The organism is Flavobacterium beibuense, from assembly GCF_004151245.1.
Classification (GTDB): Bacteria; Bacteroidota; Bacteroidia; order Flavobacteriales; family Flavobacteriaceae; genus Flavobacterium; species Flavobacterium beibuense_A.
Genome location: NZ_JUIW01000003.1, coordinates 230,687 through 346,029, shown reverse-complemented (window position 1 = coordinate 346,029; position 115,343 = coordinate 230,687). Strand labels below are relative to the sequence as shown.

Genomic DNA, 115,343 nt, shown 5'->3' with positions numbered 1-115,343 from the left:
GCTGTTCTAAAGCGGCAATAACTTTTCCTGCCATAACAGCATCGTGTACCTCTAGCGTGTACATTTTTGTTTTGTTTATTTTTTGACCCGAAAGAAAATAGCGTTGGTACTCACTATCCAGTGTACCTAAAGTCAAATCTTTTTTTGTATCAATACCCAGCGCTTTAAGTGTGGTTTCCATATCTTTTTCCATGTCTTCCACCGCTTTTTTGCCTCGGGAGTCACCTTCCCTAAGGGTTATTTTAAGCTTAATAATATCGGGCATTATTAATGTATCAGCGGTTGCACTTGTGGTTATAAACGGCTGATCTATAAAATTCTTTTGTGCAAAAAGGCTGCTGCAGGCCATTAGCATTACTAAAAACATGTTCTTCATAATTTATGGTTTTATAGTTTGTGATTAGTTTTTTACTTCGGTTAAGCCAAATTCCCTATCGTTTATGTAATCTTCTATGGCAATCCGTATCCTTTCATCTTCATATTTTTCACGATATACCTGAACAGTAAACTTAGAATTGTCATAAACCCGACTTTCGGTTTCTACACTCTCATATGTTACCTGATAATCTGTCCAATTATAATCCGTCTCTTTATCATAAGTCCAGGGATTTGCTATAAGCCTGCCACTAAATTGGCTTTTTATGACTGTTCCCTCTTTCTCGGTAAAGGTATAATCTATATAGCCTCCGGTTCTTTTTGCTTCAAGCATACAATCGCAAACAGCAATAGACTTAAAAGTATAAGTTTTACCTTCTTCAAGTATGTTAGGAAAAGTTAGTTTTTCTTTTTTATATTCATAAGAACCTTTTTCCCTTATTTTACGTTCAATAAACTCCCATAACGATTTATCAGCATCAATTTCTGTAACACTTGAAATGTTAACCTGAGATTCTCTCCCTCCATAATGCCCGTATCGCTTTCCATAAGTTCGAATACCTTTAACCTTCAAATATATTCCCTTATTAAAAGAACTTTTAATGCCTAATCCCCTTTCTCCATTAACATAAATATTTTCTATAATATTTTCATCAAAAAAAGGCCATGCATCTCCTTGAAATTCTTCATTTTCAAACCATACAAATGTATGTCCCTCAAATGGGCCTGTATAGTAACCTTCTTTCTCAAAGTATTCCAGTCGCTCTTCACCTTCCTTTAATTCTGTTTTATAAACCTGATGTTTTTTTAAATAATCTTCCAATAGGAGATTATTATCAGATACTGCAACCTCATCGGCTTCAATTTGGTAGAGTATAGAATAGGTTGTGGCAAAAAAGGGCTTTTTAATTTTCTTGCCTTTAACCCTAATCAGGGCAGTATTATTAAAGTTTTCAGGAAGTTTTTTACCATTTAACTTAAGAAAAAACGGTGCGCTGACAAGGCTGTCCTGTAACGGAAAAAACAAATGCTCTTCTCCGTTTACCTTATAAAACCCTTCTAACTCTTCACTCTCCTGCCCGTAAAAACAAACATAAACAAACAACAATAATAATGTAAGGTGCTTTTTCATAGGTTTAGTTTTTTACTTCGGTAAGTTCCATAGTTATCGGCGAAGTATTATAATTGTTTTTAATGTCTATTTTTAGGTTACCCTTTTCGTCTTTTTCTCTTAATACATATAGTGTAAGCAGCGATTTGCCATTAACATACCTGTCGGGTTCAGTACTTTCATAGCCCTCTCTATACCAGGAGTCGGGTTCTGTGGAAGAAACAAATACATAATACCACGGGTTTAAAACAAGCTTACCTTTAAATTCAGTCACTTTTTTACTCTCATCGGTAGCTGTAAATGTATAATGTATATAGCCTCCCTTTCTTTTAGCTATTAACATAAAGCTGTGTCCGTCTTTTTGTCCCTTAAAAGTATATTGCTTGCTTTCCTGTAAGGTAGAAGGAAAAACTTCCTTTTCATCGTCTTTACCAAAAAAGCCCCTCTTTGCAACTATTTCTGCCTTATAATCCCATAAGGTTTTAGAAACATCAACCTTTTCTATATCCCAAATAAAATATCTGTACATAAAGTGGTTATTAAATGCATTAGGATCATCATAGATACGTAAACCCTTAGCTTTAATAAGTATACCGTGAGTAAGGTACTCCTCATGGACTTCTCTAAGGTGGGGTACAAAAGTGGTTATAAATTGCAGCTTAGGTATCTTTTTAATAGCGTTGCTAAAAATCACCCCTCCTGTATTTACCAGGTCGCCGTTTTCCAGAGCCGTTACATACATCTGTTCGTTATATTCGTAGTTTGTGCTTAAAAACAGTTCGCCTTCAAAATATTCGGCCTGTTCCTTTTGAATTGGTTCCGGCTTTAACCCAGACTGCTTTTCAAGATAGTCTTCTAAAAGCTGATTGTCATTTGTAAGGGTTACTTCGGTTGCCAGTATTTCTTTCCATGATTCATACCCAAAAAAATAAGGATACATATCAGGTTCCGGATAAGGTATAAATCCACTTGAAAGCCTGCCCTTAACCTTGATAAGTCTGCCACTTGTAAATCCTTTAGGTAGAGAGATATTATTATCTGAGAGGATAAGTACCGCCGGTGCTGAAAGTTTTCCATCTTCCAACTTAAAAAATGCTAAGCTGCCATTGTATTCAATACAAAAACCCTGTGCATCAAAAGCTGTAGTCTTTTTAGTTAATCCTATTAATTCAAGGCCTTGTTTTGTAGCAATAATGTCTGCCGTATAGGTCCTGTCTATCTTCAGTATTTCGTTAACCGTAAAACGTCCGTCAGCATCTGTAAAGCCTTCAAGTTCTATATAAAAAGGAGTATACTGAAATAAATTTCTAAGTCTTTGGGTCATTTCATCATTCTTCAAAATCAACTCCACTTCTTTATAATTCACCCCATTACCTTTATACAAAATAGGATAATCATTATCGTAAGCGTTTATATAAAAACCATTTACAACTTCCTGCCCGTAAAAACAAACAGAAACAAACAACAATAATAATGTAAGGTGCTTTTTCATATTCATTTATTTTTAACCAAAAGTTCGGTATTCTCTACCCATACCGCCAGATACGGATTCATAGTGTCGCTTCTAAGCAGTAACAGGAAAGGCTTGTTTACAAACATTCTCTTAGGCTTTGCAGGTACAATACTGTCTACCGCTATCGCAGCTTCACTTTGTACCTCAGCTCCTTTTTCATCTAACCTGAATTTGGTATGCTGATACACCTCTGCCACTGTATGTGGTTTTTTACCGCTTTGGGTTGTAAAGGTGTTATTAATCAGTTCAGGGTAATCATAATCGATATCGAAATCTATTTTAGGGATAACCAAAAAATCAAGTTCACTAAACTTGGTTTTTAAAACCTCCTTTTCAATTTCCTCGGCTGTGGAAGGTTTATTTAAAGTATAAACAACGTGTTGTATAGCGGCTTCCAGAGTCTGAGGCCTTTTTGAGGGCATCCAAATCAGTATCTCGTGTTTTGGATCTTTAGGGTTTAAACGGACAATAAAATCACTGTCACTGTTATACTCCAATATGTCTGCCCTAAATTCATATTCCCCACCACGTATGCAAAAGGCTTCTACTTTAGTACCGTTAAAAACAAAATCGCCATTATAGTTATCCATAGGATACTCAAATGGCAACTGCTTACTAAAAGATGCCGAAACCTCTATGGATCCTGTTAGTTCATTAATATGAGTAGTTGTTTTATAATCTATATTGGTAAACACATTTTTTACAAAAAAGCTATGCTCGTTAAGTCTTTGCAATTGCGGAAAAGAATCGCTAACCGTTATTTCTTCGCCTATAGCCTCTCCTATTTTTGTCCATGCATAAGGTAACGATGCACAGTATATGGCATTTTTACCCGTAAGGGTATTATCTGGTGAAGCAAAAAACTCTGTATTCTTTAGGTCAGTCAGGTGGGTTATGGAAGTCGTATTCCCTAAAACCGGTTCTTCTCTTTTCTCCTCCTGTTTACAGCATACAAACAGAAGTGCCAAAAGCGGCATTGTAAGGCGTAGGGATTTCATGGTTTGCGTTATTTGGTTGTTCTTCAAATATAACGCAAAATGTTAAAATTTTATTACTGAAAAAGTCGCTTCAGTAAAAACCTAAAAACTCCCGTATATTTGTTTACAATAATATAAAATTAAAACTATTTAGAATAAATAAAAATTAATTAAATTTGTCTGTAGTTTACATATTTTGTTATATTTACTAATAAGATTTTATCACTAATAAAATCCAAAAAATGTCAAAAAAAGAAACAGAAATATACAATTTTAATGCTGTAATAATAGGAAATTTTAATCCTGTAATAATAACTCCACAATGGATGTTAAATAAAGGATTGATTCGTGAAACTGAAGCAGAAAATGCTAAAGTCATAATTATTCACCCTGAAATCTGTCGATTTGAATTAGACTGGTTGATTTTTGAAGCATCTCAAACAAGAATAGATTTTAAAACAAAAAGTGAATCTCATTTTGAAATTTTAAGAGATTTAATTATCAGTATTTTTTCAGCATTAAGAGAAACTCCTCTTGTTTCATTTGGCTTAAATCATTTAAGACATTATACTCTTAGAAACACTGAAGAGTATATAAACTTCGGGTATTGGTTCTCACCTGTTAATCAATTTGAAAATGTTCTTAGGAATCCTAAATTACTTAATATAACTTTTTTAGAACAAGGAGATATTGACAAAACTGACCAAGGAAGATATCGAGTCACAATTTCTCCATCGGATTTAATATCTGACAGTAAATCAATAATGATTAATATTAATCATCATGTAGAAAATATACCAAACGGTGAAGCAAAACATTTAATTAATAAATTAGCCGAGATTTGGGAATCCTCTTTTAATAAAGTAGATGAAATAAATTCAGAAATATGGAACAAAGTACAGCTTTAAATAAATCTTTGAATAGTGCAGCGTGGTATGAATTTGATTCTCAAAACGAGAGCAAAAATGAATTATTAATATCGATAATCGATAATTCCATAAAAAAATATAGTACGTGTTTAGATAAGGATATTAATGATTCTGAATCAAAAGAGGATAAAAATACTATTAAGTTAGATTTACCAAACCTAGATTCATATTTTGAGATACCATCTCCTAAAAAATTCTCAAAAAAAGTCCAGAAGTGGAAAGGTGTCGTGGATAAAGTTAATGAAGATTCATTTACAGCTAATGTTTTCGATTTATCTGATGATACAACTTATGAATATGGCGAATTTGATATAAATGAAATATCGCCAGATGATTTAAAGCTTTTAGATAATGGATCCATTTTTTATTGGACTGTTGGATATTTTATGGATAATGGACAAATAAGTAAAAAATCTGAAATAAGATTTCAAAGATTAATCGAGTTAAGTGAGGAAGATATTAATGAAGCAAATGATAATATCGAAAATTTCTTTGGCAATTTATTAAGTTAAAAAAATTGCTAGAAATTGCACCAAATAGTAATGAAGTAGAAGTGTCATTAATTGGCACTGGAGGAGGATATGGTGAAAGCATTGTGTTGAAGCTTTCAAAAAATGATTGGATAATAATTGATAGTTGTATAAATCCTAAAAATAAAAAGCCACTGCCCTTAGAGTACCTAGAAAGTATTAATGTGCATCCAGAAAACATCAAACTTATAATATGTACTCACTGGCATGATGACCATATCAAAGGTTTATCTAATATCCTCTATAAATCTGAAAATACTTCTTTCGTAACATCTTTAGTAAGAGATTTAAAACAATTTTTATTGTTCATTTCCTTAGATCACCAAAAATCTATAAAGGGCGGAATGCGATCAACTGAAGAATTCGGAAAATGCTTACAAATATTAAACGATAGAAATAAAAAAATTGATTATGCAATTTACAATCAATTATTATACAGAAATATTGAAGATAAATATACTTTTGAACTATATTCATTATCTCCATCTCCAAAAACAATTGATGATTTTCAAGGAGAAATAAGCACCTTAATTGATAATTATGGCAAAAGAAGTTTTAGACCCACATATAATAGTCCTAACGAAAAATCAGTGGCATTATTACTTAAATTTAATGATCAAAGAATCATTTTAGGCTCTGATTTAGAAATAGGAAATAATGAAGAACAGGGGTGGTTGCATATTATCAAAAACTCATTAGTTTTTGATAATGAAAAAGCAAAAATATTTAAACTTCCGCATCATGGTAGTCAAAATGGCTATCATAAAGATCTTTTTGATAAATATATAGATTCTAATCCAATCTTAAAACTTACACCTTGGAATAAAAATACTATTCTACCTACAGCTGAAATGATAAAGATTTACAATCAACATTCTAATGATATTTATATAACATCTAAAATCATTTCTAATAGTAAACCCAAAAAAAAAGATAAATCAATTGAAAAAATAATTAAACGCTTTTCAATAAGTCTTAATGAGGTTAAATATAACAAAGGTATTATTCGTTCAAGAATAGATTATACAAATCCTGAGTCAAATTGGAACACAGAAATATTTGAAAGTGCCATAAAAATATAAGTTTACTGAAAAAGCCGCTTCAGTAAAAACCTAAAAACCCGCCGTACCTTTGTACTGTAAAAATGAGACAACAAAAGTTACTTGGTCTTAGTAACTAAAAATCTCCCCTCTAACCTCATACAGCTTGTCATGTCGACCGCAGGGAGACATCTCCTAATTTAAAATCTAAAATTCAGAATTTAAAATAGTTGAAGATTGCTTTGTGCCTCGCAACAACACACCCTACCCTCACACTGATTACTGATTACTGAACGCTGCATTCTCAGTCTGTCATCTATTATCTCACTTCTCAATACTTAATACTTAATTCTCATCACTATGAAATGACAGGAAACATTTACATCTCCGGCCAGATAGGCTCTTTTGACGGAACTCCCGGCATAGCGCTTATAGACGTTGTAAGCCAGGTAAAAAAACAGCCCAAAGCCACTGCTTTTAACGTACACATTAACTCTGAGGGCGGACTCGTAGATGTGGGTTTCGACATCTACCACTACCTTAAATCGCTGGGCAAACCCATAACCACCATAGGTAGCGGTATAGTAGCCAGTATAGCAACCGTAATATTTATGGCAGGCAACAAAAGGCTTATACGTGAAAACACTCCGTTTATGATTCACCTGCCCTGGGGCGGATCTATGGGCACTGCCGACGAGCTTACACAGTTTGCCGCACAGCTAAAAAGTATAGAAAAAAAGCTGGTAAACTTTTACAAAGGTGCGCTCAATATAGAAGAGCAGGCCATACTCCCCCTACTTAAAAACGAAACATGGCTTACAGGTAATCAGTTAACCGATTTGGGCTTTACCACCTCGCAGCAGGTAGCCATAGCTGCAAAAGCATATTTAAAATCTAATACTATGACCAAATTTACCGAGAAAGACAGGCACTGGATGGAAAGCCTGTTTACAAAAGTGCTGGCAAAGTTTAAGCACAGCAACATGTTTAACAAAGTGGTACAGGATGCCACAGGAACCGAAATCGATTTTACAGAACTGGAAGACGATGCCGTAATAGAAATAGGGCAGCTTGCAACTGTAGACGGACTTCCTGCAGAAGGTGAGTTTATAATGCCCGATGGCTTTACCTACATTTTTAAAGAAGGTGAACTTACCGAGATTATTGAACCCGAAGAAGATGCACCTGCCGAAGAAGCCGCTGCACTAAAGGCAGAAAACAGAAAGCTTAAAAAACAGGTTACCAGCAACTACAGCCTTATCCTCTCCTCTTTTATTACCCATACCGATGCAGCCATTATAACCGGATACAAACGTAAATGGTTTTTAGGAAAGGAAACACTTACTACCGACATTACCTTCTCAAACCCTTATATTGAGGTGAACCAACTCTCCTCTGCTCAGGTTAGCATAAGGCAGCCTTTGTATAAAAAATGGTATATATGGTTAGGGATGGGTATAGTTGGCGGACTGCTAATAAAATAGCTTTAATAAAAAAATCCTGTTCGAAATGAACAGGATTTTTTTATTTCTTAGAACATAAAACCGAGTTTTATACCGGCACGTGGTGCCCATTCATCTACATTTTTGTTGTCTATATCTCCTTTTCCTTTAATTTCTATTTTCCATGTAGCACCTATAAAAGGATCTACCGTAAAGTTACCAAAAACCATCTTGTAACCTAACTCCGGGCTAAAGAAAGAGAAATAGCTGTAATTACCCTCAAATTTGCCTTCCAGGAAATCCTGATCAAACCTGATGTTACCGTAAGACAGGTAGTTACTTGTATAAAGCCCTTCCGGTTTATCGCCTTTGCTGTAATACTGTCTGGATCCTATTTCTATTACACCACCCTGTCCGTTAATGTTGTTTCTAATACCACTGTCATACTGCATTACGCCAAAAGAAAGGTTAACAAGCTGAGTACTTTTTTTAGAGTGGCCATGACCACACATTAGTCCTTCAAATTCAAACGAAAGTCCAAATTGAGAAGGGTCAGAGAACATACCCATACCGCTTATGGTAGTCACTTTTTTGGGCGCATTGCTGCTGTCGGTATTATTCTGTGCAAAAATTAACGAAGTAGCTGCTAAAGCCACAATAGTAAAGAGTTTTTTCATTTTGTTGGTTTTTTAGATTGATAATTGTTTTTATGATTAAAACAGCATTTCCAAGAATAATGCCGAAAATTATTTTTAACACTAAAAAACTTATCCGAACATAAGCATCCAGCGGATAACGATACCCGCTACTATGGCAACACCGTAGCTAAGCATGGTACCTAAAAGCACATACTCGCTCTTTTTATCTTCGTTTTTGGTAGAAAAGCGTATTATACTTTTACCGGCTATTAAAAAGCCTATTGCACCATATTCCTCCAATAACATAAAGGTGAATATGATAACACGTTCTGATACACCTATCCAAAAACCGTTACGGTCACTTTTGCCTTCGGGGTTATCACCTAACTGCTGTAATTTTCGTGTGGCAATCCCGATAAGGAAACCCAATGGTGAGGTCATAAACAGATAGCCTAACAATACCAGGCTCCATTTATAATCGGTAAACGGAATAAGCACCAGTTGATACAGGTTTCGGAAAAGTGAGAAGTAAGCTGCCCAAATTATAAGTATCACAAAAAAGTGAATCTTCTGGTCGGCTATAAAAAGATAGGAGTCCTTTATTTTTCCTTTATTCTTAAGCGTAATCTTAACACCATCTGTAATATAGTGCAGTACAGCTATAAGCCCGCTAAGGATCCACCAACCGCTAAGTACTGCCGATGTTATATATACTATACCTATATGAAAAAGCATGTATTTTGAGAACCATTGTTTGTTCTCTACCATCTTTTTAGACTGAAAAACAAAATCGGCAAGCAGGTGTGCCATCAGCAAACGTATCAGCAGGTTACCCTGCTCTGCTGTAAATAAACTTGTTTCTATCATTTATAAAGGTTTTCGAAATAGTCCAGATAATCGGAAAAAACACTCCAGTTTGCCGCATTGGCATGTTGGTTTACGGTAGACTGAGATACACCCAGTTTTTTGGCAATATCATCTTCTATATGCCCCAGCAGCTTGTTGTATAACACCCGGCATTGTGCTGCTGTAGTACTGTTTATAAGTGCATCCAGCAATTGTGATTCTATTTGCAGCGAATTGTTATTACCATCGGCAGTGGCAAAGGCAAAATGACGGCGTGCCCCTTTAAGTTCGTCCAGTGTGCGCCCCGAAAGCTGAAAAGCCTCTCCGTTAGAAAGTGCAAGTGTATCACTGCCCGACTCTATAGGGCCTATACCCACAGCCATACGCACATCATAAATCTTCGGGCTCTTTTTGCCTGCCTGTTCCCGGTCTTTTTCCACACTTCGGGTAAAGGTTTTAATAAGCAGCGCTACACGGCAGGCATACTTAATCTCATCGGTTTTTACCTGAAACGCATCGCCCCTGTACCATTCGCTTTTTAGTGGGTACTTTTTACCTATCTCCTTAATAGCCTGCTGTATTTCGGCATACAGCCTTTGCCTCTCGGGAGGGTTAATATGTGTAGATTGTATAATGTCCGACGTTATAACTCCTGCTACCATAATTGGTTGTATTTATCTCAAAGATAGCAATTTAATTTTAATATAAGTTATTTTACTTATAATTATTAAATATCGGTATAAAAACTTATAATTAGACAGTATAGTGTTTTTAGCTAATACGGAAGCTTATTTAACCCTTCCGTAATCGTCAACACATTTTTTAGCGTGTTCTTTAGCTATGGCCTGTATTCGGCGCATGGCTTCCCTATCTGCTGCGAGGTTATTGCCGTGAGAAAATATCTCCACTACCCTTTCAAATTCGCTTTGTATAAGAGCAAAAAAGGTTTCGAGCTTGCCGGTGCCATGATAGTTGGTTTTATACTGCATAGAAAGTTCGCCTATAACATCCTGGCAGGCACAGTGAAACCTGCTCTCCAGCTCGGTATAGTCTATCGCGTCCATGTTTTTTGTGTGTAATTGGTTCGTGTTAAAGATACAAATTTTCCGTCTTTTTTTAACATTAAGGTTTAAAAAGCAAAAGCCCCGCACAAAAATGTGCAGGGCCTTAAACATCTATTGAATTGATTATTGTTTCCTTAATTAATCTATTATAGGAGTTTCTTCAAAAGGAACCTGCTTCTCTACCTGAACGTCAAAGTTTTCAAGCATTCCGCTGTTTCCAATACCAAATCTCCACTCCAATACAAAGCTTTCAACTTCTTCTGTTTCAGGATCATCTTCCTGAACAACTACCATGTGTGCTTTTTCCTGAATAACCTCTTCGGTATCATTATCAAAAATAAGCGTTAACACATTTCCGGTTTTGGTATAAGTACCACCATAATAAGGCAGCTCTTCACCACAATTGTGCTCTACGGTAAAGGTGTTGTCTTCTAAAAAGGTAAAGTACACGTCCTGTTCTGTTGGTGTTTCAAGCTCGCACCCTAAAGGGAACTCTTCACCATCATAAGACACTGCAACAACTTTCCATTCTCCTAGCACATCGCCGGTGTACGGGTCATGTAAACCGTTGTCTACATTTTCAACATCGTCGTCTGAGCTGCAGGCAAAAGCCAATGCAACAAACAATACTGCAACCAGTTTTTTCATAGTTTTTTGTTTTTAAATAAATACAGGTTGCTAATCTAAACGAATGATGTGAAACAATGTATTAACGATTTCTTAAAATTTAACTAAAAGTTATATTTTCTGTACCTCAAGCTTATATCCTCCCAGCATGGCTTGGTCACTACCAATACCAAAAAACCTAAAGGCCAGTGTATTACTATTCTCATCGGTATCGGTCATGTGGGCTGTTTCTTTTAACTCGCCGTTGCCCATAGTAAGTGTTAGCACATGACCATCTGTAGTATAGGTGCCTTCGTTATACGGCAAAGCCTCATTACAATTGTGCTCTACGGTAAAGGTATTATCGCTGTAAAAGGTAAAAAGAACATCCTGATTAGGCGTTTCAGGTTGTGTACACCCTAACGGAACATGGTCGCCATCGTACTCATAAAGGGCAACGGTTTTCCAGGTGCCTACCACATCGCCGGTAAAAGGCATATGTGCAGCATCCTGCGGCGCATCATCATCGTCGCAAATTGCAGAGCAGGCACATATACCCGCAATGCAAAAGGCTGCAAGTAGTGTTTTAAGGTTCATGGTGGTAAAATTGTTTGTTTATGTATGCCTAAATTATAAAATCCTGCTTACATAAACCGTCAAGGTTTTACTAAAATTTTACATATAGCTTATAAGATTATGCAATACTTAATGAGGAAGCAGTTGTCAGTATTCAGTGTTCAGTAGCAGTAGGCAGCAGATAGCCACGTCGTTCCTCATCGCAATGACAGTAGCGGTTGTCATGTCGACCGCAGGGAGACATCTCAATTCGTAATTTGAATTTCATAATTAAACAGACACACCCCTAACCCCTCTCAACAGGGGAACTTACTCATAACCTGTAAAAGATTGCTTCGTAAACTCGCAATAACAGGAATATTAAACAAGGTTACTCCCTAAGACAGCCATAAACATTATATCCGGCAGAAACAAAAAATCCGTGGCGGGAAACGCCGTCTATATCATTAAAGGAAATCTCTATACAGGGATCGTTAGAGTGGTTTACCTGATCTATTATAGCCGAAAAAGTCCCCTGGGTAATACAGTAATCTTCTACAGAGCCACCATTGCAATTGGTTTGCACGGTTACTGCTTTTAAATCAGGATTCTCGTCATAATACGGACCATCATCTTCGTCGTCGTTAACAATATCTATAACAGTATCTATGGCATCAGCATCGTTATCGGGGTCGTTGTCCAGCAGTTCGCAGGAAACAAGCATAAACGGAAGCAGCAGTAAGGTAATTGCTTTTTTCATTTGGTTTGGTTTTAGTAAGGTGATTATTTTACCAGCCGTCTCTGGCAACTATTTTTTCAAAAAGGTAAGTAAAGTACTGGTCAAAGTAGCTTAGGGCACGCTCGTAGGCATCCCTGTCGCGCACCTGCCCGTCTTTTATAATTTCTCCGTTTACCGGAAGTACCAACATTATATCATCGGGATCATAATAATCCAGTTTAAAGATAGTAACCCTATAGCGTCCCTCTTTAAACTCTACCATACCGGTACACTGTCCGCCCTCAGAAAGGAAGTACGGAGACATTCTGTAGCCAAAGTTCTTTAAATCGTCTGAAGTATAGTTAATGCAAAAGTCTACCACATTGTAGTTAAAGTCGGCAAACTGGCATTTTCCGGTAAGCTTAATTTGTTTCATCATCTCCTCCGGCATTACCGTGCCGGGAAACACCTTTTCCCAAACCAGGTTGTTTTTTATAATGCTGAAGTTATGTTGGCCAAAGCCCAGCAACGGAAACAATAGCAATAGTAGCAGTTTTTTCATAACATGCGTTTAATTGGTTTTCAATTAACTGCACATCAAATAGTTTGCCAATTAATTTGGAATTAAAGCTTTCAAACTTTGGTAAACTAACATAAATTCATCTTCTGTGCCATCAAAAAAAGTTGATCTAATTTCTGCAAACGTTAGTCTATCAAAAAAAATTCCGCAGACCTTTTTACCTCCTAATCGAATACTATGAGGGTTTTGGATACAAATTTGTTTTACATTATCCCAATCCCCGTAATTAAGATCTGCTCCAGGGACTAAACTGTTAAGTTTACTAAATGGTATATAATTTTCGATGCTTCTTTTCTTACTAATTCTGAAATCTATTTCATCTCGAAAACCAGCAGTAATAAGTTTTGTGTAATTAGGTGAAATTTGTGAAGCATTATTTTTATCGCTATCCTGAAAAATATAAAAGGGTTTTCCTAATTTATTTAGTAAATCTAAAGTTACCCAATGCTTAATACTATCACATCCTCCCACTGGTATAATAGCTATCTCTAAATCATTGAAATCAGCATCAATTAATCCATTAGCTTTATATTCTTTAGCTATATGATGAAAAGCATTAGCATCATCAATACCCTCAACCAATAATAATGCTTTTGCTTTATCAAAAAGTGAAACAAACTGATTATCAACACTTATACCTAAATCATTAGCAATAGGAAGAATATCTTCGATGTTTTGCTCAGCAATATAGCCATGTTTAGTTTTTTTTATATGTATAATATCATTCTTTTCCGTTTTAGCTACTATTATAGGTGAATGGGTAGATACTGCTATCTGATACCCATTCTCTAACATATTTTTTAATTTGTTAAAAAGTTTTTCTTGTGCAGATGGATGCAAAAAGGTTTCCGGCTCTTCAAAACCGAAAATAATGTTTTGTTTATCAGATTTATCCTGTTCAGCCAAATATTCAAAATAAGCCATCATGGTTATCCTTCTAAAACCATCACCTCTACCACTCAATGGTATATCAACACCATCATTTAAACTTTTAAATGATGTACTAATCAATTTTGTCCAATCAAATGAAATGGAAGCCTTGACTTCTTCTTCAACATCAACAACTCTATTTATTTTATCAGTAATATTTTCTAATATTTCTGAAAGTTTGTTTGTTACATGACGTTCAACATCAGAGATATCAATTTCTTGTGAAATAGTTTTATAGCTAATTCGTTTAAAAAAATTCTGGATAGCTGTTTCATTTTCAGATAATGATGTATCCGCTTTAAAATATTCAAAAGCAGGTAATACTTTTTTTATCTCTTCATATATAGTTCTTATTCTACCTTTTCCTGCAGAAGGTATATTTTCATATAAATATCCATAGCCAATATGATTAGCATGATTAAAGTCGCGTATTTTTTGTCTTTTTTCTGGATTATTAAATTCTTCATTATTTGCCTTTTGTGTATTTATTTGATGTTTTCCACATAGAGCTATTAATTGAGGTTCTGTTAAAAGTAAACAATCATTATCATCATATTTTTTTCTAATTATACTAACTTCGGAAGAAACTCTGGATTTACTAACATCCCACTCTTTTTTAATTACCAATAAATTTTCATGACTTAAAATTTCTTCTATTTCGAAAGTAGTTTCAACAGACTCATCTATAATAATTTGTACATTTTCAGATTTAAATGATAGTTCTACTGATATAATTTTTGATTCAGCTTTATTATTTAAATCTTCTAATTTAGGAGAATTATCATTTAAAAAAAGATCCAATGCTTTTAGAATAGTTGACTTTCCTGCATCATTTTGTCCTACGATTACATTAAAATCATTAAAATTTAATGTCACTATACCCTCAATTCCTTTTAAATTACCAATAGAAACCTTCACTAATCTCATAATCAACAAATTAAATTTATATTTATAAAAATAAGACTATTAAAAATAAATCAATCAGGTAAAATTGCTTAATTATAAAAAACAGGTATATATACCTAAACAAAAACCCCTTAGCGTTCACTAAGGGGTTTTATATTTTATGGTTTAGTTTTCTCGACTACTCTGCGTTTCGCTCGAAATGACAAAAAAAATTAGTTTCCAAAAAACTCAATCTTCATAGTGCCTCCTGCAATAGAAGCTACTTTTGCATACACTTTGCCTTTTTTTACTTTTTTGCTAAGTTCCTTGTCGGTTATCGTGGCAAGCGGGCTCTCGTGGTTAGCGTCCTGTTTTGCAAATACCTGTACCGTTGTACCGTCTGCCTGGGCTACAAGGTCCAGTTTTTCGGCATACCTAAGTCCAAACTGCTCAATAAGCTCCTGTAGGTTACTGCTGTATTGCGGTTTGTTTCCGGGCTTTATATAGTTGGTATTTCTTTTACTCCATTCGCGGGACACAAAGTAGGCAAGTACAGCGCCTGCTCCCAGTATTAAATATAACTGCATAATTGTAAATTTTTTCAAAAGTAAAAATTAAGGCGATATAACAAACAAAATGAGTGAGATTTTAGAGGTGTTGAGTATTCAGTAGTGATAACACAACCCTGCCCCTCTCAAGAGGGGAACTTACTCATTACCTTTAAAAGATTGCTTCGTCATGCTTCCTCTCAATGACATAGATTTCTCCACTACACTATGTTTCGGTCGAAATGGAAGAGCAGAGTGAAGCTACGGCATAGGGCTCTGTGGCGTGAAGAAAATTATGAGCGAGGCGTTAAAGAGCATTCGGTGTTTGAGGCGACAGCCGAGTTCGAATGGTTTAGCCAACCGCAGGGAGACATCTCAATATTCGTAATTTGAAATTCATAATTAAACAGACACACGCCGGCTTCGCCACCCCTCTCAAGAGGGGAACTACTGACTCAACCTCAAAAAAGAACAAAAACAAAAAACCCTTAGATTTCTCTAAGGGTTTCTATTTAGGGGTGAATGATGGGTCTCGAACCCACGACCTTCGGAACCACAATCCGACGCTCTAACCAACTGAGCTACAATCACCATCTGTTTTGCGAGTGCAAATATAGAACAAGTTTCATTTCTTTGCAAATAAAAATTTCATTTAGTGAAACTTTTTTCACAATAATTTTATAAGCATCTGAATGCCAAACCCCTTACTATATCTGTATTTATACGAAATAACATACTTTTATAACAAAGGATAAGTTTCACATTAATTACACTTTAAATACAGTGAGTGAAACTCTTTTTATACCAAATCACTTAAGCTATTGACAGCCACATACCTTTCTACAGTAAAGCCTTCGGCATATTCGCTGTTTATTAGCCTTCCCAGGTCCTGCGCGCGGTACAAAATGCTTTCTTTAAAGTTTTTTGTAGCTATTGGCGTAACCGGTTCACTGCTGTTCGGGTCATAAAACTGCGACTTGTATGCCATAAGCGAAGCCACTTTTGTATCCATAAATCCGGTAACATCCACTACAAAATCGGGAGTAAGGTTTTTCCACTGTATGTAGTGGTATACCAGTTTTGGCCTATAAGCCTGTTGCGGTTCTCCGTCAAGCTGTGTTTCGATCTTGCGCAGCCCCGAAAGGAAACAAGCATCGCTAACCAGCTTACTGCCCTTACCGTGGTCTATATGTCGGTCGTCTATCGCGTTGCATATTACTATTTCCGGCTGGTACTTGCGTATCATTTTTATAACCTCAACCTGGTGTTTTTCGTCGTTTACAAAAAAGCCATCGCGAAAACGCAGGTTCTCCCTAACGGAAACACCCAGAATTTTAGCGGCTTCGGCAGCTTCCTCATCACGAATTTCGGCCGTACCGCGTGTACCCAGTTCGCCACGGGTTAAGTCTACAATACCAACAGTTTTACCAAGGGAAATTTCTTTTGCTATGGTCGCCCCACAGCTTAGCTCCACATCATCGGGATGGGCACCAAAAACAAGTATATCGAGTTTCATTTATCTTTAGTTGCAAAGTTTTAAAGTGCAAAGATACAGAGTTTGGTTTATATAGAGGGTGTTAGGTTCTTAGTAACTTAGATACTTAGCATGACACACCTTTGCACCTCTTTATTTAGATTTCTCCACTTCACTGCGTTTCGGTCGAAATGGAAAAGAGATTGTTTCGTGCTTCGCAATGACTACGCTTTGGCTTGACAGGCACCTCAAGAGGGGAACAGAAAAACTGAACACTAATTAAAGTACCCTTCGCATGGTCATGCTCTTATTAACCGTTTCAAAAAACTCCTTTTCGGGGTTACTGTCTTTTGTAATGCCGCAGCCTATAAACAACTGTGCTACATTGCCGTTTACCTTCATGCAGCGCAGATTAACAAACAGGTCGGTTTGGGCCTGTTTACCTGTAGCAAAATCATGGTTTATCTCACCCAGAAACCCCGAATAATACTCGCGGTTATAGCCTTCGTTTTGGAGTATAAACTGTTTAGCTTCGGTTTTTGGGAGTCCGCATACGGCTGGTGTCGGATGCAGGGTTTGCAGCACCTCCTTTAAATGAGATGCATCTTTTAACTCTGCCGAAATATCGGTTTTAATATGTACCAAATTGCCCGCCCTAAACGTATAAGGCTGTGTAGTGGTAATTTGGCTGGTATAAGGTTTAAGTTCGTTAAGTATAAAATCCGTTACAAACTGCTGCTCTTCCTTCTCCTTGTTTTCCCATACGGCTTCCTCCCCTTCCTTATAAAGCTGAGTACCCGCAAGGGCTACAGTATGTATGGTATGGTTTTGTGCCTTTAAAAGCTGTTCTGGCGTTGCGCCCATCCATAAGCCTGCTTTTGGGTGGAAAAAGCAATACTTAAAAGCATTAGGGTAAGCATACAGCAGGTTTTGGTATACTTTGGTAATATCTGTCACCGTAAGTTGAGCTATCTCACTCCTGGACGCTACCAGCTTCCCGAACTTCCCTGTGTTTATAGCATTAACGCAATTGGTTACCAAAGCTTCAAACTTAGACTTGGCATCTGCATCTATACCTACGGGAACAGGTTCCGCAGGCGCAAAGCCGTTGGCTTCTACTGTTACCGAAATAACATCGCTGTCCACTGCAGGAATAAACAGGTACTCATCGCCCTCAAACGGTGCAAATACAAATCCTTTACGAGTAAAATCGGTTAGGTAATGCGTTTGGCTGTCTGCCTGAAATATTCCGGTTACCACACTGCTGCCCGGCTTGCTGTATACCGCAAAGGGACGCTGTTCCTGCAACTGGTTTTGTATTTTTAAGAGTAGGTCGGTCATATTGTATGCTCTTAAGACTAAAAGATAACAGACGAAAGACTTAAGACTTTCTATGTTCTATTATCTTAATGTCTAAAAAAATTATCGTTTCCTTGGTAATATCATGTTTGTAATCTTGCAAAGCGATATAAGCCTGCCCTTCTCATCGGTTATCTTAACCTCCCAAAGGTGAAGGCTTCTCCCCTTGTGTACTATTCTTGCGGTTCCGGTTACTACACCGTCGCGCTTGGCACGCACATGGTTTGCGCTAATTTCTATTCCCCTTGCCTCCTGAATTTCAGGGTTTACAAACAATAACGAAGCGGCACTGCCCACACTTTCTGCCAATGCTACCGTGGCTCCGCCATGCAATAACCCCATAGGCTGATGTACGCGGGAGTTAACAGGCATTTTTGCTTCCAGAAAATCTTCGCCGGCATCGGTATATACAATTTCAAGGGTTTCCATTAAGGTGTTTTTCGCAAAATCGTTGCACATTTTAAGTGCCTTTTCTTTATCAAATGCCATGTATTGTTTTTTAGGAGTGTAAAGTTAAGGAAAGTTACAGAGTTGCTAAATACTATTTTAAATGATGAATTTTAAATTTTGAATGGAGGCTTACTATTTGGAAATAAAATTCAGCATCTTGATTATATTTACAAAATGTTAGTGCTTTTAGACATAGACGGTGTTATGTTACATGCATCTCCCTGGAAAAAGGTTGAAATGCTTGAAGACGGTTTTTCAGCTTTTAGCAAAGAAGCAGTAAAAAGCCTTAATAAGATACTTGAAGAAACTAAAGCATCTATAATATTAACCACATCTCATAAGTATTTATATTCCATCAAACAATGGGAAGAAATGTTTGAACTGCGTGGTATTACGGCTTCAATTACACGATTAGAAGAAACAAAACTATCATCCCGTAAAGAAGAGGTTTTGTACTGGATTAATAATAACCCGAAAATTGACAACTATGTAATCATTGATGATGACAAGTCATTAAACGGATTGCCTCCAGAGTATAAAGAACGACTAGTCATTACCAACTCAATAACAGGTCTTACAATGGAATACGCCGATAAGGCAATAAGCATCCTAAAAAGTCACCAGCTTTAAAAACTATTCCCTACAAACTAAATCACTATTTTCCCCGTTAACTATTCAGCTGTTTTTTTACTTTTCAAATTAATGGCTACTTTTACCAAAAATTGTTATTTATGCGCTATAGCTTTCTGTTGCTTGTATTTGGGATATTTGCCGTTTCGCTTACTTCATGCCGAAATGATTTTGAATTTGAGCCAAACCCGGGCGGACTCGAGTTTTCTAAAGATACAGTGTACCTTGATACCGTGTTTACAAACATTGGCTCCAGCACTTATACCCTAAAAGTATACAACCGAAGCGATAAGGATATTAAAATACCTACCCTGCAACTGGCACAGGGCAACGACTCTAAGTACCGACTGATGGTAGACGGTATGCCGGGACGTGTATTTAACGATGTGGAACTGCTGGCTAAAGACAGTATGTTTATTTTTATTGAAACCACAATAGACTACACCGAGTTTACCAATAACGAAAATACTTTTTTATATACCGATCATATTGAGTTTCACAGCACACAGTCGGCTCCGCAAAAAGTGGAACTGGTTACACTGGTTCAGGATGCTATATTCCTGTTCCCACAGCGTAATGACGAAGGCCAGTATGAAAGTATCCCAATAAGCGAAGAAGACGACACCCAGATATACGGTTTTAACCTTGATGAAACCGAAAACGGCAACGAACTTATATGGACCAATACCAAACCGTATGTAGTGTACGGATATGGCGCAGTACCTCCGGGTAAGACACTTACCGTTAATCCGGGTGCAAGGGTACATTTCCATGCTAATTCGGGTCTTATAGTGCGTAACGGCGCTAACATGAATATAGGAAGCCCAACCGACCCCGCAACAGAAGCGAATCAGGTAATTTTTGAAGGCGACAGGCTGGAGCCTGATTTTGCCGATATACCTGGACAATGGGGTGCTATATGGCTGCAGGAAGGCAGTACATCCAACTTTAATAATGCCATAATTAAAAACAATACGGTAGGTATTTTAATGGAAGGCAATAACGGTACGCCACAGGCACTTCGCCTTAGAAATGTACATTTATACAATTCCAGCAATGTAGGATTACTGTCACGCAACGGTACTATTTATGGCGAAAACGTAGTAATCAACATGGCAGGGCAGGCATCGTTTGCCGCTACACTGGGAGGTTTTTACAGCTTTAAGCATTGTACCTTTGCCAACTACTTTAACAGCTTTAACCAGGTTCCGGTACTTATAAGCGATTATCAGGAAACCGAAGAGGCAATATTGGTAAATAACCTTACCGCAACTTTTGACAACTGTATACTTTACGGTACCTCAAACTTTGGTTTCCTTTTAGACCGTGTGGGCGAACTGCCGTTTGAATATAAATTCAATAACTGCTTTATTAAGTTTATAGACAGTACCAACCGTTTTACAGATAATCCTATGTACAACTTTGGTAATCAGTTATTGTTTAACGGATGTAGAATAGCACAAAATTCTACAACTTATAAACCGTTTTTTGAAGATCCTTCCAATAATAAACTGAACATCAGTGATGAGTCGGCAGCAAACGGATTGGGCAATACCTCTACGGCTGCACAGGTTCCGTTTGATATTGTTAATACAACACGAAACACTACAGCTCCCGATGCCGGAGCATACGAAAGTGCTGCTTTCTCTGAAGATTGATAAATTCTTAGTTTACCTATACTTTTTTTTCATAAATTTGTTATACAAACCACAAATTCAAACAATTATGAAAAAAATCTATGTTACGCTTTCAGCTGTTGCGCTATGCCTTACTTCGTGTAAAAAGGAAGAAAAAATGGACAATGGAGATGCCGTTGTGAATGACACGGTTAAAACCGAAGAACCTGCTCCGCAAATGGCCATGGACTCTGCCGCAATGGCTCAGGCATGGGAAGCTTACATGACTCCCGGAGACATGCACAAACTTATGACCGATGAAGAAGGCAAATGGAATTGTGATATGACTTTTTGGATGGGTCCTGATGCTCCTGCCGAAAAACAAACTGCCGGCTGCGAAATTGAAATGATACTTGGCGGACGTTACCAAAAATCTACCTACAGCGGCGATATGATGGGTATGCCGTTTGAAGGAATTGCCACATTAGCTTTTGATAATGCAAGCAATGAATTTACTTCTACCTGGATAGACAATATGGGTACAGGTATGATGGTACTTAAGGGTACTTACAATGGTAATACCCGCACTACAACTCTTGAAGGAAGTGCTGTAGACCCAGCGACTAAACAGCCAAAGAAAATTCGCGAAATCTATGAAATCGTAGACGAAAACACCCGTAAAATGCAGATGTTTGAAACCCCTAAAGGAGGTAGCGAATATAAAAGTATGGAGCTGGTATTGACCAGAAAATAATTTTTTTAGAATTATTCCCCCGAATAATTTTATATCCCCAATCCCGCCTCTTCAGGCGGGATTTTTTTTACCACCTGTAAATCAGCACAATATGTGGCTTTAACACAAAATCGACGAAATACATATTATAGCTGTCGAATAACACTATCTGTTTTAACATTTTTTAACATTTGTTGGTTAAATTTACGATACCCAAATCACTACCAACCATGAACACAGGAATGTCCTTTTTATTTCTGTGCAGAAAAATGTATTTTGACGGCTATACTCCTTCTAACGAAAGGATTTATACAAATGCAAACTATATTAGTCTGTGCAGTTTAGCCCGTGAACTTATTTCCCGACGGGGGAACGAAGGCTTTGCGCTCTATTTTAAAGAAAACCAATACCTTGTTGACTTATGGTCAGCACACTTTATACTTGAGTTTGGTCACCCAAATGCCTGTATGAAAGCACAGGCACTAGAGGTTATAAACCGGTATGCCCATATGCCTTATAAAGTAAAACTCGCACAGGAAGAAAAAGACTGGCTACGGGAGCACGGCTATGTTTAGCGTATATATATCCTGTAATATATTTTAAAAATTAACGTAAAAATTTATAGTTATTTAAAAATATTATATGTTAATTTGGCGTTTTACTAAATTCCACACCCTAATATTAATCTGCAGTTTTAAAAAATAACCGGACAGAAGCTGCCTCTCCACTTATAATTTTTCTGTACCAAGCACTGTAGGATATAATACCACTTTTTACATGAACACATACACATTACAACAGATAAACGCTGTTATTAACGGCGTTATAGAAGGCAGCACAACAAATACAATTAATTCGCCCGAACAACTGGAACTGGCACAAGCCAACCAGATTACTTTTATAGGTAATAAAAAATATGAGAAACTTTGGCAGGATTCTAAAGCATCTGTTGCTGTGGTGAATGATGACATAGCGATTGCTCCCGGAGATAACAGGGCTTTTATTAAGGTAAAGAATGCCGATTTAGCCATGTCTCAGGTGTTGGAGCTTTTTGCCCCTGCCCCTCCCGTTTTTGAAGAAGATATACATCCAAGTGCCATAATACATGCTACGGCCGTTATTGGCAACGGAGTAAAAATAGGTGCCGGTACTTATATAGGTGCCAATACCACAATACAGGATAATGCAGTAATTTACCCTAACGTTACCATACTGGACGATTGTAAAATAGGTACTAATACCGTTATATGGTCGGGTACGGTAATAAGGGAGCGTTGCTCTATAGGCAGCCACACCATATTACACCCTAACTGCACTATAGGTGCCGATGGGTTTGGTTTTAGGCAGTGCCCTCAACAGGGACTGGCAAAAGTACCTCAAATAGGCAATGTGGTTATAGGTAACAGGGTAGAAATAGGATCGGGCTCTTGTGTAGACAGGGGTAAATTCAGCTCTACTATTATAGGTGACGGCTGTAAGATTGACAACCTTGTACAAATAGGCCACAACAGTGTTATGGGACGTTTTTGTATTATGGCAGGAAACAGTGGCCTTGCAGGATCTGTTACACTAGGTGACGGTGTAGTTATTGGCGGAAGCGCTTCTATTAAAGACCACGTAACCATAGGCAGCGGTGCTACTGTAGGTGCGGGATCGGGTGTTACATGTGATGTGGCTCCGGGCAAAACCGTATTAGGCTACCCGGCAGTAGAAGGAAGACTTGCCCTAAAACAATGGGCCATACTTAAAAAGATGGCTACCTCGTAGCTATCTCCTTCCCTTTTTCTTTTTAACCAACGGATGATTAAGTCCGTTTACCACATTTTTCAGAATCTCGTATTTAGGGAGGTTTTGAAACAGCTGTGTAAGCGTTTTATAGCCAAAAGCCCTGGGGTCAAAACTGGGGTCAATTTTCCTTAGGTTAGAACCTATGGTGGCTATATAAGCCTCCTCATCCTCATTAATAGAGATATCAAAAGCCTTATCTATTAGGGCTGTACTTATGGCGGGTTTCGGCTTTAGCCTTGATTTTGCTTTGGCTGTAGCCGTTTTAACCTCTTCTTCATGCTCTTCCTCTTCAATTTCGGTGGCAATGTTTTCGGTATAGGTAAATATCTCACACGACTGTACAAAGGCAACAGGCGTTTTCTTTTGCCCTATTCCCATAACAAATACACCCCCTTCACGTATCCTTTTTGCCAGCCCGGTATAATCGCTGTCGCTTGATACAATACAAAAACCCTCTACGTTTTTACTGTGCAGTATATCCATAGCATCAATAATCAGCGAACTGTCGGTTGAGTTCTTGCCCGATGTATAAGCAAATTTTTGTACAGGATTGAACGACTGCTGGTTTATCACTTCTTTCCATCCGTTCATTTGCGGAGTGGTCCAGTCGCCATATATTCTTCTTATAGTTGCCTTACCGTATTTTGACACCTCTTCTATAATAGCCTGTATCAGTTTCGGCTGGGCATTATCGCCGTCTATAAGCACGGCTATATTAAACTTGTTATCCATATTATTTATTGGTTGATTAAGCAGTATTTAACGGAATAACATATTTATCCGTAAACAATACTTCAATAAAGATAGGTAACATATATGGGTTTACTGCTGTTTATCACAAAGTTTTCGTTATATGATAATAAGACGAATGTTATACACTATAAATCAACTAAATAGCTTACATTTGTAGTAATCCTGAATCTTAAATGATAGTTTTGTTAGGCATACGATTAAGAAAAAACTATCGTGAGACGGCATACTCTACAAATTTGCTTTAACCCCACTACTTTTTTAAAGCAACTTATCATGAAAATTAAAATCTCAATTTTATCTATCTCTATTTTAGGAGTAATCCTTAGTCTGTATACCCTTATTGCAGGAGTAACCTATTCGCAAACCCTTAATAACTGGATTCATTTCAGTCTCCTTATTATTTTACTTTTAATAAGTATTATAGGAATACTGCTAAATTTTGAAGGCATTAGCATTTACCGAAACCGTGTAAGGTTTAGGTAGGTTGTTATATAGTTATATTGTGGGGAACTAAAACCGAATTACTTTCATTATTTGGGTCAACAAATATTTTTATTTTATCGCCCGATTCTTTATCCATGAGTAAATAATTCTTTGAAAAAGTATTTCCATATACTATTTGTTCATTAGACACGTCATAATGATAAGTAACCCTTATTCCTTTATTGGGAAAAACAGCTATTGTATCAATTTCTGCATCCCTTACAATGCCTGTTTTATACAAATTATATGTTTTAAGAGATTTTCTTCCTCCAATAAAAGCTATAAAAATTCCCCATAAAACAGTCCCTAAACCTATCAATATAGGAATATAAATATTTTGGTTAAAGTGTTTTATGCTGGTAATTATAATCACTATTAAAGTAAAAAATAAAAACACTAAAGAAAAAGCTATGAACAAGAGACCAAAATAAAATACTATACTATTATAAATATTAGTATGTAAAATTTTAAAGAATACAGAAAGCTTAATTTTTCTTTTATTCATTATAAGTATGGGGTAAATAGTTGTTTTACTAATACTTCCTCATCAAATACTTAGGAGAAAGGTACGATTTGGTTTCATCATCAGCAGATACATATATACTCACGGTATCATTCACTGCATTATTGGCTAAAAAACCAATTGGGGCTGTAGCGTGCCCCAGTAGTTTATTTCCGTTTTTAGAAAGATAATGGTAATCTACAGACGCTTTTCTGGTAACAGCGGCAGTAATAAGCACTCCAGAAGAAACAGGCATCAAAGCATAGATTTGGGCTTCACGCTCTGTTCCGTTTTTGTAAATCCTGTATACTTTAAGCGCCGGCAGTATTCCTATCATAAGCATAATTATTCCTGCAAGCGGAAAAGGGAAAAAAGCCTTAAACCCCGGAAATATAAAAGCAAAGGGCTCTAAACCAACAATAGCCGACTGGCCGTTGTATACTTTTATTTTCACTTTTTTATGCATGTTAGAAAACATATTATCCTGTTTATGCAAATCAAGAGTTTCAAATTTATCATACACCTTTTTTCCGTTATCATCATAAGAATAGGAAATTAAAACAGGGTGCTGTTTATTATAAGTAACATTCTTTTTTACCGTAATCTTGTTTATTACAGCTTCTTTTTCAATTCCCTTTTCATATATAAGCTCGTGATTATATTTTTTGTGAGCGTCTGCCAAAGAAGGAAGTATTAAGCTTAATGGCAGAAAAACAAAAATACCTAAAGCTGTAAATGCTAAACCCAGCCAAAACAGTTTATTACCTTTTACAAGATTAAAAAATACCGGGAAACCTAGTTTATTTTGCATGTGGTGTGTTTGAAGGATACGAAAATAAAGATTCTTTAAAAACATACAAAGCCCAGGAACAAAATACAACACACTCTTTGCTGAGATTGCCAAAGCCTGCCACGCTTAGCGAGGTCGTTCCTATTCGCAATGACAGAAAACCCACAGCTTAAAACGCTGTGACTACCCTACTCCAAATCAACAAATAACCAAATGCACAAATAGGCATTTATGGTATTGCCAGTTATGGAAAATTAGATTAATTTTGCACTTTCAACAACGTAACTACTTTTTCTAATGATCCATTTCTTCGGAAACCAGACGAATACCGTATTTGCAGTACAATCGCAAAACGAACTTTCTACAGAGGATATTTCAAAACTGAACTGGCTTTTTGGCAACGCACATAAAATAGAGAAATCCGTACTGACGGATTTTTTTGTTGGCCCGAGAGCTACCATGATCACTCCATGGAGTACCAATGCCGTTGAGATTACCCAAAACATGGGTATTGAGGGTATTGTGAGGATTGAAGAGTTTGAAAAAACTACAGAAGACAACACTGATTTTGACCCTATGCTTTCGCAAAAGTATAACGGACTTAACCAGGAGATTTACACCATAAACATACAGCCGGAACCAATACTTGAGGTTAACGATATTGCTGCTTACAACGAAAAAGAAGGACTGGCACTTAGCCCTGATGAGGTAGAATACCTTAGAGGACTTTCTGAAAAACTGGGACGTAACCTAACCGACTCTGAAGTGTTTGGTTTCTCTCAGGTAAACTCAGAGCACTGCCGCCACAAAATATTTAACGGTACGTTTGTAATAGACGGTGAGGAAAAACCATCATCTCTATTCAAACTTATCAAGAAAACATCTCAGGAAAACCCTAACGACATCGTTTCGGCTTATAAGGACAACGTAGCCTTTATAAAAGGGCCACGCGTACAGCAGTTTGCTCCTAAAACAGCAGACAAGCCCGATTTTTATGACGTTAAGGAATTTGACTCGGTTATATCGATTAAAGCGGAAACGCACAACTTCCCTACTACTGTAGAGCCATTTAACGGTGCTGCAACAGGTAGTGGTGGTGAAATTCGCGACAGGCTGGCTGGCGGACAGGGTTCGCTTCCGTTAGCAGGTACAGCGGTATACATGACCTCTTACTCCCGCCTTGAAGAAAACCGCCCTTGGGAAAACGGTATGGACGAGCGCAAATGGCTTTACCAAACCCCAATGGACATCCTTATAAAAGCATCTAACGGTGCATCTGACTTTGGTAACAAATTCGGACAGCCGCTTATATCGGGTTCGGTACTAACATTCGAGCACGAAGAAGATGCACGCAAACTTGGTTTCGATAAAGTTATCATGCTTGCAGGAGGTATTGGTTACGGTAAAGAAAGTCAGTCTAAAAAACAAAAGCCGCAAACTGGCGACAAAGTAGTTATACTAGGTGGTGAAAACTACCGCATTGGTATGGGTGGTGCAGCAGTATCATCTGCCGATACGGGAGAGTTCAGTTCAGGTATCGAGCTTAATGCCATACAGCGTTCTAACCCTGAAATGCAAAAACGTGCTGCAAACGCCGTGAGAGGCCTTGTAGAGAGCGACAACAACCCAATTGTTTCCATTCACGATCACGGTGCGGGCGGACACCTGAACTGTTTGAGTGAACTTGTTGAGGAAACAGGAGGTAAAATAGATTTAGACAAACTGCCTGTGGGTGACCCTACCCTTTCGGCTAAAGAAATAATAGGTAATGAGTCGCAGGAACGTATGGGACTTGTTATCGGACAAAAAGATCTTGACACCCTTAAGCGTATTGCCGATCGTGAGCGTTCGCCAATGTATGCTGTGGGTGATGTAACGGGAGACCACCGTTTTACGTTTGAGTCGGCTACAACAGGTGCTAAGCCAATGGACTTTGCCCTTGAGGATATGTTTGGTTCATCGCCTAAAACGATCATGACCGACAAAACGGTTAAAACAAAATATACTAACCCTGAGTACTCTGAGAATAACATTCACAGTTACCTTAATCAGGTGCTTCAGCTTGAGGCTGTAGCATGTAAAGACTGGTTAACTAACAAGGTAGACCGTTGTGTGGGCGGACGCGTTGCTAAACAGCAAACCGCAGGACCTATACAATTACCACTTAACAACGTGGGTGTTATGGCGCTGGACTTTGCAGGTAAAGAAGGTATTGCAACCTCTATAGGCCACTCGCCTGTTGCTGCCCTTGCCGATGCTGCTGCCGGTAGCCGTACCGCAATTGCAGAAGCCTTAAGTAACATTGTTTGGGCTCCGATGAAAGACGGACTTAAGAGTGTATCGCTTTCGGCAAACTGGATGTGGGCTTGTAAAAACGAAGGTGAAGATGCAAGGCTATATGAAGCTGTAGAGGCATGTAGCAACTTTGCAATAGAGCTGGGCATTAATATCCCTACCGGTAAAGACTCTTTATCAATGAAACAAAAGTATCCTAACGGCGATGTTATCGCCCCTGGTACTGTAATTATATCGGCTGCAGGTAACTGTAACGACATTAACAAAGTAGTAGAGCCTGTACTTAAGAGAAACGGCGGAAACATCTACTACATTAACCTGTCGGGTGATGCATTTAAGCTTGGAGGTTCGTCATTCGCACAGGTGCTTAATAAAGTAGGTAACGATGTTCCTACCATTAAGGATGCTGCCAAATTTAAAACGGCTTTCAATACCATTCAGGAGCTTATAAGAAACGGTAAAATTGCTGCCGGACACGATATAGGCAGTGGTGGTTTAATTACTACGCTTCTTGAAATGAGCTTTGCTGAGGTTAACCTTGGTGCTGAATATGACCTTACTGCCCTTAACGAGGCAGACACGGTTAAAGCCCTGTTTAACGAGAACATTGCCCTTGTTATTCAGGCAGATGCAGCTGTTGAGGCAGAACTTGCTAAAAACGGTGTAAACTTTACCCTTATAGGTAAACCAATGGAAGGACCTGTAGTGACCGTTAAAAACGGCGACTGTAACCTTACTTTTGACGTTACCGAAACTAGAGATACATGGTACAGGACTTCTTACCTGTTAGACCAGAAACAAAGTGGAAAAGTAAAAGCGCAGGAGCGTTTTGATAATTATAAAAACCAACCGCTTACTTACAGCTTCCCTAGCCATTTTAATGGTAAAAAGGTAGCTGTAGACAGCAGCAAACCAAGGCCAAAAGCAGCCATTATACGTGAAAAGGGTTCAAACTCAGAGCGTGAAATGGCAAATGCTATGTACCTTGCCGGATTTGATGTTAAGGACGTTCACATGACCGACCTTATCTCCGGCCGTGAAACACTTGAAGACATTCAGTTTATTGGTGCTGTAGGTGGTTTCTCTAACTCAGATGTACTTGGTTCGGCAAAAGGATGGGCTGGTGCTTTCCTTTACAACGAAAAGGCTAAAACAGCTTTAGAGAACTTCTTTAAGCGTGAAGATACACTATCGGTAGGTATTTGTAACGGTTGTCAGTTATTCATTGAGCTTGGGCTTATAAACCCTGATCACGAGAACAAACCGAAAATGCTTCACAATGACAGTCACAAACACGAAAGTGCGTTTACATCGGTTACCGTACAGGAAAACAACTCGGTTATGTTATCTACCCTTGCGGGAAGTACACTGGGTGTATGGATTTCGCACGGTGAAGGTAAGTTTAGCATGCCGTATGCAGAAACAGAATACAACATTGTGGCTAAGTACGGTTACAACGGCTACCCTGCCAACCCTAACGGTTCAAGCTTTGATGTAGCTATGATGGCAAGCAACGACGGTCGTCACCTGGTAATGATGCCACACATTGAGCGTTCTATGTTCCAGTGGAACTGGGCTTACTACCCGGAAGGACGCCAGGATGAGGTTACACCTTGGCACGAAGCGTTTGTTAATGCACGTAAGTGGATTGAGAACAGAAAATAAGACGTTTAGAATATAGACGCTAGATAATAGACAAAAGCCCCGCATGTTGCGGGGCTTTTTTTATGGGGTTGTGTTAAAATATTTGTTAAATTAGTAGACCTAACAACATTAAACGCCTTATCATATGGAAAATTTAAAATTAGATGGTTTTTTAAATATTCTTTTTGGCTCCACACAAGAAACCATAAAAGAAAAAATAAAAGACAGAGATGGAATTATTGACACAGAAAACAGTAATGAAGAACATCTATTATATAATAATGTAAAGTTTGCCGGATATAATACAGAATTGATAATCTTTTTATTTTATGAAAATCAATTCGCCAAAGCATCCATTTATATAAAACCTAGTTTGGAAAGCAGGGTAATTGAGACTTACAGAAGTATTTGTAACGATTTAAACAATAAATACTACACAACTGATAAAGATTTTGAAACATACGATTATCCTTATGAACAAAATGATGGACATACAGAAACAGCTATAACAATAGGAAAAGCTGAATTTAGCTGCTTTTGGAATTTTAATGCTGGTGATAAGGAAGATAATTATATATCAGTAATAATAAATGAATTCCTTGAAATACAAATAACATATGAAAATGGATATTTGAATAATCTACTAGTTAATAAGAACAAAGAAAAGGACTCTCAAGACTATTAAAAAATATCATTTTATCTTTGCATCATTTAGGTTATACACTTATTATTAATTACAACATAAAACGTATAACACTGTAAATATGACAATTAATCTATTAATTGCTTATATAAAATAATTCATCTACTTTTGATATAACAAATACTTATACTGTGGTAAAAGATCTGACAAGCTCAAATATAGATAGAAAAAATATCTTAAATAATAATATTGTAATTCAAGAGGTATATCAGCAAGTTGGCTTTTTAGGAATTAAATTTGAAGGTAAATATAGATTTACTAAAACTCAAATTTCAAATTTCTTCGAGGTAGACAATAGAACTATAGACAGAATACTTGAAAATAATAAAGAAGAAATACAACAAAATGGATATGAGTTATATAGTGGAAATAAACTTAAATTATTTAAAGATGAAATATTTAGTTTAATTAATCAAGAAACACATGTCCACGACAAAAATGTCGTAAACATAATAAAGTTAAAAGAAGAATTTGAAGCATTAAATAAAACACCTCAATTAGGAGTATTTACTTATAAAGCATTTTTAAATATTGGAATGCTATTATCTAATTCAGAGAATGCACAAAAATTAAGATCATTAATTTTAGATATTGTTATTGACGTTCTAAATAAAAGACTGGGAGGAAAAACTAAATATATTAATCAACGAGAAGAAGATTTTTTGCCAAGTGCTATAAGAGAGTATAATTATAGACAAGAATTTACTAATGCATTAGACTTCTATATAACAACAAATAAATTTAAGTACAGTCAATTAACTGATAAAATTTACAAAAGTATATTTAAAGGAAACTCAAAAGAATATAGACAAATTTTAAATTTAAGTACAAAAGAAAGTGTAAGAAATACTATGTATTCTGAAGTTTTAGATTTAATAGCCGCTTATGAAAATGGATTTGCAAATTTCTTAAAGCAAAGACATGATAGTTTAGAGCGTAAATTATCTTTATCAGAATCACTTTTACTTTTTTCAGAGTTTGAAAAATCAATGCAAGCATTTATAGAACCTTTAAGAGAAAAAGCACGCAGCATAATGGCTAGTCGAGATTTAGCATTCAGAGATGCTCTTCATGAAAAATTAAAAGAGTATATAGATGAAGTGAGTTCTGAGGATTTTGAAAAGTTTTTAGGAGAACGCAGCATGGATTTAGAAAAAAGACTAGAAGACAATAAAGAGGTTTTCAAAAGACTAAAAGAAAGATAGCATGATACTTAATTATTTTGATGCTAATTACGTTATATCAATTCATGAAAAAATACTTGATTTATCAGGAGGCACAAAAGGTGTGAAAAATTTTGGAAATATTGACAGTCCTTTAAACCACATTCAAAATGATGATTATTATCCTACATTTGAAGATAAGCTGACCCATCTAGTGTTCTGTCTAAATAAATTTCATGCATTTAATGACGGTAATAAAAGAACATCTATAGCTATTGGTGCTTTCTTTTTAGAAGTTAATGGTTTAGAAATGTTCGTTGATAAGTTCATCATTGAAATGGAAAATATAGCAGTAACAGTTGCTGATAATATTATAGATAAAGAATTATTATACGAAATTATTTTTTCTGTAATAAATGACACAGATTACAATGAAGAACTAAAATTAAAGATAGTTAATGCTTTAGAGAAAGTCAATATTGATTATGAGAATCTTAATATTGGCCCAGAATTCTATAAAGAATTTTTCTAATTTTAAAATCTCATACCAACTCTTTTTTATATTGTAACCGCGACCAGATACAAAACGGTAAACTTAATAGATTGCCACGTCATGCCTCCTTGCAACGAGAGAAATCATAATTAATAGAGATTGCCACATCATATCTCCAAACAATTACTAAAAGAGTAGTAAAAAGCATTCTGGTTTACGGGACTTTTTGTATCAAAACAAACAATATATTTGCATCATATTAAACCAATACAATGAAACCTAATTTCACCTTACTGCTGTTATTATTTACTACTGTTTCCTTTTCACAGGGCAAAACCTTTTTAGATTTTAGAAACGAGTCTACCGCTATCTATCCTGGTTGCGAAGATGCAGAAAACAGGGAAGACTGTTATCGTGAAAAAGTAGGCGGGCTTATACTCAAAGAAATAAACACATCTAATACTGCAAAACCTCTTGGCGTAGAAGAGTTTTCGGTTAAAGTTACCATATATAGTAAGGCTTCCGGCGAAGCTCCTTTTAAGGCAGAATCCGACAATGAGAGAATTAAAGGGCTGGCTGTAGCAGCTTTGGAAAAACTACCTGTCATAACTCCAAATACCGACTTTAGCGGTAATCCCATATCCTCTACTTACGGTTTTTATGTTAAGTTTAAAAAGAACAACAGCACAAAACAATATGAGCAGGTAACTAAGAGCACAACCGAAGAAATGAAGAAAAAGCCGCATCCCTTCCCTATGGTGATTGAGCATGCTCATTTTAAGAACTGCCCTGCCGAAGATGAATTTGTAACCACCTGTTTTAAGGATAAATTGAGCAGTTGGATTAAAAAAGAAATGGGAAAAGATTTAAACAGCCTGAAAGGTACTAAAGCAAAAATAAAACTGGCTATAGACATACAGGGAAATGTTTCTGTAAAAAGTATAGAAGCCGATTCAGTTAAGCTTAAAGCAGCTTTAGAAAAGGTTTTTATTAAATTCCCTAAAATGGAACCCGCCGTTGTTAATGGTCAAATTTCGGTTATGGCCTATGATATGCCATTAAGTTTTTAGTCATTCACCTTCTTATATACAGCCCTGCAACTTGCAGGGCTTTTTTGTTATAACCTCTACAGTATTCAAACCTATAACCTTCATAGAGATTGCCACGTCGTACCTCCTCGCAAGGACACACCCCTTAGCCCCTCTCAAGAGGGGAATCAGTAACACGCAACAGAGAACATTAGAGTGAAGCTCCGGCATTAAACGCCGTGCCTTTTTCGTTCTTTTGTGGCAGGACAAAAGGACAGAACAAAATCTCGAGATGTCTCCACTTCGTTGCACTTCGGTCGACATGGAACAACATCCGAATGTAAATAGATTGCCGCTCTTCATTACATTTCACTCGCAATGACTGATACACCCCTTGCCCCTCTCAAGAGGGGAACTCGTAACACGCAACAGGAAAACGTCAGAGTAAGAATCTTTAAATATTTAAATTTTCAATCATTAAATAATAAAAAGAAAAAGCCTTCCGAAATGGAAGGCTCTATATTTAAAACAGATTGCTTCGTACCTCGCAATGACAAGCGAAGTCTCACGTCTATTATCTATTATCTGAAAATCTTAATTTAAATTCCCGCTACCTGCTTAATCTCGTCTATAATCCTAACGGCAAGGGCATCGGCTTTATCCTGACCTTTTGCTTCGGTATAAATCCTGATAATAGGCTCAGTGTTCGATTTTCTAAGGTGTACCCACTCTTCTGCAAAGTCAATTTTCACACCATCTATGGTAGAGATATCCTCGCTAGCATATTTGGTAGCCATAGCCTCTAAAATAGCGTCTACGTTAATTTGCGGCGTAAGCTCAATTTTGTTCTTACTCATGTAGTATTGCGGATAAGAAGCCCTAAGCGCAGCAACGCTCATTTTCTTTTCGGCAAGGTAAGTTAAGAACAAAGCCACACCCACCAGTGAATCGCGGCCATAATGAAGCTCAGGGTAAATGATACCACCATTACCTTCGCCACCTATAATAGCGTTGTTCTTTTTCATTAGTTCCACCACGTTCACCTCTCCTACTGCGCTTGCCTCATAGCTTCCGCCATGTTTTTCGGTTATATCCCTAAGCGCACGGGAAGATGACATATTACTCACGGTGTTACCCGGTGTTTTGCTCAGTACATAGTCGGCAACCGCAACAAGGGTGTACTCCTCGCCAAACATTTCGCCATCGTCGCTAATAAATGCCAAACGGTCTACATCGGGATCTACCACTATACCAAAGTGTGCCTTTTCCTTAACTACAAGTTCGCAAATATCGCCCAGGTGCTCTTTTAACGGCTCCGGGTTGTGAGGGAAATGTCCGTTAGGCTCGCAGTACAGCTTTACAACCTCTACCCCCATCTGCTCAAGCAGGTTAGGAATAATAACCCCACCCGATGAGTTAACACCGTCTACCACTACCTTAAATTTGGCAGCCTTAACAGCCTCAACATCCACAAGCGGAAGGTTAAGCACCTCATCAATATGAATATCCATAAACGCATCGTTTGATGTTATTTCGCCCAGGTTGTCCACATCGGCAAAATCAAACGCCTCGCTTTCGGCAATCTCAAGTATTTTGGCACCATCGGCACCACTAAGAAACTCCCCTTTTTCGTTAAGCAGTTTTAAGGCATTCCATTGTTTAGGGTTGTGGCTTGCGGTAAGTATAATACCACCGTCGGCCTTTTCCTGCGGAACGGCAACCTCAACCGTAGGCGTAGTGGAAAGATCTAAGTCTACCACATCTATACCTAAGCCCACAAGGGTATTCATTACAAGGCTGTGAATCATTGGGCCTGATATACGTGCATCGCGGCCTATTACTACAGTAAGTTTTTCTTTATTGCTTTGGCTCTTTAGCCATGTACCGTATGCAGAAGCAAATTTTACGGCATCTACTGGTGTCAGGTTATCTCCGGTTTTTCCTCCTATCGTCCCCCTAATACCTGATATCGATTTAATTAACGTCATTTTTTAAAAATTAGTTAGCGGGTTGTTTTTTCAGTCACAAATATAATAATGCATTTTCGTTAACAGTTTATCAAAATCATAAAAAACGTTAACAAAATAGGATTATTCCGCCATTGTGCTTTTTGGTATTTGCCAACACAAAACTTATCGCTAAATTGTGCCTATGAACTTTTTGGCACACATATACCTTTCGGGCGATAACGATCTGGTTAAGATTGGCAATTTTATGGCCGATAATATTCCGGGTAACAAATACGAACATTTTCCGCCGGATGTGCAAAAAGGAATACTACTGCATCGTGCCATAGACAGTTATACCGATGCCCACCCCGTTTTCAGGAAAGGCACAAAAAGACTGCACCCCGTGTATCATCATTATGCCGGAGTGATTATGGATATGTTTTACGATCATTTCCTTGCCAAGAACTGGGCCAGCTATAGCAGTACTCCGTTAGAAGAATATACACTGGGCTTTTACCATATACTGGAGGCCAACTACGACATACTTACCGAAAAGACCAAAGGCATGATGCCTTATATGATAACCTATAACTGGCTGGCAAGCTATGCTTCGCTGGAAGGTATTGAGCGTATACTCACTCAAATGGACAATAGGACCAAAAACAGGTCGGGTATGCGGAACTCGGTTAAGGAACTTAAGGAACACTACGCTGTTTTTGAAAAGGAATTCGCAGAATTTTTCGCAGATTTGCAAAATCATGTAAAAGAAAAATCGGCCGAACTGGAAATATGAATTTCATAGACGAACTTACCTTTGGCTTTAAAGCCAATGCCAATGCTGAAAACGCAAAGTACATGCAGGACTACATGAGGGGCCTGTTTACTTTTTATGGCTTAAAGACAAACGACAGAAGGGCAATTTTTAAGGAAGCCTGCCTTAACCATAAACAGGAAATAAAAACCTCCTGCCGCGATATAGCCCTTAAACTCTATGAAGCGGAAAAAAGGGAGTATCACTATTGTGCCATAGAAGTGCTTATAAAAGAGCTTAAAAAGAAGTTCGTGAAAGATGACATTGTTCTTATTGAACATCTTATAGTTACCCACTCATGGTGGGATAGCGTAGATACTATTTCCAAATATCTTTTGGGAGTTTACCTGCAGCAGTTTCCGGAAGAGACTGAGAGCGTTATAAACCGTTTTTCCGACAGCGATAACATGTGGCTTAACCGAAGTGCCATTATTTTCCAGCTGGGTTATAAAAAAGATACTATTGAGGATATACTTTTTGCCCAAAGCGTGAAACATAAACACAGTAATGAGTTTTTTATACAAAAGGCTATTGGCTGGGCACTAAGAGAGTACGGAAAAACCAATCCGCAGGCCGTTAGGGATTTCGTAACAAAAGCCAGCCTAAAGCCCCTGAGTGCTAGAGAAGCGTTAAAAAATTTATGATTTAGACCTAAATAATTTACAAATGCAGTACCTTAGCATTTTTAAATTCTCAATCTAAATAGTAGTAGTAAGCAATGCCCAAAAGAACAATTTCTAAAATCAGATTATTCTTCAGAAATAACTTTAGGCGTCTTGAAACCCTGTTCTTTTTACTGAAAAGCCTTTTATCCGAAAGGCACTTTATTTACCTTTCGTGTGTTTTGGTTTCCATCTCCACTGGGTTTGCGGTAATTATACTTAAAGGGTTTGCCCACAACGTTTTCCGTTTTGCTACTTATGTAAACAGTTACCTAAAGCTGCCCTATATTAACAGTATTCTGCCTGTAGTGGGTATAGTTCTAACGGTATGGGTAGTACGCAAGGTGCTTAACAATAAAATTGAGAAAGGAAGCTCGCGCATACTTTATGCCGTAGCAAAAAAAGGAGGCATAATCCCCAGGGCACAAATGTATGCCCAGATACTTACCAGTTCCCTAACCGTAGGTTTAGGAGGATCGGCAGGACTTGAGTCGCCCATCACCATAACAGGTGCGGCTTTTGGGTCTAACTTTGCACAAAAATACAAGCTGTCTAAAAAAGACAGGATACTCCTTTTGGCCTGTGGTGTGGCTGCCGGTATAGCCGCAGCGTTTAACGCCCCTATTGCCGGGGTGCTTTTTGCCATAGAGGTTGTACTTACTGATGTTACCATCACGGCCTTTATTCCTATTATGATATCGGCAGCGACAGGTGCGCTTATCTCTACCATTGTACTTAACGAAGAGGTATTACTAACTTTCCCTAAAGAACAGTCTTTTGATTACCATAACATACATTACTATGTACTGCTGGGCATACTGGCAGGTTTTGTATCGCTGTACCACGCGCGTACCTTCCAGCGAATAGAAGAGCATTTTGCCCGTACTAAAATGGGACAGTACCGCAAGGCATTATACGGTGCCATTCCGCTTGCGTTTCTTATATTCCTGTTCCCAACACTTTTTGGTGAGGGTTATGAGAGTATCAAGATACTTTCAGGCCAGCATCCTGAAGTTATTATGAACAATACCCTTGTGGATGAATTTAAAGACAATGCCTGGATACTATTACTTTTTGCAGGTATAACCATGATGCTAAAGGTGTTTGCTACGGGACTTACGCTTTCCTGCGGTGGTAACGGAGGTAACTTTGCCCCTTCCCTGTTTGTAGGGTCTTACCTGGGCTTTTTTGTGGCCAAAATAATAAACCTCACCGGACTTGATAAAGACCTGCCTGTAGGCAACTTTACCATAGTAGGTATGGCGGGTATTTTGAGCGGACTTTTCCATGCGCCGCTAACGGCAATATTCCTTATCGGGGAGATTACCGGAGGCTACAGCCTTATGCTTCCGCTTATGATAGTATCGTCTATCAGTTTTGCGGTATCCAAACAGTTTGAGGTTCACTCTATGGACGTGAAACACCTTGCCGAAACAGGTGAAGTATTTACATCTGACAAAGACCGAAACGTACTTAATTCTATAGACATCCTTGATATTATTAAAACCGATGTTCCTACCCTGTTACCTACACAAACTCCGGATGATGTGGTACAGCTGCTTACCTCTACAAACGAAAGCCTTTTTGCTGTTGTAGACGAAAAGAAACGACTGGTGGGTATAATCGATTTTAATGCCATAAGGCATATAATATTCAGTCCGTTTAAGATAAAATATTCCAAACTGGAAGAGCTTATGGCCCCTGCCACTGAAACGGTATCACTGGAAGATTCGGTAGAAATGATTATGGATAAGCTTGAAGCCTCAAAAGCCGACTACCTCCCTATACTTAAGGACGATAAGTTTTATGGCTTTGTTCAAAAATCAAGAATACTTCACGACTACAGGGAGAAGCATATTGAAATGATTATTGAGTAGAGCTCAGTCAGTAGGCAGTTTAAAAACAGCAGAGTGTCATGTCGACCGGAGGGAGACATCTTAATTTGTTATTTATAATTAATTAGAGATCTGTCCGTTTAGACTTAAAACATAAACAATGAAAAACACCTTACTACAAATTTTTCTTGTTATACAGATATGCATTTTATCAGTCGGCTGTTCTCAAACCATATATAAAAATGCTACCAGATATGACTTTATGCTTTTCAATCTAGAAATGTCTACTGATTATTATGGTGTTTATGAACAAGTAGCTAATGAAATTAACAGCTTTAGAAATGCCAGTAACGATATTGACATAATAGAAATTAAATCAATTAATGGCTGTTTTGATACTACTACTGAATATAAACGAATATGGTTAGCCAACAATAAACTTAACGGAATTCATAACGGAAAAGAAATGTTTTTTACTGCCGATGATGCTGCCAGGTTTGAAACTATATTTGAAAATATTTCAACCGATCACATTTATATATCAAATCCGTTTAATCGTTCTACTCTTCATATTAGAGACACCTATTATATTAAGGTTAAAGGAGAAGATACATACACCTTCTCTTTAGACAGTAATCTTAAACAAACTGCAACAGCAGGAAGGGAAGAGCTTTTTAAGTATGCACTTTACATTAATAATCTTAATGCAGATAGTTTTTAATTGGTTATATAAAATAGATTGCTTCATTCTTCGCAAAGACAGAATCAGATATTAACAGCAGAGTGAAGCTATGGCCTTTGGCTCTGTGGCGTTAAGAAAATTATGAATAAGACGTTAAAAAGCATTCGCTGTTTGAGCCAAAGGCGAGTTCGAATGGTTTAGCCGAATGAAATGATTTTTAGCCTAAGGAGTCACAGCCTTGAATTTTTGGTTCTTTTGTTTCAAGACAAAAGAATAATGTTAAACTAATCCTAAGCTTATTTTAAACTCTTTTATCTTTGTTTACATACCATTTGCTGCTTACTTTTGCATAAATTTTTTATCTCATAACTTATGAAGAATAAAAGAAAGCAATATGTAATTACTACATGGCAAAAACTAATAATAGCATCACTGCTTGTAGGTTTTTTAGCAGGAGCACTTTCCATAAGCCTGAAGCATATAACTGAACATTTTGAAGCCAGCCTATTTGAAAAAACCCTTATCAATAAATTATACCTGCTTGTATTTCCTTTAATAGGGCTTTCGGTTATATATTTCTTAAGGCATTACCTTTTTAAAAAGAAAGAGAATAAAGGCATAAAAGAAGTTTTTGAAAGCACACAATCAGGAAAAAATCTGGCTGCTTATAAAATCCCTTCCCATTTTGTAAACGGACTTATTACAGTAGGTTTTGGAGGATCGACAGGTATAGAAGTCTCTACTGTGGTTTCTACGGCAGCAATAGGGAATATAGCGCACAAAAAAGAACGATTTTTAAGAAAATACAAAAATGAACTTATCTGCGCTGGTATAGCGGCAGGTATTACCGCATTGTTTTCCAGTCCGTTAGCAGGTATATTATTCGCTTATGAAGTAATTACCAAAAAGATGTCTAAATCATTTGTTATTGCAACAGGACTTTCGGTAACAGTTGCTTACAGCTTATTGCTCCTTATGAACGAGCCCCCTCTTTTTAAAGTTGCCATACCACTCTGGAAATGGAAGGCAATACCTTACTTTATTGTTTTAGGTATTATTGCCGGATTAAACTCTGTATACCTTACTAAATGTGTATTGGTTATTAAAAAACTGTTTTCAGCAGTAAAAAAGCAATCTTATAAAATTATGGTGGGGGCTTTATCATTAAGCATTGTCCTGCTTATATTACCTCAGTTATATGGGGATGGCTATCATGCCATAAAAGAAAATTTAGAATCAGCCAATACCTTGTTATTCACATTGCCTGTTGCGCTATTGCTTTTAGGCATTATTGTAATGAAGCCCATAATAACTTCTATTACATTAGGCGCAGGCGGAGATGGTGGCGTTTTTGCACCCAGCATTTTTATAGGTGCTTTTTTAGGGCTTTTAGTGGCTTTGCTGGTTAATACATTTTTACATGAAGATATCATACCTCTTAATTTTATGATTGTAGGCATGGCAGCTATGCTAAGCGCCAGTATACATGCTCCGTTAACGGCATTGTTTCTGGTATGCGGTGTGGTAAACGATTATACATTGTTTTTCCCTCTGCTTATAGTTTGTTATGTGGCAAAAATCACTTCAAAAATGATTTGCCCGTATAATGTGTATACTTATAAAGAAAAAACTGCACATGCCCGTTAAACGAATTAAACGTACCTACCGTAAAACACGGTATGTTTTATACAGAGAAACCTTAGTAGACTTTAAAGAACACTTTTGGGCTTTTATAGGGTCGTTTATAGGGTTAGGTATAATAGCTTATTTACAGTACGGACTGATGCCTGAAAAGGAGCTTGTATTTTTGATAGGATCTTTTGGGGCATCCTGCGTTTTGGTTTATGGAGTTATAGAAAGTCCGCTGGCACAACCCCGAAACTTAATTGGCGGACATATTATATCTGCCATAATTGGGGTAACGGTACAAAAAATATTCCCCGACCTGCTATGGGTAGCTGCCCCGCTTGCAGTATCGTTATCTATCGTAGTGATGCAAATAACCAAAACACTACATCCGCCCGGTGGCGCTACAGCACTTATAGGCGCAACCGCTTCTCCGCAAATAAAGGCTTTGGGGTATATGTATGTCCTTTCGCCTGTGCTGTCGGGATGTTTAATATTGCTTGCTATAGCCTTGATCTTTAACAACCTTACCCCATACAGAAAGTATCCTTCGCACACAGCCAGAAAAAGATACAAACAGATATACAGGAGATTTAAGACGAAGTTTTAGATTTTAAGACAATAGATGATAGACGCAAGACTGTCATTGCGAGCGGAATGCAATGGAGCGTAGCAATCTGTTCAAGCTTATAGATTGCTTCGTCGCGCCTCCCCGCAATGATAGAATCAGATATTAACAGGAGAGTGAAGCTATGGCATTTGGCTCTGTGGCGTAAAGAAAATTATGAATGAGGCGTTAAAAGCATTCGCTGTTTGAGCCAAAGGCGAGTTCGAATGGTTTAGCCGAATGAAATGATTTTTAGCCTAAGGAGTCACAGCCGTAGTCACGCTACAGCGTGATGGTTCTTTTGTTTCAAGACAAAAGAATAGTTCCTAATTTAGATTGCTTCGCAGGCTCGCAATGACAGTAAGTCTCAAATCTCATATCTATTATCTAAAATCCTGCTCAAAATCTAACACAACGTTAAAGTACTCTTCTCTAAAAATTTAGTTTGATAACTTTATATATTATCAGACTAGCTATGGAAGAGAATGAAACTTTTGATGTGATAATTATAGGGGGAAGTTATGCGGGGTTATCAGCCGCTTTATCATTGGGCCGCGCCGGAAGAACGGTACTGGTTATAGACAGCGGAGATCCCTGTAACAAACAAACACCCTACTCCCACAACTTTTTAACTAACGATGGCAGTAAGCCCAATACCATAAGACAAATAGCCCGCGAACAGGTTTTATGTTACCCTACGGTGTACTTTCTTGACGGATTCGCCCTTCATGTTGCTCCGGTAGATGATACCTTTCAGGTTGCAACAAAAATGAAGCAGGTTTTCACTGCTAAGAAAGTACTGTTTGCCACAGGTATAAAAGACACTATTCCCATTACTCCCGGGTTTGCCGATTGTTGGGGAATATCTATACTGCACTGCCCCTATTGCCACGGATATGAATTTAAAAACAAAAAGATTGGGGCTTGGGGTAATGCCGATATGGGATATGAAATGGCTAAAATCATAAGTCAGTGGAGTGATAATCTTACCCTTTTTACGAACGGCACAAGTACGCTAACACCGGAGGAAGTAAACAGCCTAAATAAAAACAATATAACTATAGTTGAAAACTGTATAGAAGCCATTGAACATGATAACGGCAAGTTAATATGCCTTCATTTTAAGGATACCGAACCCGAGCAACTTGATGCCGTATTTACCCAACTGGCGTTTATACAGCATTGTGACATTCCGGCGGCACTTGGCGTTGAGTTTACCGAGAAAGGCTTTATAAAGGTAGACCGCACCATGCAGACCTCTGTTCCCGGTATTTATGCGGCGGGCGACTGCCTTACTCACTTTAGGTCTATTGCTAATGCTGTAGCACAGGGAAACAAAGCGGGCGCAACCATAAACAGGCAGCTTATTGAGGAGAAATTTGCAATTTAGACTTCAAAATGATATACGGCAGACTGTCATGTCGACCGCAGGGAGACATCTCTAGCCTAACTCATAATTTGAAATTTGAAATTAAACAGACACCCCCTATCCCCCCTCAAGAGGGGAACACTCAGCCCCATAACAGATTGCTTCGTCGTTCCTCCTCGCAATGACAAAATCAGAGACTAATAGCAGAGTGAAGCTATAGCATTTGGCTCTGTGGCGTTAAGAAAATTATGAATGAGGCGTCAAAAAGCATTCGCTGTTTGAGGCGATAGCCGAGTTCGAATGGTTTAGCCTAAGGAAATAATTTTTAGTCTAAGGAGTCACAGCCTTGAATTTTTGGTTCTTTTGTTTCAAGACAAAAGAATAATTTAAGATTGCTTCGCAGGCTCGCAATGACCACGCTACGCCATCGCAGGCTAAGGAAATTTCATGGAGACATGGAGACATCTCAATTCGTAATTCATATTAAACAGACACACCCCTATCCCCTCTCAAGAGGGGAACACTCAACCCCATAACAGATTGCTTCGTCGTTCCTCCTCGCAATGACAGAGTGAGTAATCTTTGAATCTTAAATTAACTCCAATAAAAAAGGCTGCCGAAGCAGCCTTTAAACTATTACTTATTACCTTTTTCGTAGTCAGCAATAAACTGAGCTAAACCGCTGTCGGTAAGTGGGTGTTTTAATAAACCTGCAATTGCGCTTAAAGGGCCTGTCATAACATCGGCTCCTATTTTAGCACAGTTTACAATATGCATAGTGTTACGTACTGATGCAGCAAGAATTTCTGTTTCATAACCGTAGTTATCATAGATAAGACGGATATCTTCGATAAGTGTTAAACCATCTGTAGAGATATCATCTAAACGGCCAATAAACGGAGACACATAAGTAGCACCTGCCTTAGCAGCAAGTAATGCCTGACCTACAGAGAAAACAAGCGTTACGTTTGTTTTGATTCCTTTATCAGAAAAATATTTAGCAGCTTTCACACCGTCTTTCGTCATAGGGATTTTAACCACAATCTGCTCGTGCAGTTCGGCAAGCTCCTCTCCTTCTTTAATCATACCTTCATAGTCGGTAGCAATAACCTCAGCGCTTACATCGCCGTCTACAATATTACAGATGTCAACATAATGCTTAAGAATGTTGTTTCTTCCTGTAATACCTTCTTTAGCCATTAGAGACGGGTTAGTTGTTACACCATCTAGAACGCCAAGCTCCTGAGCTTCTTTAATCTGGTCAAGATTAGCTGTGTCGATAAAAAATTTCATGTTCTTACTTTAAATATGTTTCTGGAAAATTTTTTTGCAAAACTACAATTTATAATGATTCATAAGCAACTTTTCATACACTTTATCAGGCAGTAACCTTTTTAAAACTATAGAAAATTTTTGCATAAACGCACCTACCTTATAATGCACCTTAGGATTAGGGTCTTTTATTATAGCATAAACAGCCTCAGCCATTTCCGTTGGATTACTGCCACTGTCTACATGGTCGTTCATCATGTTAAGCGTGTTACCGTAAGGAACCTCATAAGGCGAACCTTTTACAAGTGGTGCATGGTAACGCCCTGCTGCTATGTTTGTGGCAAAATCGCCTGGTGCTATATTACTTATTGTAACGCCAAAGCCCTTAACCTCCATACGAAGGCCTTCGGTAATAAGCTCCAGCGCCCCTTTTGATGCCGAATACACGCTACGGTATGGCAGCCCCATATAACCGGCTATGGAAGTTACGTTAATTATGAGTCCGTTTTTTTGATCGCGCATTTGCGGCAATACAGCCTTCATTACCTCGATAGGGCCAAAAAGGTTGGTTTCGAAGTTGTTTTTAATCTCTTCGGCAGGAATTTCCTCAAGCGGACCGGTAATACCCACACCCGCATTATTAATAAGTATATCCAGCCTGCCTTCTTTTTGTATTACTTCGCTAACCGCTGCCTTAATACTTTGTGGATCGCGAACATCGAGCGCTACAAGCGGAAATTTAGACTCGGGTACCCTTTGCGGATTACGACTGGTACCATATACGGTATATCCTTTTTCTGCAAGAAATTCGCCTACTGATTTACCTATACCCGAAGATCCTCCGGTAATAAAAACAACTCTCTTCATTAATGGTTGATTTGAAGATTTATAAATGAATGGCGAAAATACAAAATTGTTTCGGGTTATGCGTTTTGAAGTTACGTGTTGTAATCCCGTCGTAAGGAAGAATCCCTATCATATCATTAACAAAAATAGCATAACAACAAAAACAATCAGATACATCCACCATCTTCTGCGTTCTCTATCAACTAAAGCACGTATTAAACCAAAGCTAAAAGCTGTTACCATAAGTAACAGAAATACAGCAACCAGAAAACCAGCCATAAAGAATAGTTTTTATTAAATAATAACTAACTAAAATAGGTATTTTAAGTTAAAGATGTATTTAGTATTCAGTCCCAGTAAGCAGTTTCTCTTCCGTAATGTCATTACGAGGAGGGACGACGAAGTAATCTTAAGAATTTAAAGTAATAGAAAGTAAATAATAATTTAGCCATACAATACTCTACCTCAGCTCACAACCGAGTTTACACGCTTCATAAGCCCTTTTATTTGTTAACTTCTGTTTACTATATGCAATCCATGTACTGACAACAGATTTCTCTTTATTTTTAAGAACATTTTCATATTGAAATGCTAACATGCTTAAACTTTTATTATAAGTAATTTCACAATGACAGGAATCTGTTTCAGGCATACTAAAAGGAGCAATAATATTTGCCAAATCCGACAAATTTGAATCTTTTAAAGCCAGATAAAACCCACTATTAAGTTCTTTCATGACAGAGTATTTTTCCTTTAGTATAAAATATTCCTTTTCAGCTTCTTCATAGTCTTTAAAAGAAGTAAGTTTTATCTCTTCTTTCAGGACTTTCAAAAAGAGGCTTTCATAACATATTTCATTAAAAGTTTTGAGAAAATATATTTTGTTAACGTAATTTTCAGCTGCCTTTTCAAAATCTTTATAACTATCAGATACGAGCATCAGGTCATATTCTTTTTTTAAATCTTCATTTATGGGTTTTTCCTGAGCAGTTACAAATTGAAAAATAAGAATAAAGGCAATTAGAATACATTTTTTCATTTTAATTTCTTTAATATTTAGGATCAACAATAAAAGTACACCCATATTTTAATTCCGTTTCTCGGCAAGAAAAGCAGAACATAAACATTAAAAGAATTAAAACAGGTAAGGCTTTCATGTTGTAAATATAGTGGTTATTTCAAAAAGTAAGGAGTTAACCAACGAAGTAAATCTCAAACGCCTTAAAACAAAAAAATCTCCCATTGGGAGACCGACTTAATAAAGGAAAAAAATGGCAAGCGACCTACATCGCACCGCTACAACCACATACCTTTGCTGCGTTCCCGCCCTGGAGGAGTCTGCAGGAGCTGGTCGTGTAGGACTTGCCGGTGCAAATATACAATCTTTTTGTATTTTCGCAAAGGCAATTGCCAGTTGTAAAATACAATTGTATATTGTGAACGCTATTAATAAAACCATGAAAAAACATAACTTATTAGCTTTCATTTTATTGGGAGCATCCGCAATGAGCTGTGACGGCACAAAAAATTCTGAAAAAAATTTATTTAAGCTTGATACTTCGGCCATGAAACAGCAATATCACCTTGAAGAATCTACTTCTTTTAGCGTGGTAAACGAAAAAAACAAAGAAATTGACTCGGTTGTTTATTATGTAAACGACAAAAGAATAGGTGCTGCAAAAGGCAACGAAAAAGTAAACTTTAGCTTTAATAATCAAAAACTGGGCTACCTAAACATAAAAGGGCTTGTGTTTTTTGAAGGTAAAAACCAGGAAGTAGACGGAAGAGTAGAAATTACCAGTAGTATAGCCTTTACTCCGCTTAAGTATGAAATTGTAAACACCTACCCTCACGATACCAAAGCTTATACACAGGGTCTGGAGTTTTACCGAGACACCTTAATTGAAGGTACCGGAAGACACGGAATATCTACCCTGCGTAAAACCAACTATAAAACAGGTGAGGTTTATAAGCAAATCAGCATTCCGGAAAAATACTTTGGCGAAGGTATAACCGTATTTAATAATAAGGTATACCAGCTTACATGGCAAAGCCACACCGGCTTTGTATACAATGCCGATACTTTTGAGAAGATTAAGGAGTTTAAATACTTTAAGAATATAGAAGGCTGGGGACTTACTCACGATGATAAATACCTTTATCAAAGCGACGGTACCGAAAAGATATGGGTACTTGACCCTGAAACCCTTGAGGAGGTAGACTATATTAATGTATATACCCAAAACACCAAAATTAAGGCCGTAAATGAGCTGGAGTGGATAGAGGGTAAAATATATGGTAACATCTATCAAAAAGATGCTGTTGCTGTTATAGATCCTAAAACGGGAGCCATTGAGCACATTATAGACTTAACGGAACTTAAACATAAGGTTACCCCTCACCCGGAACTTGATGTATTAAATGGTATTGCTTACAACCCTAAAACAAAAACCATTTTTGTTACCGGTAAAAACTGGGACAAGATGTTTGAAATACGTATCAAAAAAGATTAGTGATTATACACTCCTATATATAAAGCTTCCTTCGGGGAGCTTTTTTTGTTTCCATTTCGATTGAAGCGACAGCAGAATAGAGGAATCTCTCTATAGTAAAATATTCTTTACTTAACAGATTGCTTCGCAGGCTCGCAATGACAATGGGAGTGTTATAAACCTTCTAAACACTTTTTTTTATTTGTTTACTTAAGAGTAAAGGAACAATCACTAAATTTGAGTTTAACCTTACCATATATGAAACACATAGCTTTACTTTTATTCCTGTTTATATCACTCACCTGTTACTCTCAAAGTTTTACTTTTAAACCTTACGGTCCAATGGATCAACCTTATCCTACATTTGAAATAGCATTAAAAAATGAAAAAGAGCAGAAAGCATACAATACAAACAAGCAAATGTTTAACTATACCTTTTATGTAGACATTAAAACATACAACAAGCTACATAAATACATGAATAATTATAAATTTGAAAATCAAAACATTAACTCTTCATATTTTCCTGAAGGCACATACTTTATTGAGTGTGAAAGTAATATTATGAAAGTTGCATTCGGAAGAAAAAAAAGCAAAAAGCTATTTAAGGATATAGGAAAGCTGGTTGAAAGCCAAAACATCTATCTTGATGAAATATTATCAGATTTGATTTCCAGATTATAAAACTAAATCCAGGAACAAATGAAGAAGCTTATACTCAAACTGGTTATACCGTTAACGATACTTACGTTTGTGTTTCTAAACAAATGGTGGGTAGTAGATATAATTGATGGTCCTCGTGTAATAATACATGGGTTTCCGTTTATATTTGTTTCTCCGGGCTTGCATACCTCCCTGTCTTTTGAGTTTTATATCCTTCCTCTCATTGCAGATTTAATTATCTACTTTGCTGCCTGTTTTACACTGGTTGCTATTATCAATAAATTAAGAAAAATAAACCTGAGTACAATTCAAATCTATGTAATAAGAATTATAGTCCTTACCTCTTTACTTATATATGTACCCGATTTACTTTTTATGGATAATGAGATATATAGACTTACCCGTAAGTTTGATATTGAAGTAAAACAAAGCAGGTTTGGTTTTGGAATAACCAGTTATTCAGGACCAAAACATGTATATGAAGAAACAGAAAAGCCTTAGTCTTTTATTAAAGGTGTAAAGCAATATTTTCACTAACTTTGAGTATAACCTTACTGATATGAAACGACTTATACTCAGCCTAGTAATACCACTAACATTAATATCGTTTATGTTTGTTTCTAAATGGTGGATGGTAAATGTCCCTGACGGACCCGGTGAGGTAATTATGTATGGTTTCCCTTTTATATATCTTGCCCCGGGGTTTCATACCTCACTCTCTAACCAGATTTTTTTACTTCCGCTATTGGGCAACCTGTTGGTTTATTTTTCCATAAGCTTTGTTATTATCTATATAATTAACCGTATAAAGCGTATAGTAATGTCTAAACTCATTATTACAGGTATTTGGGTTATAACGGTACTGCCACTCATTTTTACCATCCTAATAGCCCTTAATCCTGATAATGTGTACAGCCTTAAGTGCAACTGCCAGACCCAGGTTATCAAATCAGGGTTCGATCTTGATGCGCAGGGCTACTGGACACCACATATGACGGTAGAGAAAGCAAAACAAAAATAGACTGACACCTTAAAGAAGTCCGTATTACCCCTCATCGCTTACAAGCCAGTTCGTTATATTTGTTTTCATCAAAAAACGAACAGCTATGCAAACAGGCTTCAAATCTGTTTATCAAACAACAATTAACGCTCCAACAGAAAAAGTATGGCAGGCACTTACCGATGCTTCTATCGTTAAGCAATACTTTTTTGGCTCTAATATGAAAACCGACTGGAAAGTGGGCAGCCCTGTTCTCTTTACGGGCGAATATGAAGGGCAAACCTATACCGACAAGGGCACGGTACTGGAATATGAGCCTAACAAGAGGCTTTCTTTCAGTTACCTTAGCAGCTGGAGCAACTTACCGGACGAAACCAACAATTACCTACAGGTTACCTATGAGGTACAACCTGAATCGCAGGGGACTCAACTTACCGTTACCCAAACCAATTATGATGAAGAAAGAGCTAAACACTCACAGCAAAGTTGGGCCGTTGTTATAGACGGGCTCAAAAAAATTGTTGAGTAGTTTAGTAAGCAGTACAGCATCTAAGTCCTTCCTTATAAAGAAGGGCTTTTTTTATTATAATAGCATCTAAGTTGCTGAGTTACTATGACTTTAAAAGAAAAAGCCGCTGTAAAAACAGCGGCTCTATCAAACCAACCAAAAAAAACAGTCACACACTGAATTTATCTGTAAGTTGTTTAATTACTTGTGCATAAGCACCGTATCAACAACATGAATAACACCATTACTTTGGTTAACATCGGTAATAGTAACTTTTGCTCTGCCACCTTTTTCATCCATAACCCACACGTCTTTACCGTCCATCATAAAAGTAAGGGTACCGCCCTGTACTGTTTTTGCAGTGTACTTACCATTACCTTTTTTAATGGCTTTCATAATATCGGCTGCGCTCCACTTACCTACCACAACATGATAAGTTAGTATACCCTGAAGCATTTCTTTGTTCTCAGGCTTTAAAACAGTCTCTACAGTTCCTTTAGGTAATTTATCAAAAGCCTCGTTTGTTGGCGCAAATACCGTAAACGGACCTTTACCCTTTAAAGTTTCTACTAATCCCGCAGCTTTTACGGCTGCTACCAGCGTAGTGTGATCTTTAGAATTTACGGCATTATCAATAATGTCTTTTGTAGGATACATGGGCGCTCCGCCCACCATTACAGTCTTTTGTGCGAAAGACGCGGTTCCTAATAGCAGCATAAAAGCCACAATTGCAGTTGAATAGATTTGTTTTAGATTTTTCATAATCGATATTTTAACGTTTTATAGGAAAATTTACGTCGTTCATCGATTTTTGGTTTTAAACAAGATAAGTTTTACAAATTTTTAACTACTTTTCGATCAAATCAGTCAAGCATATGAAAACGCAGCTGAAATATATAGGTAAAAATATTAGCTTACAGGTACTTACAGATACCGTAAAAGAAAAAGGGCTAAACAGACAAAATACCTTAGTACTTAATCCTCAGGATTATAACACTGTGGTACTGGAACAAACCCAAATGTTTGAAGAAGTACAACCTATACCGCTGACCGTAAACGGAGTACTGATTGAAAAAGATGATAACAAAGATATTCCTTATGGGATAATAGGGATAACATAAAAATATTTAAATGACATAGAATACACATCCAACAACCAAACCAACCAACCAATAAACATTAACCACCAAACAAAATTACTAGACATGTTAAGCGGATTCATTGAACTAAACTCTGATCAGGTTTTTTCCATCAGATGGAAAAGCTATGATGAAATCATTAGACTTGCTTTAACTGAGTTAGCAGCCCTTCAACCGGGCACAACGACCTTAAACCTTATTACAAGGTTAGAATCGCACATTCCTCCCCAAGGATTTAACGAAAGGCACGAAATGGGCTGGGGCTTTATAGACAGCACACTGCATAAAACTATTTGCAGGAAACTGGAGCTCTGCAACCTGTGCCAGGACGAACAACAGCTGTTTTGGACAGCCGTTGAGAACGGTTACTCTAGACTTTTACAATGCTGTGATGAGTTTACTCACCTGCAACCCCACTACGTAAAAGAGCTTTTGGAATTAAAATCAAGAGCAGCGTAAACCAACTAAATACTACCACGCAATTTTAACAGTTTAAGGAGGTAAATATATACCACCTAAGAATACTGTTGCCATGCTAATAAGGCATTAAAGCTTAACGCTTTAATATGCCGGGGGGAGTTTTGTTTTAATTTGAAATAAACAAATTGCTTTTCAACCTTAAAAACGTAGTAAGATGAGAACATTATTTTTAGCCGAAAACCTTGGGATGCTGGTACTTTACGTATTTTTTACAGCAATAATAATATCACTTATAATAATAACCATGCTAAATTTTGCATTTGCCAGAAGAGTAAAAAACTGGTGGCAGATTATAGCCTTTATAGTACTTGCATTACTGGTACCTGTGGGGGTATGCAGATGCGTAATAAGCTTTATAGGGGTGTTATAAGTAAAAAGAATTAACCAATAGAACAAACACAAACAAATTCTTTAAACACACCTTCTATATTTCTAAATTGCCTGAAAACCAAGCTAGCAGCGTTATCATTGTGGGGGATTACTTAACTAACTTATTTCGGGCAATTTTTAAAAGACATAACCAACTGTAAGGGTAACCTGCAAAAGGTCTTGCAGTGATAAAATATATTATACCTTAAATTACTTTGCTATTTTTTTATCATAGCCCGGAACATCCAAGTGACATGCGTTATCAAATGGGGGGATTACAGTGAAACTTATTATTTCGGGCTATTTTTCTAAGAAACACAGACTGCAAAAGGCAACAGCCCGCAGCACGATATAAATAAATTTATGCCCTGCTATTATATATAACTATGATTGCCCGAAGCCTGTTTAATTCATGCTATCTGGGGGGATTACAATGAAAAACTCAATTCGGGCAATTTTTTTAACCATAGTACAGGCACAATATATAAACGTAACAATTTGAGATAGTTTAATATTTAGTTATTTTTTTAAGCCCGGAATCGGCAAGGCAACATGCGTTATCAAATGGGGGGATTACTGCAAAAACACTTTTGATTTCGGGCTAATTTTAAAAGAATATACGCATGAAAATGCACAGTATATAAGCCAATAAGATGAACCTAAATTAATTAGTTATTTTTTGAGTCCGGGACAAGTCCTGGTGAAAGCGGAAACTTGTTTCCGGACTCTTTTTAACTAACAAAACATTAAAAAGAACATCCAACTAAACAATATATAACCTTAATTAATTAGTGATTTAGTTATTTTTTTTTATGCCCGGAGCTATTAGTATCTGCGTTATCAAATGGGGGGATTACTGCAAAAACTCTTACGGTTTCGGGCATTTTTTCTAAGTCATACAAAAAAAGAACAAACACAAACATTATATAAAATCATAGTCTGCTATTTGTATGTTTTCTTTAAAACTGCCCAAACAAAGCGCACTTTAAATCAATGTGAGGGATTTTGGTCAACAAGCTTATGCTTTGGGCAGTTTTTAATTTAGAATCTATTCTGTTTTACTCTATATCTTTATTTTTATCAAAAACGCTGAGAGCCCGCTGTGAAGCCGGCTCTCTTCTTTTTGTACTGTTTGTGGGTAAGGCTGTAAATAAAAAACCTGCCATAGGCAGGTTCTCTTAAACACTAATTATATAAACTTTTAAGCTTTATACACATATACGCTGGCTTTGCCGGCACTTACTCTTAGTTCAAAAGTAAAACTATCGCCGTCTGTTTTAAGGTTGTTTGTAAGATAATCACTTACTACAGTACTATTGTTTTCCAAATCATTTGTAAGAAGTGTAAAGTTACTAGGGGTACTATATACTCCGCTGCTTTTTTCCTCAACGCCATTTCTGTCCTTATATACTACAATATCTTTTTTAACGCTGTTTTCTAAAAAAATCAGTTCTTTAAGATGTGCCTCCCCTGCTTTTATTTCAATGGTTGAAACTAAATCGGTAATATCCTCACGCTCTTCAATTAAATCTCTGGCTTCGGTAATCATTTCAGCAAAAGTCTTATCACTTTTAGTTTTAAGTTCGGCTGTATTGTTATAAACAAACAGTTTAGAGAAATCCATATCCTTAAACGAAGCTGCTAATCCTTTGGCAATTCCATCGCCAAGGTTATCAAATTTTCGATTGTCAGCCTGTTTTGCTGTAACTTCCTGTGCATTTGTTTCGTTATTGTCTGATTGATTATTGCTACATGAAACCATTGCTGTACCCAGCATTGCCAAAGAAGCAAAATACATAGCTTTTTTCATAATCTAAGGTTTTAAAAATGTGCGTTAATACTATGGTTGTTAACTACATAATGGTTAATATACCTAATAAAGTATTACGTTTTTCTGTTAAGCTTAAAATCAATCTTTTTAAACTCTTCGAGTAAGTAATCTTCACTAACATTATCTTTGAATGCAGAATAATTATCCAATGTAACAGCAAAGTCACCTTCATTTCTTGATATAAAAATATATTTAAACGGACCTCCGTAGTCTTTAAAAGCCGGATGACTACTTGTTACCTGCCATATATTTACTTCATAATTATCAATCTTTTTTTGACTTAAAAGTTGAGATGTTTCGAAAACATCTATCATATCCCAAATTTTAACCGGATCGTAAAAGTCAATTTGAGAATTATACTCCTTATCCTTAAATATCAAATTAATCCAATAACCTGGAAATTTATTTACCTGCACAGATTGCTTAAAATGTCCACGATTTTTTACTTTTCCATTAAAATCGTTTAGCATAATTACCATTTCCCCTTCACCACCAAAATCAAGCGTTTGCACAGATGAACAACCTGTAAGCATAAGAACAGAAAAAAGAACTAGCCATTTCATACCCCTGCCTTGTTTAGTTTATACCTTTTAAAGAAATCCCAAAATATAATTCCTAAAAACCACAGCATGGGTAGTATATTAACTATACTATGTGCAGTATGAGAGTTTTCTGTATCTGGAAAAAGTATCAATAAGGCTGCTATCAGTAACGTTTTTAGTACTACAAACAATAAGAAAAACTGTACTATCCTTTTTACAAATAATGTTACAGCAGGATTATCTGTACTTTCCTTTTCGTTATCTTCTCTTTTCCTTTTTTTAAATCTCATAGTTATATCCCTAATCACCACCCCCGAAAACAGAATTATAGGAAACAGGGGTAACCAACTCCAATTGACTTCTTTAGAGAATATACTCAAATAACTTTGCCCAAATAGCCCGAAAAGCATAAAAATTACGAACAACTGAAGGCAACGTTTTAAAATATGGTAAATAATACTGTCTTTGCTAATTGCAAGGTGTGTTATGTGTTATTAATCGCAATACATTCCTATTACATCGCGGCCTTCTACGGTAAAGCCCATTTCTTTTGCCTTTTTAAAATCGGCACAGGCCCCTTCCCTGTCGGGTTCTTCTAAGCTTGCCCTGCAAATACCTCGGGAGTAATATACTTCGCCGTCATAGGTTGTGCCAAGCTCAATAGCTTCGGTATAATCTTTAATAGCATTTAGATAGTCTTTATTACCCGAGAATGCCTCGCCACGGCAGGTTAGCACGCGGCCAGTTTGCCTGTTATAGGCCATTGCCTTATTAAAGGTAGCCAAGGCATCGGTATATTTACGGGAACCCACCTGTTTTGCTCCAAGGCGCATCAGTTTTTCAAAATCGTCGTCTACAGGAGTGGCAGGAGCAGCAGTATCGGCTACCGGAGTTACCTCTGGTTCTTTTTTAACTGTCTTTTCTTTCGCAGACACTCCTTTTTTATGTTTTATTTTGGCATATTCCTGTGCTGTAAGTCCGTTAAAAGTAAACAGGCACACAAGTAACAATGATATTTTAATTAAGTATTTCATTTTAATCTATTCGCAATTAGCATCTATAGCCTTATCTCCGCTTAACGCTTTATACTCTCTGGCCTTTTTAAAATCAGCACATTTTCTATCCTCGTCACCTTCTTCCCCGCGAACACTGTATACAAGTCCCCGCATAAGATGTGCATGCCCCCTTGCATTATCATTAGGAAAATCAGTATTTTCCAATGCGTTTGTAAAATCTTTTATCGCTTCATCAAAATTCTTTAAGAGAGTAACTATTTCCCCTAAAAAAAAGAACCGAACTCTCCCAGTCTGGCGGAGCTATTGCCAGTGCATCTGTAAATACTACAATAGCTTCTTCAAACTTTTTGTTTCGGACAAAGTCCCTGGCTTTTTCATACAAAGCCATAAAATCGGCAGGAGGCTCTTTCTTTACCTCTTTAGCTTCTGCAATCTTTTCCGGTTGTTTAAAAACAGTATCCTTTACCCTTTTGGTTTTATATTTAGGATAGTTTTGTGCATATCCATAACCAACACTAAACAAAAGTAGTACAAGTAATATTCTTTTCATAGTAAGGTGTATTGGTATATTATCTTTATTAATCACAACCAGTATCTAAAGCCGAGTGTCCTTCTAAAGCTCCATATTCACGGGCTTTTTTTAAATCAGCACATTTTCTCTCCAAGTCACCTTCCATTCCTCGCCAGCCATAAGACAGTGCTCTGGAACAATATAACTGTCCCTTTGCATTATCATTAGGAAACTCACAATTTTCTAAAGCATCTGTAAAATTGTTTATGGCTTGATCATATTGTTTAAGCCTGTTGTAACATAGTCCTCTAAATTGCATTATTAAATACTTCCATCTGGGTGAAGCCAAGGCCAGTGCTTCTGTATATACTGCGATAGCTTCTTCATATCTACCGCTTCGGTTAAGATCGGTTGCTATATCATATAATTCCTTAAAACTGACAGTAGGTTCTTTTTTAAGCTCTTTAGAATCTTCAATTTTTTCAGGTTGTTTAAATACGGTGTCTTTTACTCTTTTGGTTGTATACTTCGGATAGTTTTGGGCATATCCATAACCAACACTAAACAAAAGGAAGAAAAATAAGATTCTTTTCATAGTAAGGCGTTTACCGCTAAGTTAATAGTTTTACATTATAACTTAAAACCATAGTGTTTTATTTTACCCTACATGATAACACAAACTTATTATACCTCTTTTACAGCCTTTACAAAAAGTATTTATATTTGAGCGAATACACATTGTTTACAGCCATGAAAAAGTATATAGTGCTTTTAGGTTTGTTTTGCCTGTTTTCCTGCGGAGGTGAAGACAACGACATTTGCTGTATGAACATAACCGACACTTTTACGGTTATATTAAAAAACAAACAGGGTGAAGATTTGCTTAATCCTTCGCATATTGACTGTATAGTACCCGATAGTATTAAGCTGTTTTATGTGATTAATAATGTGGAGTATGAAATTTATAATCCGCAACGCGACTCGCCGCGTAACTTTTTTGTATATCAAAATACTATGGACGGACTGTACCGCATTCAGTTTTATGCCAACCATGCACCCGAAGAACCTTACCCCATTACTTATATACAATGGACAGCACACGACCGCGACACGGTAAAGTGCCTTTTTGAAGTGGGCCAAAACCATATAAACCTTAATAAGTTATGGTATAATAACTCCCTGCGTATTGATATTGAACAAGGGAGCAATATGGAGTTTGAAGTTATTAAAGATCAATAAAATATAGGCTATCAGTTTCTTTTTGTATTTGATAATATCCCTTTGTAGCAGGCGAACTCAGAGTCCTTATCTTTCCATCATGATCTTGTGGGGCATAATCTGCAAGTTCTATTGCATTAGAATCAAAAAACAATACTAATTCATTCATATATGTTCCCGAAGCTGCTCGTATATCTTGTTTATCTTCCAGATTAATAGTTACTTTAATAAACAGTGGCTGAGGATTTGCAGATGATACCACTCTTGAAGATAAAGTAGCAGGAGTATCTACAGCTAAGTCTCCAAAAGCTATTCTTATATTTTTATCAGGCTGATAATATTCGGTTTCACTAAAGTTCCAGGCACAAAAACCTTTATCACAAATTTTGGTAATTCCTTCACTCTTAGTTATTGCTATAGCGGTAAGCCCTAAAAACCCGGATTCTTGTTTCAAATTATCTGAAATCAGTTTAATCTGTTCACGGAATACCGAAGCAGAATCTTTTATTTCTCTTACCTCCTGTACATGTTTATCATTTTTTATTTTATAATACAAAGTAGTGACTAATAACTGTTCACGACTATATTTCTCGTTTATAATATTATTAGCCGTCTCATTATTATTACAGGAAATTAAGGTAACACCTAAAAAAAGAAACAGAAGTTTATACATTGGTAAGGTTTTTAATATCAGCTAAGATAAATACTTTTTCTTTCCTGTATATCAAAAAAAAGCCCCAACAATGTTGGGGCTTTATATTTAAAGAGGAATCAGTGATTATTTCTCACCTTTTTCCATTCTTTCTTTTAATTCTGCTAATGCATCGATATCACCTAGAGTAGTTTTCTCTGCATTGTTGTTAGAGTTATTGTTAGAGTCGTTGTTAGACTTAACGTTTTTCTCTTCCTCTTCTCTGAAGATAGCAGTGTGAGAAGCTACAACTCTCTTGAATTCTTTGTTGAACTCAATTACTTTGAAATCTGCAGACTCACCTTTTTTAAGTTTTTTACCATCTTCTTTCTCAAGGTGTCTTGTAGGGATGAAAGCAACGATATCGTCACCAAACTCTACAGTAGCACCTTTATCAACGATCTCATTTATCTCACCTGTGTGAACAGTACCTACAGCAAAAGACTCCTCATATTTATCCCATGGGTTAGGAGTAGTTTGTTTGTGGCCTAGAGATAGTTTACGTCCTTCTACATCAAGCTCAAGAACTACAACATCAAGTTTATCACCTACGTTTACAAACTCAGATGGGTGCTTGATTTTCTTAGTCCAAGAAAGATCAGAGATGTAGATTAAACCATCAATACCTTCTTCTAATTCTACGAAAATACCAAAGTTAGTAAAGTTTCTAACGATACCTGTGTGTTTAGAACCTACAGGGTATTTTGCAGTAATATCAGTCCAAGGGTCTTGAGAAAGTTGTTTGATACCTAGAGACATTTTGCGATCTTCTCTGTCTAGAGTTAAGATAACAGCCTCTACTTCATCACCAACTTTAACGAAATCCTGAGCAGATCTTAAGTGAGTAGACCAAGACATTTCAGAAACGTGGATTAAACCTTCAACACCTTCAGCAACTTCGATAAACGCACCGTAGTCAGCAATAACTACTACTTTACCTTTAACTTTGTCACCTACCGCCAGGTTAGCATCAAGTGCATCCCATGGGTGAGCGTTTAATTGCTTAAGACCAAGTTGGATTCTTGTTTTCTCATCATCAAAATCAAGGATAACCACGTTAAGTTTCTGGTCAAGTTCAAGAACTTCACTTGGGTGGTTAATTCTGCTCCAAGAAAGGTCAGTAATGTGGATAAGACCATCAACACCTCCAAGGTCGATGAATACACCGTAAGAAGTAATGTTTTTAACAACACCTTCAAGTACTTGTCCTTTTTCAAGCTGACCGATGATTTCTTTCTTCTGTACTTCGATATCCGCTTCGATAAGCGCTTTGTGTGAAACTACTACGTTTTTGAATTCGTGGTTGATTTTAACAACTTTGAACTCCATAGTTTTGTTTACATATTGGTCGTAATCCCTGATAGGCTTAACATCGATTTGAGAACCCGGTAAGAAAGCTTCGATACCGAATACGTCTACGATCATACCACCTTTAGTTCTGCACTTAACGAAACCGTTAACGATTTCACCTGTTTCATGAGCGTTGATAACTCTGTCCCAAGCTTTAATTGTACGTGCTTTTTTGTGGGATAATACTAACTGTCCTGATTTATCTTCACGAACGTCGATTAATACCTCTACTTTGTCCCCTACTTTTAGGTTAGGGTTGTAACGGAACTCATTTAAAGAGATAACACCTTCAGATTTAGCGTTGATATCAACGATAGCATCTCTGTCAGTGATTCTAACTACAGTACCTTCTACTACTTCGTCATTATCTGTTGAAATGAAAGTCTTCTCAACCAGATCTTCAAACTCTTTAAGGTGTTGCTCATCTACAGGATCAATACCTTCTTCGAAGTTGTGCCAGTTAAACTCTTTTAAAAATTCCTCTTGTGTTTTTACTTGTTCAGACATTGCTGATTAAAAATTTGTATTCCGTGCCTTACCTGGTTTCTTTAAGCAGCGGCAAAACTACCGGAAGCGTTTTACATATATGATTATAAACCTTTTAGAAACCTGTCCCGCTAAAAGGTGCGCAAAGGTACAAAAATATTATCATTATGCAAAACATTTACAAACAAGCTTTTAGCGACATTCAAATCATGTCTTAATCACACCCATAAATTTAAAATTAGTGTTACACATATAACTTTTATAAACAAATTATTTAACATAGATTTTATATAAATTATTTTAATTACCTTAGAAGCGGAAAAAAACTTGAAATTAAGTCTTAAAAACTTAATTTTATTTATGAAATTATCAATCAAATCAAAACCTTTGAAAATACAGCTTCCCTCCCGGAATTTTGTACTAACCCTTCTATTGCTTTTTTTTAGCGCCGCAGCATCGGCTCAGCTTACCGTTAGCATGACATCTAAAACCGATGAAACATGCCCTGGTAACGGTACCATAAACTTACAGGTACAAAATGCACAGGCAGGAATAGATGTATATTATATAGTATATAAATTACCCAACACAACTACGGCAGTTTGGAACTCCATCAACCCTAACGTAACCGGACTTACCGATGGTACCTATCAGGTTGTTGCAAAACAAAATGCCACAATATCTGACCCTATAGAAATTATTATAGAAGACCATACACAAACTGTAACTTACGACCTTACTAAAGTAGACCCCGAATGCAATGACGGAGTTATAAATATTGCCATAACACAGGGTACAGCAGTTAGCTATGAAATTATTGCAGGACCGGCTACATTTCCCCCTCAGCCAACTCCTTCATTTACTAACCTTTCTCCGGGTGTATATACCGTAAGGGTTAATGATGCATGCGGATTTGGTGTTACGCAGTCTATTACGCTTTTTTCGCAGACTCAGGTACTGGTATTAAGTAACTCTCCGGGATTTCCCGACAACGAACTTCCGGCGTGTGACCAGTTAACCGTTACAAATTCATTAATGACAGTTGACGGCGATCCTGCCGGGTTTCCTCTAACAATAACAATTACCGTATACCCGCCTGACGGAAGTGCACCTGTTACCATATCAGGGGCATATGACCCAAATACATTACAAACGTCTGCGGTAATACCTTTTTATTATGGAGAAACTTACCAATATACTATTACAGTAGAAGACTCCTGTAATACTTATACGGCAAACTGTACCGTGAATATAACTATGGTAGCGGTTGCCCTTTTTGATAATGCCAACTGTTTTGGCAAAAAACTTATTATTTACCCTGTCAAATATGTAGCTCCGTTTAACATAACTTTTGATACCTATCCTGCCGGATGGGATCCTGCAGTGGCAAACCCTGACTATCCGGGGCCTTTTACTATACTACCAGAAGATGCCGGACAGGAAATTGCCTTTGGAGACGACGATTATGAATGCCCTTACGGAACCTATACCGGATCTATAACAGATGCATGCGGACGTACCCAACCATTTACCATAGAGGTGGAAGAGATAGAAGTTGTACCTACAGCAACCCCTACAGATGCCGAATGTGGTACAGATATAGGCTCTGTTGAGATATCAATTCCCGGACTGGAAATGGCAACAGCAGAAATTATGGTAGCTCCCGATACTTATCCTAATCCGCTACCGGATGACGTTATGGAGTTTTATGTTTATGATATGGAAGCTGACCCTGCCGTTAACAAACTTGAAATGGATCTGCCGATAGGCAGCTATGTAGTGGTAGTTAGTGATGTATGCGGAAAAGTATACGACCCCATACCTTTTGTAATTGAGGTTGGCGACGGAAGTGCTGATGCCAGATCGCGTGTAGACTGTACTCCCGGACTAACATCTATATCTGTATTTTCTACAAATACACCCGTTACCCAAGTCACAGTAACGGCGGCACCAGAGGGTTTTCCCGAACCGATTCCTTTTGATATGACTCCTCTTTTACTTAACAATACGGCAGCATACATGGACGGACTGCCACCGGGAACATATACATTTGAGGTAGTTGATGTTTGTGGATCTCATACCGTGACCAAAACTTTCACAGCATATCAGGTAAATTCAACAGATATTGATATTAACCTGCAATGTGGTTCGTTTGATATTAGCCTGGCACATTCCAGCAACGCCATAAATCAGGTAAAATTCTGGTTGCAACAATATAATGAAGCAACCGGTGCATGGACCACGCCAGGTATAGGCGATGATTATACAGAAGGTACTGAGCCGGAAGACGGGATAAATGCTATGTCGTTACTTAATAACCAAACCGCATACAGCATTCCTTACAATGGTACTTTTAGAGTACTAAAAACCTTTGAGGCTTACGGTTATGGAGTAAACAAAAAAATATGTGTAGAAATTCTTGAAGAATTTGAAGTACCTGATGGGCTTGAAATATTAGACATTCTTAATATATCATGCAACGGCGACGAAAACTCCGATGTTATGGTAAATGCGCTGGGTGTAGAACCATTAACCTACACCATAATACAAAAGAACGGGGAACCCTTTACCATAAATAACGGAACCAGCAATACTTTCCTTGGGCTTGAACCTGCCTCTTATACAGTACAGGTGGAAGACCCTTGCGGAAATGTGGTACCTATGATTTTTAATGTAAATGATTTACCATCGCTGGTAACGGCTTATGACGCTCCCGATATTTCTAAATGCGGCGAAGAGGAATTTAACCTGGCGGCACAAGCTGCTTTTGTATTGGGTGCACAGGACCCTGACTTGATAACTATAACGTTTCACTTAACTCAGGCAGATGCCGAAACATTAAGCAACCCGCTACCGGATATGTACACATCTGGCAATACAACCATATATGCACGTGCTACACACAGCGCTAACCCTGACTGTGTTTCTGTAAGTACTTTTGAACTGATACTACAGGAAGCTCCAATACTAAATATGGAAGACACCTATGCCCTTTGTGAAGGCGATGATGTTACCATTGCTGCCCCTAACGGGTTTGATAGCTACGAATGGTCTACAGGTGAAACTACGCAGTCAATAACATTATCAGAACAGGGTACATATACCATAACAGCAACAAATGCAAACGGATGCGAAAGTACTAAAACAATTAGTGTTACTACTACAGCCATACCGCGTATACAAAATATTGATATTACCGACTGGACTACCAGCGACAATACGATAACCGTAATGGTAGAGCCTTCACCATACCCTCAGGATTTTGAATACTCACTGGATGGAATTGTCTATCAGGATTCGCCTGAGTTTACCGGACTCACTGCCGGACCTTATAATGTTTATGTAAGGGATAAATACAACTGTGGTAACGATTTGGGTGAAGTATACCTGCTTACCTACCCTCGTTTCTTTACGCCAAACGGCGACGGGGTAAACGAAAGGTGGCGTATACAGTACTCTATACACGAACCTGACATGGAAATCTATATTTTCGACAGGTATGGTAAGCTTATTACCACCTTTGGGCCTAACTATGAAGGCTGGGACGGTACCTTCCACGGTAACCGACTGCCAAGTACCGATTACTGGTTTGTGGTAAAACGTCAGGATGGCCGCGAACTTAAAGGCCATTTCTCTATGGTGAGGTAGTAAATTGGATAGGAGATTTTAGACTTTTGAAAAATGTCTGTTTTAAAAACATACAACATTACATTTCAAACTATTGAATATTGAGGCAAAATAATGCTTTCACCTTATCTTTACTTAAATCAGTTAGTAATGGACAGTCACAATAGTAAAGATGTTAATGATGTCATAGGAGCATTAGAATTAGTTTTAAACGGCGCTATGCTCCAAAATTTTTTCATTAGCGAATCTACCATAACCGTAGAAGTGAATCATGATGTAACTAAACTTTACGATTCTCCCGAGTATAATAACAGTACATCCGTATTATTTTCTATACCCACAAAACATCTTTTAGAGATTTTTAAGTATTGGAAACAATTCTTATTATTATAGTACATTAAATGGTATTATACCCTATGAGTAAAAGACAAGAATATGGGTTACAGTTTTCAAAAGAACTAAAGAGAGACATTATTCGATTTAAATGTCACTATATAGGGAAAAATCCCTTATTAATTAGTTTAGCTTTTAAATTAACAATAATGCATAAAATTGAATGCAAAGGATTAATTCAAGAAATTATTAATGCTGAAAACGGAGAATATTACGAGCAATATTTTGCCTTAGATTGTGACGCAGCCAGTGATAACGACTGCATTGAAATAGCCCCTCCTAATGTAATTATTGATAACGAACTTACCATAAGCTTTACCGATATGAAACTATTATTACAGGAATATATAGATTTTATGGAGCGTTAAAACTGACTCTCTATTTAAAACCTATAAATCTCCTCAAAATCAGGCAGTGCCTGTATACATTCAATCTGTTTACTAGGTATTGTAAGTAAAGGGTACTCACTACTGCACACTCCCCTGTCTCCACATGGCAATAGACTTTTCAAAGTGCTTTTGCACACTCGTATTTAAAAGCGCTATAAAAGTTTCCTCATACAGGTTTTCATCAAAAAGGGTAAGTGCTATTTGTTCCAGTATAGCATTGTGTTCGGGATGTTTTGTAGTATATACCCAGTTAACGCATTCGGCACAGCGGTTTGCTATATCGGGGTTATTAATATTGTTTGCTATGAAAATGGCAAAAAAACAGATTATAATAAAATCATCATCGTTTTCAAATTCCTTAAAGTCAAATTCAGGAACCGTATAAAGTAGCTTTTCTTTCAGGGTCATACAGTGGTATATATTACTAACACAAGATAATTACTATGCCGCGTTTCCGATTACGGGTAACCATCGTAAATTTAAAGAATAGCCTGATTAGGCATAAAATCTTTAAACAGTTTGTGCGAATTGTATGATAAAACACATAAATTAATCGATAAACGGTAAATTATTTTAAAAAAGCAATAACCGCTTTTTCATATCCTTTGCAGTACTGAATATGATTTGTGCGTAAAGAGTCTTTATAGCTAATACCGTCTACAGTTGCCTCGTGCATGTTTACACGATCCTGTACGGTTTGCCAAAGCCTTTTTTGTATGTACGGATTTTTATTGTTTTGTACAAAAGCATAAAACAACTCCGGTCGTTTTATAAAGATGTCATAAAAATAATCATCTGTACTCATTACAACCGTTTCCCCTATAGGGTTAGAGGCGTCGGCCATTTTGTTAGTATAGATCTGTCCGGCAACATACATATAAAAAGTAAGGTTCTCACTTTGCTCTCTTAATGACGAAAGTACACCTGTAATTTCCATAAGGTCACCCATTGTGGCATACTCGTCATAATGACTGGTTACAAGTTCGTCAAGGTTCTTTCTGTTTGACTCAAAATAAGAAAGTTTTTCATCGGGAGTAAGCTTAAAGAACTGTGTTTCCTCCAGTGTACAAAACGGCTTAACATCCATTTGGTCATCAGTTATAATAACCTCAAAAAGTTTTAGCTTGTCACCCTCTACCCTGTAATGAAAGCTCTTGCCCCATTCGCTTCCCTTCTTAAAGTAAATCTTATCCATCGGGTAGATATCAGAAACAAATACGGTTGCCACCTCATAATTATCGTAACCAAAAAGATTATTGGCAGATCCGTCAGGATTCAGCTGAATATTGGTAGTATAGCCTCCCATTTGCGGGCAATGGCACGAGTAGCTCTTGTTTGCAAATAAAATCTTGTTGGTAATATCACTTACCCCTTTCGATTCATCTTTGGCATTCGGTACATCGGCTACTCTTATAAGTTCGGCCCTGTGTCCGTTAAGGTCAAACGAAAGTATGTCATTTTTAAGGTAAATTCTTTCTTCAAGAGTACCCTCCAGTGTGGTGTAAGATATATAAGGTTCGGCATCTTTTTGTATGAGCATTCCCTGCTCTCCTTCAATACCGTAATATATCTTTATAGGTGTTTCTGCCTGGTCTGGTGCTGCCTTAATAACAACACTGTTTATTCCTTTAAGGAATTTAGACGAAGCGAATGGTGAACGATTTGTTTTTAGTGAATCTACATACTCTTTAGGCACCCATACTCCATTGTATGGCTGAAGGCTAATAGTATATTCTACCTGTGGTACCACAGGCACGATTTCCGCGGTATGCTTGGGTTCCTGCTTGCAACCCACCAGCAATAGCATTACGGAAAACAGTAAAAGGGGCATCTGTTTCATTATAAGGCGGTGGTTTTTAGCGAATTATGCTTGCAGCGAATGTACTAAAAAAACTCTTTGTAAGAAACTAAATATTAAATTTTTATTTATATGTTGATTTTTCCTACATTATATAAGACTTAAATAACAAAACAGGATTTTTAGTAAGAATCTTCTACGTTTTTTGCATAGTCAGACAAGTTTCACCTATTAGATTTTAGATGAAAAACACGACGAAATGCATATTTTTTCGCTGAAACGTCGTTTTTAAGTAAAATCAGATAAAAAATAATTACTTAATACTACTCTTTCTCTGCCTTAAATACAAATGGGAAAATTATTGCCAGTACTAAAGCATATCCGGCAAATGTAAACCAGATGCTTTGCCAGTCACGGTTACCGTTAACTGTAAAATGGTCTACTACCCATCCGCTGGCAAGTCCTCCTACAAGCGCACCAAGTCCGTTTGTCATAATCATAAAAAGTCCTTGTGCGCTGGAACGTATGGTTGGATCGGCTTCCTTCTCCACAAACATCGATCCTGATATATTAAAGAAATCGAACGCCATACCGTATATGATCATAGAAAGGACAAGCAGGTACAATCCGTCATCGGGATTACCAATACCAAACAGCCCGAAACGGAATACCCATGCCACTATACTGAAAAGCATTACAGTTTTGATGCCGTATCTCTTTAAGAAGAAAGGAATAAGGAGTATAAAAAAGGTTTCGGAAACCTGAGAAATAGAAAGCAGTAAATTAGGATGCTTAACCCCAAACGAATCGGGATAGGCACTTTTAAAATCATCCAAAAACGGACCACCAAAAGCATTTGTTATTTGTAACGCAGCCCCTAATAGCATAGCAAAAATAAAGAATACCGCCATTTTACGCTGTTTAAGCAATACAAAAGCATCCAGTCCTAAAGAGGACATAAGGCTTCTTTCTGTTTGTTTTTGCAATGGTGGTGAAGGCGGCATAGTAAAGGCATATAGCCCTAAAAACAACGATGCCGATGCCCCCACATACAACTGGCTGGCGCTTTGGGTCCACCCTAAAAAATCTACCGCCCACATGGCAGCAATAAAACCTACCGTTCCCCACACGCGTATAGGCGGAAAGTTGGTAACTATGCTGTAACCTTTTTTTTCCAGTACGTTATAAGAAACCGAATTGTTTAGTGCAATGGTAGGCATATATACACATGCATTGAAAAGCATAACGATATAAAACCAAAAATAATCGTGTACCGTTGTGGCATAAACAAGTAACAGCGCCCCTGCCAAATGGCAAATCCCTAAAAGTCTTTCGGCGTTAATCCATCGGTCGGCAACAATACCTAAAAGTCCGGGCATAAATAATGAGGCTATTCCCATAGTGGTATACACACCGCCTATCTGAATACCGCTAAATCCTAACGTGGCACCCATATAGTTACCTAACGAAATTAACCACGAACCCCATATAAAAAACTGCAGGAAGTTCATAAGCACCAGACGGCTCTTAATACCCATATATGCAACGTATTAGTTTAACACAGCCGTAAAACTATCAAAAAAGTTGAAATGTAAGGAAATATGTAGGTTAAGCTTTTTATTAATTTAAAATTTAAGCTTACTTCACACAAAATCAAAATTGTATATATAACAAAAATCCCTGCGTGGTGCAGGGATTTAAATATTATTATATATCTATGTTTATGACAATAACCTTCTGTTAACCGGAAGCCAGTAAAGTATTATAAAAGTTATACTAAACATTATTTTTACTCCCATACTAACATAAGAAATTATGAGAGATGGCCCTTCAGGAAGATTGCTGGTAAGATTTGGAATATTAATGGTAAGATTAGTATAAAGATATAGGCCTATACTCAGTATTGCTACAACAGTATAAATATAAAGTCCTATGAGCTTTTTCTTTAACATTAAAATGGCTCCAGTAAGTTTTGTTGCCGAAAATAATGCCCCTAAAACTATTAGCCATACAGAATATTCAAGTCCTATGCCTGAAAGTGCCACAATACTAAAAGGTAAACCTAGAAGGTTAAACCCCATTACAATTATAGTAAGTATACATAATACTTTAAGAAAAGTATCTTTGGGCTTTACCATCGTTTCAAAAGCTTCAAAGCCTTCAGATTGTTTTGTGTTGCAAACATGGCAGTAAGTTGCATCATCCGTTAGCATATTACTGCATTTTAAACATGGTTTCATTGGTGTGTTTAATTGGTTATCTGATGGCAAATATAAATTGTTATATTTATAAAAGCTAAACCATCTTATTAAACACTTTATCTTACTTTTATTCCTTTCTCTGTATACACTTATATGGCTATATTTACCTTAATTATGAATCTGAGTTTTATAAAATAAAAATATAATCAACACAAACTAATGAAACCTACACGCCTTTTTACACTACTGTTTGCAACCGCATCCTTATTAACCGTTACCGGATGTATAGAGGATCCCGGCTACGGCAAAAGCTTTAACGAACAAAGAATAAAGCTGGGAGTACCTACCATTAAGTTTGACATGATTACACATGGCGGAATGGTATGGGAAGTAAAAAATGAAAATGAAAAAACCGGCTCGTACCATGCTTCAAAAATAATCCTTCCCATAGGCGACAACGAAAGCGAGCATATTGAAACCGATATTTTTAGGCGTAAGCTTAATAAAGATATGTACGAGCAGTTGGCTTACACTGCTTATTTTACAAACGACAGTACCGTATCATTTGAAAAAATAAAACCTTACTATTTTAAAGGTCCTAAAAGTGAAATGGAAAAAACCGCAACAGGTGAAACCAAGTCTTTAAGTATTACTGACAAAAAAGAACTAACCCTGCAACAAGCCGACAGTATACTTGAAAACTGGGCATTAAGCCGCATTAAAAAAGAAGGCGTGGTAAGCCATAAACATATGCAGAAGTAACCATAAAATAAACACACCTAAACTATGAAAACACTAACCAGAATTCTTACTGTACTGCTAAACCTTTCTGTTCCATGGCTTTTACCCATACTATTGGTATTTGTATGCTTCTTTATTTATGGATCAGGAGCTGTTGGGGCTGAAAAGCTCGAAAAACAAATGTTTATCTGGCATGGAATTTATCTACTTATAGGAGTTATTCATTTGTTTTTGGTTTACAAATTCATCGATTTGCTTACACGTACACAAAAAATTATAATGGTTACCGCTTTGGCAGCTTTGTACGGGTTTTTCCTTATTAATTTTATGATGAGTTAGATAAAAAATTTTTGCGTGAATACTAAATTTTACCATAAATTCGCTCCGTTATAAAAAACTAACTTTTCCCAACTATGAAACTAAAACAAATTGCGGCGTTTTGCCTTCTTGTAGTGTTTGCAGCCAGCTTTACTAACTGTAAAGCCAGTGCCAGTGCCAGCGTAGGTACTAAGAGTACCCGAACAAACAGTAAACCATTACCTCCCGGACAGGCTAAAAAAATGAATGGCGACAAGAGCGCTAAAAAATATGCCCCGGGCCATAACTAAACAGACTTATACATTTAACTCCGCTAATAGCGGAGTTTTTTATAAATAAACCGTTATATATATTCTTTTAAGTAATACCTGATTTCAGATATATAACATTTGGGTTGCGATTCCAGTGATAAATACTTATTTTTATAAAAACACCTATAAAAATGCAAAAATACCTGCCGTTATTTACCATATGTTTATTACTATCCTGCAATAGCGACGATACGCAAAAAGACCCGGATAACGAATTTTTCAGCAATCTAAAAGGTCATTACAGCTTAAAAGAAATTTATAGTGAAATTCCTCTCGATCTTAATTTTGACAATATAACCAATACTGATCTTTTAAGCGAAATAGACTGTGTTATTGCTTTTCCGCCTGAATTATATAAAGCAAGTGTAGAATATTATGCAATATCGGGTAAAAAGGTCTTTACTTTTGAAACAGCAAACCAAGATATACAAAGTGAAAATAATATTCAAAGTAAATGCTTTTATCCTGCAAGCCTTTCCTATTCATTTGACAGATCAGGGCCGGATAATCAAATAATTATTACCAACAGAAATACCGAAAGAGAAGCTGACTATGGTATTTTGACAAATGTTACCTTACAGGATAATACATTTGATTTTATTATTAAAAAAGAATACTATACACCTCAGGGATGGCAAGAGCTCAACACACACCTGTTATATGAGAAAGATAATTAAAAAAGCCCCGCAATACGGGGCTTTTTTATAATTGTTAGATGATGATTCCGAAGCGTTATTTGCCTGATTTATTAACAGCATATAGTCCGCCGCCAAACAGTACGATTGCAAGCCCCACATATATAAAGCCCTGCATTTGTCCTGATTCGTTTGAGGCGTCAATTTTGATACCTAAAAAATTAATTTCTTTAGTACTGTCAGCTATTCTGTTTACGCCTATATACCCTACTCCCAAGCTAATAACAATCAATAGTATACCTATTATCTTTGTTGCATTCATTTCTTTTTATTTTTTAAGGTTTCTCTAATTTAGTAAGAATAATTGTAATGAATGTAAGCCTAGCAGACAATTAAGTTTTTTTTAGTACATGATAACATAATCTTTGGAGATTTCTCTATTCGGTAGAAATTACAAAAGATTACTTCGTCGTACCTTCTCGTAATAACAGTACCAAAATAATTACCTCTCAAGTATTTCATCAATCATACCGAAAGCCTTAGCCTCTTCGGCTGTCATCCAGTAATCGCGTTCGGCATTCTTGCTTATTGTTTCATATTCCTGTCCGCTATGCTTTGCTATTATCTGGTAGAGTTCCTCCTGAATTTTAAGCACCTGACGTATGCTTATATCCATATCGGCAGCCGTACCCTGTGCCCCACTAGAGGTTTGGTGGATCATTACACGGGCATGTTTTAATGCCGACCTCTTTCCTGCTGCTCCCGCACACAATAATACCGAACCCATAGACAGGGCTACTCCTGTACATATGGTTGCCACATCGGGGGTTATATATTGCATGGTATCATAAATACCAAAACCCGCATATACCGATCCGCCCGGTGAGTTTACATACAACTGTATATCCTTTTTGGCATCAAGTGACTGTAAAAACAGCAGCTGCGCCTGTATAATATTGGCATTACGTTCTTCCACCTGCTCACCTAAAAAGATAATCCTGTCCATCATAAGGCGGGAAAAAACATCCAGCTGGGTAATATTTAACTGGCGTTCTTCCATAATGTATGGGGTTAGGGCTTTAGGGCTTGCATAGGCCTCTGCCCTGCTTATGTACTTATCTACATACAGGCTATTTATCCTGTGGTGTTTTACCGCATAATTGCGAAATTCTTTTTTGTCCATAACTGTTCGTTTTTTGTTGAGATTAAAACATAAGTATCCTGCCACCGCTAATGACAGGGTGTTGATTTGATTGTGATTTAAATTGAAATGGTTTATCCGAAGAAGCTCAATACCTTCTTCCTGAAAGACACATAATGGCTCGCTGTAAACATATGGTGCGACACCTGCTCTATTTCCTCACGCAGCTTTTGGCGGCCGTACTGCCTTGCTGCCATAGTAGTTTTTTGCTGCCATTTAAGATTATCGGCAAGCTGAGGTTCCAGTATCAATCTGGCCTCAAAAAGTGCCCTGTCCTCATCGCTTAGACTACCGCTTAGGTATTGCTCTGTAAGTATCGTATCATTCCATGAAGTCTTCATACTCTAGCGATTTAGATTTTACGGTATCCTTTACTTTTTCAAGGCATTTATACTTTTGTGCCGTAGCCGAACGGCTTCCTGAAAAACCAAACCTGTTGGCAAGCTTGTCCATATCCAGCTTTTCATAATAAAAGGCCGAAAGCAGTTCCATACATTTTTTTCCGGTGGTGCTAAGCAGTTTCATTAGCCTTGAAGAAACAGCCTCGGTATATTCAGTATCATTATTGGGCAAAACGGTTTCTCCAACTGTAACCTTCGTTAACTGGTTAAAGCGTTTGCTCCATAAATGGCGGGCAATACCCAACAGGTATGCCGACTCGTTTGCAACCTCAACACCCTCATAGCTTTTTTCCATATAAACTATCAGGGCATCGTGAAAAATATCTTTTGCTTCATCGAGCGAACCGCCCATTTTACCTACATACCCTGCCACTGCCGGAAATGCTTTTATATATAGCTCTTCCAACACTTCTTTTCGGGTTACAGGTTCTGTTATTGTATCATTTTTTGCAATCATAACACAAGCGTTTATATATAAGTGCCAAAAATGAGGCAGATATCACCATAAAAATACTTCTTTTTTTAAAAGTATTTATAAACAGGTTACTGTTTGTCTTCCTTAGCCCTTTCATTTATTGCCCAGCTTGCCATAGCATCAATAACTGGCATTAGCCCTTTACCCGACTTACTAAGCTTATAGGTTACATATGGCGGCACTACCGGCTTGGCTTTGCGTATCACAAGTCCGTCGCTTTCCAGTTGCTTTAAATGCTGTATAAGTACTTTTTCGGTTATGGCCGGAATAGCCCTTTTTATTTCGCTGTAGCGAATAGGGCCTTTGGAAAGATGATAAAGTATAATGGGTTTCCAGTAGTTACCAATTTTTTCCATTACATAGGTAACAGGACAGATATCAAGCGCATACTGCTTGTTTTCCTGTATTACAGAGGTCTCTTTAATTGCTGTCATAGATACATACTTTAGGGTAAGTACTTGTATAAAAGTAAGTACAAAAGTAACTTTGTTTCAACAAATAAAAAAGTAAAATCATGAAAATAACAGTAACAGGATCATTAGGAAACGTGGCTAAGCCTTTAGCCGAATCATTAATTGCAAAAGGAAACGATATAACCATTGTGAGCAGCAGTACCGACAGAAAGCAGGATATTGAAAAACTGGGTGCTAAAGCAGCAATAGGTTCGGTTAACGATACGGCATTTTTAACCAATGCCTTCACAGGAGCTGATGCCGTTTTTGCAATGACTCCTCCTAATCTGGGCGGTACCAATGTAGTGGCTAATACTACAGAAGCTGGTAAAAACCTGGCTCAGGCTATTAAAGACTCGGGTGTAAAACGTGTAGTGATGCTTAGCAGTATAGGCGCCGACAAACCCAATGGTAACGGACCAATAGCCGCCATACATAACATAGAGAACATGTACAATGAAATTGACGACGTAAACTTCACTTTTGTAAGGGCAGGTTTCTTTTACTACAACTTCTTTAATGATATTCCTCTTATTAAAAATGCAGGTATTACAGGTGCTAACTATGCTGCCGATATTAAGATGGCGATGGTACACCCAAGGGATATTGCTGCCGTTATAGCCGAAGAACTTGAAAATAAAAACAGTACAAACAAAATACGTTATGCCATAAGCGATATACGCACTCCGCAGGAAGTGGCTGCCGTTTTAGGTTCTGCCATAGGAAAGCCGGAACTGCCATGGGTCCAGTTTACCGACGAGCAGCTTATTGAAGGGATGACACAGGCAGGCCTGCCGCTGGATATTGCCGAAATGTATACCGATATGGGACGTGGTTTAGGTAACGGCCGCATACAGGAACATTTTAACACTACCGATGGTAAGGCCAAAGGAAAAATTAAGCTTGAGGAATTTGCCAAAGAGTTTGCTCTTAAATTCTAAGTTGATTTTTATTAAAAGCTAAAGCCCCTTTATGGGGCTTTTTTTTAGTTATCAGCAAATTTTGATCTTGCACCAGGGTCTTCATTACGCTTTCCTGAACTTTTTCTTTCTTTTTCACTAAGTGTAAAAAATCCGGTTCTGCTGAGTTTGTATAATGGAATCGCATAACTTACCGTCATAAAAGTACCGCTCATATTAGTAGCAACATCTCCCAGTTCCCATCCTACACCTATCTGAAAATCCAGTATGGTAAGGTTTAAAACAGGTGCAAAAACATTATTGGTATCTTCACCTGTACCTGCCGAAAACAGTACTCCTAAATGTAACCCCACCACATTACTAAAATCCTGTTCGGTTACATTCCCCTGATCGTCATATATAACTTTCTTTTCACCAAAATTAAGTCCCAGTCCTGCTCCTACCGAATTGAAAAGGGTGATATTACCTTTAGAATCATCCTGTGCACTCTTGGTTAAAAAATCAAACCTTGCTACAGGAATATTAAAATTGGTGGTTAAAATAGTCGCCTTGTAAAACTTGGTTTTATTTGAAAGATCTTCTGCCTGAAATGTAGCCGTAAAATCTGTACCTATAGTAACGGACACGACATCTCCTCTTTCAAGCTTTGTATCTTTACTAAGCCTTTTGGTTTTTTGTATTTCACTCCATACCCATAGTTTTGCTCCCGAACTTTTTTGTATAGCAAAGGTTACTATAAAATTCCCGTTAGAGTCGGCCATTCCTTCGTCTTCAGGTATTCCGTCAAGATCTCCGTCAACTTTTACAACCGCATCAGGTTCAGTGACACCTATTATCCCTTTTGTACTAAGAGATTTAATAGTAACATCCTGTGCAAAGGCACCTGCTGTTATGAGAGATAAAATAAATAGTAATTGTTTTTTCATAAGGTTAGATTTTTTGGTTTATGTGATAAAATTATCAATTTAACAAACAGCAAAACATCGCCATTAGTAGGTATATTTATTTATCGATGTAATGCTTTAATTTATCTGTAAAACACTGATTTATAATATTTTTCATATTAAACTGTTATAGTATTACCAACATAACACTATAGTAATGATAGTTAACAACCTTACTAAACCATTTCTACTTATTTGCCTTGCCTTGCTTAGTTGCGGCAAAAAGACGGAGGATAAATCTCTAAACGAACCTGAAGTTACTTTAAATCCGGTAGCAGAAATGGGAGCTCCCATTGCTACCGCAAGCTATGATACACTTGCCAAAACCATTCATGTTTATGTGGCCTTATGCGATAATAAATACCAGGGAATCGTACCCGTACCAAAAGCTATAGGCAACGGGCAGGATCCACACAACAACTTATACTGGGGTTGTGGGTATGGCATACGCACTTATTTTAAAAAAAGCGCCGAATGGAAACTCCTTAAAAAAGAGAAAAAAGATTCGCTGGTAATGGAAAGGCTGGTGTTTAAACATACTACAAAAAACCACTACCTGATAGCTGATGCCTATAACGGTAAGCACATAAAACAATGCACAAAAGACTTTTTAAACAGTAGCTGCGGCAAACTAACAGACACACTTACCATAAACAACACTACGCTGGGGGTAGCAGGAAATTCCGGGCTTGTGGCTTATATAGGTCACGACGGCTTAATGGATTTTCAGTTGTATGAAGATTACATCAATACCGACAATAAACAACGTAATGTAATTATACTTGCCTGTGTGAGTAAAAGGTTCTTTGGGCCACACTTACAAGAGGCAAATGTAAATCCGTTAGTATGGACTACAGGGCTTATGTGTCCGGAAGCCTACACCCTACACGATGCAATAACAGGATATGTAAACGGTGAGAACAATACTCAAATACGTCAACGGGCAGCTCAGGCCTACAACAAATACCAGAAGTGCGGAGAAAAAGCTGCCAGAAATTTACTGGTTACAGGTTGGGAATAAATTTCTATATTTATTTTTGCTTTTAAACCTTAATTAAGGCCACACCCATGCTTAAATATCTTATAATAGTAGTTATTGCTCTTTTCCCAATTGAATTTAGACCTTTCAGGAGTATTGACAATTTTCAACTTAAGCCTTTTATATGAAAAGCTACTTTAAGTCATTAGCAAATGACCGTTTTCTTATACCATTCCTGTTATTTGGGGTATTGCTTAACCTGTTTTGGTTTTATATTTTTGGTGAACTGGAAAATACAATCTTTAAAAGATCACTCATTTTTTCCTACTTAAGCTATTGCATATTACCGTCACTACTCCATCAATACATTTTTGGCATAAGCATTTTGTCATTCATAAGGATAAGTATCAGTTATTTTGTTTTCCTCATGCTGGTAATCGCTAGTTTTCTTATACTTCTAAATACAGGTAGTTTTGTGATAGTCTATGCAGTTTTACTTTTAATTTTCATGCTGTTTATAACTTACTTTCTTGTCAGGTTTTTTAAAATTACCTTATCGCCGGCTTACTTAATAGAGCTTGTAGTTCTTTCCCTAATATCACTTGCCGTTATCCATATACCCGACTATTCATGGTCTCATGATTTCGGAATACATCTTATTTTATCAATGGTAATGTTTACATTTACCTATCTGACAGTAAAAAATTATAAACCCGTTTTAAAGGAAGCCTAAAAGCTGAATTTTATAATTAAAAATCAATATGCTTTACAAACGATAACTGGAAATTAATACCGGTAAAGCTTAATTCACCGTCATCTTCGGTATACATAAGTTTATTGTTTACTAAAAATGTTGCTGCCAGTGCCCAGTCATTTTTATGATATATTAATCCGCCACGGCCAAAAGCAGTCGGATAAGCCTCTATTTTCAAATCAGAAAGCAAATGCGGATCATTCCCTACATTTACATCCACTGTAAGGATGCCTGTGACCATCCATCGCTCATCAATTACCCAACTGTAAGCATATCCGCCATTAATCCCAAACTGAACGTTTTTAAGGCTGTTTTCTGTTTGCCATAACACTCCGCCCGGGTTTACCTTAAAAAAGTAAGCTCCTCCTCCTAAAATAAAACTCCCTACAGATTTAAGCTGTATCTCATTTTGCTGAAAAGCAGCTTTTGCAGAAAACTTATCTCCCTTAAAAATATAGGCAAATTCAGCACCTAAATTTCGCACATACATATCCGGGTAAAGTGTTGCTTCATCCCCTTCGGCATCATTGTAAAAACCTTTGTATTTCTGATAAAATAAATCTAAAACAAAATAGCGCCCGTAGTGGTGTATCTGCAGGTCTGATGATTTGGTTTTACCTTTCCCATCCTGTTCCAGAGGAGCTATACCAAAACTGTAACTAAAATTGATTACTGTATTTTTTATTGAAATACCCACCCCTACCCTTAAAGGGTTGTTAGGTATATAATCTTTTTCATCTTTGCCCAACTGTACGCTGCTTTGACTTAAAAAACCCGAAAGCATTACTCTTTGAGGGTAATCAGCTATATAAGCTGTGTCGGTTTTTACCTGTCCTAAAGTAATAACGGGACTAAGAAATAAAACAGCATAAATAAAGTTTCGCAAGGTCATTTAAGATAGTATATAAAAGCTTTTTACTAAACGGGGCAAATATACCATTAGTATTACGACATGCAGATTAAGCAAATTTTATAAATGAAAATTATAAGTTTATTATTTGATAGTTAAAATCCATTTTTAATACTATTTACCACCTTCTATTTACATAGTTTTCAAAAGGTTATATTGTTAACTTATCATAATCTCAAAAAAATTGCTTTATATTATATATTTTCATAATTTGCAATAAGCAATTAACAAACAGAAATGAGCAATATCACCCGTTTATTCGACTTCCCGTATCACCAACTGGAAAAATACAATTTACCCGATGCACTTGTTACCAAATATGGTGACGAATGGGTAAAAACATCCACACAGGAATATGTGGACAAAGCCAATGCTTTTTCCCGCGGGTTACTAAGACTGGGAATAAAGAAAAACGACAAAATAGCCGTTATTTCCTCTAACAACAGGACCGAATGGCACATTGTTGATATAGGCATACTGCAAACGGGAGCTCAAAACGTACCTGTTTACCCTACCATAAGCGAAGACGACCAGGAGTTTATTCTTAACCATTCGGAGTCGGTTTACTGTATCGTTTCCGATAAGGAACTATACGAAAAGGTAAGCTCTATTAAGCACAAGGTAACAGGTTTAAAAGAAATCTATTCCTTTAACCAGATAGAAGGCTGCAAGAACTGGAACGAGATTCTGGAACTGGGTAAAGACGAAAGCAATCAGCAGGAAGTGGAGGATATTAAAAGCTCTATAACCGAAGAAGATCTTGCTACAATTATCTATACATCGGGTACTACAGGAAGGCCTAAAGGTGTAATGCTTTCGCACAAGAACATTGTTTCGGATGTATTGATGAGTGCCGAAAGGGTTCCATTTGAAGCAGGCAGAAACAGAGCGCTTAGCTTCCTGCCTATTTGCCACATTTATGAAAGAATGATACTTTACCTTTACCAATACTATGGCGTAAGTACCTACTTTGCCGAGTCTATTGAAAAGGTAAGCGATAATATTAAAGAAGCTACCCCCGATGTTATTACGGCGGTACCTAGGCTTCTTGAAAAAGTATACGACAAGATTATTGCCAAAGGAAGCGAACTTACAGGCATAAAACGCAAACTGTTCTTTTGGGCAGTAGAAGTGGGCCTTGAGTATGAACCTTATGGCGCTAATGGAGCCTGGTATGACTTTAAGCTGGCTATTGCCCGCAAGCTGATTTTCAGTAAATGGAAAGCAGGGCTTGGCGGCAGGCTTGGACTTATGGTAAGCGGTAGTGCTGCTATACAACCAAGATTGGCACGTGTGTTTGCCGCAGCTGAAATACCCGTTATGGAGGGTTACGGACTAACAGAGACCTCTCCCGTAATTGCGGTAAACGACCAGCGTAATGCCGGGTTTAAGATAGGAACCGTAGGTAAACCGCTTAACGGTCTTGAAGTTAAGATTGCCGAAGATGGTGAAATACTTTGTAAAGGCCCTAACGTAATGATGGGGTACTATAAGGATGAAGAGAAAACCAAAGAGGTAATGACCGATGGTTATTTCCATACAGGAGATATAGGCGAAATAGACAAAGACGGATTCCTGAAGATTACCGACAGGAAGAAGGAAATGTTTAAAACTTCGGGAGGTAAATATGTAGCACCTCAGCTTATAGAAAATGCCATGAAGCAATCCCGTTTTATAGAGCAGATTATGGTTATAGGCGAAGGCGAAAAAATGCCAGCTGCCTTTATACAGCCTGACTTTGAGTTTGTAAAACAATGGGCTTCACGCAAAGGTATTTCAGTAAGCTCTAACGAAGATATTGCCAACAACAAAGAGATACACGACAGGATACAGGAAGAAATTAACGATGTAAACAAGAAATTCGGTCACTGGGAACAGGTTAAGAAATTTGAGATAACGCCTGAGATTTGGTCGGTAGACGGAGGAGAAATGACCCCTACCCTAAAACTGAAACGTAAGGCCGTTAAGGAAAAATACCAGAAACTGTATGACAAGATATACCGCACCGAAGGTGACAGGTAAAAACAAAAGCTGCTTTAGGGCAGCTTTTTTAAATAAATAACAACATGAAAAAACTCATTTATATACTTCTGCTCCTGCCCTTTGCTGTTATGGCACAGGAAACTCCATCCGTTAATGGTTATAAAACCTTTTTAGACAACAAACAGGTAGATATTACCCATTATTTTATAGATCCTGATAATGTGGCCGATATACGTACCGATAAAAATACTAAGGAGGTATATATAACACGAAAGGAACAGACTGACCTTGTTTGTCTTGGCGATTTAATAAAAGATAATAAAATAAATGTTACAGTAAATGGTACTGTTATAGAAAATCATGAAACATATTTTATGGAAACTACAACCATTACAGATATGAATATTGACAAGACAACAGAGATACCTTCTATAAACTTTACTACCAAGAATAACAGGAAAGAGTAAATAGTAATATTTGATTTTTTTTGTTTTTACCATTTTAAAATAAATAGTTATTTTCGTCGGCTACAAACCAGTACCACACTAATTTTTAAAATGAAGAAGACCTTATTACTGCTATTAGTACTGGCAGCAACATTGCAAAGCTGCTATCAGAAACCCGAAACCATTGTCAATAATGATATAGACCCTAAGCTAAGGGAAACTATAAAAGCTAAGAACGACAGCCTTTTTGAAGCACTATCTGACAGTAATTCTAAAGTATTGGAAAAACTGGGTTCGGAAAAGTTCAACAAATTTCTTGTGGCAAAACTAAACGGTGTTATATGGCCTTTTAGAAAAGGCTATCTTACTACCGATCACGAAGTGTATGAGGAATTTCACAACAAGCACACTACGGTTCCCGATAATTCAACCATAAACTCAGCAACAAACGGCTATACGCTTACTTTTCAAAACGAGGCCAAGGAAACGTATGTATCCCTGCTAAAAAGCTCCTATATGGGCATAGACGATTATCTTATTACAGTAATTTACTGTAAAAAAGGTAACGACTGGAAAATAGAAGAAATTACTGCCGGGCTTTTAAGTGTTTATGGCAAGAATGCTGCTCAGGTCTATGCACAGGCTAAGGAATATCATGAGAAAGGCTATGAATGGGATGCCTATCAGCAACTTAACCTGGCAAGGCAATTACTGGAGCCTGCACAAAAGCTTATTAAATACCCTGAGGAAAAAGAAATAATAAGGGATTATGAAAGCATGGATAAAAAAATAAGCACAAATTACTACATGCCTTATATATTAGGGAATATTGATACTAAACCCATTATACAACAACTCACAGTAGTTAAAAATACCGAGGGTATTTTCCCGCTTATCAGTTATACAACCCAAATAAGACTTAGTGATTCTGTTTCCCTTAGTAATGAGTTAAAGGATATTAAAACCGAGGTAAAGAAAAACTACAACTGGATAAACTTTAAGCAAAAGTATATTTACTACCGTGCTTATAATGTTAACGACAACGGACTTATAGAAAACAGTTATACATTTACCGAGAAGAATTAATAATGTTTAGTATTTTTATCGTAATAAAACCTTACCATGAAAATACCTACACTTCACGGATATATAGACAGGCGTATTTTAATTAACTATACTGCCGATCCGAAGGTAATTCAGAATCTGCTTCCCTACCCTTTCAGGCCTAAACTGCAAAATGGTAAAGCCATTGTGGGTATTTGCCTAATCAGATTAAAAAACATTCGCCCTAAAGGGTTACCACAGTTTATTGGGGTAAATTCAGAAAATGCTGCCCATCGCTTTGCTATAGAATGGGATGAAAACGGTGAAACTAAAGAAGGAGTTTATATACCCCGAAGAGATACATCCTCAACCGTCAACGCTATTGCAGGAGGAAGGGTTTTTCCGGGTAAACATAACAAAGCTAAGTTTAATGTCTCGGAAGCGGGAAAACACTGTGCCCTTAGTTTTTCAAGCAGTGATGCCGCTTTTATGAATCTTGAAGCAAGTGAAACCAATCAATTTAATTCGGAGTCGGTATTTGAAGACATAGAAACAGCCTCAGCCTTTTTAAAAGGTGGTAGAATTGGTTACACCCCCGGCAATTCAGGGCTGGACAGTGTAATACTGGACACCTACACATGGCAGGTAAAACCCCTTCATGTTACAAAAGTAGAATCGTCGTACTTTAACGATAAAAATCTTTTTCCCGAAGGCTCAATAAAGTTTGACAATGCGTTAGTGATGCATAACATAGAGCATGAGTGGAAAATTAATAACAATAAAAGCTTTTAAGCTCATATATAAAAAGAACCTGGTTTTTCTTCCGGCTCATTCATAACTTTAAGGGCTTCCTTTGCCAGTTGCCTTAAACGCTTCCAGTTTTCAAAATCAGCAACTAAGAGCCTCAGCAACTAAATAGCTTAGCCCCTCCTCAAAAATAACATTTACTTAACTGATAATATTCACGCATAATATTTAAGAATACCTCAGTATTGCGTATATTTAACTCTCCATATTAGGAGAGTTTTTTAATTTTAGATAAAATTATTTTAAATTTAATATGCATGCATAATAAATTTTTATTACCTTTGAGAAACCAATATATATGAAAGACAAAACTATAGATTACATCCTTAGAGCAACCTGGCAGGCAGTAGCAAGAATGTACAACGAAGAGGCAGGTAAATATGGTGCAACAATGTCCATTGGGTTTGCTTTGCTTTCCATAGACAAAGAGAAAGGAATTTCTTCTACGGCATTGGGTCCGCAAATGGGAATGGAGGCTACCAGCCTTACACGTACTTTAAAATCGATGGAAGATAAAGGGCTTATTGTCCGCAAAAAAAATCCTGTAGACGGCCGTGGGGTTATTATACACCTTACCAAACTGGGCAGGGAAAAAAGAGAACTCTCTAAAGAGGTAGTACTAAAGTTTAACGAGGCAGTAAAACAACGCCTGTCTCAACAAAAACTGGATCACTTTGTTGAGGTGGCCGAAGTAATAAACGAGCTTATCTCAGAAAAGCAGATATATGCGGGTGAAGAGAATGAAGCAGAAAAAACAGTAACAAAATAATAAGAGATGGAACCGCCTTTACCGGGGCTGTTTCATTTTCACAAACAACTAAAATACATACTATAAAAAATGAAACGCACTATTAAAAAGGCAGCCGTAATAGGCTCCGGTATTATGGGATCGGCAATTGCTGCCCATTTTGCCAATATAGGTGTTGAGGTTCTTTTGCTGGATATTGCACCAAAAGAACTTACGGAAGCCGAAAAGAAAAAAGGGCTAACGCTGGACGATAAGGTAGTAAGAAACAGGATTGTTAACGAGCACCTTGCCAACTCCCTTAAATCGAAACCCTCCCCTATTTACCACCAGAAATTTGCATCAAGGATATCTACCGGTAATATAGACGACGACCTTCCTAAAATTGCCGATTGTGACTGGGTAATTGAAGTAGTTGTAGAAAGGCTTGACATAAAACAAAAAGTATTTGAACAGATAGAAAAATACCGTAAACCGGGAACACTTATCACATCAAATACCTCGGGTATCCCTATCCATTTTATGAGCGAAGGACGCAGCGAGGACTTCCAGAAACATTTTTGCGGAACACACTTCTTTAATCCGCCACGATACTTAAAACTTTTTGAAATTATACCGGGTCCTAAAACTTCACAGGAAGTACTGGACTTTTTAAATAACTATGGTGAGCAGTACCTTGGTAAAACATCGGTAGTTGCTAAAGACACCCCTGCCTTTATAGGTAACCGTATTGGTATCTATGGCATTATGAGCCTTTTCCACCAGGTTAAGGAAATGGGCTTAACCGTAGAGGAAGTAGACAAACTTACAGGTCCGGTAATTGGCCGCCCTAAGTCGGCTACATTCCGTACGGTAGATGTGGTAGGTCTTGATACCCTTGTACACGTTGCAAACGGTATTTATGAGAACTGCCCTAATGATGAGGTTCACGAACTGTTTAAAGTCCCTGGCTTTATCGACACAATGATGGAAAAAAAATGGCTGGGAAGCAAAACCGGACAGGGCTTTTACAAAAAAGTGGATAAAGACATCCTTGCGCTGGATTTAGACACTATGGAGTACCGTCCGCAAAAGAAAGCTTCTTTTGCTACCCTAGAGCTTACAAAAACTATAGATAAGCCTATAAACCGCTTTAAGGTACTGGTAAAAGGTACTGATAAAGCAGGCGAATTTTACCGCAAGAACTTTACAGGTATGTTTGCCTATGTTTCTAACCGTATACCTGAAATCACCGATGACCTTTACAAAATAGACGATGCCATGAAAGCCGGATTTGGCTGGGAAAATGGTCCGTTTGAAATATGGGATGCCATCGGTGTTGAAAAAGGTATCGAACTTATGAAAGCCGAAGGTCTTGCCCCTGCAGCATGGGTTAACGATATGCTGGCATCGGGCAATTCAAGCTTCTACACCGTAAAAGAAGGAGCTACTTACTACTACGACATTGCATCAAAATCCCAGAAAAAAATTCCGGGGCAGGATGCATTTATCATACTTAACAACATTCGCGAAAGCAAAAAGGTATGGAGCAACAGCGACGCCATTATAGAAGACCTTGGCGACGGTATCCTTAACCTTGAATTCCAGTCTAAAATGAATACCATTGGCGGTGGTGTGCTTCAGGGCATAAATAAAGCCATAGACCTTGCCGAAAAAGAATACGACGGCCTTGTTATAGGTAACCAGGCAGCCAACTTCTCGGTAGGTGCTAATATTGGTATGATATTCATGATGGCTGTAGAGCAGGAATATGATGAGCTTAATATGGCTATCAAAATGTTCCAGGACACAATGATGCGTGTACGCTACTCGGCTATACCGGTAGTGGTTGCCCCTCACGGTATGACACTGGGCGGTGGCTGTGAAATGAGCATGCATGCCGATAAGGTTGTGGCTGCTGCCGAAACCTACATCGGACTTGTGGAATTTGGTGTTGGGGTTATCCCGGGCGGTGGCGGATCTAAAGAGATGGCACTTCGTGCAGCCGACACTTTTCGCAAAAACGACGTAGAACTTAACGTACTGCAGGAATACTTTCTTACCATAGGTATGGCAAAGGTTTCGACTTCTGCTTACGAAGCTTATGACCTTGGTATCCTTCAGCACGGTAAAGACGTAGTTGTTGTAAACAAAGACAGGCAGATTGCCGAAGCTAAAAAACATGCTAAGCTTCTTGCCGAAGCGGGTTACACACAACCTGTTAAACGTAATGATGTAAAAGTACTGGGCAAACAGGCACTGGGTATGTTCCTTGTGGGAACCGACAGTATGGAAGCCGGACATTACATCTCTGAACACGATAAGAAAATTGCCAACAAACTGGCTTATGTTATGGCTGGTGGCGACCTTAGTGAACCTACACTGGTTACAGAGCAGTACCTTCTTGATCTTGAAAGGGAAGCATTCCTGTCGCTATGTGGTGAAAGAAAAACTCTGGAACGTATTCAGTTTATGTTAACTAAAGGGAAACCGCTTCGTAACTAGTATTTAGTATTAAGATATTAGAATTGAGATAAGATGCATAAAGTACAAGATTTAAAGATTTGGCAAAAATCAATCGAGCTTGCTAAGCAGGTTTATATAGTAATTGCTGATTTACCTGCTGACGAAAGATTTGGCTTAACATCTCAGATTAAAAGAGCAACTATCTCAATAGCATCAAATATAGCCGAAGGAGCCGGGAGAAACTCAAATAAAGAGTTTAAATATTTTCTTGGTATAGCCAACGGCTCAAGTTATGAATTACATACTCAACTAATACTGGCTTGTGAACTTGGTATGCTTGAGAAATATAAAGTTGATGAAATATTGAATCTGATTACTGAAATACAAAAAATGAATTATTCATTTCAAAAAAGTATTGGAGAAGTCTCAATTCTCAATACTAACATCTAAAATCTAATGAAAATGAAAACAGCATATATAGTAAAAGCATACAGAACGGCTGTGGGGAAAGCACCAAAAGGGGTTTTCCGCTTTAAAAGGCCTGACGAACTGGCCGCAGAAACCATTCAGTATATCATGAATGAGCTTCCGCAACTGGACAAAACAAGAATTGATGACGTAATGGTGGGTAACGCTATGCCGGAAGCCGAACAGGGCTTAAACTTTGCCCGTCTTATTTCCCTTATGGGACTTAAGGTTGAGGATGTACCGGGAGTTACTGTAAACCGTTACTGTGCATCGGGACTGGAAACCATTGCTATGGCTACTGCCAAAATACAAAGCGGAATGGCTAATTGTATTATTGCAGGTGGTGCAGAAAGCATGAGCTACATCCCTATGGGAGGTTACAAACCGGTACCGGATTACCAACTGGCTAAAAACGGCCACGAAGACTACTACTGGGGAATGGGACTTACTGCCGAAGCAGTTGCAAAAAAATATAATGTAAGCCGTGAGGACCAGGATGAGTTTGGCTATCAGTCACACCAAAAAGCACTGAAGGCACAGGCAGAAGGAAAATTTGACAAACAGATTGTGCCTATTACCGTAGAGCAGGTTTATGTAGATTCTAATGGTAAGAGAGCTACTAAAAATTATACTGTAACAAAAGACGAAGGTCCGCGTGCCGATACATCGGTTGAGGCGCTTGGTAAGCTTCGTCCTGTATTTGCTGCCGATGGTAGCGTTACAGCGGGTACTTCATCTCAAATGAGTGACGGAGCCGCTTTTGTAATGGTAATGAGCGAAGAAATGGTTAAGGAACTTAACCTTGAACCTATTGCACGTCTGGTAAGCTATGCGGCAGCCGGTGTAGAACCGAGAATTATGGGTATTGGCCCTGTAAAAGCTATTCCTAAGGCTGTGGAAATGGCCGGATTAAAGCTAAACGACATCGAACTTATTGAGCTTAACGAAGCTTTTGCTTCTCAGTCGCTTGCTGTTATCCGCGAGCTTGGGCTTAATAAGGATATTGTAAACGTAAACGGAGGTGCTATTGCATTGGGTCACCCACTGGGATGTACAGGTGCAAAACTGTCTGTTCAGTTATTTGATGAAATGAAAAACCGCGGAAGCAAATACGGTATGGTTACCATGTGTGTAGGTACCGGACAAGGGGCTGCGGGAGTTTATGAATTAATGTAAAAAGACTTAGAGACGAAAGACAAAAGATAATAGACTAAAAACTTACCGCACCTTACCAATGAGTGATTTTAAAAGACACAATTTTAAAAAGCTTAAGATATGGCAAATGGCCATGGAAATAGCAAAAGAAGTTCTTGACTTAACAGATACTTTTCCTTCACACGAAAAGTTTGGGTTAAAAAATCAAATGGACAGATGCTCAATATCCATACCATCAAACATTGCAGAAGGTTCAAGCAGAAGTACAAAATCGTTTAGTCATTTTATCAATGTTTCTTTAGGTTCTTCTTTTGAGTTGCATACGCAACTGCTGTTAGCACATCACAGAGGTTATATCTCTGAAAGTAATACAGTAGTAATTGAAAATAAAATAGAGGAATTCCAGAAAATGACAATGAGTTTCCAAAACACTCTGGTTTCCATATAAGTCTGTTATCTATTATCTATCATCTAAAAGTCTATACTATAAAAAATTATTAAAAATGAGCGAAGTAAAAGATATAACAAGAGGCGGTCAGTTTCTTGTAAAAGAAACAAAATGTGAAGATGTATTCACACCCGAAGATTTTTCGGAAGAGCAGGTTATGATGCGTGATACGGTTAAGGAATTTGTTGACCGTGAGTTATGGCCCCATAAAGACCGTTTTGAGAATAAGGATTATGCGTACACTAAAGAGTGTATGGAAAAAGCCGGGGAGCTTGGCTTTCTTGGTGTAGCCGTACCGGAAGAGTATGGCGGACTGGGGATGGGCTTTGTTTCTACCATGTTGGTTTGTGACTATATCTCAGGTGCTACAGGTTCGTTCTCAACTGCATTTGGTGCTCATACAGGTATTGGTACTATGCCAATTACCCTTTACGGAACTGAAGAACAGAAAAAGAAATATGTACCTAAACTTGCCAGCGGTGAATGGTTTGGCGCTTACTGCCTTACCGAGCCGGGTGCAGGTAGTGATGCCAACTCTGGTAAAACCAAAGCGGTACTTAGCGAAGACGGTACGCATTACAAAATTACAGGACAAAAAATGTGGATATCTAATGCCGGATTCTGTAGCCTATTTATTGTGTTTGCCCGTATAGAAGACGACAAAAACATTACCGGATTCATCGTGGAGAACGACCCAAGTAACGGTATCTCTATGAATGAAGAGGAACATAAACTGGGTATCCGTGCCTCCTCTACCCGTCAGGTATTCTTTAACGAGACTAAAGTACCTGTAGAAAACATGCTTTCTGAAAGAGGAAATGGTTTTAAAATTGCAATGAATGCCCTTAACGTAGGCCGTATTAAACTGGCCGCTGCATGTCTTGATGCACAAAGAAGAACAATTTCGGGAGCGGTTAAATATGCTAACGAAAGAGTACAGTTTAACACTGCTATTTCAAGCTTTGGTGCCATACGTGCTAAACTGGCTGAAATGGCTGCCAGTGCTTATGCCGGAGAAAGTGCATGTTACCGTGCGGCAAAAAGTATAGAAGACCGTATTGAGGCTCGTGTAGCTGCTGGTGAATCTCATCAGGATGCAGAGCTTAAAGGCGTTGAGGAATTTGCTATTGAGTGCTCTATACTTAAAGTGGCGGTATCGGAAGATATCCAGAACTGTAGCGACGAAGGTATCCAGATATTCGGAGGTATGGGCTTCTCTGAAGATACTCCAATGGAAAGTGCCTGGAGAGACGCAAGAATTGCGCGTATTTATGAAGGCACAAACGAAATTAACCGTATGCTATCGGTAGGTATGCTTGTTAAGAAAGCAATGAAAGGCCACGTAGATCTTTTAGGTCCTGCCATGAAAGTAGCTGAGGAACTTATGGGCATCCCATCGTTTGATACACCGGATTACTCTGAGCTTTTTGCTGAAGAAAAAGAAATTATCGGCAAGCTTAAAAAAGCATTCCTTATGGTTGCCGGTAGTGCCGTACAAAAATACGGTCCGGATCTTGACCAGCACCAACAATTGCTGATGGCTGCTTCCGATATCCTTATCGAGATCTATATGGCAGAATCTGTTATCTTAAGAACAGAAAAACTGGCTAAGAACAAAGGAGCAGAAAACGTAAAAGAACAAATTGCTATGGCTCAGTTATACTTATACAAAGCTGTAGACACCGTAAATACTAAAGGTAAAGAAGGTATTGCTTCATTCGCAGAAGGCGACGAACAACGCATGATGCTTATGGGCCTAAAACGCTTCACTAAATATACCAATATGCCTAATGTTGTAGCCCTAAGGGAAACCATTGCAGCAAAACTGGTAGACGAGAACGCTTACATTTACTAATCACCACTAATGTAAAATGAAAATTCCGTTTTTAGTTTAGTTTGTTAAACCCCGCCAATGGCGGGGTTTTTAATTACCACTACAAACAAAAAAGCCGCTGCGAATGTATCGCAGCGGCTTCTTAATAACATTGTGTATTCTTATTTCAGGGGCTTATTTCCTTTAAGAACATTAACCAATATCGCTATTAGTGCAACCAACAGCAGTAAGTGAATCAGTGCTCCTCCCACATGTATCACAAAACTTCCTAAAGCCCACAGTATAACTAGTACAAAAGCAATTATAAATAAAAGGTTTTTCATAGCAATTTCTCCCTTCTTATAATTATTTCATTGCATCAAGCTTGTCCTCAAGCCTTTCAGCTTCATCCTGATGTGTTTTCAGCGTAGGTAACATATCGGCGGCCCACATTCTTATATCTTCATCATTTGCTTTTTCGCTGGCCTTCTCCATCTTCTCTATTGCCTTCTCATGACCATCCACCATCATATCCACATACTTCTTATCAAAATCTTCTGCTTTCTCCTCACTTAGTTTGTTGTAAGCGTCTTTTCCGTCTTCACTTAAAGCTGTGGGCAGCGATATGTTTTTTGCTTCTGCTGTTTTCTTTAAATCTTCAAGAGCCTTTGTATGGTCGGTAATAAGCATTTCTGCATATTGCCTTACATCGGCATTTGTACTTTTTTGCTGTGCCAGTTTGCCCAGCTCAATTTCCTTCATATGAGTATCGGCTGCAAAAACAAGATAATCAGAGTCTTCTTCCTTAGCCTCGTTAGTATCGTCAAACTTTTCCTCGTTTTGGTCTTCTGCTACTTCAGTTGCATCTTTTTCTTTATTGTCTTTACATGAAGTCATTCCGAAAGACAAAGTGAAAACAGCCATACCTAACAGCATTTTCCCTAAAATTGATCTCTTTTTCATATTCTTTGTTATTTAGGTTATTGGATTATCTCTTTTTGTATACTCCAAAATTAACACATAAAATATGACTAAATTGTTAGCGGTTTGCCAATTAGTGTTAGGGAAATACTAAATGTGATTTATACCTCCACTATCTCTTTCCTTATCTTAACCGCATAAGGTTTAGGGGTAATTTTCTTGCCGTACAGGCGTGCGTAGACCTTAGTGAATTCGGCTCCGAAGTATAGTATTATAGCCGAATAGTATACCCAAACCAGTATGATAATTATAGAACCCGCAGCACCAAAAGCAGTAGCCACATTAGAGCTGCCCAAATACAGGCTGATGCCAAACTTTCCTACCATAAACAATATGGCTGTGGTGGCAGATCCTACAAAAGTATCTTTCCATTTTACATAGCCATCGGGCAGTGTACGGAAGATTACAGAGAACAGCAGGGTTATAATTATAAATACTACGACAAAATTAAGTACATATACCAAATAGACGGTGCTATCTGATAAAAGGGAGTGCAGCCTCTCATTAAGCACATCGAGAAGCGTATTAGCCAAAAGGCTCACCATAAGCAGGAAGCCAATAACCCCTATCATGGAAAAAGACATAAGCCTGTTTTGTATGAATTTTTTAAGTCCTTTATCGGGTTTAGCCCTTAGTTCCCATATATAGTTTATGGAGCTTTGTATCTCTACAAATACTCCCGAGGCACCTATAAGTAATATTACTAATCCTACTATAAGACTGAAAATATTATCGCCGGAAAGTTTTGTATTAGTTATCGCTTCCTGAATTTGTGCCGCAGCCTTTGAGCCTACAAATTCGTTTATCTGTCCGTAGAACTCTCCCCTTACGGCATCTTCCCCAAATACAAGGCCACATATAGAAATGATAATGATAGATAACGGAGCTATAGAAAATATGGTGTAATAAGACAATGAAGCTGCCAGCTTAATGGCATTATCGTTATTAAACTCAGAAAAGGTGGTTTTTAAAAGTGTCCACACCTTAGTGGCTCCATATTTTATTTTCATATCAAGTAGTAAGTTTATCTGTCAAACGAAAAAAGCTTGGCATCAGGATTATCTTTACCCTGTAGCAGGTCGCAAATAATTTCGGCTCCTATAAGACTAAAGGTAATACCATTTCCTCCAAATCCCAACGAAAAATAACTATTAGGCTTTTTACTGTACGGACCTATATACGGCAATCCGTCTTTAGTGGAACCAAACGTTCCTGTCCAGCTAAACTCCGGTTTAAAGTCAAGTTCAGGGAAAAGCTTGTTTACATCGTTAGTAAGTTGTTTTGTCTTTTTGGAAATCAGCTTATCCCTTTTAGCCGGATTGGAAAAATCCTCATCCCTACCCCCTACCAGTACACGATTATCTGATGTGGTACGTATATAAAGGTATGGGTCGGCAGTATTCCAAATCAGCACCTCATCATTCCAAAACTGCCTTTCGTTATACTGCTCACTCACCACCGCATAAGTAGATAACAACTTCACGATATCCTTATCGATAAAGTCTACTACCTCATATCCGGTAGCATATACCAGCTTTTTAGCCTTTAGGGTATGCCCCGATTCGGTTGTAAGTACTACCCCATTCTTATTATGTTTTATATCAGTAACGGGAGTACGGTCGTAAATTTCAAGCGATTTGTTTTTCCCTTTCTGTTGTAAAAGGCAATGGGTAAGCATATAGGCATTGGTTTCGGCGGCCTTATCAGATAATATGGCTCCATACGACTTAAAACCAAACTGCTCCATAACCTCCTCTTCATTCAGCCACTTTACTTTAAAACCTGCTTCTTTTCTGGCTTCATATTCCTTTTTAAGCCAGGAAACATCTTTCTTGTAGGCAGCATAGTACAGGCTTTTACGTTTTTTAAGTTCGTCAAGCTTAAAGTCTTTGGTTATCTGTGCCAGCTTATCTATAGCCTCTCCGCATAACTGATAAGCCCTTTGTGCCTTCTCCTTCCCTATCATCTCACTCAGTTTATATAAGGGCACGTCTATTTCGTACTGAAGCAGCGACGTACTGGCACTGGTACTGCCCAGTCCTATAGTACGGGCATCTATGGTAGTACATTTTATACCCGCATTTACAAGATAGTATCTAACCAGTGCTCCCGAAATACCGGCTCCTATAATAACAACATCGGTATCTACATCATGGTCAAGTTTCGGGAAAGTAAATGGGAGTCCGTCTTTAATAAGCCAAAACGGGTAGCCTGCTTTAAGTGTCATACTCTTATAAATTAGCGGTTTACTTACAAAAGTAGCGGATAATGGATTTGTAAAATGTTTGTTAGCCAAATTATAGGATATATTTAACTCTTGTTAAATAGGTTTCATACTATTTAAAAAATCATAGCTTTGCAGTACAATTAACACCACCATGATTAATCCTTCTGCCAGTGGCTGGATAGACAAGTTTTTTGCGAAGCTTAAAAGCAATCCGCAGAGATATAGCAGTTCCCGCGAGTTTTATCTTCGCGTTAGGGAAACCGGTTTTATATATGGACACGTAATTAGCTTTAACGATCTTGATGATGCCGAGACAAAAGGATGGACATCGGAAGAAACCACAAAAGCAGCACTGCTTAACACCCAGTTTGCACTATACAGGCTTATTACCCAAAAAGACGATAAACCCGATTTTATAAATAAGGCTATTTCTTTTTACAAGGCTATGACCCGTGAAGGTTTCAATCCGCTTAAAATGGTACTGCCTGCCGGTAATTTAAGTCATCAGCTTGAAGAAATACTGGAGCAAAGGATTAAGACCAACGACAACATTATAAGCCGTAACTTTTCGCACATACTTACCAATGCGCTACTGTTTATGGATGTACTTGCTTTTCGCCAGTACCTGCTGTATAATGACCTGCCGGAAAAATACCTGCGCAGGCTGGAAGAAACAGTTATGGGTATAGTGGCTATTGCGCTTACCACAAAAAAAGAGAAATCATACTACGACGATTTACTTATCAAACTGTTTGAATCGTCTGTTAGATATACCAAGCTGTCTAAAATAAACAACGGCGATATCACCATGCCCGATACCAGTTTTGCGGAATCGGACCTGGAAAAGAATTACCTGCTTGACATGGCGGGTATGGCTGTGTGGAGCGATGGTGTGGAAGAACAAACCGAAACGGATTTTCTATATCATCTTGCATGGCTACTTAACCTTAGCCCTGAAACTGCCGAACAAAGTATTGAATCGTTTAACCTGTTTATAGAGGAATATAAACAGGAGATTCCGTATTTCCGTTACTCCAACCCTATTAAGCATTTTTACGGGCATGCGGCACAAACAGTATCGCTGCTTATTAACCGAAACAAAAAGAGGCTTATTAAGGAAATATCCAATAACGGCGAACTGATGCTTTTACTAACGCATTCTACCCACCGAAGCCTTGACGAAGGAGAAAAGAAAAAGGTAAAGAAACAGTTGCTGGAAATATGTAAAACCGTTCCGTCGCTTACTATTTTCCTTTTACCGGGCGGAAGTCTTTTATTACCATTGCTTATTAAGTTTATCCCTAAAATGCTGCCTACGGTTTTTAACGAGAACCTTGATAGTGAGTAAAAAAAGTACCTTAGAAACTTAGAACCTGACTTACTAAGTATGCAAAAAACCCGAAAGATTATAATAATCCTCCGGGTTTCTGAATTAACACACCTTCTATAATTATCGATTAACTAAACTCAAATCTAGTCTGTTTTGTATTCTTTGTATTCATAATATTGCCTGATAGTCATAATACCTTTATGGGCGCTTCTTCTTTTTATGGATACTACCGCAAGTACAAGAGTAATAATACCTACCAGCGACAGTAAAAAGAAAAACAGCGTATTTAACAGGTATCCGCTAAAGGATGTATTGTCGAAACTGAAGTCGTTTACATACAGGTATCCTCCAAGCAGTATTACAAACATCAAAAGGAAAAAGTATAGTAGCTTCATAGGTATTTGATTTTGGTAAATTTCTAGACCGCAAGTTCTAAATTTATATCGTTTGAAACCAGTACTTTATGACTAAATAACTTTTGTTTAAGATAAATTTGGCAGGCAAAAAACTACAGTTTTAAATGTTTCACCTTCAAAATAAAGGGTTTTGAAAGATAATTTTAACTCCCTGATTTTATGTTAAATAAAACTAAAAACAGTAAAATAATCTAAATGTTAAATAAATAAAAAGTGTTGCGCAATTTTAAAATATAAGCCTGAAATTTGTTTACACATCTTACTAAGTATAACAAAAAACCTAAATTTTTATGAACTTAAAAAGAACCTTTGGCGCCATACTTACTGTACTTGGTATTGTTGGGCTTATTTATGCCGCTTATATTTTTGCTGCAACTTCTACATCAGAGCAAAATGTAAAAATGACCATTGTATATGGTGTGGTAGGGCTTATTTTCTTTATATCAGGAATAGGACTGGTGAAAAGAACTAAAGACGAATCGTAAACATTTCAAAAAACAAAAAAGCTATGAGTAAATCACTAATTGTAAAAAACAATATCAGGATTGATGCACCCCTTGAACGAGTATGGGAAGTGCTTACCAAACCAAAATACATACGCCAGTGGGACCAGCTTCCCGAAGATTTTGGCGATTTTGAAATTCATCCTGCAACCGTAATAGAATGGCCGGGATATTCTAAGTTATCAGTAGTAGAGTTTGTGCCGAACCAAATGTTGCGTTACGAGTTGTATGTACCTACATGGGAAGAGCGTGTTACCAATATTGGTTATACCTATACCCTTACTGTAGACAACGAAGACCATACATGGCTGGGTGTGGAAATAGGCGACTTTGCCATTCTTACCGATGGTGACAAATATTTTGACTCAAGCGTTGATTTTGAAAAAACCGCTTCGCAAAAAATAAAAGAATTAGCAGAAAGAAGGGAAATTGCATTGTAATTTCCCTTTACTGTTTAATCGAACTTTATGTACATATACTTAAAGTTAATGGTCATTTTATTGAACTGCTTTATAACATCCTGGCCAATATTACCGTAGTACATATTGGGCTTATCGCCTATGTTTTCAGTAAATACCTGTACACTGTCCAGTACAATTTTGCGTCCTTCAATTTCAGGTTCAAAAGAGATAAAATATCCTCTTTTGGATAGCGTTCCCCCTGCCCCGCCAAAGTTAAGGTCGGTTTCCTGGTATTTACCCTGAATGGCTTCCCTATGCTTAAAAAAGAACCTGTTGTATAGCGAAGTCCCCACAGCACCGGAGTCGAACGTGTAATGTTCTCCCTCAATACAAATTACAGGGTTTAAAAAATCGAGCGCCATGTTGCGCAACGGATACTGCACCGGTACTTTAGGCACTATAAATTCCTCTTTTTGTGTAATGGTTATCTGTTTCATAGCCTCTATAACCGGATATCCTAAAATACCGTTTATCTGGTAGTTTATTTGCGGGAAAGCGAGTGCCTCATCGGGAAACACAAGAAATACGGCATTCTTTACCGTGATATCCCCTAATGTAAACTCGGGGCATATAGCCAGCTGCGACTGTACCGTTAATCCCGTTATGGCACCTACCTGTATAGAGCCATCAAGCATTTTCATGTTGAGTTTTTTGGCTGTGCTTTGTGTAACGGTAGAAATATTAGCCCCTGTGTCAAAAATAAAGTCGGTATCAATACCATTAGCCTGTACTGTAAGGTTAGCGAGCTGTGCCACATCCCTTTTAATGGCAAGTGTTGTATTTCTTTGTATAATTACTTCCTGTTTGGGCTGACCCGAAAGCGCCGTCCATATAATTTGGGAGTTCTTATAATCGTCTATTTCATCTTTAGACAATATCCCGCTATAATTGTCCAGTATCTCTTTTACCGTTTGGTTTGCCTTTTCATAATGATACAAATGCACATAATTTCCCTGCTGTACCTCCAGTAGTTTTTGCTTAACAGAATCATTAACCACATCGGGGTACTTTTCAAAAATCTCATCTATCACTTTGTTGGATGATTCAGGATCATTAAAAGCATTGTCTATAAAAGCTTCTAAAATCAGTCTTTGTGGTTTAGCTATTTCTAATTTGTAGTAATTAAAAGTATCACGGGCATGAAAAAAGTCTTTTTCATCCAGATAAGCGTTTATCTTATTATAGCGTTTTTGAGAAAGGCCATCGTCGGTCTTAACTGCACAGCCGAAAATCACTAATAAAACGAAAAGTAATGTAATAAATCGGGTCATTTTAATAATGGTTTGTTCTATAAAGGTATAGAAATTACTCCAATAACTAAACCTTTAATTTATAGTAATGCAGCACTACCCCATTGCGAAACTGCCTGGTTTTTTCTAACTCTAAAAAAGATAAAACAGGAGCACCAAACAAAGGCTTCCCTTTAATAAGCTTAACGGGGTGTACCCATAAATGAAACTCGTCTATAAGGTTTTTCTCAATAAGATACCCTACCAGTTTGGCACTGCCGTATATCATGACCGGATTACCTACCTCCTTCTTCATTTTTTTAATATACTGTTCCGGGTCTTCCTTTACGGTAATTGTATTATTCCAAACCGCGTATTTTAGCGTATCCGAAAAAACAATCTTTGTATATGTATTAAGCATTTCGGCAAAGGCACGGTCTTCAACCGGACCTGTAAGGTCTATCCCTTTAACAGACCAATAGGCTGCCATGGCATTGTAGGTTATCCTTCCAAAAATAATAGAATCTGCTTTTTTAAGTTCTTCGGCAAGGCATTCGGCCATTTCGGTAGTCCAGGTATTAAAATGCCAATCGAGTTCACAGTTTGGCCCCGAGAGAAAACCGTCCTCTGTAATATTCATGGAGAGGATCAGTTTTCTTTTGGGAGATATATTTGGAGGAGTAATTTGGACATTGGTATTCAAGGTTTATTGTTTAATAGTGTACTACAAAGTTACCGCTGTATAAATCAGATACATGGTGCCTGTAAAGACATTTTAGGGTGTTGTTATCGACATAAATAATTTTATTACCTTAGCCCTTAATTTCATGTTTATCACTGCCACCTTATTATTGTTTTGTAAAAAATAAAAGGAATTATGATACATGTTTCGATATTGGTACCTAACGAAGCCGTTATGGCAAGCCTGGTAGATCCCCGCACAATATTCACCGGAGCAAACAGTTTTCTTGAAGCCGCAGGCCAAAAACCCATTTTTGAGATTCAGTTCGTAGGCTTAACCCGGGAAGTTGAGTATAACGGAGGGCTTTTTGCAGTTCGCACAGATGCCCTTTTAAGCGAGATTAAAAAAACCGATCTTATTATTATACCGGCTATAAGTGGCGATATAGCAACAGCTATAGAAATAAACAAAGATTTCCTGCCCTGGATTATAAAACACTATAAGAACGGCAGCGAAGTAGCCAGCCTTTGTATAGGTTCTTTCCTATTGGCTTCTACCGGACTTCTTAACGGCAAGGAATGTTCCAGCCACTGGCAAACAGCCAATGAGTTTAGGGAGATGTTTCCTGAAGTTACCCTTGTAGACGGCCGTATTGTAACCGAACAAAACGGACTTTATTCCAGTGGGGGTGCTTCGTCTTACTGGAACCTGCTGCTGCATTTAACCGAAAAGCACGCCGGACGAGAAATTGCGATTATAGCATCAAAAATATTTGCGTTGGAAATAGACCGTAAAAGTCAGTCACCGTTTATTATGTTTAACGGGCAAAAAAATCATGAGGACGAGCCAATACGTTTAGCGCAGGAGTTTATTGAAAAAAACATTGCCGAAAAGATTTCTATAGACGACCTTGCGGATAAGTTTGCCATAGGGCGCAGGCACTTTGACAGACGCTTTAAAAAAGCAACCAACAATACAGCAGGAGAATATATACAACGCGTTAAGATAGAAGCTGCCAAAAAAGAACTGGAAACCAGTAACAAAAATGTAAACGAGGTAATGTATGATGTAGGCTATACCGATGCAAAAACCTTTCGCAGTCTCTTTAAAAAATTGACCGGGCTTTCTCCCGTTGAGTACAGGAACAAATATAACAGGGAGGCAGCGGTTGCATAATCCTAAAAAATAGTTAAAATTTGTACTTTGTTGCGCAACCAATTGGGGTATACCGCATCTAAATAACATAAAACACATTCCAACACATTATGAAGAAGTTTAAAGTATTTGCACTTTTACTGGCACTTACAACCCTTACAGGATGTTTAAGCGATGATGAGAATTATTGCTCACAAACCATTTATCCTTTTGTTACTAATGTAACCGGCCCTGAAGCGGCACTTACAGGCGAAGAAATAACATTAAATGTTTCTTTCCCTATTGTTAGTAATTGCGCCACTTTTGTAGGCTTCCATGAAGGTCAGGTAACCAGTGAAGACAATGTATATACACAAAGTATTTATGCTGCTGTACAATATGAAGGCTGTCAGTGTTCGGGTCTTACAAACACACAAATAGAAGAGTATGTTTTCTCTGCAGATGAACCGGGAGAATATAATCTTAAGTTTATAAGTGGTTCCAGCGACGATAATACACAGTACACTTACATAACTAAAACAATAACTGTAAGTGATCCTGACTAACTTGAATAATTTTTAGTTTTATTTATATTGATTACTAAGCTCTGCAAATTGCAGGGCTTTTTTTGTTAATAATATCCTGCTATTTAATATATTTGGGCTTCACACACTTTACTCATGAACGAATTTGAAAAACAGTATCAGGAGATTAAAGATTTCCTGAGGTTTGAAGACTACACACTGGCAGTTAAGAGAATAATTGATTTTACTCTCGACACACAGGATATTTCCTTTTACAAAAAAACCTGTAACCTGCTGGACTGGCTTGACGAAAATATGGGCAGCAGCTCAAAAAAAGAAAAACTGGAAACCCTGCTGGAAGAACTTCATGCCTTTTTGGCTAAGCTAACCATACATCCTGCACAGCCCATACTGGAAGCCACTGAACTGAAAAAGAAATACTCCTCATTTTCATTAGGCCCGGTTAACCTTACCCTTAACGAAGGTGATATTATAGGCCTTGTAGGCGAAAACGGCAACGGTAAAACTACCCTGCTTCGTTCCCTTTGCGGAGAATTACATCCTACCGGAGGAAAAATAAACTACAAGTTTAATTACAGTGACCTTTATGAATTGCGTACCAAACTGGTATATATACCGCAACGCACCGATACATGGTATGGCTCCATGATGGATAACCTAATGTTTACGGCTTCAAGCTATGGATATAATCCGGAAGAGAGCCCGCTAATAGTTGAACTGATAGTAGGCAGGCTCGGACTTAGAAACTTTAGAAAACACAAGTGGAAAGACTTATCGTCAGGATATAAAATGCGTTTTGAACTGGCACGTATGCTATTAAGAAAACCAAAAGTGCTCCTTATAGACGAACCACTTGCTAACCTTGATATACTGGCACAGCAAACCATACTGGAAGACTTTAGAGCTATTGCAAAATCGACATTCAGGCCTGTGGGCATTATATTAAGTTCGCAGCAGTTATACGAGGTTGAAAAAACATCAGATGAAGTTATTTTCTTAAGACACGGCCAACAGAAAAACCTTAGGGAAACAGGAGAGGATCAGGAAACAGAAAAACACCTTGTTGTGGAATTTGAGAGTCCGTGGACACAAAGTGTGCTTAACGACTGCCTGCTTAGTGCCGGACTTATAAGCCTGCAATTTAACGGAGGTACTTACATTGCTACATTTAACGGCAATGTAACCCTAAATGGTTTTATGAAAACCATTATAGATAAAAACATTCCTGTGGTTTACCTGCGTGATATTTCTAACTCTACAAGACGCTTTTTTGTTTCTTAAAATTACACACCTACACTATGTTTAAAAAAATACAAAACCACCTGCTGCTTCGCCATCCGTTATTATGGAACACTAAGTTTATACCGGTACTTGTTATAACACTGGTTGTTAACCTGGCATTTTTTATTGGCGGGTATATTACAGGTGCAGTAGACTTTACAGATCCTTATGGTTATAATATATTAAGGGACTTTAAACCCATAGCAGCATTTTTAGCGGTTGTAATTGCACTGCTTGTTATAATACTATGGCTGGTATTTTATGTAAGAAATAATGCTTTTAAGTCATATTATCCTAAAAAGAACAACTCGCTTTACAAAGAATGGCTAATACTACTAATTGTATGCCTTCTAAATGTTAGCTACATACCAATATATGAATATGCTTATGACCTGAGGGCAAGAAACTATTTTGATAAGGAAGAGGTAATAAAAAGGGCCGATATAATAAGTAAAGCTTCGCTTTTTGTTAATGGTTCATATCATTCATGGGATCGTTTTGACCGAACCATGTATAATGAACTTTTAAATAAAAAACCACTTGATTCATTAAGGGAGTACCATGAAGAAGCAGAAGCAATTGAAACAATTCCTGCATATAATCATCATCAGCGCAATTATGATGAAGATGACGACTACTATAACAGGGAATGGGATACTGTATGCTATTTTGAAAATGAATACAAGCTTACTTCGTTAATGAACAGGCAAAAGGAATCTTTTTTTATACAGCCTGATATAAATGATTCACTTAACGAATGGAAGGTAAAAAAGTGGATGCTTAACAGGGAAAAAGATTCTGTTAGAAAAGTTCTGAACGATTTTTTTGCTTTAGCCAATGAACATGGGCTTAAAGCCAACATTACTGTTGAACAATGGCTGAATTTTGTTTACAAACCTGACATGTATGAAGACTTTCAGATAGTAGGCAAACACAGTATGGATGCTATTTATGATGAAAGAAAAGAAAACAATGAGTATACGGAAACAAACGATACTGAAAATAACTTTACTAAAAACATAGATGGCATTATACATATTTACCCCAAATATTATGTCCCTTTTAGCCAGTTATACAATGGCTACGACAGAATTTCAGGAGCTTATGTATCGCCAATTGACTATAAAGACATCATAGGCTATTTTATATTTGGTTTTTCAGTATCTCTTTTAATCTTTTCATTTAGGGTTACTTCTGCAAAAAGCTGGCTTATTGCAGCGGTATCAATAGGCGTATTGGGTCTTGTTACGTTTATCTTCTCACTGGTTGCCTATTATTTTTTAAATGAGTTTATAATAATAGATGAAATGACCTTGTTCTTTATGATATGGACAATAATTATTGCTTTATGCTTTTTCTATTTCCTTCATCGTAATAAGATAAAAACAAGTAAAAAGATATCAGGTATTATAGTCAATGTACTATTATGGCTGCTGCCTACATTATTTATAATAGCCTATGCTTATGCATGGTATTATTTCAGGATAGTAGAAGAGAAAACATACAATCCATATTTAATATCATATGAACATCCTCCGTTTCAAAAATGGCTTGATGAAAATTTGACATTATGCATTTACTGCTGGTTACTTATTATAATACTTTATATGTATCCGCTAACCAGACTGATTAAAAAATGGAAAGGAATTGCAGAGGCTTAGTCCTGCTGCATTTTAGGCAGGGTACGTATATAGAGGTCTTCTACCTTTTTGCGTGCCCAGTCGGTTTTCCTTAAAAAAGTAAGGCTCGACTTTACGCTTGGTTTATCATTAAAACATTTAATATCTATAAGTTCGCCAAGAGTGTCAAAGCCATAAAAACTTACCAGGTCTTCCACTATCTTTTTTAAGGTAATGCCGTGAAGCGGGTCGTTAGAGCGTTTTGTTTCCATAGGGTAAAGGTAAGCAGTATTTTTAATACATTAAACAGCAGCTTTACCTGGCAACATGCTTTAAAAATATAATTATTACAGGCAAAGGCAATCCCTTGCCGCATTAAACTATTGTACTTACCTTTGCAATCCTTATGCAGAAAACGGTTAACATACTAAATAAAAGAGCCAAGTTCGATTTTGAGATACTGGAGCGTTATACGGCCGGTATTGTTTTGGCAGGTTCTGAAATAAAATCCATTCGTTTGGGCAAGGCTTCTATTGCCGAAAGTTTCTGTGAATTTCAGGGACACGAACTGTTTGCCATCAATACGAATATAGAAGAGTATACCTATAGCAGAAATTTTAGCCATGCGCCAAAAAGCGAACGAAAACTACTCCTAAACAAAAAAGAACTTAAAAGCCTTTTAAAAAGTGTGCAGAACAAAGGCCTTACCATAGTTCCGCTTCGTTTGTTCACTAACGAAAAAGGTCTGGCAAAACTGGAGATAGGATTAGCCCGCGGTAAGAAAAACTACGACAAACGTGATACCATTAAAGACCGTGATGTAAAACGCGATCTTGACAGGATTAAAAAGATATACAAATAAAAAAGGTTGACTGATGTCAACCTTTTTTATTTATGAAGTATTAGTTCTTATTCTCCAACAATGGTACAAACCTAAATTCACCAAACTCATGTTTTTCAAACTGGGTCTCGGTTTTTCTTATAAGCATAGTCATAATTTGTACCCCCTGCTCATTATCTACAGGAATAATAAGCCTACCGCCTATTTTAAGCTGTGCCATAAGCGGCTTAGGAATAAACGGGGCTCCTGCTGTAACAATCACGCTGTCAAACGGGGCAAAATTGGGTAGTCCTTTATATCCGTCGCCAAACGAAAGATGTTTAGGCCTTATACCCAGTTTAGGCAATAACAAAGAGGTCATTTTAAACAGTTCCTTTTGCCTTTCCACACTGTATACTTTTGCACCCATAGTACACAACACCGCCGTTTGATACCCAGACCCCGTACCTATTTCAAGTACTTTATGTTCCGGTTTTACCTCAAGCAACTGCGACTGAAAGGCCACCGTGTAAGGCTGGGATATGGTTTGTCCTGCCCCTATGGGGAAAGCCTTGTCCTGATAGGCATAATCTGAAAAGCTGGAATCCAGAAAAAGATGGCGCGGAATTTTATTGATAGCAGCCAAAACATTTTTATCGGTAATGCCTTTTTGTTCTAAAACGCTTACCAACTGATTACGAAGTCCCTGATGTTTTGCTGTATCTTTCAATGTTCAAATAAATTTATTTTGTAAAAATAGAAAACAATTTCCATAAGGCGCAAGAGTATTTTTTTAGAAAAATTTAATAATAGCACTATCTGGCAAAAGGGGATATTTTTATAAGGGGTGTTTTGTATTTTGCACCCAAATAATCTTATTTTTGTTAAAAATTTTATCCTTATGCTTAAAGTAGGAGTATTGGGCGCAGGGCACTTAGGGAAAATCCACCTGCGTTTGCTCAATCAGTCCCAAAAATATGAACTGGTAGGATTTTATGATCCTAACAGCTCTAATGCCGATAAAGTAGCTAAAGAATATGGCTACCGCAAATTTGACACTATAGAAGAGCTTATACAGGCTGTAGATGTGGTAGATATTGTTACCCCTACCCTTTCTCACCACGATTGTGCAAAGGATGCCATATTGGCCGGAAAGCACATTTTTGTAGAAAAACCTATATCTAACACCGTTGAGGAAGCTGAGGAAATTATTACACTTGCCAAACAAAATAATGTAAAAGGACAAGTAGGTCACGTAGAGCGCTTTAACCCTGCCTTTATAGCTACAAAAGAAAAGATTGTAAACCCTATGTTTATTGAAACCCACCGCCTTGCCGAGTTTAACCCTCGAGGTACAGACGTGCCTGTGGTGCTGGATTTAATGATACACGATATAGATGTTATACTTAGCGTAGTAAAAAGCAAAGTAAAAGACATTAAAGCAAGTGGAGTTTCTGTTATCAGCGACACGCCGGATATTGCCAATGCCCGTATTGAGTTTGAAAACGGCTGCGTTGCCAACTTAACCTCAAGCCGTATCTCTTTAAAGAATATGCGTAAATCACGTTTCTTTCAAAAGGATGCCTATATATCGGTAGACTTTTTAGATAAGATGTGTGAGGTGGTAAAGATGAAGGACGCTCCTGAGGAACCGGGCGATTTTGATATGATACTTCAAAATGCCGAGGGTCTTAAAAAACAGATTTATTTTGAAAATCCGGATATCTTGGCAAACAATGCTATACTGGATGAGCTGGAAACTTTTGCTGATGCCATTAACAACGATACTACCCCGATAGTAACTCTTGAAGACGGTACAGAAGCATTAAGGATTGCCTATCGCATTATAGATTGCTTTGAGAATAAGTAAATAATACAATAATAAGCCCTGGCTTTATAGCCGGGGCTTTCTATATACAGTCATGTAACTTTAAGTATAAAGAGATGGTTATAAAATCTAAATTCACATCATTTATTTATATTCCTTTTCTGGTATTAATACCTATCGGATTAATATTTAGTATAAATATTTTTATAGGAAAAAATAATTTCCCTCCCCACTTTTTGATACTATATGCAATAGCATCAACCTGGATTTTATTATCTGTTTTATTGTATGAGATACGCTTAAAGATAATTAAAGTAGAACTTAACTCGAGAGAAGTTATTGTTAGAAAGTTTTTCGGGTTAGGGAAAGAAAGAAAATACAGGCTTAAAGATCTGGAAGGTTTTCATACCTACATCAGGAAAATCAGAAAAAAAAGTGGATTTAGAAGTGAAATACTAGAATATGATTTTATCCATTAATGTACAAAGGAAAAATTGTAGCCAGAATTTCCAATCAATACCATAGCAACTATGATGAGATGGCTGATTTTATAAAAGAGCATTTAACCGATCACGGATATAAAAGGCTTAATATTTTTTCTGAAATAACCGGCGCCCTAAGATTTTAACCCAACACACACCACTTAACATGAAAAAACTCTTTACTCTGCTATTATTAGTTGTCGCAACAACAGGATTTGCACAAAACTTTTTAAAAGGTACCGTAAAAGACATAATGACTACCGAAAACATGGATTTGGTAACGGTTAGTACAAAAGATTTACAGCACAATACCATTACCAACAGCGAGGGTGCATTTCAGCTTAGTTACCCCGATGGTACCCAAACCATTGTTTTCAATTATTTAGGCTACGGTACACTTGAGGTAGACCTTAATAACCTGCCCGAGGGCAATATTTTTTACCTGGAACCAAAAAGCCTTGAACTGGAAGAGGTTGTTGTATTAAATACACCAATTAATGAGTTTGTTAGTGAGTTGATAAAAAACTCATACAATCATTTAAACGCTCCGTTTCTTTTAAGTACTTACTATAGGGAGTTTGTAAAGATAAACGACACCTATACCAAGTTCTCTGACGGGCTTATTGATTACAACGTAGACAAAAGCCGTAAAAAAATTGAAAGCGATGTAGTTGTTAAACAAAGTCGTGCTTTTAAACTTGATACTCCCGAATCGGAAGCTGCAGATATGACTTCCCCTCTTGATTTGCGTAAAGCCATTTCCAGAGACTGTAACTTTGGTGCTTTAGGAAGTATTTTCGACAAAAAGGAGTTTAAAAAATATTCATTCATCATTAAATCCCAACAGGATGCAGATGGTAACGATGTACAAACCATCTATTATCAGCCTCTAGCCGAAGTAGAAGAACCTTTATATGCCGGAAGCCTTTCTTACGACCCTAACAAAAAACTTATCCTTGCCATGGACTTATATATGGCACCATCGCATAAAAAATACTCTAAACTGCGTAATTTTATAATTGTTAAGGCCAGGCTTGATGATATAGCTTACAAATGTTTCTTTAAGGCTACAGATAATAGCTATATGCTTTCTTATTCCTGCGTTTATGGCGACATATACATTAAAAATAAAAAAAGGTTTGACGACCACGTTATATTTAAAAGCGACCTTATTGTAACCAACTTTACCAACGACCTTACCTCTTTTAATAAAAAAGAAAAGTACAGGGAAAGAGGGCTATATGAAGCAGGAACAAACTATATTGATGAGTTTTGGAAAAAAAATAACTCAATCCTGCTAACCTCTCAGGAAGAGGAAATCATTAAGTCATTGCAGGACACTAAATAACAAAATACCGAATGCTATAAGTATTGGCAGTTTACAGCCGTAATAATTACGAATTCAAAAACAAATTCGCTTAAAAATAAGTTATGGTTGCAAATTTGCCATTATTCTTGCTATTTTTACAGACGGATTTTAATAAATTCGGCAAACTTTAAACAAACAAAAGATTATAATGAAAAACATAGCAGTAATAGGTGCGGGAACCATGGGTAACGGTATTGCCCATACATTTGCACAAAGCGGATTTACAGTAAAACTTATTGATATTTCAGAAAAATCTCTGGACAAAGGTATGGCTACCATAGCTGCAAACCTTGACAGGATGGTTGCAAAAGGCACTATTACCGAAGATGATAAAGCTAAAACCATAGGTAACATTATTACCTATACCGATATTAAAGACGGTGTTGTAGGTGTAGACCTTGTGGTAGAAGCAGCTACAGAAAATGTAGATCTTAAACTAAACATATTTAAGCAGCTTAACGAGTACTGCGAGGAGAAAACAATCTTAGCTACTAACACATCGTCTATCTCTATTACTCAGATAGCAGCTGTAACTACAAGACAGGACAAAGTAATAGGTATGCACTTTATGAATCCTGTACCTATCATGAAACTGGTTGAAATTATCCGTGGTTACAACACTTCAGACGAGGTTACAAAAACTATCATGGATTTATCGGTTAAGCTGAGTAAAGTTCCGGTAGAGGTTAACGATTATCCTGGCTTTGTGGCAAACCGCATACTTATGCCAATGATTAATGAGGCAATTGAAACACTATACAACGGTGTTGCCGGAGTTTATGAAATTGACACGGTAATGAAGTTAGGTATGGCTCACCCAATGGGTCCGTTACAGTTAGCCGATTTTATTGGTCTTGATGTATGCCTTTCTATCCTTAACGTAATGTACGACGGATTTAAAAATCCTAAATATGCACCATGCCCGCTTTTAGTAAACATGGTACGTGCAGGTAAGCTTGGAGTTAAATCAGGAGAAGGTTTCTACGATTATTCTGAAAGCAAAAAAGCTGAGAAAGTAGCAGCAATGTTCACTAAATAATTGTTTGCTAAATAGTATATTTGAAGACGGGTTATAAAACCCGTCTTTTTTAAATCTATAAGCCATGAACATTAATTGCGACAGTCAGTCGTTATCAGTACTGGGTTTATCAGGGATAATATTTATTATAGTAGGGGGCATTATGATTTTTTTCCCTCCTAAAAAAATAAACCACCTGTATGGGTATCGCACCTCGTCATCAATGAGTTCGCAGGAAAGATGGGATTTTGCCCAAAGGCATTCTGCCTTGCTTCTTATTAAGGGAGGAGCGTTTATGACAGTAATGGGAATAGCTATTTCCCTGTTACCCGTTAGTAAAAGTACCGATATATTACTAAGCACTCCAACCCTGCTGGCAATGGTGTTCTTATTATTTTTTAAAACCGAACGTGCCTTAAGAAAGCGTTTCGGAAAAAACTAAAAACAAAACAAATTGGCAAAAATAGTTCCTTTTAAGGCAGTGCGCCCTACCCGCGATAAAGTGAGCCTGGTAACATCACGCTCTTACGACGAGTATACCCCTGCCGAACTGGCCTCACAGCTTGACTATAATCCCTTTTCGTTTCTACACATACTAAACCCTGCTTATGTAAACCTGCAAAAAATAGCAACAGCTACAAGGTTTAAGGGCGTACAGTTAAAGTATCAGGAATTTAAAGACGAAGATGTTTTTAAAAAGGAAGCTTCTCCCGTATTTTTCCTGTATGAAATACAAAGCAAAAACAACTCGTTTACCGGTATTATAGCAGGCACATCTATAGAAGATTACAAGAACAACGTAATAAAAAAACATGAGGATACCCTTGCCTACCGTGTTGAGCTGTTTAAAGATTACCTGCACCAAACTGGCTTTAATACCGAACCGGTACTAATTACCTACCCGCAAAACAACGAACTGCAGGAATGGATTGATAAGCGGAAACAAAAAAGGCCTTTGTACCTCTTCTCTACCCCAAATAAAGATAAACATATTCTTTGGCGTATTAAGGAGGAAGACGAAATACAATGGATACAGGAACAGTTTGAAAAGGCAGGTAATATATATATTGCCGATGGTCATCACCGTTCGGCTTCGGCAGAAATGCTTTATGATCAGGATAAGGCTTCGGGTAATGCTAACCTGGACTACTTTATGAGTTTCCTTATCTGTGAAACCAACCTTAAGATATACGAATATAACCGTATTATAAACGACCTTAACGGACTTACCAAGCAGGCTTTCCTTAAGGCATTGGAAAAGGATTTTGTGGTGGAGAACAAGCAACAGGAGCTATGGAAACCAAAACAAAAATACCAGTACGGCATGTATTTAGACGGTGATTTCTATGCACTTTCACTAAAAGACACTAACTTTAAGTCGGTAATGGAAGCACTGGACGCACAAATATTGTACACTAAGGTGCTCAATCCGTTATTAGGTATAGGCGATTTGCGTAATGACGAACGTATAGATTATATACCCGGCAGCAAACCGATTACCGAAATAAAAAAACAGGTAGACAGTGGCGATTTTGAAGTGGGCTTTATGCTCTACCCTGCCTCTATAAACGAGATTAAGGAACTGGCCGATAACGACCTTATCATGCCTCCTAAGAGTACGTATATAGAACCTAAATTCAGAAGCGGCCTTGTGATTTATGAGATTTAATCAATTTGGTATCAGATTTCAGGATTAATTCTAAATAGTCGAAAAACGAATCATCGAATTATCAGAAAATGTCAATAAAAGATAACTTACTTACTATAAAACAATCCCTTCCTGCACATGTAACTCTTGTAGCAGTAAGCAAAACAAAGCCAGTTAGCGACCTTACGGAAGCTTATGAGGCGGGGCAGCGCATTTTTGGAGAAAACAAAATCCAGGAAATGACCGATAAGCATGAACAAATGCCTAAGGACATTGAATGGCATATGATAGGCCACGTACAAACCAATAAGGTAAAATATATGGCTCCGTTTGTTAGCCTGGTACATGGGGTAGACAGCCTGAAGCTGCTTAAAGAAATAAACAAGCAGGCTAAAAAACACAACAGGGTTATAAGCTGTCTGCTGCAAATGCACATTGCCGAGGAGGATACTAAATTCGGGCTGTATGAAGCAGAGCTAAAGGAGCTTATTGACTCTGATGAGTTTAAGGAAATGAAGAACATTGTGGTTACCGGACTTATGGGCATGGCTACATTTACAGATAGCGAGCACCAGATTGAAAAAGAGTTTGCTTATCTTAAAGGAATCTTTGACCGCCTTAAAGAATACCCTGAAACTGACAACTTTAAACTGCAAACCCTTTCTATGGGTATGAGCAGCGATTATAAAATCGCTATAGATTGCGGAAGCACCATGATTAGGGTGGGTAGCAGTATTTTTGGCTTAAGACATTAAAATTCGGGATTTTTATCCGAAATTTGCAACTTTAAAACTTTTAAACAAGAAACAGGCTTTTTGTACGCAATACTTGACATAGAGACTACTGGTGGACAGTATAATGAAGAGGGAATAACCGAAATTGCCATTTATAAATATGACGGGCACGAGGTAACAGACCAGTTTATAAGCCTTATAAACCCCGAAAGACCCATTCAGCCATTTGTAATAAAACTTACCGGTATTAATAATGCCATGCTTCGCAGCGCCCCTAAGTTTTATGAGGTAGCAAAACGCATTATAGAAATTACCGAAGGCTGTATTGTGGTAGCCCATAATGCCCAATTTGATTACAGGGTACTGCGCACAGAGTTTAGCCGACTGGGATATAATTTTGAACGTCAGTCGTTATGTACGGTAGAGCTTTCACAAAAGCTTATGCCAGAACAGAAATCGCATAGCCTGGGTAAGCTGGTACGCGCACTGGGAATACCTATGAGCGACAGGCACCGCGCCTCGGGAGATGCTATGGCAACCGTGCAGCTTTTTAAACTGTTACTCGCTAAAGACTCCGGCAAAGAGATTGTAAAAAGCCTTATTAAAACCGACAGCAAAAAAGGAATTTCCCCTAAACTGTTTGACCTGCTGGAAGGTATACCCTCTGTTACGGGGCTTTACTACATATATAAAGAAAATGGCGACCTTATCTACATAGGCAAGAGTACCAACATAAAAAAGAGACTTAACCAGCACTTTACGGCTACTACAGGTAAATCTAAACGCATACAGCGTGATGTGTTTGCCGTTAAGTATGAGGAAACAGGCAGCGAACTTATCGCCCTGCTTAAGGAATGCCAGGAAATAAAAGTAAACAAACCTATATATAACCGTGCTCAAAAGAAAACGGTTTTCCCATGGTCTGTTTATGTCGAAAAAAATAAGGATGGTTACCTGTGCCTGACGTTACAAAAAACCGACGGCCGTAAAAAAGAGGTGGTTTCCTTTGCCAGCGTTACCGATGGTAAAAACGCTTTACATAAAATTGTAGAGAAATATAAACTTTGCAAAAAGGTTAACGGACTGGAATCACCTTCTAAAGCGAGTTGTTTCGGTTATGAGCTTAACACCTGTAATGGAGCGTGTATAGGTAATGAACCTGCCGAAGAATACAACAAACGTGTACAGGAGTTTGTAGATAATAACAGTTTCTACAACCAAAGCATGATTATTATAGATCGTGGCCGTACACTGGAAGAACGCAGTGCTGTACTTATAGAAAAAGGCGAGTACAAAGGCTATGCCTTCTTTAACCTTAACTATCAGATTACAAAAATAGATATCCTTAAAAACATTCTTGTCCCTATGGAAAATAACAAGGATGCCAAGAACATTATTAAGAGCTACATCAGAAAAAAGAAAGCTTTAAAAATAGTACGTTTTTAGTAGATTTAGTATTTTTGAGAGTAATCTAATCCACTACTTTGAAAAACGCCGTTATTCCAGAAAAATCCAGGCAAAAGCTGCATGAAGTAATTTATGAGGCCGATACCCCCGCAGGTAAGTTTTTTGACCTTGCCTTACTGGTAGTTATTATCATAAGTATTGTTGCAGTTATGCTGGAAAGCGTAGCATCTATACGACTGGTTTACGGAAAAGAACTTGCCATTGCAGAGTGGGTAATAACTATACTTTTTACTATAGAATACATTTCGCGTATTATAGCTGTAAAAAAACCCTTATCCTACATATTAAGCTTTTACGGTATAATAGACCTCCTTTCCACCTTACCAAAATATGTAGACATACTTATACCTGGGCTATCATTAAGCTTCCTTTTATCTATAAGGGCTTTACGACTACTTCGTGTTTTCAGAATACTAAAACTGGTACATTTTGTTGGTGCTTCAAACCAATTACTTATAGCGCTAAAAAAGAGCAGGGCAAAAATTGCGGTATTTCTGTTTGCAGTCATCATATTATGTATAATTCTGGGTACAATAATGTATATGATTGAAGGTCCCGAAAGTGGTTTTACAAATATCCCTGTCAGCATTTACTGGACGATAGTTACTCTTACTACTGTAGGCTTTGGAGACATTACACCAATTACACCTTTAGGGCAGTTTGTATCTGTTATAATTATGATAATGGGCTACGGAATTATAGCCGTACCTACCGGACTTGTTACAGCTCAGTTTATGCAGGAACGCAACGATGTAAATAACACACAGCGATGCCCAAACTGTAATGCCGATCATCATAAAGACAATGCCAGTTATTGCTACAATTGTGGCTATCATTTACAAAAAAGCAGGAATGACCAATAATAAAAAATATCTTATTACCGTAATAGGCCCTACCGCCATTGGCAAAACCGCTATGGCTATAGAGCTTGCCAAACATTTTAACTGCGAAATACTTTCGGCAGACAGTAGGCAGTTTTTTAAGGAAATGAATATTGGCACAGCGGTACCGAGCGAAGAAGAACTGGCTGCTGCACCCCACCATTTCATTCAGAACATAAGCGTTTTTGAAGACTATACCGTAGGCGATTTTGAACGCGATGCCATAGAAAAGCTTGAAGAGCTTTATAAAACCAACAACTTTGCTGTTCTGGTAGGCGGATCGGGATTATACATCGATGCCGTTTTAAAGGGCTTTGATGATTTTCCGGACATAGACCCTGCAATACGACAGGAAATTATAGACAACTACGAAAAGAACGGAATAGAGTGGCTGCAAAAGGAACTCGAAAAAAGAGATCCTGTGCATTATGCCAATGTAGCTAAAGAAAATCCGCAACGCATGATGCGTGCCCTTGAGGTTTGTATTGCTTCGGGCAAGCCCTACTCCTCTTTTCTTAATATCAAAAAGAACAGCAGGCGCTTTACTCCTATTATAATCGGGCTTGATGCCGAAAGGGAGCTAATGTATAACCGCATCAATATGCGTGTGGATATAATGGTAAGCAATGGCCTTATTGAAGAGGCTAAAGCATTGTATCCGAACAAAAAGTTAAATGCATTGCAAACCGTAGGATATCGTGAATTATTCAGTTATTTTGATGGTGAGTTTACCAAGTACTTTGCTATAGAGGAAATAAAAAAGAACACACGCCGCTTTGCCAAAAGACAAATGACCTGGTTTAAACGTACCGAAGACGCAAAGTGGTTTGATTTTAAAACCCCACCGCAGGATATTATCAATTACATAGAAAACACATTATAATGCCAATATCTCCCCAATTTACATCGGTTTTTTCTCAGGACTGGGAAGTTAATTTTTTACAGTGCCTGCCAAGCGGACATTTAAAGCATACCGAGCTTTGTAACCTTATGCAACTTACAGCCGGTGCACACGCCGAGTTGGGCGGAATGAGTTTTACCGATATGCAGCAACATGACCAGGCATGGGTATTAAGTCGTATGAGGGTTGAAGTGGAGGATTTACCTAAATGGAGGGATACCGTTACCGTAAAAACATGGATTTTAGATCTACAGGGTTCCCGGTCTATAAGGGCATTGGAAATGTATATAGGCGACAAGAAAGTGGCAGGTGCCTTAACCTATTGGGCGGTGTTTAATACCAAACTGAGAAAATCGGAAGCACTGGCATTGCCACACGAGCATTTTGAAAAGTACCCTGACAGGATGCCTACTAATGAATCATTTAAAAAAGTGGAGGTAACGAGAGAGAATGAAACTGCTACCGAAAAAACAGTACTACTATCTGATCTTGATATAGTATTTCATGCCAATAATGTAAAATACTTGGAATGGTGCCTTGATGCCGTTGACTTTAAGCCTTTGCTAAAACAGCAGCTTAAAAGCTTTGACATGAATTATTTGAGGGAATTAAAACTGGGTGATAAAATAACGATTAAAAAAGGCCAACAGGATAATCAAACCTATTTTGTAGTAGCAAAAGAAGACAAACCTAGTTTTGCCCTTGAGCTAAACTGGGTATAAATAAAAAGCTGCCTAAAAGTAAGTATGAGATCGAATTCATAAAAAACCTTTCAGGCAGCCCGCTATAGTGGATTATAAATATATTATTTCTCCTCTACTTTATTTTTTACCACTAAACGGAAACCTTCTCCATGAATGTTAAGGATTTCAACATCCTCATCCGGTTTAAGGTATTTTCTAAGTTTAGCAATATACACGTCCATACTACGAGATGTAAAATAGTTATCATCTCTCCAAATTTTAGTAAGTGCAAGCTCTCTTGGCATTAAATCATTTTCATGAAGCGCAAGCATTTTTAAAAGCTCGTTTTCTTTTGGAGAAAGTTTTATTGGCTCTTCATTATCAAAAGTTAAGAAACGTAGCTTAGAGTTAAGGTGGAATCTACCAATCTGGAACTCAAACTTAGCATTATCCGTTTTAGTTTCAGATGCTTTTCTCTGGATGATTGCCTTAATCTTCATAAGCAGTACTTCACTGTCAAAAGGCTTATTAAGGTAATCGTCTGCACCTACCTTATAACCTTTAAGCACATCTTCTTTCATAGATTTTGCCGTTAGGAAAATAATAGGCACTTCCTTATTTTTTTCCCTGATTTCTCTGGCTAGAGTATAGCCATCTTTATAAGGCATCATCACATCAAGAATACAAAGATCAAAATTGTCCTTCTTAAATTTTTCAAAGCCTTCCATACCGTTTTTGGCAAGAGTAACCTCGAAGTCATTAATTGACAGGTAATCTTTTAAAACCGCTCCAAAGTTTGGATCGTCTTCTACTAAAAGAATTTTTTTGTGTGTTTCTTCCATATCTTTTTTTTAATTTATTAGTGGCATTTTAATTATAAACGTACTTCCCTTTCCTTTCTCGCTCTCTACATAAATGTTACAGTTGTGATCGTCTATAATCCTTTTTACATAGGCTAATCCTAGCCCGTGCCCCTTAACATTATGTATGTCACCCGTATGTTCCCTGAAAAACTTCTCAAAAATTCGTTTTTGAGTTGTTTTAGACATCCCCAAGCCTTTATCGCTGATCTTAATGAGAATAAAATCTTTAACGTTCTCGGTATAGATATCTATTTCAGGTTCACCTTCAGAGTATTTGATTGCATTGTCAAGTATGTTGACCAATACGTTAGTAAAATGCACATCGTTTAACAATGTCGTTGTCCTTGTTGCATGAAAGTGACGCGTTAAATGTCCTTCCCTTGCTTCAATAATTAAATGAACGTGCTCTATAGCGTCTTCAATAATATCGTGTATGTTGGCCTGGTCTTTTGTAATATCCAGTTCCTTTCTGTCCAGCTTAGATATCTGTAATACATTCTCCACCTGAGAGTGCATCCTTTTATTTTCCTCCCGTATCATCTGGAGGTACCGCTGTACTTTTTCGGTATCACCCAATATCTTAGGATTCTTAATAGCGTCCAGAGCAAGGTTTATGGTTGCAATGGGCGTTTTAAACTCATGCGTCATATTGTTTATGAAATCGGTTTTTATTTCCGAAATCTGCTTTTGTTTAATAAGCTGGTTTATGGCGCTTAAGTATGCAATAATTATAATGAGCGTAAATATTACAGAGAGCATGGTTATACCTAAAATCTTAGAAAGTATATACTGTTTCTTAGACGGAAAACTAACCATTAACCTATAACTGTAAAAGTTCTCTGAAATGTCATCATCCCTGCCGGGAAATAGCGATGCGGTATAACTAAGATTAGGATCATAACTAAAGTTTTTAGACCTCATTTTAGTTGCCAGCCCGTTTTTATAGACAGCATATTCAAAATCTATATCAACTTTATTTTCCTTATTTACCTTATTCTCCTTAAGATCAGACCTCAACGTTTTTAAAAAGAACTTTTCAGATATCCTACTTTCAATAGGTCTTCCTGTATTATAATAATCAAAAAGATACTTTATATGCCGTTTTTCTCTGGCTGCATCTTCTCTTCTGGCATTTTCTAAAGAAAGCTTATACTCATCAATAGTCATGCCATTTTCACCAGAATTTTCTGTTAATGAACTAACTTTTTCTTCCTGTTCATTTTTATCAAAGAAATCTAATTCTTCCTTATAAGTTTGCGATAAATAATCAGAGTAAACCGTATTTTGATGCTCCTTTAAATCGCCTTTATACATGTAATTAGCAAAATCAGCTTTTGTAGGCCTGTGCCCCACACTATCTTTTACATGATAATATAAGTTGTTGAACCTAAGCTCTTCGTCATCCCTCAATTTTTCAGCCACCATGTTAAGTATCTGCTGCACATGAGACTTAAACTGTTCATCGTTTATTTTTAATGATAAGTTTATCCAGTACAGCTGAACTAAAATGATACCTATAAGCGACAGGCTCATAAAGAACACCAATAACCGGAATCTTGTTTTATTCATCATTACAAAATTAACATTTTAACATTTAAACCTTTAATATATTAACCAAAGATTAACAAAGGCTGCAATTTTTACATTTTATTCAATTCTAAAAATATCTCTCTCGCCTTATTTTTCGCAGCTTCAAGGTTTGTATTGTATATTATATAATCACTTAACTCTTCTTTCTTTTTTTCATCCCACTGGTTAGACATACGCTCTAAAACCTGTTCTTTTGTTATCTTATCCCTCTCCATAACACGCTTAATTCTCAGGCCTTTTGGGGCAGTTACCAGTATTATCTTGTAGCAGTCTTTATAACTTCCGCTTTCAAACAGAATGGCTGCCTCTTTTATCACAAAATTTTGCGATTTATGCAATGTAACCCAGTTTGTAAAATGATCCCTTACTTTAGGATGTATTATTTGGTTTAACTGTTTTAGTTTATCGGGGTTATTAAACACCACTTTAGCCAGCTTAGCCCTGTCAGGCAATTGCTCAGTAAACACTTCTTCACCAAACACTTCCCTTACCTCATTTACAGCATCCGGCAGATACAATATTTTTTTGGCTTCTTCATCAGCGATGTAGACAGGAACTCCTAATGACTCAAAATAGTTTGCCATGGTGCTTTTTCCGCTGCCTATACCTCCCGTTAAACCAATAATTTTTGTACCCATATTATTTAAAAAATAATTTAGGAAAAGCTGTTTCCGGTTTTTGTTTAAGGATTTGCACTTTTAG

Annotated in this window: 128 protein-coding genes, 1 tRNA gene and 1 other RNA gene (2 of these 130 running past the window's edge); 70 read left to right on the top strand and 60 right to left on the bottom strand. The window is 37.5% G+C overall.

Annotated elements, in window-relative coordinates; genetic code table 11:
• The 4 genes in view from NU09_RS05635 to NU09_RS05620 are tightly spaced (at most 24 nt apart) and all read right to left on the bottom strand, a layout consistent with a single transcriptional unit that may run on beyond the window.
• Positions 1-376, bottom strand: the 5' portion of a protein-coding gene (locus NU09_RS05635) for an SIMPL domain-containing protein (protein ID WP_129750283.1). It extends 314 nt beyond the left edge of the window; only the first 376 of its 690 coding nucleotides appear in the window; the start codon lies at positions 374-376; its stop codon lies beyond the left edge, outside the window.
• A 24-nt stretch (positions 377-400) separates the two neighbouring features.
• The gene (locus NU09_RS05630; RefSeq protein ID WP_129750282.1) at positions 401-1,507 is read right to left on the bottom strand and encodes a hypothetical protein; all 1,107 of its coding nucleotides are present in this window, start codon (positions 1,505-1,507) and stop codon (positions 401-403) included.
• A 4-nt stretch (positions 1,508-1,511) separates the two neighbouring features.
• Positions 1,512-2,978, bottom strand: a complete 1,467-nt coding sequence (locus NU09_RS05625; RefSeq protein WP_129750281.1) for a hypothetical protein — start codon at positions 2,976-2,978, stop codon at positions 1,512-1,514.
• Positions 2,979-2,980: 2 nt separating this feature from the next.
• Positions 2,981-3,997: a serpin family protein gene (locus NU09_RS05620; protein WP_129750280.1), complete on the bottom strand. Its 1,017-nt coding sequence runs from the start codon at positions 3,995-3,997 to the stop codon at positions 2,981-2,983.
• A gap of 221 nt (positions 3,998-4,218) precedes the next feature.
• Here NU09_RS05620 and NU09_RS05615 point away from each other — a divergent pair, with 221 nt between their 5' ends.
• From NU09_RS05615 to NU09_RS05600, 4 genes are all read left to right on the top strand, one after another.
• Positions 4,219-4,884 carry a hypothetical protein gene (locus NU09_RS05615; RefSeq protein ID WP_129750279.1) on the top strand — a complete coding sequence of 222 codons (666 nt, stop codon included), beginning with the start codon at positions 4,219-4,221 and terminating at the stop codon, positions 4,882-4,884.
• Positions 4,863-5,417 (top strand): hypothetical protein, encoded by a 555-nt coding sequence (locus tag NU09_RS05610; RefSeq protein WP_129750278.1) that lies wholly within the window; start codon positions 4,863-4,865, stop codon positions 5,415-5,417. Before NU09_RS05615 ends, NU09_RS05610 begins: the two co-directional genes overlap by 22 nt.
• 5 nt (positions 5,418-5,422) lie before the next feature.
• On the top strand, positions 5,423-6,517 hold the full coding sequence (locus NU09_RS05605) for an MBL fold metallo-hydrolase (RefSeq protein ID WP_165357668.1): 1,095 nt from the start codon (positions 5,423-5,425) through the stop codon (positions 6,515-6,517).
• 323 nt (positions 6,518-6,840) lie between these two features.
• A complete protein-coding gene (locus tag NU09_RS05600; RefSeq protein WP_129750276.1) occupies positions 6,841-7,959 on the top strand; it encodes a Clp protease ClpP in 1,119 nt (372 codons plus the stop codon).
• A gap of 47 nt (positions 7,960-8,006) precedes the next feature.
• Here the strand turns inward: NU09_RS05600 and NU09_RS05595 are convergent, their stop codons facing one another.
• From NU09_RS05595 to NU09_RS05530, 14 genes are all read right to left on the bottom strand, one after another.
• On the bottom strand, positions 8,007-8,594 hold the full coding sequence (locus tag NU09_RS05595; RefSeq protein WP_129750275.1) for a hypothetical protein: 588 nt from the start codon (positions 8,592-8,594) through the stop codon (positions 8,007-8,009).
• 90 nt (positions 8,595-8,684) lie between these two features.
• Positions 8,685-9,422 (bottom strand): DUF3307 domain-containing protein, encoded by a 738-nt coding sequence (locus NU09_RS05590; RefSeq protein WP_129750274.1) that lies wholly within the window; start codon positions 9,420-9,422, stop codon positions 8,685-8,687.
• The gene (locus tag NU09_RS05585) at positions 9,419-10,063 is read right to left on the bottom strand and encodes a hypothetical protein (RefSeq protein WP_129750273.1); all 645 of its coding nucleotides are present in this window, start codon (positions 10,061-10,063) and stop codon (positions 9,419-9,421) included. Before NU09_RS05585 ends, NU09_RS05590 begins: the two co-directional genes overlap by 4 nt.
• Positions 10,064-10,189: 126 nt before the next feature.
• The gene (locus tag NU09_RS05580) at positions 10,190-10,465 is read right to left on the bottom strand and encodes a hypothetical protein (protein ID WP_129750272.1); all 276 of its coding nucleotides are present in this window, start codon (positions 10,463-10,465) and stop codon (positions 10,190-10,192) included.
• A 138-nt stretch (positions 10,466-10,603) separates the two neighbouring features.
• Entirely contained in the window at positions 10,604-11,113 is a 510-nt protein-coding gene (locus tag NU09_RS05575; RefSeq protein WP_129750271.1) for a lipocalin family protein, read from the bottom strand.
• Between the two features lie 90 nt (positions 11,114-11,203).
• Positions 11,204-11,668 carry a lipocalin family protein gene (locus NU09_RS05570; protein ID WP_129750270.1) on the bottom strand — a complete coding sequence of 155 codons (465 nt, stop codon included), beginning with the start codon at positions 11,666-11,668 and terminating at the stop codon, positions 11,204-11,206.
• Between the two features lie 349 nt (positions 11,669-12,017).
• On the bottom strand, positions 12,018-12,386 hold the full coding sequence (locus NU09_RS05565; protein WP_129750269.1) for a hypothetical protein: 369 nt from the start codon (positions 12,384-12,386) through the stop codon (positions 12,018-12,020).
• A gap of 28 nt (positions 12,387-12,414) precedes the next feature.
• Complete coding sequence (locus NU09_RS05560) at positions 12,415-12,906, bottom strand: hypothetical protein (RefSeq protein WP_129750268.1); 492 nt, start codon at positions 12,904-12,906, stop codon at positions 12,415-12,417.
• A 51-nt stretch (positions 12,907-12,957) separates the two neighbouring features.
• Complete coding sequence (locus NU09_RS05555; protein WP_129750267.1) at positions 12,958-14,781, bottom strand: ATP-dependent nuclease; 1,824 nt, start codon at positions 14,779-14,781, stop codon at positions 12,958-12,960.
• 191 nt (positions 14,782-14,972) lie between these two features.
• Positions 14,973-15,326: a hypothetical protein gene (locus NU09_RS05550; protein ID WP_129750266.1), complete on the bottom strand. Its 354-nt coding sequence runs from the start codon at positions 15,324-15,326 to the stop codon at positions 14,973-14,975.
• 477 nt (positions 15,327-15,803) lie between these two features.
• Positions 15,804-15,879 (bottom strand) — tRNA-His (locus NU09_RS05545).
• Between the two features lie 207 nt (positions 15,880-16,086).
• Positions 16,087-16,803, bottom strand: a complete 717-nt coding sequence (gene bshB1 / locus NU09_RS05540) for a bacillithiol biosynthesis deacetylase BshB1 (protein WP_129750265.1) — start codon at positions 16,801-16,803, stop codon at positions 16,087-16,089.
• A 237-nt stretch (positions 16,804-17,040) separates the two neighbouring features.
• A complete protein-coding gene (locus NU09_RS05535; protein WP_129750264.1) occupies positions 17,041-18,102 on the bottom strand; it encodes an isochorismate synthase in 1,062 nt (353 codons plus the stop codon).
• Between the two features lie 81 nt (positions 18,103-18,183).
• Positions 18,184-18,609, bottom strand: coding sequence for a hotdog fold thioesterase (locus NU09_RS05530; RefSeq protein ID WP_129750263.1), 426 nt, complete (start codon positions 18,607-18,609; stop codon positions 18,184-18,186).
• 135 nt (positions 18,610-18,744) lie between these two features.
• On the opposite strand from NU09_RS05530, the gene NU09_RS05525 reads away from it, so the two are divergent.
• The 5 genes from NU09_RS05525 (at position 18,745) to lpxD (ending at position 23,316) form a co-directional block, all read left to right on the top strand.
• Positions 18,745-19,200 carry an HAD domain-containing protein gene (locus NU09_RS05525; protein WP_129750262.1) on the top strand — a complete coding sequence of 152 codons (456 nt, stop codon included), beginning with the start codon at positions 18,745-18,747 and terminating at the stop codon, positions 19,198-19,200.
• A gap of 101 nt (positions 19,201-19,301) precedes the next feature.
• Entirely contained in the window at positions 19,302-20,858 is a 1,557-nt protein-coding gene (locus NU09_RS05520) for a hypothetical protein (RefSeq protein ID WP_129750261.1), read from the top strand.
• A 67-nt stretch (positions 20,859-20,925) separates the two neighbouring features.
• On the top strand, positions 20,926-21,570 hold the full coding sequence (locus NU09_RS05515; protein ID WP_129750260.1) for a DUF1579 domain-containing protein: 645 nt from the start codon (positions 20,926-20,928) through the stop codon (positions 21,568-21,570).
• A gap of 209 nt (positions 21,571-21,779) precedes the next feature.
• Positions 21,780-22,124 carry a hypothetical protein gene (locus NU09_RS05510; RefSeq protein WP_129750259.1) on the top strand — a complete coding sequence of 115 codons (345 nt, stop codon included), beginning with the start codon at positions 21,780-21,782 and terminating at the stop codon, positions 22,122-22,124.
• A gap of 202 nt (positions 22,125-22,326) precedes the next feature.
• Positions 22,327-23,316 carry a UDP-3-O-(3-hydroxymyristoyl)glucosamine N-acyltransferase gene (gene lpxD / locus NU09_RS05505; protein ID WP_129750258.1) on the top strand — a complete coding sequence of 330 codons (990 nt, stop codon included), beginning with the start codon at positions 22,327-22,329 and terminating at the stop codon, positions 23,314-23,316.
• On the opposite strand, the gene NU09_RS05500 is transcribed toward lpxD, so the two are convergent.
• Positions 23,317-24,069, bottom strand: coding sequence for an NYN domain-containing protein (locus tag NU09_RS05500; protein ID WP_129750257.1), 753 nt, complete (start codon positions 24,067-24,069; stop codon positions 23,317-23,319).
• Positions 24,070-24,363: 294 nt separating this feature from the next.
• Here NU09_RS05500 and NU09_RS05495 point away from each other — a divergent pair, with 294 nt between their 5' ends.
• The gene (locus tag NU09_RS05495) at positions 24,364-24,573 is read left to right on the top strand and encodes a hypothetical protein (protein ID WP_129750256.1); all 210 of its coding nucleotides are present in this window, start codon (positions 24,364-24,366) and stop codon (positions 24,571-24,573) included.
• 4 nt (positions 24,574-24,577) lie between these two features.
• Here NU09_RS05495 and NU09_RS05490 read toward each other — a convergent pair whose 3' ends face one another.
• Positions 24,578-25,078, bottom strand: a complete 501-nt coding sequence (locus NU09_RS05490; protein WP_129750255.1) for a hypothetical protein — start codon at positions 25,076-25,078, stop codon at positions 24,578-24,580.
• A gap of 28 nt (positions 25,079-25,106) precedes the next feature.
• Positions 25,107-25,886 carry a hypothetical protein gene (locus NU09_RS05485; protein WP_129750254.1) on the bottom strand — a complete coding sequence of 260 codons (780 nt, stop codon included), beginning with the start codon at positions 25,884-25,886 and terminating at the stop codon, positions 25,107-25,109.
• Positions 25,887-26,162: 276 nt separating this feature from the next.
• Between NU09_RS05485 and purL the strand changes: the two genes are divergently transcribed.
• The 5 genes from purL to NU09_RS05460 all read left to right on the top strand — a co-directional run bounded on the left by purL (position 26,163) and on the right by NU09_RS05460 (position 33,233).
• Positions 26,163-29,825: a phosphoribosylformylglycinamidine synthase gene (gene purL / locus NU09_RS05480; protein WP_129750253.1), complete on the top strand. Its 3,663-nt coding sequence runs from the start codon at positions 26,163-26,165 to the stop codon at positions 29,823-29,825.
• Positions 29,826-29,949: 124 nt separating this feature from the next.
• Entirely contained in the window at positions 29,950-30,489 is a 540-nt protein-coding gene (locus NU09_RS05475; protein WP_129750252.1) for a hypothetical protein, read from the top strand.
• A gap of 149 nt (positions 30,490-30,638) precedes the next feature.
• Complete coding sequence (locus tag NU09_RS05470; protein WP_129750251.1) at positions 30,639-31,712, top strand: DNA-binding protein; 1,074 nt, start codon at positions 30,639-30,641, stop codon at positions 31,710-31,712.
• 1 nt (position 31,713) lies between these two features.
• Complete coding sequence (locus NU09_RS05465; protein ID WP_129750250.1) at positions 31,714-32,202, top strand: type II toxin-antitoxin system death-on-curing family toxin; 489 nt, start codon at positions 31,714-31,716, stop codon at positions 32,200-32,202.
• 233 nt (positions 32,203-32,435) lie between these two features.
• The gene (locus tag NU09_RS05460; RefSeq protein ID WP_129750249.1) at positions 32,436-33,233 is read left to right on the top strand and encodes a hypothetical protein; all 798 of its coding nucleotides are present in this window, start codon (positions 32,436-32,438) and stop codon (positions 33,231-33,233) included.
• A gap of 557 nt (positions 33,234-33,790) precedes the next feature.
• Here NU09_RS05460 and glmM read toward each other — a convergent pair.
• A complete protein-coding gene (glmM, locus tag NU09_RS05455; protein WP_129750248.1) occupies positions 33,791-35,179 on the bottom strand; it encodes a phosphoglucosamine mutase in 1,389 nt (462 codons plus the stop codon).
• A 163-nt stretch (positions 35,180-35,342) separates the two neighbouring features.
• On the opposite strand from glmM, the gene NU09_RS05450 reads away from it, so the two are divergent.
• The 7 genes from NU09_RS05450 to NU09_RS05420 all read left to right on the top strand — a co-directional run bounded on the left by NU09_RS05450 (position 35,343) and on the right by NU09_RS05420 (position 42,753).
• A complete protein-coding gene (locus NU09_RS05450; protein WP_129750247.1) occupies positions 35,343-35,933 on the top strand; it encodes an ACP phosphodiesterase in 591 nt (196 codons plus the stop codon).
• Positions 35,930-36,595 (top strand): DNA alkylation repair protein, encoded by a 666-nt coding sequence (locus tag NU09_RS05445; protein ID WP_129750246.1) that lies wholly within the window; start codon positions 35,930-35,932, stop codon positions 36,593-36,595. The genes NU09_RS05450 and NU09_RS05445 overlap by 4 nt, the downstream gene beginning before the upstream one ends.
• Positions 36,596-36,669: 74 nt before the next feature.
• Positions 36,670-38,490, top strand: coding sequence for a chloride channel protein (locus tag NU09_RS05440; RefSeq protein ID WP_129750245.1), 1,821 nt, complete (start codon positions 36,670-36,672; stop codon positions 38,488-38,490).
• A gap of 118 nt (positions 38,491-38,608) precedes the next feature.
• The gene (locus tag NU09_RS05435) at positions 38,609-39,169 is read left to right on the top strand and encodes a hypothetical protein (protein WP_129750244.1); all 561 of its coding nucleotides are present in this window, start codon (positions 38,609-38,611) and stop codon (positions 39,167-39,169) included.
• Positions 39,170-39,502: 333 nt separating this feature from the next.
• The gene (locus NU09_RS05430) at positions 39,503-40,777 is read left to right on the top strand and encodes a chloride channel protein (protein WP_129750243.1); all 1,275 of its coding nucleotides are present in this window, start codon (positions 39,503-39,505) and stop codon (positions 40,775-40,777) included.
• Positions 40,767-41,366, top strand: a complete 600-nt coding sequence (locus NU09_RS05425) for an HPP family protein (protein ID WP_129750344.1) — start codon at positions 40,767-40,769, stop codon at positions 41,364-41,366. Before NU09_RS05430 ends, NU09_RS05425 begins: the two co-directional genes overlap by 11 nt.
• Positions 41,367-41,838: 472 nt before the next feature.
• Positions 41,839-42,753: an NAD(P)/FAD-dependent oxidoreductase gene (locus NU09_RS05420; protein ID WP_129750242.1), complete on the top strand. Its 915-nt coding sequence runs from the start codon at positions 41,839-41,841 to the stop codon at positions 42,751-42,753.
• Positions 42,754-43,368: 615 nt separating this feature from the next.
• Here the strand turns inward: NU09_RS05420 and fsa are convergent.
• The 4 genes from fsa to ffs form a co-directional block, all read right to left on the bottom strand.
• Positions 43,369-44,025 (bottom strand): fructose-6-phosphate aldolase, encoded by a 657-nt coding sequence (gene fsa / locus NU09_RS05415; RefSeq protein ID WP_129750241.1) that lies wholly within the window; start codon positions 44,023-44,025, stop codon positions 43,369-43,371.
• 42 nt (positions 44,026-44,067) lie between these two features.
• On the bottom strand, positions 44,068-44,871 hold the full coding sequence (locus NU09_RS05410; protein WP_129750240.1) for an SDR family oxidoreductase: 804 nt from the start codon (positions 44,869-44,871) through the stop codon (positions 44,068-44,070).
• Between the two features lie 439 nt (positions 44,872-45,310).
• Positions 45,311-45,934, bottom strand: a complete 624-nt coding sequence (locus tag NU09_RS05405) for a hypothetical protein (protein WP_129750239.1) — start codon at positions 45,932-45,934, stop codon at positions 45,311-45,313.
• A gap of 185 nt (positions 45,935-46,119) precedes the next feature.
• An RNA gene (gene ffs, locus NU09_RS05400) (signal recognition particle sRNA small type) lies at positions 46,120-46,218 on the bottom strand.
• Positions 46,219-46,307: 89 nt separating this feature from the next.
• Here ffs and NU09_RS05395 point away from each other — a divergent pair.
• From NU09_RS05395 to NU09_RS05375, 5 genes are all read left to right on the top strand, one after another.
• Positions 46,308-47,363: a glutaminyl-peptide cyclotransferase gene (locus NU09_RS05395; RefSeq protein ID WP_129750238.1), complete on the top strand. Its 1,056-nt coding sequence runs from the start codon at positions 46,308-46,310 to the stop codon at positions 47,361-47,363.
• A 321-nt stretch (positions 47,364-47,684) separates the two neighbouring features.
• A complete protein-coding gene (locus NU09_RS05390) occupies positions 47,685-48,026 on the top strand; it encodes a hypothetical protein (protein WP_129750237.1) in 342 nt (113 codons plus the stop codon).
• An 18-nt stretch (positions 48,027-48,044) separates the two neighbouring features.
• Complete coding sequence (locus NU09_RS05385; protein ID WP_129750236.1) at positions 48,045-48,506, top strand: hypothetical protein; 462 nt, start codon at positions 48,045-48,047, stop codon at positions 48,504-48,506.
• A gap of 58 nt (positions 48,507-48,564) precedes the next feature.
• Complete coding sequence (locus NU09_RS05380; protein ID WP_129750235.1) at positions 48,565-49,026, top strand: hypothetical protein; 462 nt, start codon at positions 48,565-48,567, stop codon at positions 49,024-49,026.
• Between the two features lie 85 nt (positions 49,027-49,111).
• Positions 49,112-49,534, top strand: a complete 423-nt coding sequence (locus NU09_RS05375; RefSeq protein ID WP_129750234.1) for an SRPBCC family protein — start codon at positions 49,112-49,114, stop codon at positions 49,532-49,534.
• A gap of 180 nt (positions 49,535-49,714) precedes the next feature.
• Here the strand turns inward: NU09_RS05375 and NU09_RS05370 are convergent, their stop codons facing one another.
• The gene (locus tag NU09_RS05370; protein ID WP_129750233.1) at positions 49,715-50,275 is read right to left on the bottom strand and encodes a fasciclin domain-containing protein; all 561 of its coding nucleotides are present in this window, start codon (positions 50,273-50,275) and stop codon (positions 49,715-49,717) included.
• A 113-nt stretch (positions 50,276-50,388) separates the two neighbouring features.
• Here NU09_RS05370 and NU09_RS05365 point away from each other — a divergent pair, with 113 nt between their 5' ends.
• The 3 genes from NU09_RS05365 to NU09_RS05355 all read left to right on the top strand — a co-directional run bounded on the left by NU09_RS05365 (position 50,389) and on the right by NU09_RS05355 (position 51,502).
• A complete protein-coding gene (locus NU09_RS05365; RefSeq protein ID WP_129750232.1) occupies positions 50,389-50,634 on the top strand; it encodes a hypothetical protein in 246 nt (81 codons plus the stop codon).
• A gap of 84 nt (positions 50,635-50,718) precedes the next feature.
• Positions 50,719-51,111 (top strand): hypothetical protein, encoded by a 393-nt coding sequence (locus NU09_RS05360; protein ID WP_129750231.1) that lies wholly within the window; start codon positions 50,719-50,721, stop codon positions 51,109-51,111.
• Between the two features lie 175 nt (positions 51,112-51,286).
• Positions 51,287-51,502 carry a hypothetical protein gene (locus NU09_RS05355; protein WP_129750230.1) on the top strand — a complete coding sequence of 72 codons (216 nt, stop codon included), beginning with the start codon at positions 51,287-51,289 and terminating at the stop codon, positions 51,500-51,502.
• A 1,200-nt stretch (positions 51,503-52,702) separates the two neighbouring features.
• Here NU09_RS05355 and NU09_RS05350 read toward each other — a convergent pair.
• The 7 genes from NU09_RS05350 to NU09_RS05320 all read right to left on the bottom strand — a co-directional run bounded on the left by NU09_RS05350 (position 52,703) and on the right by NU09_RS05320 (position 55,996).
• Entirely contained in the window at positions 52,703-53,311 is a 609-nt protein-coding gene (locus tag NU09_RS05350) for a hypothetical protein (protein ID WP_129750229.1), read from the bottom strand.
• Positions 53,312-53,385: 74 nt separating this feature from the next.
• On the bottom strand, positions 53,386-53,895 hold the full coding sequence (locus tag NU09_RS05345; RefSeq protein ID WP_129750228.1) for a hypothetical protein: 510 nt from the start codon (positions 53,893-53,895) through the stop codon (positions 53,386-53,388).
• On the bottom strand, positions 53,892-54,164 hold the full coding sequence (locus NU09_RS05340; protein ID WP_129750227.1) for a hypothetical protein: 273 nt from the start codon (positions 54,162-54,164) through the stop codon (positions 53,892-53,894). The genes NU09_RS05345 and NU09_RS05340 overlap by 4 nt, the downstream gene beginning before the upstream one ends.
• Positions 54,165-54,368: 204 nt before the next feature.
• A complete protein-coding gene (locus NU09_RS05335) occupies positions 54,369-54,908 on the bottom strand; it encodes a tetratricopeptide repeat protein (RefSeq protein WP_129750226.1) in 540 nt (179 codons plus the stop codon).
• 6 nt (positions 54,909-54,914) lie between these two features.
• Positions 54,915-55,094, bottom strand: coding sequence for a hypothetical protein (locus tag NU09_RS05330; protein WP_129750225.1), 180 nt, complete (start codon positions 55,092-55,094; stop codon positions 54,915-54,917).
• A gap of 28 nt (positions 55,095-55,122) precedes the next feature.
• A complete protein-coding gene (locus NU09_RS05325) occupies positions 55,123-55,440 on the bottom strand; it encodes a hypothetical protein (RefSeq protein WP_129750224.1) in 318 nt (105 codons plus the stop codon).
• A 28-nt stretch (positions 55,441-55,468) separates the two neighbouring features.
• Complete coding sequence (locus tag NU09_RS05320) at positions 55,469-55,996, bottom strand: tetratricopeptide repeat protein (RefSeq protein WP_129750223.1); 528 nt, start codon at positions 55,994-55,996, stop codon at positions 55,469-55,471.
• 128 nt (positions 55,997-56,124) lie between these two features.
• Between NU09_RS05320 and NU09_RS05315 the strand changes: the two genes are divergently transcribed.
• Complete coding sequence (locus tag NU09_RS05315) at positions 56,125-56,640, top strand: hypothetical protein (protein WP_165357667.1); 516 nt, start codon at positions 56,125-56,127, stop codon at positions 56,638-56,640.
• Here the strand turns inward: NU09_RS05315 and NU09_RS05310 are convergent.
• Positions 56,627-57,292, bottom strand: a complete 666-nt coding sequence (locus NU09_RS05310; RefSeq protein ID WP_129750221.1) for a hypothetical protein — start codon at positions 57,290-57,292, stop codon at positions 56,627-56,629. The two genes, NU09_RS05315 and NU09_RS05310, sit on opposite strands and share 14 nt — an antisense overlap.
• A 105-nt stretch (positions 57,293-57,397) precedes the next feature.
• Complete coding sequence (gene rpsA, locus NU09_RS05305) at positions 57,398-59,167, bottom strand: 30S ribosomal protein S1 (RefSeq protein WP_129750220.1); 1,770 nt, start codon at positions 59,165-59,167, stop codon at positions 57,398-57,400.
• Positions 59,168-59,506: 339 nt separating this feature from the next.
• On the opposite strand from rpsA, the gene NU09_RS05300 reads away from it, so the two are divergent.
• Positions 59,507-62,794 carry a T9SS type B sorting domain-containing protein gene (locus tag NU09_RS05300; RefSeq protein WP_129750219.1) on the top strand — a complete coding sequence of 1,096 codons (3,288 nt, stop codon included), beginning with the start codon at positions 59,507-59,509 and terminating at the stop codon, positions 62,792-62,794.
• Positions 62,795-63,315: 521 nt separating this feature from the next.
• Positions 63,316-63,534: a hypothetical protein gene (locus NU09_RS05295; protein ID WP_129750218.1), complete on the top strand. Its 219-nt coding sequence runs from the start codon at positions 63,316-63,318 to the stop codon at positions 63,532-63,534.
• A gap of 99 nt (positions 63,535-63,633) precedes the next feature.
• Here NU09_RS05295 and NU09_RS05290 read toward each other — a convergent pair whose 3' ends face one another.
• From NU09_RS05290 to NU09_RS05275, 4 genes are all read right to left on the bottom strand, one after another.
• Complete coding sequence (locus NU09_RS05290) at positions 63,634-63,963, bottom strand: hypothetical protein (protein WP_129750217.1); 330 nt, start codon at positions 63,961-63,963, stop codon at positions 63,634-63,636.
• Between the two features lie 160 nt (positions 63,964-64,123).
• Positions 64,124-65,395 (bottom strand): hypothetical protein, encoded by a 1,272-nt coding sequence (locus NU09_RS05285; protein ID WP_129750216.1) that lies wholly within the window; start codon positions 65,393-65,395, stop codon positions 64,124-64,126.
• 281 nt (positions 65,396-65,676) lie between these two features.
• Positions 65,677-66,891: a nucleoside permease gene (locus NU09_RS05280; RefSeq protein WP_129750215.1), complete on the bottom strand. Its 1,215-nt coding sequence runs from the start codon at positions 66,889-66,891 to the stop codon at positions 65,677-65,679.
• Between the two features lie 183 nt (positions 66,892-67,074).
• Positions 67,075-67,593, bottom strand: coding sequence for a hypothetical protein (locus NU09_RS05275; protein WP_129750214.1), 519 nt, complete (start codon positions 67,591-67,593; stop codon positions 67,075-67,077).
• Between the two features lie 180 nt (positions 67,594-67,773).
• Here NU09_RS05275 and NU09_RS05270 point away from each other — a divergent pair, with 180 nt between their 5' ends.
• The 4 genes from NU09_RS05270 (at position 67,774) to NU09_RS05255 (ending at position 69,601) form a co-directional block, all read left to right on the top strand.
• Complete coding sequence (locus NU09_RS05270) at positions 67,774-68,316, top strand: hypothetical protein (RefSeq protein ID WP_129750213.1); 543 nt, start codon at positions 67,774-67,776, stop codon at positions 68,314-68,316.
• Between the two features lie 24 nt (positions 68,317-68,340).
• A complete protein-coding gene (locus tag NU09_RS05265) occupies positions 68,341-68,634 on the top strand; it encodes a hypothetical protein (protein ID WP_129750212.1) in 294 nt (97 codons plus the stop codon).
• A gap of 74 nt (positions 68,635-68,708) precedes the next feature.
• The gene (locus NU09_RS05260) at positions 68,709-68,903 is read left to right on the top strand and encodes a hypothetical protein (RefSeq protein ID WP_129750211.1); all 195 of its coding nucleotides are present in this window, start codon (positions 68,709-68,711) and stop codon (positions 68,901-68,903) included.
• Between the two features lie 152 nt (positions 68,904-69,055).
• The gene (locus NU09_RS05255; protein ID WP_129750210.1) at positions 69,056-69,601 is read left to right on the top strand and encodes a hypothetical protein; all 546 of its coding nucleotides are present in this window, start codon (positions 69,056-69,058) and stop codon (positions 69,599-69,601) included.
• A gap of 55 nt (positions 69,602-69,656) precedes the next feature.
• On the opposite strand, the gene NU09_RS05250 is transcribed toward NU09_RS05255, so the two are convergent.
• The 5 genes from NU09_RS05250 to NU09_RS05230 form a co-directional block, all read right to left on the bottom strand.
• Positions 69,657-69,881: a hypothetical protein gene (locus NU09_RS05250; protein ID WP_129750209.1), complete on the bottom strand. Its 225-nt coding sequence runs from the start codon at positions 69,879-69,881 to the stop codon at positions 69,657-69,659.
• A gap of 180 nt (positions 69,882-70,061) precedes the next feature.
• Entirely contained in the window at positions 70,062-70,742 is a 681-nt protein-coding gene (locus tag NU09_RS05245) for an ATP-dependent Clp protease proteolytic subunit (protein ID WP_129750208.1), read from the bottom strand.
• Between the two features lie 92 nt (positions 70,743-70,834).
• Positions 70,835-71,101, bottom strand: a complete 267-nt coding sequence (locus NU09_RS05240; protein WP_129750207.1) for a hypothetical protein — start codon at positions 71,099-71,101, stop codon at positions 70,835-70,837.
• On the bottom strand, positions 71,082-71,618 hold the full coding sequence (locus NU09_RS05235) for an RNA polymerase sigma factor (RefSeq protein ID WP_129750206.1): 537 nt from the start codon (positions 71,616-71,618) through the stop codon (positions 71,082-71,084). The genes NU09_RS05240 and NU09_RS05235 overlap by 20 nt, the downstream gene beginning before the upstream one ends.
• Before the next feature lie 86 nt (positions 71,619-71,704).
• Entirely contained in the window at positions 71,705-72,070 is a 366-nt protein-coding gene (locus NU09_RS05230; RefSeq protein ID WP_129750205.1) for a winged helix-turn-helix transcriptional regulator, read from the bottom strand.
• An 80-nt stretch (positions 72,071-72,150) separates the two neighbouring features.
• Between NU09_RS05230 and NU09_RS05225 the strand changes: the two genes are divergently transcribed.
• On the top strand, positions 72,151-73,029 hold the full coding sequence (locus NU09_RS05225) for an SDR family oxidoreductase (RefSeq protein WP_129750204.1): 879 nt from the start codon (positions 72,151-72,153) through the stop codon (positions 73,027-73,029).
• A 44-nt stretch (positions 73,030-73,073) separates the two neighbouring features.
• On the opposite strand, the gene NU09_RS05220 is transcribed toward NU09_RS05225, so the two are convergent.
• Complete coding sequence (locus NU09_RS05220) at positions 73,074-73,934, bottom strand: hypothetical protein (protein ID WP_129750203.1); 861 nt, start codon at positions 73,932-73,934, stop codon at positions 73,074-73,076.
• 175 nt (positions 73,935-74,109) lie between these two features.
• On the opposite strand from NU09_RS05220, the gene NU09_RS05215 reads away from it, so the two are divergent.
• Together NU09_RS05215 and NU09_RS05210 are read left to right on the top strand one after the other, a co-directional pair.
• Positions 74,110-74,973 (top strand): hypothetical protein, encoded by an 864-nt coding sequence (locus NU09_RS05215; RefSeq protein ID WP_242501828.1) that lies wholly within the window; start codon positions 74,110-74,112, stop codon positions 74,971-74,973.
• 142 nt (positions 74,974-75,115) lie between these two features.
• Positions 75,116-75,664 carry a hypothetical protein gene (locus tag NU09_RS05210; protein WP_129750202.1) on the top strand — a complete coding sequence of 183 codons (549 nt, stop codon included), beginning with the start codon at positions 75,116-75,118 and terminating at the stop codon, positions 75,662-75,664.
• Positions 75,665-75,680: 16 nt separating this feature from the next.
• Here the strand turns inward: NU09_RS05210 and NU09_RS05205 are convergent, their stop codons facing one another.
• Positions 75,681-76,577, bottom strand: a complete 897-nt coding sequence (locus NU09_RS05205) for a DUF4421 family protein (protein WP_129750201.1) — start codon at positions 76,575-76,577, stop codon at positions 75,681-75,683.
• Between the two features lie 255 nt (positions 76,578-76,832).
• On the opposite strand from NU09_RS05205, the gene NU09_RS05200 reads away from it, so the two are divergent.
• From NU09_RS05200 to NU09_RS05155, 10 genes are all read left to right on the top strand, one after another.
• Positions 76,833-78,617 (top strand): AMP-dependent synthetase/ligase, encoded by a 1,785-nt coding sequence (locus NU09_RS05200; protein ID WP_129750200.1) that lies wholly within the window; start codon positions 76,833-76,835, stop codon positions 78,615-78,617.
• Between the two features lie 44 nt (positions 78,618-78,661).
• Entirely contained in the window at positions 78,662-79,045 is a 384-nt protein-coding gene (locus tag NU09_RS05195) for a hypothetical protein (RefSeq protein WP_129750199.1), read from the top strand.
• A 90-nt stretch (positions 79,046-79,135) separates the two neighbouring features.
• Positions 79,136-80,110 carry a hypothetical protein gene (locus NU09_RS05190; RefSeq protein WP_129750198.1) on the top strand — a complete coding sequence of 325 codons (975 nt, stop codon included), beginning with the start codon at positions 79,136-79,138 and terminating at the stop codon, positions 80,108-80,110.
• Between the two features lie 36 nt (positions 80,111-80,146).
• Positions 80,147-80,860 carry a DUF2071 domain-containing protein gene (locus tag NU09_RS05185; protein ID WP_129750197.1) on the top strand — a complete coding sequence of 238 codons (714 nt, stop codon included), beginning with the start codon at positions 80,147-80,149 and terminating at the stop codon, positions 80,858-80,860.
• 313 nt (positions 80,861-81,173) lie between these two features.
• Positions 81,174-81,644 carry a MarR family winged helix-turn-helix transcriptional regulator gene (locus NU09_RS05180; RefSeq protein WP_129750196.1) on the top strand — a complete coding sequence of 157 codons (471 nt, stop codon included), beginning with the start codon at positions 81,174-81,176 and terminating at the stop codon, positions 81,642-81,644.
• A gap of 69 nt (positions 81,645-81,713) precedes the next feature.
• Positions 81,714-84,104, top strand: coding sequence for a 3-hydroxyacyl-CoA dehydrogenase/enoyl-CoA hydratase family protein (locus NU09_RS05175; protein WP_129750195.1), 2,391 nt, complete (start codon positions 81,714-81,716; stop codon positions 84,102-84,104).
• Positions 84,105-84,137: 33 nt separating this feature from the next.
• Entirely contained in the window at positions 84,138-84,515 is a 378-nt protein-coding gene (locus tag NU09_RS05170; protein WP_129750194.1) for a four helix bundle protein, read from the top strand.
• A 12-nt stretch (positions 84,516-84,527) separates the two neighbouring features.
• The gene (locus tag NU09_RS05165; protein ID WP_129750193.1) at positions 84,528-85,709 is read left to right on the top strand and encodes an acetyl-CoA C-acyltransferase; all 1,182 of its coding nucleotides are present in this window, start codon (positions 84,528-84,530) and stop codon (positions 85,707-85,709) included.
• A 58-nt stretch (positions 85,710-85,767) separates the two neighbouring features.
• Positions 85,768-86,136 carry a four helix bundle protein gene (locus NU09_RS05160; protein WP_129750192.1) on the top strand — a complete coding sequence of 123 codons (369 nt, stop codon included), beginning with the start codon at positions 85,768-85,770 and terminating at the stop codon, positions 86,134-86,136.
• Between the two features lie 55 nt (positions 86,137-86,191).
• Positions 86,192-87,991 carry an acyl-CoA dehydrogenase family protein gene (locus tag NU09_RS05155; protein WP_129750191.1) on the top strand — a complete coding sequence of 600 codons (1,800 nt, stop codon included), beginning with the start codon at positions 86,192-86,194 and terminating at the stop codon, positions 87,989-87,991.
• Between the two features lie 140 nt (positions 87,992-88,131).
• Here NU09_RS05155 and NU09_RS05150 read toward each other — a convergent pair whose 3' ends face one another.
• From NU09_RS05150 to NU09_RS05135, 4 genes are all read right to left on the bottom strand, one after another.
• On the bottom strand, positions 88,132-88,293 hold the full coding sequence (locus tag NU09_RS05150; RefSeq protein WP_129750190.1) for a lmo0937 family membrane protein: 162 nt from the start codon (positions 88,291-88,293) through the stop codon (positions 88,132-88,134).
• A gap of 22 nt (positions 88,294-88,315) precedes the next feature.
• A complete protein-coding gene (locus tag NU09_RS05145) occupies positions 88,316-88,912 on the bottom strand; it encodes a DUF4142 domain-containing protein (protein ID WP_129750189.1) in 597 nt (198 codons plus the stop codon).
• A 119-nt stretch (positions 88,913-89,031) separates the two neighbouring features.
• Positions 89,032-89,940: a YihY/virulence factor BrkB family protein gene (locus NU09_RS05140; RefSeq protein ID WP_129750188.1), complete on the bottom strand. Its 909-nt coding sequence runs from the start codon at positions 89,938-89,940 to the stop codon at positions 89,032-89,034.
• 14 nt (positions 89,941-89,954) lie between these two features.
• The gene (locus NU09_RS05135; protein ID WP_129750187.1) at positions 89,955-91,157 is read right to left on the bottom strand and encodes an NAD(P)/FAD-dependent oxidoreductase; all 1,203 of its coding nucleotides are present in this window, start codon (positions 91,155-91,157) and stop codon (positions 89,955-89,957) included.
• A 151-nt stretch (positions 91,158-91,308) separates the two neighbouring features.
• Between NU09_RS05135 and NU09_RS05130 the strand changes: the two genes are divergently transcribed.
• On the top strand, positions 91,309-92,505 hold the full coding sequence (locus tag NU09_RS05130) for an LETM1-related biofilm-associated protein (protein ID WP_129750186.1): 1,197 nt from the start codon (positions 91,309-91,311) through the stop codon (positions 92,503-92,505).
• Between the two features lie 125 nt (positions 92,506-92,630).
• Here the strand turns inward: NU09_RS05130 and NU09_RS05125 are convergent, their stop codons facing one another.
• Positions 92,631-92,882, bottom strand: a complete 252-nt coding sequence (locus NU09_RS05125) for a hypothetical protein (RefSeq protein WP_129750185.1) — start codon at positions 92,880-92,882, stop codon at positions 92,631-92,633.
• A 311-nt stretch (positions 92,883-93,193) separates the two neighbouring features.
• On the opposite strand from NU09_RS05125, the gene NU09_RS05120 reads away from it, so the two are divergent.
• Positions 93,194-93,388 carry a hypothetical protein gene (locus NU09_RS05120; RefSeq protein WP_129750184.1) on the top strand — a complete coding sequence of 65 codons (195 nt, stop codon included), beginning with the start codon at positions 93,194-93,196 and terminating at the stop codon, positions 93,386-93,388.
• Positions 93,389-93,411: 23 nt separating this feature from the next.
• Positions 93,412-93,846 carry an SRPBCC domain-containing protein gene (locus tag NU09_RS05115; protein WP_129750183.1) on the top strand — a complete coding sequence of 145 codons (435 nt, stop codon included), beginning with the start codon at positions 93,412-93,414 and terminating at the stop codon, positions 93,844-93,846.
• Between the two features lie 14 nt (positions 93,847-93,860).
• Here the strand turns inward: NU09_RS05115 and NU09_RS05110 are convergent, their stop codons facing one another.
• A complete protein-coding gene (locus NU09_RS05110) occupies positions 93,861-95,138 on the bottom strand; it encodes a retropepsin-like aspartic protease (RefSeq protein WP_129750182.1) in 1,278 nt (425 codons plus the stop codon).
• Between the two features lie 46 nt (positions 95,139-95,184).
• The gene (locus NU09_RS05105) at positions 95,185-95,799 is read right to left on the bottom strand and encodes a dihydrofolate reductase family protein (protein ID WP_262708013.1); all 615 of its coding nucleotides are present in this window, start codon (positions 95,797-95,799) and stop codon (positions 95,185-95,187) included.
• A gap of 174 nt (positions 95,800-95,973) precedes the next feature.
• Here NU09_RS05105 and NU09_RS05100 point away from each other — a divergent pair, with 174 nt between their 5' ends.
• The 4 genes from NU09_RS05100 to NU09_RS05085 all read left to right on the top strand — a co-directional run bounded on the left by NU09_RS05100 (position 95,974) and on the right by NU09_RS05085 (position 100,399).
• Positions 95,974-96,954 (top strand): GlxA family transcriptional regulator, encoded by a 981-nt coding sequence (locus NU09_RS05100; RefSeq protein ID WP_129750180.1) that lies wholly within the window; start codon positions 95,974-95,976, stop codon positions 96,952-96,954.
• Between the two features lie 89 nt (positions 96,955-97,043).
• Complete coding sequence (locus NU09_RS05095) at positions 97,044-97,478, top strand: hypothetical protein (protein WP_129750179.1); 435 nt, start codon at positions 97,044-97,046, stop codon at positions 97,476-97,478.
• 114 nt (positions 97,479-97,592) lie between these two features.
• Positions 97,593-98,738 (top strand): ATP-binding cassette domain-containing protein, encoded by a 1,146-nt coding sequence (locus NU09_RS05090; protein ID WP_129750178.1) that lies wholly within the window; start codon positions 97,593-97,595, stop codon positions 98,736-98,738.
• Between the two features lie 17 nt (positions 98,739-98,755).
• Positions 98,756-100,399: a hypothetical protein gene (locus tag NU09_RS05085; RefSeq protein ID WP_129750177.1), complete on the top strand. Its 1,644-nt coding sequence runs from the start codon at positions 98,756-98,758 to the stop codon at positions 100,397-100,399.
• On the opposite strand, the gene NU09_RS05080 is transcribed toward NU09_RS05085, so the two are convergent.
• A complete protein-coding gene (locus NU09_RS05080; protein ID WP_129750176.1) occupies positions 100,396-100,629 on the bottom strand; it encodes a VF530 family DNA-binding protein in 234 nt (77 codons plus the stop codon). The two genes, NU09_RS05085 and NU09_RS05080, sit on opposite strands and share 4 nt — an antisense overlap.
• A 134-nt stretch (positions 100,630-100,763) precedes the next feature.
• On the opposite strand from NU09_RS05080, the gene smpB reads away from it, so the two are divergent.
• Entirely contained in the window at positions 100,764-101,219 is a 456-nt protein-coding gene (gene smpB, locus NU09_RS05075) for an SsrA-binding protein SmpB (protein ID WP_129750175.1), read from the top strand.
• A 40-nt stretch (positions 101,220-101,259) separates the two neighbouring features.
• Here the strand turns inward: smpB and NU09_RS05070 are convergent, their stop codons facing one another.
• A complete protein-coding gene (locus tag NU09_RS05070) occupies positions 101,260-101,907 on the bottom strand; it encodes a protein-L-isoaspartate(D-aspartate) O-methyltransferase (protein WP_129750174.1) in 648 nt (215 codons plus the stop codon).
• Positions 101,908-102,078: 171 nt separating this feature from the next.
• On the opposite strand from NU09_RS05070, the gene NU09_RS05065 reads away from it, so the two are divergent.
• From NU09_RS05065 to NU09_RS05015, 12 genes are all read left to right on the top strand, one after another.
• Positions 102,079-103,047, top strand: coding sequence for a Gfo/Idh/MocA family protein (locus tag NU09_RS05065; protein WP_129750173.1), 969 nt, complete (start codon positions 102,079-102,081; stop codon positions 103,045-103,047).
• A gap of 74 nt (positions 103,048-103,121) precedes the next feature.
• Positions 103,122-103,484: a hypothetical protein gene (locus tag NU09_RS05060; RefSeq protein ID WP_129750172.1), complete on the top strand. Its 363-nt coding sequence runs from the start codon at positions 103,122-103,124 to the stop codon at positions 103,482-103,484.
• The gene (locus NU09_RS17070) at positions 103,484-103,633 is read left to right on the top strand and encodes a hypothetical protein (protein WP_165357666.1); all 150 of its coding nucleotides are present in this window, start codon (positions 103,484-103,486) and stop codon (positions 103,631-103,633) included. Before NU09_RS05060 ends, NU09_RS17070 begins: the two co-directional genes overlap by 1 nt.
• A gap of 20 nt (positions 103,634-103,653) precedes the next feature.
• Positions 103,654-104,835 (top strand): carboxypeptidase-like regulatory domain-containing protein, encoded by a 1,182-nt coding sequence (locus NU09_RS05055; RefSeq protein WP_129750171.1) that lies wholly within the window; start codon positions 103,654-103,656, stop codon positions 104,833-104,835.
• A 169-nt stretch (positions 104,836-105,004) separates the two neighbouring features.
• Positions 105,005-105,895, top strand: a complete 891-nt coding sequence (locus tag NU09_RS05050; RefSeq protein WP_129750170.1) for a 3-hydroxybutyryl-CoA dehydrogenase — start codon at positions 105,005-105,007, stop codon at positions 105,893-105,895.
• A 64-nt stretch (positions 105,896-105,959) separates the two neighbouring features.
• Positions 105,960-106,316 (top strand): SdpI family protein, encoded by a 357-nt coding sequence (locus NU09_RS05045; RefSeq protein WP_129750169.1) that lies wholly within the window; start codon positions 105,960-105,962, stop codon positions 106,314-106,316.
• 12 nt (positions 106,317-106,328) lie between these two features.
• Complete coding sequence (locus tag NU09_RS05040) at positions 106,329-107,543, top strand: DUF1015 domain-containing protein (RefSeq protein ID WP_129750168.1); 1,215 nt, start codon at positions 106,329-106,331, stop codon at positions 107,541-107,543.
• Positions 107,544-107,611: 68 nt separating this feature from the next.
• Positions 107,612-108,277, top strand: coding sequence for a YggS family pyridoxal phosphate-dependent enzyme (locus NU09_RS05035; RefSeq protein ID WP_129750167.1), 666 nt, complete (start codon positions 107,612-107,614; stop codon positions 108,275-108,277).
• A gap of 60 nt (positions 108,278-108,337) precedes the next feature.
• Entirely contained in the window at positions 108,338-109,702 is a 1,365-nt protein-coding gene (locus tag NU09_RS05030; RefSeq protein WP_129750166.1) for an exonuclease domain-containing protein, read from the top strand.
• Between the two features lie 38 nt (positions 109,703-109,740).
• On the top strand, positions 109,741-110,586 hold the full coding sequence (locus tag NU09_RS05025) for an ion transporter (RefSeq protein WP_129750165.1): 846 nt from the start codon (positions 109,741-109,743) through the stop codon (positions 110,584-110,586).
• Complete coding sequence (miaA, locus tag NU09_RS05020) at positions 110,576-111,487, top strand: tRNA (adenosine(37)-N6)-dimethylallyltransferase MiaA (protein WP_129750164.1); 912 nt, start codon at positions 110,576-110,578, stop codon at positions 111,485-111,487. The genes NU09_RS05025 and miaA overlap by 11 nt, the downstream gene beginning before the upstream one ends.
• On the top strand, positions 111,487-112,227 hold the full coding sequence (locus tag NU09_RS05015; RefSeq protein ID WP_129750163.1) for an acyl-[acyl-carrier-protein] thioesterase: 741 nt from the start codon (positions 111,487-111,489) through the stop codon (positions 112,225-112,227). The genes miaA and NU09_RS05015 overlap by 1 nt, the downstream gene beginning before the upstream one ends.
• An 83-nt stretch (positions 112,228-112,310) precedes the next feature.
• Here the strand turns inward: NU09_RS05015 and NU09_RS05010 are convergent, their stop codons facing one another.
• From NU09_RS05010 to NU09_RS04995, 4 genes are all read right to left on the bottom strand, one after another.
• On the bottom strand, positions 112,311-113,030 hold the full coding sequence (locus NU09_RS05010) for a response regulator transcription factor (protein ID WP_129750162.1): 720 nt from the start codon (positions 113,028-113,030) through the stop codon (positions 112,311-112,313).
• A 9-nt stretch (positions 113,031-113,039) separates the two neighbouring features.
• Positions 113,040-114,620, bottom strand: coding sequence for a sensor histidine kinase (locus tag NU09_RS05005; RefSeq protein WP_129750342.1), 1,581 nt, complete (start codon positions 114,618-114,620; stop codon positions 113,040-113,042).
• A gap of 71 nt (positions 114,621-114,691) precedes the next feature.
• Positions 114,692-115,279: a dephospho-CoA kinase gene (coaE, locus tag NU09_RS05000; RefSeq protein WP_129750161.1), complete on the bottom strand. Its 588-nt coding sequence runs from the start codon at positions 115,277-115,279 to the stop codon at positions 114,692-114,694.
• Between the two features lies 1 nt (position 115,280).
• Positions 115,281-115,343, bottom strand: partial view of a glycosyltransferase gene (locus tag NU09_RS04995; RefSeq protein ID WP_129750160.1) — the 3' end only. 933 nt of this gene lie beyond the right edge of the window; the window shows 63 of its 996 coding nt (coding positions 934-996); its start codon lies beyond the right edge, outside the window — the gene reads right to left on this strand; its stop codon occupies positions 115,281-115,283.

Coding starts and splice junctions, on each gene's coding strand:
- NU09_RS05450 (WP_129750247.1), top strand. CDS start 35,343: ATGAACTTTTTGGCACACATATACCTTTCGGGCGATAACGATCTGGTT.
- NU09_RS05425 (WP_129750344.1), top strand. CDS start 40,767: ATGCCCGTTAAACGAATTAAACGTACCTACCGTAAAACACGGTATGTT.
- miaA (WP_129750164.1), top strand. CDS start 110,576: ATGACCAATAATAAAAAATATCTTATTACCGTAATAGGCCCTACCGCC.
- NU09_RS05560 (WP_129750268.1), bottom strand. CDS start 12,906: ATGAAAAAACTGCTACTATTGCTATTGTTTCCGTTGCTGGGCTTTGGC.
- NU09_RS05390 (WP_129750237.1), top strand. CDS start 47,685: ATGGATCAACCTTATCCTACATTTGAAATAGCATTAAAAAATGAAAAA.
- NU09_RS05405 (WP_129750239.1), bottom strand. CDS start 45,934: ATGGGTGTACTTTTATTGTTGATCCTAAATATTAAAGAAATTAAAATG.
- NU09_RS05245 (WP_129750208.1), bottom strand. CDS start 70,742: ATGGACAAAAAAGAATTTCGCAATTATGCGGTAAAACACCACAGGATA.
- NU09_RS05625 (WP_129750281.1), bottom strand. CDS start 2,978: ATGAAAAAGCACCTTACATTATTATTGTTGTTTGTTTCTGTTTGTTTT.
- NU09_RS05345 (WP_129750228.1), bottom strand. CDS start 53,895: ATGAAATGGCTAGTTCTTTTTTCTGTTCTTATGCTTACAGGTTGTTCA.
- lpxD (WP_129750258.1), top strand. CDS start 22,327: ATGAACACATACACATTACAACAGATAAACGCTGTTATTAACGGCGTT.
- NU09_RS05360 (WP_129750231.1), top strand. CDS start 50,719: ATGTTAAGCGGATTCATTGAACTAAACTCTGATCAGGTTTTTTCCATC.
- NU09_RS05165 (WP_129750193.1), top strand. CDS start 84,528: ATGAAAACAGCATATATAGTAAAAGCATACAGAACGGCTGTGGGGAAA.
- rpsA (WP_129750220.1), bottom strand. CDS start 59,167: ATGTCTGAACAAGTAAAAACACAAGAGGAATTTTTAAAAGAGTTTAAC.
- NU09_RS05515 (WP_129750260.1), top strand. CDS start 20,926: ATGAAAAAAATCTATGTTACGCTTTCAGCTGTTGCGCTATGCCTTACT.
- fsa (WP_129750241.1), bottom strand. CDS start 44,025: ATGAAATTTTTTATCGACACAGCTAATCTTGACCAGATTAAAGAAGCT.
- NU09_RS05350 (WP_129750229.1), bottom strand. CDS start 53,311: ATGAAAAAAGCTATGTATTTTGCTTCTTTGGCAATGCTGGGTACAGCA.
- NU09_RS05380 (WP_129750235.1), top strand. CDS start 48,565: ATGAAACGACTTATACTCAGCCTAGTAATACCACTAACATTAATATCG.
- NU09_RS05320 (WP_129750223.1), bottom strand. CDS start 55,996: ATGAAAAGAATCTTATTTTTCTTCCTTTTGTTTAGTGTTGGTTATGGA.
- NU09_RS05215 (WP_242501828.1), top strand. CDS start 74,110: ATGATAGTTAACAACCTTACTAAACCATTTCTACTTATTTGCCTTGCC.
- NU09_RS05420 (WP_129750242.1), top strand. CDS start 41,839: ATGGAAGAGAATGAAACTTTTGATGTGATAATTATAGGGGGAAGTTAT.
- NU09_RS05430 (WP_129750243.1), top strand. CDS start 39,503: ATGAAGAATAAAAGAAAGCAATATGTAATTACTACATGGCAAAAACTA.
- NU09_RS05375 (WP_129750234.1), top strand. CDS start 49,112: ATGCAAACAGGCTTCAAATCTGTTTATCAAACAACAATTAACGCTCCA.
- NU09_RS05135 (WP_129750187.1), bottom strand. CDS start 91,157: ATGACACTTAAAGCAGGCTACCCGTTTTGGCTTATTAAAGACGGACTC.
- NU09_RS05275 (WP_129750214.1), bottom strand. CDS start 67,593: ATGAAACCATGTTTAAAATGCAGTAATATGCTAACGGATGATGCAACT.
- purL (WP_129750253.1), top strand. CDS start 26,163: ATGATCCATTTCTTCGGAAACCAGACGAATACCGTATTTGCAGTACAA.
- NU09_RS05620 (WP_129750280.1), bottom strand. CDS start 3,997: ATGAAATCCCTACGCCTTACAATGCCGCTTTTGGCACTTCTGTTTGTA.
- NU09_RS05355 (WP_129750230.1), top strand. CDS start 51,287: ATGAGAACATTATTTTTAGCCGAAAACCTTGGGATGCTGGTACTTTAC.
- NU09_RS05260 (WP_129750211.1), top strand. CDS start 68,709: ATGAAACTAAAACAAATTGCGGCGTTTTGCCTTCTTGTAGTGTTTGCA.
- NU09_RS05460 (WP_129750249.1), top strand. CDS start 32,436: ATGAAACCTAATTTCACCTTACTGCTGTTATTATTTACTACTGTTTCC.
- NU09_RS05365 (WP_129750232.1), top strand. CDS start 50,389: ATGAAAACGCAGCTGAAATATATAGGTAAAAATATTAGCTTACAGGTA.
- NU09_RS05595 (WP_129750275.1), bottom strand. CDS start 8,594: ATGAAAAAACTCTTTACTATTGTGGCTTTAGCAGCTACTTCGTTAATT.
- NU09_RS05210 (WP_129750202.1), top strand. CDS start 75,116: ATGAAAAGCTACTTTAAGTCATTAGCAAATGACCGTTTTCTTATACCA.
- NU09_RS05555 (WP_129750267.1), bottom strand. CDS start 14,781: ATGAGATTAGTGAAGGTTTCTATTGGTAATTTAAAAGGAATTGAGGGT.
- NU09_RS05175 (WP_129750195.1), top strand. CDS start 81,714: ATGAAACGCACTATTAAAAAGGCAGCCGTAATAGGCTCCGGTATTATG.
- glmM (WP_129750248.1), bottom strand. CDS start 35,179: ATGACGTTAATTAAATCGATATCAGGTATTAGGGGGACGATAGGAGGA.
- NU09_RS05065 (WP_129750173.1), top strand. CDS start 102,079: ATGCTTAAAGTAGGAGTATTGGGCGCAGGGCACTTAGGGAAAATCCAC.
- NU09_RS05220 (WP_129750203.1), bottom strand. CDS start 73,934: ATGAAAAAACAATTACTATTTATTTTATCTCTCATAACAGCAGGTGCC.
- NU09_RS05205 (WP_129750201.1), bottom strand. CDS start 76,577: ATGACCTTGCGAAACTTTATTTATGCTGTTTTATTTCTTAGTCCCGTT.
- NU09_RS05310 (WP_129750221.1), bottom strand. CDS start 57,292: ATGTATAAACTTCTGTTTCTTTTTTTAGGTGTTACCTTAATTTCCTGT.
- NU09_RS05565 (WP_129750269.1), bottom strand. CDS start 12,386: ATGAAAAAAGCAATTACCTTACTGCTGCTTCCGTTTATGCTTGTTTCC.
- NU09_RS05035 (WP_129750167.1), top strand. CDS start 107,612: ATGTCAATAAAAGATAACTTACTTACTATAAAACAATCCCTTCCTGCA.
- NU09_RS05280 (WP_129750215.1), bottom strand. CDS start 66,891: ATGGGTATTAAGAGCCGTCTGGTGCTTATGAACTTCCTGCAGTTTTTT.
- NU09_RS05140 (WP_129750188.1), bottom strand. CDS start 89,940: ATGAAAATAAAATATGGAGCCACTAAGGTGTGGACACTTTTAAAAACC.
- NU09_RS05325 (WP_129750224.1), bottom strand. CDS start 55,440: ATGAAAAGAATATTACTTGTACTACTTTTGTTTAGTGTTGGTTATGGA.
- NU09_RS05230 (WP_129750205.1), bottom strand. CDS start 72,070: ATGACAGCAATTAAAGAGACCTCTGTAATACAGGAAAACAAGCAGTAT.
- NU09_RS05045 (WP_129750169.1), top strand. CDS start 105,960: ATGAACATTAATTGCGACAGTCAGTCGTTATCAGTACTGGGTTTATCA.
- NU09_RS05125 (WP_129750185.1), bottom strand. CDS start 92,882: ATGAAGCTACTATACTTTTTCCTTTTGATGTTTGTAATACTGCTTGGA.
- NU09_RS05370 (WP_129750233.1), bottom strand. CDS start 50,275: ATGAAAAATCTAAAACAAATCTATTCAACTGCAATTGTGGCTTTTATG.
- NU09_RS05015 (WP_129750163.1), top strand. CDS start 111,487: ATGCCAATATCTCCCCAATTTACATCGGTTTTTTCTCAGGACTGGGAA.
- NU09_RS05005 (WP_129750342.1), bottom strand. CDS start 114,620: ATGAATAAAACAAGATTCCGGTTATTGGTGTTCTTTATGAGCCTGTCG.
- NU09_RS05525 (WP_129750262.1), top strand. CDS start 18,745: ATGTTAGTGCTTTTAGACATAGACGGTGTTATGTTACATGCATCTCCC.
- NU09_RS05170 (WP_129750194.1), top strand. CDS start 84,138: ATGCATAAAGTACAAGATTTAAAGATTTGGCAAAAATCAATCGAGCTT.
- NU09_RS05270 (WP_129750213.1), top strand. CDS start 67,774: ATGAAACCTACACGCCTTTTTACACTACTGTTTGCAACCGCATCCTTA.
- NU09_RS17070 (WP_165357666.1), top strand. CDS start 103,484: ATGTACAAAGGAAAAATTGTAGCCAGAATTTCCAATCAATACCATAGC.
- NU09_RS05585 (WP_129750273.1), bottom strand. CDS start 10,063: ATGGTAGCAGGAGTTATAACGTCGGACATTATACAATCTACACATATT.
- NU09_RS05570 (WP_129750270.1), bottom strand. CDS start 11,668: ATGAACCTTAAAACACTACTTGCAGCCTTTTGCATTGCGGGTATATGT.
- NU09_RS05160 (WP_129750192.1), top strand. CDS start 85,768: ATGAGTGATTTTAAAAGACACAATTTTAAAAAGCTTAAGATATGGCAA.
- NU09_RS05115 (WP_129750183.1), top strand. CDS start 93,412: ATGAGTAAATCACTAATTGTAAAAAACAATATCAGGATTGATGCACCC.
- NU09_RS05055 (WP_129750171.1), top strand. CDS start 103,654: ATGAAAAAACTCTTTACTCTGCTATTATTAGTTGTCGCAACAACAGGA.
- NU09_RS05485 (WP_129750254.1), bottom strand. CDS start 25,886: ATGCAAAATAAACTAGGTTTCCCGGTATTTTTTAATCTTGTAAAAGGT.
- NU09_RS05120 (WP_129750184.1), top strand. CDS start 93,194: ATGAACTTAAAAAGAACCTTTGGCGCCATACTTACTGTACTTGGTATT.
- NU09_RS05010 (WP_129750162.1), bottom strand. CDS start 113,030: ATGGAAGAAACACACAAAAAAATTCTTTTAGTAGAAGACGATCCAAAC.
- NU09_RS05590 (WP_129750274.1), bottom strand. CDS start 9,422: ATGATAGAAACAAGTTTATTTACAGCAGAGCAGGGTAACCTGCTGATA.
- NU09_RS05235 (WP_129750206.1), bottom strand. CDS start 71,618: ATGATTGCAAAAAATGATACAATAACAGAACCTGTAACCCGAAAAGAA.
- NU09_RS05080 (WP_129750176.1), bottom strand. CDS start 100,629: ATGGAAACAAAACGCTCTAACGACCCGCTTCACGGCATTACCTTAAAA.
- NU09_RS05475 (WP_129750252.1), top strand. CDS start 29,950: ATGGAAAATTTAAAATTAGATGGTTTTTTAAATATTCTTTTTGGCTCC.
- NU09_RS05200 (WP_129750200.1), top strand. CDS start 76,833: ATGAGCAATATCACCCGTTTATTCGACTTCCCGTATCACCAACTGGAA.
- NU09_RS05050 (WP_129750170.1), top strand. CDS start 105,005: ATGAAAAACATAGCAGTAATAGGTGCGGGAACCATGGGTAACGGTATT.
- NU09_RS05335 (WP_129750226.1), bottom strand. CDS start 54,908: ATGAAATACTTAATTAAAATATCATTGTTACTTGTGTGCCTGTTTACT.
- NU09_RS05435 (WP_129750244.1), top strand. CDS start 38,609: ATGAAAAACACCTTACTACAAATTTTTCTTGTTATACAGATATGCATT.
- NU09_RS05255 (WP_129750210.1), top strand. CDS start 69,056: ATGCAAAAATACCTGCCGTTATTTACCATATGTTTATTACTATCCTGC.
- NU09_RS05095 (WP_129750179.1), top strand. CDS start 97,044: ATGAAGAAGTTTAAAGTATTTGCACTTTTACTGGCACTTACAACCCTT.
- NU09_RS05090 (WP_129750178.1), top strand. CDS start 97,593: ATGAACGAATTTGAAAAACAGTATCAGGAGATTAAAGATTTCCTGAGG.
- NU09_RS05575 (WP_129750271.1), bottom strand. CDS start 11,113: ATGAAAAAACTGGTTGCAGTATTGTTTGTTGCATTGGCTTTTGCCTGC.
- NU09_RS05130 (WP_129750186.1), top strand. CDS start 91,309: ATGATTAATCCTTCTGCCAGTGGCTGGATAGACAAGTTTTTTGCGAAG.
- NU09_RS05445 (WP_129750246.1), top strand. CDS start 35,930: ATGAATTTCATAGACGAACTTACCTTTGGCTTTAAAGCCAATGCCAAT.
- NU09_RS05300 (WP_129750219.1), top strand. CDS start 59,507: ATGAAATTATCAATCAAATCAAAACCTTTGAAAATACAGCTTCCCTCC.
- NU09_RS05225 (WP_129750204.1), top strand. CDS start 72,151: ATGAAAATAACAGTAACAGGATCATTAGGAAACGTGGCTAAGCCTTTA.
- NU09_RS05285 (WP_129750216.1), bottom strand. CDS start 65,395: ATGAAACAGATGCCCCTTTTACTGTTTTCCGTAATGCTATTGCTGGTG.
- NU09_RS05630 (WP_129750282.1), bottom strand. CDS start 1,507: ATGAAAAAGCACCTTACATTATTATTGTTGTTTGTTTATGTTTGTTTT.
- coaE (WP_129750161.1), bottom strand. CDS start 115,279: ATGGGTACAAAAATTATTGGTTTAACGGGAGGTATAGGCAGCGGAAAA.
- NU09_RS05440 (WP_129750245.1), top strand. CDS start 36,670: ATGCCCAAAAGAACAATTTCTAAAATCAGATTATTCTTCAGAAATAAC.
- NU09_RS05550 (WP_129750266.1), bottom strand. CDS start 15,326: ATGCAGTTATATTTAATACTGGGAGCAGGCGCTGTACTTGCCTACTTT.
- NU09_RS05615 (WP_129750279.1), top strand. CDS start 4,219: ATGTCAAAAAAAGAAACAGAAATATACAATTTTAATGCTGTAATAATA.
- NU09_RS05580 (WP_129750272.1), bottom strand. CDS start 10,465: ATGGACGCGATAGACTATACCGAGCTGGAGAGCAGGTTTCACTGTGCC.
- NU09_RS05185 (WP_129750197.1), top strand. CDS start 80,147: ATGAAAATACCTACACTTCACGGATATATAGACAGGCGTATTTTAATT.
- NU09_RS05290 (WP_129750217.1), bottom strand. CDS start 63,963: ATGACCCTGAAAGAAAAGCTACTTTATACGGTTCCTGAATTTGACTTT.
- NU09_RS05145 (WP_129750189.1), bottom strand. CDS start 88,912: ATGAAAAAGAGATCAATTTTAGGGAAAATGCTGTTAGGTATGGCTGTT.
- NU09_RS05295 (WP_129750218.1), top strand. CDS start 63,316: ATGCATAAAATTGAATGCAAAGGATTAATTCAAGAAATTATTAATGCT.
- NU09_RS05500 (WP_129750257.1), bottom strand. CDS start 24,069: ATGGATAACAAGTTTAATATAGCCGTGCTTATAGACGGCGATAATGCC.
- NU09_RS05530 (WP_129750263.1), bottom strand. CDS start 18,609: ATGGCATTTGATAAAGAAAAGGCACTTAAAATGTGCAACGATTTTGCG.
- NU09_RS05100 (WP_129750180.1), top strand. CDS start 95,974: ATGATACATGTTTCGATATTGGTACCTAACGAAGCCGTTATGGCAAGC.
- NU09_RS05385 (WP_129750236.1), top strand. CDS start 48,045: ATGAAGAAGCTTATACTCAAACTGGTTATACCGTTAACGATACTTACG.
- NU09_RS05410 (WP_129750240.1), bottom strand. CDS start 44,871: ATGAAGAGAGTTGTTTTTATTACCGGAGGATCTTCGGGTATAGGTAAA.
- NU09_RS05265 (WP_129750212.1), top strand. CDS start 68,341: ATGAAAACACTAACCAGAATTCTTACTGTACTGCTAAACCTTTCTGTT.
- NU09_RS05465 (WP_129750250.1), top strand. CDS start 31,714: ATGATACTTAATTATTTTGATGCTAATTACGTTATATCAATTCATGAA.
- NU09_RS05340 (WP_129750227.1), bottom strand. CDS start 54,164: ATGAGATTTAAAAAAAGGAAAAGAGAAGATAACGAAAAGGAAAGTACA.
- NU09_RS05520 (WP_129750261.1), top strand. CDS start 19,302: ATGCGCTATAGCTTTCTGTTGCTTGTATTTGGGATATTTGCCGTTTCG.
- NU09_RS05150 (WP_129750190.1), bottom strand. CDS start 88,293: ATGAAAAACCTTTTATTTATAATTGCTTTTGTACTAGTTATACTGTGG.
- NU09_RS05155 (WP_129750191.1), top strand. CDS start 86,192: ATGAGCGAAGTAAAAGATATAACAAGAGGCGGTCAGTTTCTTGTAAAA.
- bshB1 (WP_129750265.1), bottom strand. CDS start 16,803: ATGAAACTCGATATACTTGTTTTTGGTGCCCATCCCGATGATGTGGAG.
- NU09_RS05195 (WP_129750199.1), top strand. CDS start 78,662: ATGAAAAAACTCATTTATATACTTCTGCTCCTGCCCTTTGCTGTTATG.
- NU09_RS05510 (WP_129750259.1), top strand. CDS start 21,780: ATGAACACAGGAATGTCCTTTTTATTTCTGTGCAGAAAAATGTATTTT.
- NU09_RS05240 (WP_129750207.1), bottom strand. CDS start 71,101: ATGAAGACTTCATGGAATGATACGATACTTACAGAGCAATACCTAAGC.
- NU09_RS05610 (WP_129750278.1), top strand. CDS start 4,863: ATGGAACAAAGTACAGCTTTAAATAAATCTTTGAATAGTGCAGCGTGG.
- NU09_RS05490 (WP_129750255.1), bottom strand. CDS start 25,078: ATGAATAAAAGAAAAATTAAGCTTTCTGTATTCTTTAAAATTTTACAT.
- NU09_RS05395 (WP_129750238.1), top strand. CDS start 46,308: ATGAAAAAACATAACTTATTAGCTTTCATTTTATTGGGAGCATCCGCA.
- NU09_RS05600 (WP_129750276.1), top strand. CDS start 6,841: ATGACAGGAAACATTTACATCTCCGGCCAGATAGGCTCTTTTGACGGA.
- NU09_RS05110 (WP_129750182.1), bottom strand. CDS start 95,138: ATGACCCGATTTATTACATTACTTTTCGTTTTATTAGTGATTTTCGGC.
- NU09_RS05085 (WP_129750177.1), top strand. CDS start 98,756: ATGTTTAAAAAAATACAAAACCACCTGCTGCTTCGCCATCCGTTATTA.
- NU09_RS05535 (WP_129750264.1), bottom strand. CDS start 18,102: ATGACCGACCTACTCTTAAAAATACAAAACCAGTTGCAGGAACAGCGT.
- NU09_RS05190 (WP_129750198.1), top strand. CDS start 79,136: ATGAAGAAGACCTTATTACTGCTATTAGTACTGGCAGCAACATTGCAA.
- NU09_RS05250 (WP_129750209.1), bottom strand. CDS start 69,881: ATGAATGCAACAAAGATAATAGGTATACTATTGATTGTTATTAGCTTG.
- smpB (WP_129750175.1), top strand. CDS start 100,764: ATGCAGAAAACGGTTAACATACTAAATAAAAGAGCCAAGTTCGATTTT.
- NU09_RS05180 (WP_129750196.1), top strand. CDS start 81,174: ATGAAAGACAAAACTATAGATTACATCCTTAGAGCAACCTGGCAGGCA.
- NU09_RS05495 (WP_129750256.1), top strand. CDS start 24,364: ATGAAAATTAAAATCTCAATTTTATCTATCTCTATTTTAGGAGTAATC.
- NU09_RS05060 (WP_129750172.1), top strand. CDS start 103,122: ATGGTTATAAAATCTAAATTCACATCATTTATTTATATTCCTTTTCTG.